109 protein-coding genes, 1 tRNA gene and 1 pseudogene (1 of these 111 only partly in view) are annotated in these 115,343 nt (G+C 50.9%); 53 read left to right on the forward strand and 58 right to left on the reverse strand.

Features of this window, described 5'->3' with window-relative positions; all coding sequences use genetic code 11:
• The 12 genes from R9X49_RS04550 to R9X49_RS04605 all read left to right on the forward strand — a co-directional run.
• Positions 1-1,178, forward strand: partial view of a phage tail tape measure protein gene (locus tag R9X49_RS04550; protein WP_319848582.1) — the 3' end only. Its footprint begins 1,309 nt before the window's first position; only the last 1,178 of its 2,487 coding nucleotides appear in the window; its start codon lies off the left edge, out of view; its stop codon occupies positions 1,176-1,178.
• Positions 1,178-2,107: a phage tail protein gene (locus R9X49_RS04555; RefSeq protein WP_319847366.1), complete on the forward strand. Its 930-nt coding sequence runs from the start codon at positions 1,178-1,180 to the stop codon at positions 2,105-2,107. Before R9X49_RS04550 ends, R9X49_RS04555 begins: the two co-directional genes overlap by 1 nt.
• A complete protein-coding gene (locus tag R9X49_RS04560; protein WP_180741347.1) occupies positions 2,097-2,309 on the forward strand; it encodes a tail protein X in 213 nt (70 codons plus the stop codon). Before R9X49_RS04555 ends, R9X49_RS04560 begins: the two co-directional genes overlap by 11 nt.
• The gene (locus R9X49_RS04565; protein ID WP_319847367.1) at positions 2,297-3,457 is read left to right on the forward strand and encodes a phage late control D family protein; all 1,161 of its coding nucleotides are present in this window, start codon (positions 2,297-2,299) and stop codon (positions 3,455-3,457) included. The genes R9X49_RS04560 and R9X49_RS04565 overlap by 13 nt, the downstream gene beginning before the upstream one ends.
• Positions 3,454-4,035 carry a phage baseplate assembly protein V gene (locus R9X49_RS04570; RefSeq protein WP_319847368.1) on the forward strand — a complete coding sequence of 194 codons (582 nt, stop codon included), beginning with the start codon at positions 3,454-3,456 and terminating at the stop codon, positions 4,033-4,035. Before R9X49_RS04565 ends, R9X49_RS04570 begins: the two co-directional genes overlap by 4 nt.
• Before the next feature lie 58 nt (positions 4,036-4,093).
• Positions 4,094-4,441: a GPW/gp25 family protein gene (locus R9X49_RS04575; protein ID WP_015839839.1), complete on the forward strand. Its 348-nt coding sequence runs from the start codon at positions 4,094-4,096 to the stop codon at positions 4,439-4,441.
• Complete coding sequence (locus R9X49_RS04580) at positions 4,432-5,535, forward strand: baseplate J/gp47 family protein (RefSeq protein ID WP_319847369.1); 1,104 nt, start codon at positions 4,432-4,434, stop codon at positions 5,533-5,535. Before R9X49_RS04575 ends, R9X49_RS04580 begins: the two co-directional genes overlap by 10 nt.
• Positions 5,528-6,109: a phage tail protein I gene (locus tag R9X49_RS04585; protein WP_319847370.1), complete on the forward strand. Its 582-nt coding sequence runs from the start codon at positions 5,528-5,530 to the stop codon at positions 6,107-6,109. Before R9X49_RS04580 ends, R9X49_RS04585 begins: the two co-directional genes overlap by 8 nt.
• A 2-nt stretch (positions 6,110-6,111) precedes the next feature.
• Entirely contained in the window at positions 6,112-7,929 is a 1,818-nt protein-coding gene (locus tag R9X49_RS04590) for a hypothetical protein (protein ID WP_319847371.1), read from the forward strand.
• 24 nt (positions 7,930-7,953) lie between these two features.
• Positions 7,954-8,109 (forward strand): hypothetical protein, encoded by a 156-nt coding sequence (locus R9X49_RS04595; protein WP_319847372.1) that lies wholly within the window; start codon positions 7,954-7,956, stop codon positions 8,107-8,109.
• Between the two features lie 299 nt (positions 8,110-8,408).
• Positions 8,409-9,377: a DNA-binding protein YbiB gene (ybiB, locus tag R9X49_RS04600; protein ID WP_319847373.1), complete on the forward strand. Its 969-nt coding sequence runs from the start codon at positions 8,409-8,411 to the stop codon at positions 9,375-9,377.
• Between the two features lie 86 nt (positions 9,378-9,463).
• A complete protein-coding gene (locus R9X49_RS04605; protein ID WP_319847374.1) occupies positions 9,464-11,332 on the forward strand; it encodes a M3 family metallopeptidase in 1,869 nt (622 codons plus the stop codon).
• A 51-nt stretch (positions 11,333-11,383) separates the two neighbouring features.
• On the opposite strand, the gene glnQ is transcribed toward R9X49_RS04605, so the two are convergent.
• The 4 genes from glnQ to dps all read right to left on the reverse strand — a co-directional run bounded on the left by glnQ (position 11,384) and on the right by dps (position 14,453).
• On the reverse strand, positions 11,384-12,106 hold the full coding sequence (glnQ, locus tag R9X49_RS04610) for a glutamine ABC transporter ATP-binding protein GlnQ (protein ID WP_039351001.1): 723 nt from the start codon (positions 12,104-12,106) through the stop codon (positions 11,384-11,386).
• A complete protein-coding gene (gene glnP / locus R9X49_RS04615) occupies positions 12,103-12,762 on the reverse strand; it encodes a glutamine ABC transporter permease GlnP (protein WP_015839847.1) in 660 nt (219 codons plus the stop codon). The genes glnQ and glnP overlap by 4 nt, the downstream gene beginning before the upstream one ends.
• A gap of 26 nt (positions 12,763-12,788) precedes the next feature.
• Complete coding sequence (gene glnH, locus R9X49_RS04620) at positions 12,789-13,535, reverse strand: glutamine ABC transporter substrate-binding protein GlnH (RefSeq protein ID WP_039480175.1); 747 nt, start codon at positions 13,533-13,535, stop codon at positions 12,789-12,791.
• A 414-nt stretch (positions 13,536-13,949) separates the two neighbouring features.
• Positions 13,950-14,453, reverse strand: coding sequence for a DNA starvation/stationary phase protection protein Dps (dps, locus tag R9X49_RS04625; protein WP_015839848.1), 504 nt, complete (start codon positions 14,451-14,453; stop codon positions 13,950-13,952).
• Positions 14,454-14,799: 346 nt separating this feature from the next.
• Between dps and R9X49_RS04630 the strand changes: the two genes are divergently transcribed.
• On the forward strand, positions 14,800-15,351 hold the full coding sequence (locus tag R9X49_RS04630; RefSeq protein WP_319847375.1) for an adenylate kinase: 552 nt from the start codon (positions 14,800-14,802) through the stop codon (positions 15,349-15,351).
• Here R9X49_RS04630 and rhtA read toward each other — a convergent pair.
• Positions 15,339-16,226 carry a threonine/homoserine exporter RhtA gene (gene rhtA, locus R9X49_RS04635; RefSeq protein ID WP_319847376.1) on the reverse strand — a complete coding sequence of 296 codons (888 nt, stop codon included), beginning with the start codon at positions 16,224-16,226 and terminating at the stop codon, positions 15,339-15,341. The two genes, R9X49_RS04630 and rhtA, sit on opposite strands and share 13 nt — an antisense overlap.
• A gap of 376 nt (positions 16,227-16,602) precedes the next feature.
• On the opposite strand from rhtA, the gene ompX reads away from it, so the two are divergent.
• Positions 16,603-17,118 (forward strand): outer membrane protein OmpX, encoded by a 516-nt coding sequence (gene ompX / locus R9X49_RS04640; protein ID WP_180777033.1) that lies wholly within the window; start codon positions 16,603-16,605, stop codon positions 17,116-17,118.
• A 342-nt stretch (positions 17,119-17,460) separates the two neighbouring features.
• On the forward strand, positions 17,461-18,630 hold the full coding sequence (locus R9X49_RS04645; RefSeq protein WP_319847377.1) for an MFS transporter: 1,170 nt from the start codon (positions 17,461-17,463) through the stop codon (positions 18,628-18,630).
• A 44-nt stretch (positions 18,631-18,674) separates the two neighbouring features.
• Here R9X49_RS04645 and R9X49_RS04650 read toward each other — a convergent pair whose 3' ends face one another.
• Entirely contained in the window at positions 18,675-20,075 is a 1,401-nt protein-coding gene (locus R9X49_RS04650; RefSeq protein WP_319847378.1) for an EmmdR/YeeO family multidrug/toxin efflux MATE transporter, read from the reverse strand.
• A 414-nt stretch (positions 20,076-20,489) separates the two neighbouring features.
• Between R9X49_RS04650 and R9X49_RS04655 the strand changes: the two genes are divergently transcribed.
• From R9X49_RS04655 to R9X49_RS04665, 3 genes are all read left to right on the forward strand, one after another.
• On the forward strand, positions 20,490-21,026 hold the full coding sequence (locus R9X49_RS04655; protein ID WP_319847379.1) for a rhodanese family protein: 537 nt from the start codon (positions 20,490-20,492) through the stop codon (positions 21,024-21,026).
• A 76-nt stretch (positions 21,027-21,102) separates the two neighbouring features.
• Positions 21,103-21,432: a DHCW motif cupin fold protein gene (locus R9X49_RS04660; RefSeq protein WP_014914981.1), complete on the forward strand. Its 330-nt coding sequence runs from the start codon at positions 21,103-21,105 to the stop codon at positions 21,430-21,432.
• A 229-nt stretch (positions 21,433-21,661) separates the two neighbouring features.
• Complete coding sequence (locus R9X49_RS04665) at positions 21,662-22,126, forward strand: GyrI-like domain-containing protein (protein ID WP_319847380.1); 465 nt, start codon at positions 21,662-21,664, stop codon at positions 22,124-22,126.
• A gap of 189 nt (positions 22,127-22,315) precedes the next feature.
• Here the strand turns inward: R9X49_RS04665 and R9X49_RS04670 are convergent, their stop codons facing one another.
• The 17 genes and pseudogenes from R9X49_RS04670 to R9X49_RS04750 form a co-directional block, all read right to left on the reverse strand.
• The gene (locus tag R9X49_RS04670; protein WP_319847381.1) at positions 22,316-23,194 is read right to left on the reverse strand and encodes a cell envelope biogenesis protein OmpA; all 879 of its coding nucleotides are present in this window, start codon (positions 23,192-23,194) and stop codon (positions 22,316-22,318) included.
• Positions 23,195-23,571: 377 nt separating this feature from the next.
• Positions 23,572-23,934: pseudogene (locus R9X49_RS04675) on the reverse strand (integrase arm-type DNA-binding domain-containing protein); the annotation flags it as partial.
• Positions 23,935-24,234: 300 nt separating this feature from the next.
• Positions 24,235-24,588, reverse strand: coding sequence for a hypothetical protein (locus tag R9X49_RS04680; RefSeq protein WP_319847382.1), 354 nt, complete (start codon positions 24,586-24,588; stop codon positions 24,235-24,237).
• Positions 24,589-24,725: 137 nt separating this feature from the next.
• On the reverse strand, positions 24,726-25,094 hold the full coding sequence (locus R9X49_RS04685; protein WP_319847383.1) for a hypothetical protein: 369 nt from the start codon (positions 25,092-25,094) through the stop codon (positions 24,726-24,728).
• Positions 25,095-25,097: 3 nt separating this feature from the next.
• Entirely contained in the window at positions 25,098-25,382 is a 285-nt protein-coding gene (locus R9X49_RS04690) for a type II toxin-antitoxin system RelE/ParE family toxin (RefSeq protein ID WP_319847384.1), read from the reverse strand.
• Positions 25,372-25,617 (reverse strand): CopG family ribbon-helix-helix protein, encoded by a 246-nt coding sequence (locus tag R9X49_RS04695; protein ID WP_319847385.1) that lies wholly within the window; start codon positions 25,615-25,617, stop codon positions 25,372-25,374. Before R9X49_RS04695 ends, R9X49_RS04690 begins: the two co-directional genes overlap by 11 nt.
• A gap of 304 nt (positions 25,618-25,921) precedes the next feature.
• Complete coding sequence (locus tag R9X49_RS04700; protein ID WP_319847386.1) at positions 25,922-28,069, reverse strand: nuclease-related domain-containing protein; 2,148 nt, start codon at positions 28,067-28,069, stop codon at positions 25,922-25,924.
• 243 nt (positions 28,070-28,312) lie between these two features.
• Positions 28,313-29,008: a hypothetical protein gene (locus tag R9X49_RS04705; RefSeq protein WP_319847387.1), complete on the reverse strand. Its 696-nt coding sequence runs from the start codon at positions 29,006-29,008 to the stop codon at positions 28,313-28,315.
• 123 nt (positions 29,009-29,131) lie between these two features.
• A complete protein-coding gene (locus R9X49_RS04710; RefSeq protein ID WP_319847388.1) occupies positions 29,132-29,977 on the reverse strand; it encodes an HNH endonuclease in 846 nt (281 codons plus the stop codon).
• 913 nt (positions 29,978-30,890) lie between these two features.
• The gene (locus R9X49_RS04715) at positions 30,891-33,497 is read right to left on the reverse strand and encodes a DUF927 domain-containing protein (RefSeq protein ID WP_319847389.1); all 2,607 of its coding nucleotides are present in this window, start codon (positions 33,495-33,497) and stop codon (positions 30,891-30,893) included.
• A 156-nt stretch (positions 33,498-33,653) separates the two neighbouring features.
• Positions 33,654-33,851: a host cell division inhibitor Icd-like protein gene (locus tag R9X49_RS04720; RefSeq protein ID WP_319847390.1), complete on the reverse strand. Its 198-nt coding sequence runs from the start codon at positions 33,849-33,851 to the stop codon at positions 33,654-33,656.
• Between the two features lie 475 nt (positions 33,852-34,326).
• Positions 34,327-34,542 (reverse strand): helix-turn-helix transcriptional regulator, encoded by a 216-nt coding sequence (locus R9X49_RS04725; RefSeq protein ID WP_319847391.1) that lies wholly within the window; start codon positions 34,540-34,542, stop codon positions 34,327-34,329.
• 193 nt (positions 34,543-34,735) lie between these two features.
• Positions 34,736-35,392, reverse strand: coding sequence for a hypothetical protein (locus R9X49_RS04730; RefSeq protein WP_319847392.1), 657 nt, complete (start codon positions 35,390-35,392; stop codon positions 34,736-34,738).
• Between the two features lie 146 nt (positions 35,393-35,538).
• Positions 35,539-36,789 (reverse strand): integrase domain-containing protein, encoded by a 1,251-nt coding sequence (locus tag R9X49_RS04735; RefSeq protein ID WP_319847393.1) that lies wholly within the window; start codon positions 36,787-36,789, stop codon positions 35,539-35,541.
• Positions 36,790-36,976: 187 nt separating this feature from the next.
• Positions 36,977-37,053: transfer RNA gene (locus R9X49_RS04740), tRNA-Pro, on the reverse strand.
• 78 nt (positions 37,054-37,131) lie between these two features.
• Positions 37,132-38,880: an LPS biosynthesis-modulating metalloenzyme YejM gene (yejM, locus tag R9X49_RS04745; RefSeq protein WP_319847394.1), complete on the reverse strand. Its 1,749-nt coding sequence runs from the start codon at positions 38,878-38,880 to the stop codon at positions 37,132-37,134.
• 14 nt (positions 38,881-38,894) lie between these two features.
• Positions 38,895-39,125, reverse strand: a complete 231-nt coding sequence (locus tag R9X49_RS04750) for a YejL family protein (RefSeq protein WP_015839894.1) — start codon at positions 39,123-39,125, stop codon at positions 38,895-38,897.
• Positions 39,126-39,361: 236 nt separating this feature from the next.
• Between R9X49_RS04750 and yejK the strand changes: the two genes are divergently transcribed.
• Complete coding sequence (yejK, locus tag R9X49_RS04755; RefSeq protein WP_263059382.1) at positions 39,362-40,372, forward strand: nucleoid-associated protein YejK; 1,011 nt, start codon at positions 39,362-39,364, stop codon at positions 40,370-40,372.
• Between the two features lie 83 nt (positions 40,373-40,455).
• Here yejK and R9X49_RS04760 read toward each other — a convergent pair whose 3' ends face one another.
• From R9X49_RS04760 to R9X49_RS04775, 4 genes are all read right to left on the reverse strand, one after another.
• Complete coding sequence (locus R9X49_RS04760; protein WP_319847395.1) at positions 40,456-41,604, reverse strand: DUF1624 domain-containing protein; 1,149 nt, start codon at positions 41,602-41,604, stop codon at positions 40,456-40,458.
• A 99-nt stretch (positions 41,605-41,703) separates the two neighbouring features.
• Complete coding sequence (gene rplY / locus R9X49_RS04765; RefSeq protein ID WP_015839897.1) at positions 41,704-41,988, reverse strand: 50S ribosomal protein L25; 285 nt, start codon at positions 41,986-41,988, stop codon at positions 41,704-41,706.
• A 135-nt stretch (positions 41,989-42,123) separates the two neighbouring features.
• On the reverse strand, positions 42,124-43,920 hold the full coding sequence (locus tag R9X49_RS04770; protein ID WP_319847396.1) for a DEAD/DEAH box helicase: 1,797 nt from the start codon (positions 43,918-43,920) through the stop codon (positions 42,124-42,126).
• Positions 43,921-43,922: 2 nt separating this feature from the next.
• Complete coding sequence (locus R9X49_RS04775; RefSeq protein ID WP_319847397.1) at positions 43,923-44,162, reverse strand: YecH family metal-binding protein; 240 nt, start codon at positions 44,160-44,162, stop codon at positions 43,923-43,925.
• Positions 44,163-44,386: 224 nt separating this feature from the next.
• On the opposite strand from R9X49_RS04775, the gene rsuA reads away from it, so the two are divergent.
• From rsuA to R9X49_RS04790, 3 genes are all read left to right on the forward strand, one after another.
• Complete coding sequence (gene rsuA, locus R9X49_RS04780; protein WP_319847398.1) at positions 44,387-45,082, forward strand: 16S rRNA pseudouridine(516) synthase RsuA; 696 nt, start codon at positions 44,387-44,389, stop codon at positions 45,080-45,082.
• A 40-nt stretch (positions 45,083-45,122) separates the two neighbouring features.
• Positions 45,123-46,313: a Bcr/CflA family multidrug efflux MFS transporter gene (locus R9X49_RS04785; RefSeq protein ID WP_319847399.1), complete on the forward strand. Its 1,191-nt coding sequence runs from the start codon at positions 45,123-45,125 to the stop codon at positions 46,311-46,313.
• Positions 46,314-46,695: 382 nt separating this feature from the next.
• Positions 46,696-47,040 carry a YejG family protein gene (locus tag R9X49_RS04790; protein WP_015839902.1) on the forward strand — a complete coding sequence of 115 codons (345 nt, stop codon included), beginning with the start codon at positions 46,696-46,698 and terminating at the stop codon, positions 47,038-47,040.
• A 39-nt stretch (positions 47,041-47,079) separates the two neighbouring features.
• Here the strand turns inward: R9X49_RS04790 and yejF are convergent, their stop codons facing one another.
• The 8 genes from yejF to yeiP all read right to left on the reverse strand — a co-directional run bounded on the left by yejF (position 47,080) and on the right by yeiP (position 56,489).
• Positions 47,080-48,696, reverse strand: coding sequence for a microcin C ABC transporter ATP-binding protein YejF (gene yejF / locus R9X49_RS04795; protein WP_319847400.1), 1,617 nt, complete (start codon positions 48,694-48,696; stop codon positions 47,080-47,082).
• A 1-nt stretch (position 48,697) separates the two neighbouring features.
• Positions 48,698-49,723: an ABC transporter permease gene (locus R9X49_RS04800; RefSeq protein ID WP_319847401.1), complete on the reverse strand. Its 1,026-nt coding sequence runs from the start codon at positions 49,721-49,723 to the stop codon at positions 48,698-48,700.
• Positions 49,720-50,817 (reverse strand): microcin C ABC transporter permease YejB, encoded by a 1,098-nt coding sequence (locus R9X49_RS04805; RefSeq protein ID WP_319847402.1) that lies wholly within the window; start codon positions 50,815-50,817, stop codon positions 49,720-49,722. Before R9X49_RS04805 ends, R9X49_RS04800 begins: the two co-directional genes overlap by 4 nt.
• Positions 50,818-50,826: 9 nt before the next feature.
• Positions 50,827-52,635 carry an extracellular solute-binding protein gene (locus R9X49_RS04810; protein ID WP_319847403.1) on the reverse strand — a complete coding sequence of 603 codons (1,809 nt, stop codon included), beginning with the start codon at positions 52,633-52,635 and terminating at the stop codon, positions 50,827-50,829.
• A 545-nt stretch (positions 52,636-53,180) separates the two neighbouring features.
• Positions 53,181-53,765: a bifunctional murein DD-endopeptidase/murein LD-carboxypeptidase gene (gene mepS, locus R9X49_RS04815; protein WP_015839907.1), complete on the reverse strand. Its 585-nt coding sequence runs from the start codon at positions 53,763-53,765 to the stop codon at positions 53,181-53,183.
• 322 nt (positions 53,766-54,087) lie between these two features.
• On the reverse strand, positions 54,088-54,789 hold the full coding sequence (locus R9X49_RS04820; RefSeq protein ID WP_319847404.1) for a phosphatase PAP2 family protein: 702 nt from the start codon (positions 54,787-54,789) through the stop codon (positions 54,088-54,090).
• Between the two features lie 38 nt (positions 54,790-54,827).
• The gene (locus tag R9X49_RS04825) at positions 54,828-55,829 is read right to left on the reverse strand and encodes a GTP-binding protein (RefSeq protein WP_319847405.1); all 1,002 of its coding nucleotides are present in this window, start codon (positions 55,827-55,829) and stop codon (positions 54,828-54,830) included.
• Positions 55,830-55,916: 87 nt separating this feature from the next.
• The gene (gene yeiP / locus R9X49_RS04830; RefSeq protein ID WP_263059394.1) at positions 55,917-56,489 is read right to left on the reverse strand and encodes an elongation factor P-like protein YeiP; all 573 of its coding nucleotides are present in this window, start codon (positions 56,487-56,489) and stop codon (positions 55,917-55,919) included.
• Positions 56,490-56,650: 161 nt separating this feature from the next.
• On the opposite strand from yeiP, the gene R9X49_RS04835 reads away from it, so the two are divergent.
• A complete protein-coding gene (locus R9X49_RS04835) occupies positions 56,651-56,905 on the forward strand; it encodes a YkgJ family cysteine cluster protein (RefSeq protein ID WP_319847406.1) in 255 nt (84 codons plus the stop codon).
• A gap of 10 nt (positions 56,906-56,915) precedes the next feature.
• Here the strand turns inward: R9X49_RS04835 and setB are convergent, their stop codons facing one another.
• A complete protein-coding gene (gene setB / locus R9X49_RS04840; RefSeq protein ID WP_319847407.1) occupies positions 56,916-58,094 on the reverse strand; it encodes a sugar efflux transporter SetB in 1,179 nt (392 codons plus the stop codon).
• Between the two features lie 334 nt (positions 58,095-58,428).
• Between setB and fruB the strand changes: the two genes are divergently transcribed.
• Genes fruB through fruA form a run of 3 tightly spaced genes read left to right on the forward strand, consistent with a single transcriptional unit; the run spans position 58,429 to position 62,207 of the window.
• Positions 58,429-59,562, forward strand: a complete 1,134-nt coding sequence (gene fruB, locus R9X49_RS04845) for a fused PTS fructose transporter subunit IIA/HPr protein (RefSeq protein ID WP_319847408.1) — start codon at positions 58,429-58,431, stop codon at positions 59,560-59,562.
• Positions 59,559-60,497: a 1-phosphofructokinase gene (gene fruK / locus R9X49_RS04850; RefSeq protein ID WP_005967280.1), complete on the forward strand. Its 939-nt coding sequence runs from the start codon at positions 59,559-59,561 to the stop codon at positions 60,495-60,497. Before fruB ends, fruK begins: the two co-directional genes overlap by 4 nt.
• An 18-nt stretch (positions 60,498-60,515) precedes the next feature.
• The gene (gene fruA / locus R9X49_RS04855; RefSeq protein WP_319847409.1) at positions 60,516-62,207 is read left to right on the forward strand and encodes a PTS fructose transporter subunit IIBC; all 1,692 of its coding nucleotides are present in this window, start codon (positions 60,516-60,518) and stop codon (positions 62,205-62,207) included.
• Between the two features lie 100 nt (positions 62,208-62,307).
• Here fruA and nfo read toward each other — a convergent pair whose 3' ends face one another.
• The gene (gene nfo, locus R9X49_RS04860) at positions 62,308-63,156 is read right to left on the reverse strand and encodes a deoxyribonuclease IV (RefSeq protein WP_319847410.1); all 849 of its coding nucleotides are present in this window, start codon (positions 63,154-63,156) and stop codon (positions 62,308-62,310) included.
• Between the two features lie 68 nt (positions 63,157-63,224).
• Positions 63,225-64,298 carry a YeiH family protein gene (locus tag R9X49_RS04865; RefSeq protein WP_319847411.1) on the reverse strand — a complete coding sequence of 358 codons (1,074 nt, stop codon included), beginning with the start codon at positions 64,296-64,298 and terminating at the stop codon, positions 63,225-63,227.
• A 118-nt stretch (positions 64,299-64,416) separates the two neighbouring features.
• Here R9X49_RS04865 and yieE point away from each other — a divergent pair, with 118 nt between their 5' ends.
• The 4 genes from yieE (at position 64,417) to R9X49_RS04885 (ending at position 70,810) form a co-directional block, all read left to right on the forward strand.
• Positions 64,417-65,289: a DNA-binding transcriptional regulator YeiE gene (gene yieE, locus R9X49_RS04870; protein ID WP_319847412.1), complete on the forward strand. Its 873-nt coding sequence runs from the start codon at positions 64,417-64,419 to the stop codon at positions 65,287-65,289.
• A gap of 135 nt (positions 65,290-65,424) precedes the next feature.
• Entirely contained in the window at positions 65,425-66,900 is a 1,476-nt protein-coding gene (locus tag R9X49_RS04875) for an amino acid permease (RefSeq protein WP_319847413.1), read from the forward strand.
• 341 nt (positions 66,901-67,241) lie between these two features.
• The gene (locus R9X49_RS04880) at positions 67,242-69,350 is read left to right on the forward strand and encodes a TonB-dependent receptor domain-containing protein (protein ID WP_319847414.1); all 2,109 of its coding nucleotides are present in this window, start codon (positions 67,242-67,244) and stop codon (positions 69,348-69,350) included.
• Positions 69,351-69,820: 470 nt separating this feature from the next.
• The gene (locus tag R9X49_RS04885) at positions 69,821-70,810 is read left to right on the forward strand and encodes a 2-hydroxyacid dehydrogenase (protein ID WP_319847415.1); all 990 of its coding nucleotides are present in this window, start codon (positions 69,821-69,823) and stop codon (positions 70,808-70,810) included.
• A 450-nt stretch (positions 70,811-71,260) separates the two neighbouring features.
• Here the strand turns inward: R9X49_RS04885 and R9X49_RS04890 are convergent, their stop codons facing one another.
• Both R9X49_RS04890 and R9X49_RS04895 read right to left on the reverse strand, forming a co-directional pair.
• Positions 71,261-72,181, reverse strand: a complete 921-nt coding sequence (locus tag R9X49_RS04890) for an ABC transporter permease (protein WP_271878905.1) — start codon at positions 72,179-72,181, stop codon at positions 71,261-71,263.
• Between the two features lie 71 nt (positions 72,182-72,252).
• Positions 72,253-73,764: a sugar ABC transporter ATP-binding protein gene (locus tag R9X49_RS04895; protein WP_319847416.1), complete on the reverse strand. Its 1,512-nt coding sequence runs from the start codon at positions 73,762-73,764 to the stop codon at positions 72,253-72,255.
• 266 nt (positions 73,765-74,030) lie between these two features.
• Here R9X49_RS04895 and R9X49_RS04900 point away from each other — a divergent pair, with 266 nt between their 5' ends.
• Positions 74,031-75,119 (forward strand): oxidoreductase, encoded by a 1,089-nt coding sequence (locus R9X49_RS04900; RefSeq protein ID WP_319847417.1) that lies wholly within the window; start codon positions 74,031-74,033, stop codon positions 75,117-75,119.
• A gap of 46 nt (positions 75,120-75,165) precedes the next feature.
• On the opposite strand, the gene R9X49_RS04905 is transcribed toward R9X49_RS04900, so the two are convergent.
• From R9X49_RS04905 to ptrR, 5 genes are all read right to left on the reverse strand, one after another.
• Positions 75,166-75,378 carry a KTSC domain-containing protein gene (locus R9X49_RS04905; protein WP_039350901.1) on the reverse strand — a complete coding sequence of 71 codons (213 nt, stop codon included), beginning with the start codon at positions 75,376-75,378 and terminating at the stop codon, positions 75,166-75,168.
• Positions 75,379-75,598: 220 nt separating this feature from the next.
• Positions 75,599-76,243 carry a glutathione S-transferase gene (locus R9X49_RS04910; protein WP_319847418.1) on the reverse strand — a complete coding sequence of 215 codons (645 nt, stop codon included), beginning with the start codon at positions 76,241-76,243 and terminating at the stop codon, positions 75,599-75,601.
• A 181-nt stretch (positions 76,244-76,424) separates the two neighbouring features.
• Complete coding sequence (gene fghA, locus R9X49_RS04915) at positions 76,425-77,267, reverse strand: S-formylglutathione hydrolase (protein WP_319847419.1); 843 nt, start codon at positions 77,265-77,267, stop codon at positions 76,425-76,427.
• A 41-nt stretch (positions 77,268-77,308) separates the two neighbouring features.
• Positions 77,309-78,430, reverse strand: coding sequence for an S-(hydroxymethyl)glutathione dehydrogenase/class III alcohol dehydrogenase (locus tag R9X49_RS04920; RefSeq protein WP_319847420.1), 1,122 nt, complete (start codon positions 78,428-78,430; stop codon positions 77,309-77,311).
• A 113-nt stretch (positions 78,431-78,543) separates the two neighbouring features.
• Positions 78,544-79,434, reverse strand: a complete 891-nt coding sequence (gene ptrR / locus R9X49_RS04925; RefSeq protein WP_319847421.1) for a putrescine utilization regulator PtrR — start codon at positions 79,432-79,434, stop codon at positions 78,544-78,546.
• Positions 79,435-80,126: 692 nt separating this feature from the next.
• Here ptrR and R9X49_RS04930 point away from each other — a divergent pair.
• From R9X49_RS04930 to yeiB, 3 genes are all read left to right on the forward strand, one after another.
• A complete protein-coding gene (locus R9X49_RS04930) occupies positions 80,127-81,809 on the forward strand; it encodes a methyl-accepting chemotaxis protein (protein ID WP_319847422.1) in 1,683 nt (560 codons plus the stop codon).
• Between the two features lie 326 nt (positions 81,810-82,135).
• Positions 82,136-82,798 (forward strand): GTP cyclohydrolase I FolE, encoded by a 663-nt coding sequence (folE, locus tag R9X49_RS04935; RefSeq protein WP_005967317.1) that lies wholly within the window; start codon positions 82,136-82,138, stop codon positions 82,796-82,798.
• 138 nt (positions 82,799-82,936) lie between these two features.
• Entirely contained in the window at positions 82,937-84,124 is a 1,188-nt protein-coding gene (gene yeiB / locus R9X49_RS04940; RefSeq protein ID WP_319847423.1) for a DUF418 domain-containing protein YeiB, read from the forward strand.
• An 8-nt stretch (positions 84,125-84,132) separates the two neighbouring features.
• Here the strand turns inward: yeiB and sanA are convergent, their stop codons facing one another.
• A complete protein-coding gene (gene sanA, locus R9X49_RS04945) occupies positions 84,133-84,906 on the reverse strand; it encodes an outer membrane permeability protein SanA (RefSeq protein ID WP_319847424.1) in 774 nt (257 codons plus the stop codon).
• A gap of 243 nt (positions 84,907-85,149) precedes the next feature.
• On the reverse strand, positions 85,150-86,463 hold the full coding sequence (rimO, locus tag R9X49_RS04950; RefSeq protein ID WP_319847425.1) for a 30S ribosomal protein S12 methylthiotransferase RimO: 1,314 nt from the start codon (positions 86,461-86,463) through the stop codon (positions 85,150-85,152).
• A gap of 211 nt (positions 86,464-86,674) precedes the next feature.
• Between rimO and R9X49_RS04955 the strand changes: the two genes are divergently transcribed.
• The 3 genes from R9X49_RS04955 (at position 86,675) to R9X49_RS04965 (ending at position 88,881) form a co-directional block, all read left to right on the forward strand.
• Positions 86,675-86,926 (forward strand): hypothetical protein, encoded by a 252-nt coding sequence (locus tag R9X49_RS04955; protein ID WP_271873437.1) that lies wholly within the window; start codon positions 86,675-86,677, stop codon positions 86,924-86,926.
• Positions 86,923-87,576: a zeta toxin family protein gene (locus R9X49_RS04960; RefSeq protein ID WP_319848584.1), complete on the forward strand. Its 654-nt coding sequence runs from the start codon at positions 86,923-86,925 to the stop codon at positions 87,574-87,576. The genes R9X49_RS04955 and R9X49_RS04960 overlap by 4 nt, the downstream gene beginning before the upstream one ends.
• Positions 87,577-87,714: 138 nt before the next feature.
• Complete coding sequence (locus tag R9X49_RS04965) at positions 87,715-88,881, forward strand: PQQ-dependent sugar dehydrogenase (RefSeq protein ID WP_319847426.1); 1,167 nt, start codon at positions 87,715-87,717, stop codon at positions 88,879-88,881.
• A gap of 271 nt (positions 88,882-89,152) precedes the next feature.
• Here the strand turns inward: R9X49_RS04965 and R9X49_RS04970 are convergent, their stop codons facing one another.
• Positions 89,153-89,770 carry a glutathione S-transferase gene (locus R9X49_RS04970; RefSeq protein WP_319847427.1) on the reverse strand — a complete coding sequence of 206 codons (618 nt, stop codon included), beginning with the start codon at positions 89,768-89,770 and terminating at the stop codon, positions 89,153-89,155.
• A gap of 144 nt (positions 89,771-89,914) precedes the next feature.
• Between R9X49_RS04970 and R9X49_RS04975 the strand changes: the two genes are divergently transcribed.
• From R9X49_RS04975 to R9X49_RS04990, 4 genes are all read left to right on the forward strand, one after another.
• Positions 89,915-90,760, forward strand: a complete 846-nt coding sequence (locus tag R9X49_RS04975; protein WP_319847428.1) for a MetQ/NlpA family ABC transporter substrate-binding protein — start codon at positions 89,915-89,917, stop codon at positions 90,758-90,760.
• A gap of 82 nt (positions 90,761-90,842) precedes the next feature.
• On the forward strand, positions 90,843-91,859 hold the full coding sequence (locus R9X49_RS04980; protein WP_319847429.1) for a methionine ABC transporter ATP-binding protein: 1,017 nt from the start codon (positions 90,843-90,845) through the stop codon (positions 91,857-91,859).
• A complete protein-coding gene (locus R9X49_RS04985) occupies positions 91,852-92,511 on the forward strand; it encodes a methionine ABC transporter permease (protein ID WP_015839941.1) in 660 nt (219 codons plus the stop codon). The genes R9X49_RS04980 and R9X49_RS04985 overlap by 8 nt, the downstream gene beginning before the upstream one ends.
• Before the next feature lie 283 nt (positions 92,512-92,794).
• Complete coding sequence (locus tag R9X49_RS04990) at positions 92,795-94,000, forward strand: serine hydrolase (protein WP_319847430.1); 1,206 nt, start codon at positions 92,795-92,797, stop codon at positions 93,998-94,000.
• On the opposite strand, the gene deoR is transcribed toward R9X49_RS04990, so the two are convergent.
• From deoR to R9X49_RS05005, 3 genes are all read right to left on the reverse strand, one after another.
• Positions 93,997-94,770 carry a DNA-binding transcriptional repressor DeoR gene (gene deoR, locus R9X49_RS04995; RefSeq protein ID WP_319847431.1) on the reverse strand — a complete coding sequence of 258 codons (774 nt, stop codon included), beginning with the start codon at positions 94,768-94,770 and terminating at the stop codon, positions 93,997-93,999. The two genes, R9X49_RS04990 and deoR, sit on opposite strands and share 4 nt — an antisense overlap.
• Positions 94,771-94,801: 31 nt before the next feature.
• Complete coding sequence (gene deoC / locus R9X49_RS05000; protein WP_319847432.1) at positions 94,802-95,470, reverse strand: deoxyribose-phosphate aldolase; 669 nt, start codon at positions 95,468-95,470, stop codon at positions 94,802-94,804.
• Positions 95,471-95,811: 341 nt separating this feature from the next.
• On the reverse strand, positions 95,812-97,500 hold the full coding sequence (locus R9X49_RS05005; protein ID WP_319847433.1) for an aspartate:alanine antiporter: 1,689 nt from the start codon (positions 97,498-97,500) through the stop codon (positions 95,812-95,814).
• A gap of 386 nt (positions 97,501-97,886) precedes the next feature.
• On the opposite strand from R9X49_RS05005, the gene R9X49_RS05010 reads away from it, so the two are divergent.
• Entirely contained in the window at positions 97,887-98,258 is a 372-nt protein-coding gene (locus R9X49_RS05010) for an inner membrane protein YbjM (RefSeq protein WP_319847434.1), read from the forward strand.
• A 66-nt stretch (positions 98,259-98,324) separates the two neighbouring features.
• Here the strand turns inward: R9X49_RS05010 and R9X49_RS05015 are convergent, their stop codons facing one another.
• Entirely contained in the window at positions 98,325-98,591 is a 267-nt protein-coding gene (locus tag R9X49_RS05015) for a GrxA family glutaredoxin (protein WP_010277298.1), read from the reverse strand.
• A 286-nt stretch (positions 98,592-98,877) separates the two neighbouring features.
• Here R9X49_RS05015 and nfsA point away from each other — a divergent pair, with 286 nt between their 5' ends.
• The 9 genes from nfsA to rlmC all read left to right on the forward strand — a co-directional run bounded on the left by nfsA (position 98,878) and on the right by rlmC (position 107,834).
• Complete coding sequence (gene nfsA / locus R9X49_RS05020) at positions 98,878-99,597, forward strand: oxygen-insensitive NADPH nitroreductase (RefSeq protein ID WP_319847435.1); 720 nt, start codon at positions 98,878-98,880, stop codon at positions 99,595-99,597.
• Between the two features lie 16 nt (positions 99,598-99,613).
• Positions 99,614-100,525: a 30S ribosomal protein S6--L-glutamate ligase gene (rimK, locus tag R9X49_RS05025; RefSeq protein WP_319847436.1), complete on the forward strand. Its 912-nt coding sequence runs from the start codon at positions 99,614-99,616 to the stop codon at positions 100,523-100,525.
• A 288-nt stretch (positions 100,526-100,813) separates the two neighbouring features.
• Positions 100,814-101,293: a YbjN domain-containing protein gene (locus R9X49_RS05030; protein ID WP_181844299.1), complete on the forward strand. Its 480-nt coding sequence runs from the start codon at positions 100,814-100,816 to the stop codon at positions 101,291-101,293.
• A 372-nt stretch (positions 101,294-101,665) separates the two neighbouring features.
• Positions 101,666-102,775 (forward strand): spermidine/putrescine ABC transporter substrate-binding protein PotF, encoded by a 1,110-nt coding sequence (gene potF / locus R9X49_RS05035; RefSeq protein WP_014915052.1) that lies wholly within the window; start codon positions 101,666-101,668, stop codon positions 102,773-102,775.
• A gap of 205 nt (positions 102,776-102,980) precedes the next feature.
• A complete protein-coding gene (gene potG, locus R9X49_RS05040; protein WP_181829136.1) occupies positions 102,981-104,114 on the forward strand; it encodes a putrescine ABC transporter ATP-binding subunit PotG in 1,134 nt (377 codons plus the stop codon).
• A 14-nt stretch (positions 104,115-104,128) separates the two neighbouring features.
• Positions 104,129-105,094, forward strand: a complete 966-nt coding sequence (gene potH / locus R9X49_RS05045) for a putrescine ABC transporter permease PotH (protein ID WP_194430074.1) — start codon at positions 104,129-104,131, stop codon at positions 105,092-105,094.
• On the forward strand, positions 105,091-105,936 hold the full coding sequence (potI, locus tag R9X49_RS05050) for a putrescine ABC transporter permease PotI (protein ID WP_271873406.1): 846 nt from the start codon (positions 105,091-105,093) through the stop codon (positions 105,934-105,936). The genes potH and potI overlap by 4 nt, the downstream gene beginning before the upstream one ends.
• A 190-nt stretch (positions 105,937-106,126) precedes the next feature.
• Complete coding sequence (locus R9X49_RS05055; RefSeq protein WP_015839952.1) at positions 106,127-106,579, forward strand: YbjO family protein; 453 nt, start codon at positions 106,127-106,129, stop codon at positions 106,577-106,579.
• Between the two features lie 127 nt (positions 106,580-106,706).
• Positions 106,707-107,834 carry a 23S rRNA (uracil(747)-C(5))-methyltransferase RlmC gene (rlmC, locus tag R9X49_RS05060; protein WP_319847437.1) on the forward strand — a complete coding sequence of 376 codons (1,128 nt, stop codon included), beginning with the start codon at positions 106,707-106,709 and terminating at the stop codon, positions 107,832-107,834.
• 384 nt (positions 107,835-108,218) lie between these two features.
• Here rlmC and artJ (R9X49_RS05065) read toward each other — a convergent pair whose 3' ends face one another.
• The 5 genes from artJ (R9X49_RS05065) to artP form a co-directional block, all read right to left on the reverse strand.
• Entirely contained in the window at positions 108,219-108,950 is a 732-nt protein-coding gene (gene artJ / locus R9X49_RS05065) for an arginine ABC transporter substrate-binding protein (protein ID WP_256554746.1), read from the reverse strand.
• 289 nt (positions 108,951-109,239) lie between these two features.
• Positions 109,240-109,908 carry an arginine ABC transporter permease ArtM gene (gene artM, locus R9X49_RS05070; protein WP_319847438.1) on the reverse strand — a complete coding sequence of 223 codons (669 nt, stop codon included), beginning with the start codon at positions 109,906-109,908 and terminating at the stop codon, positions 109,240-109,242.
• Positions 109,908-110,624: an arginine ABC transporter permease ArtQ gene (gene artQ / locus R9X49_RS05075; RefSeq protein ID WP_015839956.1), complete on the reverse strand. Its 717-nt coding sequence runs from the start codon at positions 110,622-110,624 to the stop codon at positions 109,908-109,910. Before artQ ends, artM begins: the two co-directional genes overlap by 1 nt.
• A gap of 11 nt (positions 110,625-110,635) precedes the next feature.
• Positions 110,636-111,367 carry an arginine ABC transporter substrate-binding protein gene (gene artJ / locus R9X49_RS05080; protein ID WP_319847439.1) on the reverse strand — a complete coding sequence of 244 codons (732 nt, stop codon included), beginning with the start codon at positions 111,365-111,367 and terminating at the stop codon, positions 110,636-110,638.
• A gap of 20 nt (positions 111,368-111,387) precedes the next feature.
• Positions 111,388-112,116, reverse strand: a complete 729-nt coding sequence (gene artP / locus R9X49_RS05085; protein ID WP_319847440.1) for an arginine ABC transporter ATP-binding protein ArtP — start codon at positions 112,114-112,116, stop codon at positions 111,388-111,390.
• Between the two features lie 208 nt (positions 112,117-112,324).
• Here artP and R9X49_RS05090 point away from each other — a divergent pair, with 208 nt between their 5' ends.
• Complete coding sequence (locus R9X49_RS05090) at positions 112,325-112,648, forward strand: heavy metal-binding domain-containing protein (RefSeq protein ID WP_319847441.1); 324 nt, start codon at positions 112,325-112,327, stop codon at positions 112,646-112,648.
• Positions 112,649-112,981: 333 nt separating this feature from the next.
• Positions 112,982-113,809: an N-acetylmuramoyl-L-alanine amidase gene (locus R9X49_RS05095; RefSeq protein ID WP_319847442.1), complete on the forward strand. Its 828-nt coding sequence runs from the start codon at positions 112,982-112,984 to the stop codon at positions 113,807-113,809.
• On the opposite strand, the gene R9X49_RS05100 is transcribed toward R9X49_RS05095, so the two are convergent.
• Positions 113,806-115,242, reverse strand: coding sequence for a DUF2867 domain-containing protein (locus tag R9X49_RS05100; protein ID WP_319847443.1), 1,437 nt, complete (start codon positions 115,240-115,242; stop codon positions 113,806-113,808). The two genes, R9X49_RS05095 and R9X49_RS05100, sit on opposite strands and share 4 nt — an antisense overlap.
• Positions 115,243-115,343 lie beyond the last annotated feature (101 nt).

The raw sequence follows: 115,343 nt of genomic DNA on the forward strand, positions 1-115,343 counted from the left end.
TATTGGTTTCTCTGAGTGATGCGCTAATCCCCATTTTGGATCAATTGGTGACCTGGACGGCGGCGAACCCTGAACTGGTTCGCGGGATCGTGATGGCCGTTGCTGGTTTCTTCGCGTTCAGAATGGCATTGAGCGGGGCGAAACTGGGGATTACCACGTTGTTATCGCCTTTGCAGAGCGTTTGGGGCGGTATTTTGCAAGTTCAGCGCGGCTGGCAATTGTTCAATGCGGGATTAAGAACGACGGGCGTATTGCAAGGTGTGGGAGCGGCGCTGAACTGGTTGGTTGGCGGAGCCGGAACATTAGGGCGCATGCTTGGCGGTATGTTAAGTAGTGGCTTGATGATGGCAGGCCGAGCAATATTGGTGCTGGGGCGCTTGCTGCTGACAACACCAATTGGTTGGATAATTACCGCGATTGTAGGAGTAGTTGCATTGATTTACTACTACTTTGATCCAATCGCTGCATTTTTCAAAGATCTCGGTTCAAAAATTGGCAATGCTTTCGATGCGGGTCTGGAAGCACTCAATAATGCGGTATCTGGTGGCGTAGTGGGTATTACAGCCTTACTGCTCGATTGGTCACCCTACGGTGTGCTGTATTCCATCTTTGCTGATACCGTTAGCGAACTGGGTATTCAGCTTCCCAGCAGCCTCAGTGAGCTCGGTGGCGTGATTATTGACTCCTTGGTTAAGGGGCTGGTCAGTTATTTCCCCGAACTAAAAAATGTCCTGAAAACGATCGATGAGTTTATTCCCGATAGTGTTAAAGACTTTCTGGGTATCGGCTCGAAAAAAGTGTCTGTAGAAGCCAGCGGTCAATCTGTGGCTGCCAGTGTTATGACTCCATCCGTTCTGCAACCCACTCAAGTATCTGCATTGTCGCTACAGCCGACGCAGCATGTTGAATCACCTAAGGCTGAAAAGGACGTGGGGCTCGTAGCAACGCCGCAACAGCGGGTTGCAATGACATCATCTGTCGGTGGAGCGAAAGGTAAGTTAGTCAGCGCAGCCCCTTCCGAACGTGTTCAGGTCGCTTTCTCACCCACCATTTATCTCAACGGCCAGAAGGCCGCGCCAACGCCTGAAATGACGAAGACGCTGACGCTTAGTATGAATGAACTGGAAAATATGTTGAACAAGCTGCTCGCTCAGCGTGAGCGCAGGGGGTACGCCTGATGTTTGCGGTATTAGGAGATATTGAATTTAAAGTGACCGCCTACTGGGACGGCTTTAATTCGTCATTCGGGGCAGATTATGCCGAGCATGGCCGTATTGAGGGTAAACCCGGTCTGCAATTCATCGGCGCGAAGCTGGACGAGATTCGCATTAGCCTGGTGTTTCACCAGCAATATTGCACGCCGGATGTGGAACTGAAGCGGTTGAATGAGGCGATGCGAGCGCATCAGGCGATGGCGTTGGTCTTCGGTAATGGGGACTATCGCGGCTGGTTTGTGATTACGGCACTGACCTCGACCAGCCAACATACCGACGCGAAGGGCAACGTATTGGCTATGAATGCTGAACTGACGCTACGCGAATACATTGGCGATCCGAAGAATCCCCTCAAGCCGCCAGCGATACAGACGCCTGTTCCTAACGTCAGCGCAATCACCAAGGCGGTCGAGAAAGTGAACGACTTTGCGACCTCGTTACGTACGGCCGTTACGTATGCCAAGAAGGCGCAGTCTGCCTTTAAAGCGGCGAAAACCACGGTGCAGATTGTAAAACGGATGAAGAAAAATCCCGAAACGGCGCTGTTGCAAGTTCCCGGGCTGTTAACGCAAGTCGGGAATGTATTGACGCCGTTAAGTGAGGTGGAGCCCGCGTTTAAAAAAACGGCAGAAGCCATTTCTGATGCCGCCGTTCAGGCAGAAAAGATGATGCCTGAAATTACGGCGGTGAATAAAGCGGCGAATGATGTGCTGAAACAGGTCAGGCAAGTTGCCGACTTGTTGCAGGGCGTCGACAGTAAAAACGTCATCGAGAGGGTGGAAGCCATCAGTAAACATGTTGATGCAGCTAGCGACACGTTTAAAGGCGCGGAACCTGCGCTGAGCAAACTGACGGCGGAAATTGTGAAGAGGGTTGAAGCATATGCACCTTGAACATATCACTACACAGGGCGAACGCTGGGATACCTTGTCCTATCGGTATTACGGCGATCCGCTCGGCTATCCGCGGATCATTGCCGCGAACCCGCATATTCCGATTGTGCCACTGTTGCCATCAGGCCTGGTGGTGCTGATTCCGATTATTGAACAGGCAGAAGCCAGTAATGCGGAGGACACCCCACCATGGCTGCGTTAACGGAAGAACTAACCTTGCTCTCGCCCGCCGTGTCGGACGTGCTGCAACCGGCGTTCACTCTGTGGTATCAGCAGAAAGACATCACCAATGATATCGCGCCGTATGTCACCAGCGTGACGTATACCGATAGCATCAAGAATGAATCGGATGCGATCGAGGTCAGGCTCGACGATACCGACGGCCGCTGGATGGATAAGTGGTATCCCGGTACAGGCGATACGTTATCACTCAAGCTGGGCTATCGCGGTGAAACGCTGTTTAACTGCGGCACGTTCTCGATTGATGAGATTGAGGTTAGCGCACCGCCCAGCGAAGTGATGATTCGTGGCGTCGCGACATCGGTCAACCGTGCATTGCGAACCAAGTCAAATCGCGGTTTTGAAGATACGACGCTAGCCGCCATTGCGACACGCATCGCGAAAAAGCATCAGTTGATGCTGGTAGGCAAGATTCAAATCATCAAGATCGATCGTGTTACGCAATATGCGGAAACCGATGTCGCTTTTCTAAAGCGGCTTGCCAGCGAATATGGCTATGTCGTGAAAGTGGTTAGCGACCAGCTGATTTTTTCTCATCTGGCAACACTGCGCAGCCAGGCACCTGTTCGACAAATCAAGCCAACGGATGTCGCGCGTTTTTCACTGCGCGACACCATCAGCCACGTCTATAAAAACGCCAAGACGAAATATCAGAAAGGGAGTGAAAAGAAACTGATGGTTTATGAAGCTGACGGAGGCGTGAAAAGCGAAATGAAGTCTGCTGGCGCCGAGACCAGTGCAGATACGTTGAAAGTTAACGCCCGCGCGGCGGATGCCTCTGGTGTGCGGATGAAAACGGATGCTGTGTTGGATGCGCATAACGAAAAGCAACAAACGGGATCGATGACGCTGATGGGCAGTCCACAATTGGCGGCGGGGAATAAAGTGGAGCTGGTGTCGTTCGGCCAACTTTCTGGTCAGTGGTTGATCGAATCGGCTCGCCATGTTCTGGAACGGGGTAGTGGTTACACCACGGAGATTGGGTTGATTCGCGGGCCGATTACAGCGGGCAAGAGAAAATCGGACAGTGGAAAAACGCTGGTGACTTACCACCCGGATGGCAGCCAGACAACACAAACGGTTAAGAGTAAAAAGGATGTGGGGTTATGAGTTTATCTCGTCGAATTGGCACGATCAGTGCGCTGGATGAGGTTCGCGTGATGGTGCGCGTCCGTTTACCTGAGTGTGACAATCTGCGAACGGCCTGGCTGCCGGTATTACAGCGCAATACGCAGAACAATAAGGATTACTGGTTGCCGGATATTGGCGAACAGGTTGAAGTGCTGCTGGATGACAACGGCGAAGATGGTTTGGTGCTGGGGGCGATTTACTCCGTTGTTGATGTACCAACGTTGGCAGATAAGGACAAAAGGGCGGTAACGTTCGCTGACGGTGCGCATATTGAATACGATCGCCGAACGCATACGTTAACGATCAACGGCGGCGTGCAGCATATTGCGATTAGTAGCGGGACTGACGTGGTAGTTAACGCGCAGCGCGTCACTATCAATGCGCCAGAAACGACGGTGACTGGCAAGCTTCTGGTACAAGGGCAACTCACCTACGAGAGCGGGATGTCCGGTTCCGGCGGTGCCAGCCTCAGCGGTGATGTCAGCATCTCCGGCAACGTCAGCGCCAGCGGCAGCGTCATGGACGCCGGCGGCAACTCCAACCACCACTCGCACTAGCGTTTTCCTAAACCGCTTTAATATTCCTTCCTTTCACCGGGGGCGACAATAGCCCCCTATGAAAACTCAATCTGTTTTTTGGCAACCGGCGCTGCAACGTTCTGGCGAGATCGTCGAAGGAACGGCAGATATCATGCAGGCGATTCACATCATCCTGCGGACACCCTGCGGCAGCGACCCACATCGGCCTGACTTTGGTAGCAATCTACATCTGTATCTCGATTATCCGATCGATCGTGCGATCCCGCATGTCGTCAGGGAATCGGTAGACGCGATCAAACGATGGGAACCTCGCTGCCAGCTATTGGCGGTTAAACCTTCTGTGAATGGGGCTCACCTGACGCTGCACGTTAGCTGGAAAACCGCTAACGGCGCGACACAGACCACGGAGTTGTTATGGCGCTGACAGAACCCAATTTTATTGAACGCGATGCGGCGAAGATTACCGCCGAAATGATCGCGAAATATGAAGCTGATTCGGGGAAAACACTCTATCCGGCGCAGGCCGAACGCCTGCTGATCAACCTCTTTGCTTACCGGGAAACTTTATTGCGTAGCGCGGTCCAGGAAGCCGCCAAGCAGAACCTGGTCGCGTTTGCTCGTGCACCGATGCTGGATTATCTGGCAGAACTGGTCGGCGTCTCCCGTTTAGCGGCACAGCCAGCGCGTGCAGAGCTTCGCTTTACCCCCGAAACACCGTTAGTCAGCGATCTGCTGATTCCTGCGGGCACGCGCGTTAGCGCATCGGATAGCGTGATCTTCACTACCGACAGCGACGCACTGCTGAGAGTGAACGGTAGCGGCGTCACCGTGTTGGCGACCTGTACCGAAAGTGGCGATGTGGGCAATGACTGGCTGCCTGCCCAGATCAGTACGCTGCTGGATGAGATTGGCGACAGCGATTTAAGCGTTGTCAATATCACCAAAAGCAGCGGCGGTTCCGCCGAGGAAGATGACGATCGCCTGCGTGAACGTGTTCAACTGGCACCGGAATCGTTCAGTACGGCGGGATCGAAACTGGCGTATCGCTTCCATGCGATGCGGGCACACCAAAACATTGTCGATGTGGCGGTGATGTCGCCCGAACCGGGTGAGGTGGTGCTGTATCCGTTACTCAGCACTGGCCTGCCGGACAGCAGCATGCTCTCGCTGGTGGAAAGTTTTTGCTCCGACGAACAGGTGCGCCCACTGACGGATTTTGTCTCTGCCAAATCCCCCACGCAGGTGGATTATGCCATTAACGCCAAATTGACGCTGTTTAACGGCGAACAGGCTGGTGTCGTTCAGGCTGCGGCAGAGAAAGCGGTGCAGGCTTGGGTTGAGACTCGTGCAGCCACGCTGGGGCGTGACATTGTCCCAAGCCAGATTATCGCCACGTTATCCATCCCCGGCGTGTATCAGGTGGAGCTCGTTTCGCCGTCATTGATGGTGCTTGATGACAGTGAATGGGCGAACTGTACAGGCATCAATGTCAGCGTCGTCGGGGTGTCGAATGGCTGATTCACTACAACTGCTACCACCGCCGCTGGCGGCTGACGCCAGCTTTCGTTCGCTGGCGGAGCTGGCCGACCGCTTGGATGACATCGATCTGAATGCTTTGCTGGTTTATCTGATTGATATCACTGACGGCAGTGTGTTGCCCTGGCTGGCAGAGCAGTTCTCGTTGTTTGGCGACGGCTGGGAACTGGCGGAATCGGATGATTCCAAACGTGCGCTGATCAAAGCCTCTATCGATCTGCATCGCAATAAAGGAACACCCTGGAGCATTAAAGAGAGTATCCGCCGCTTTGGCTTCGGTGACAGCACGTTGATCGAGAACATTGGCCGCCTGAGCTATGACGGTGAAACCACCTACAACGACCTGTATGTGCACGGCGACAAAGCCGCGTGGGCAGTTTATCGCGTGCTGCTAAAACAACCGATTACCAACGATCAGGCCAGCATGCTGCGCAATGCCATTGGGATGCTTGCCCCAGCGCGATGTCATCTGGCCAGCATCGAATATTGGGCCGTGCCTATCCGCTACAACCGGACGGCAACTTACGACAGTAACTACAATCATGGGAGCGCTTGAACATGGCGAATTTGTCAGAGAACCCACAATGGGTTGACGGCATTTACCAAATCGAAACGTCAGATCCGGTCGTGGGTGGACCGGACGGCGTTTCAAACCGGCAGGCTAAAGAACTGGCCAGTCGTACCAGCTATTTGAAAAAAGAGCAGGAAAAAACGGGCAGCGATCTGGCGACACACGCCGCCGCCGCCGATCCGCATACGCAATATGCGCCGAAGGCGAGTCCCACTTTCACTGGCACGCCGAAGGCGCCAACGCCGGCAACTGACAGCAATAGTCAGCAGGTGGCGACGACGGCGTTTGTGAAATCTGTTAGTGCAACGAAATTGGCGAAAGACCAAAACGGGGCGGATATTCTGGATAGAGAACTGTTTAACCGCAATCTTGGTTCATCGCGTGCATATAGTTCCTCGATCCCTATTGGAGGAAGTGCCGGTTTATGGACAACAGCTGAGTTTATTGGCTGGTTAGAAAGTCAGGGTGCCTTTGTTCATGCCTATTGGGTGTGTCGTGGATCGTGGTCATATTCCCACAATAAAATTATCTCTGATACAGGGTGTGGTCAGATACCACTGGCTGGCTCCGTTGTTGAGGTTATGGGGCAAAACGATGCCACGACAATCAGGGTAACTACGCCTTCAACAACGCCAGCTGGGCTTAATGATTCAGCGAATGCTCAATTCACTTATGTCTACAACGGTGTTGATTATTCTCCTGGTTGGCGACGTGATTACAATACGAAAAACAAACCTACCGCGGCTGATGTAGGTGCGTTACCTGAGAAAGCAGTCGCTCAGGCGGCGGTAAAACTTGCAACACCCCGGACAATCAACGGCGTGCTGTTTGATGGCACCGCTAATATTGCGCTGACTGCCGAAAATCTCGGTTTAGGAGAAACGGTAAATCTTGCTGCTGGTGCTTTGGAAAAAGCCAAAAACGGTGCGGATATTTCCGACAAAATAGCGTTTTACAGTAACGTGTCATTACGTGGAACGCTGGGTAACGGTATGACATTCGCCAACTGTGATAAATCGGGTGACTATGTTGTGATGATAACCGATCCCAATACTGTTTCTGATATGCCGACGTATAAAGGTCAGAAACTGTATGGATACGGTGTACTACATGTCTCTCGGCGCGATAATTTTGTCGGGCAAGAATATATCAACCATAGTGGAGACTATGCCTGGCGGCAGAAATGGGATGATGGTGTTTATGCGCCTTGGGTGATTGCACTAAGCTCGTCTCGCGTACCGACAGCAACTGATGTAGGGGCATATACCAAAGCAGAGACAGATACCCATGTCACTGCTGCAATTACAACTGCTAATAATGCCGCAACGGAAGCAGCGAGTGCCAATGCTAACGCTAATAGTCGTGTACCGTCCGTGCGCAAGGTGAACGGTAAAACATTAACAGCAGATATCATGTTAACGGCGGATGATGTAGGCGCTATGCCTGCAAATTCATCTGGTACGAGAATATGGATTTCAGGTGAATACCCACCAGTAGCAAGCACGCCACTTGTGGTGACCCATGGGTTGGCCAATATCAATCCTTTGCACTGTCGTTGTGATGTTTTGGTTAAATGTATTGTTGCTGAAGGTGAATACCGTGTAGGCGATTTTGCTATTAACCCTATGACGCTTTTTATACAAAACAGCGTCGGACATCCTTACTCGTTATTGCCTGCATTGAATACTAGCACTATTCAGTTGAACATGATGCATCATCTTGTCGCGTCATTTAAAACCAGCACAATAGGCAATCAACAACTGAATATGTCTAATTGGCGTTTCATTTTCCGCATTTTTTACTAGATGTGTCGTAGATGGATATCCAATGTGGGGTCAGAAAGACAACTGAATTTAATTGGTAATGGAACAGAAGGAGCTCGTCTAGCGACAGAAGACGAAATTGACGCTCAAAAACATAGTTCTGGTAAGTTTGATATCATGGTGAAACAAGCTAATGGGTCGATCGTCAAAATCGGTCAATAACGCAAAACTGATATAATACACGGTGGTTATAAAAAATCGTGCCCATAAACTTGTCATTATAAATTAGCGGACGTGGGGCCCACCTACAGCAAGATGGTGGGCTTTTTCCTTCTATATCTTATGGTCATGCATAATCCACTTGCTTTGTCTGCACGTGGTGTTTGTTCGTTGTATTCCTATTACCAGCCAAAAAGCGGCGCGATAGCAATTTCCTCTGCGCCAGAGTGACCAGAAACCCGGTAAACATGTTATTTTCATTGATAAGTTCTTTACTGTGTCGCCGCAAATGAGAGGCCAGCATGGATTACACCAAAATTATCAAAGAAGTTGGGCGCGGGAAAAATCATGCGCGTGATGTCGATCAGGCCACGGCTTATGAACTGTATAGCGCGATGCTGCGCGGTGACGTACCGGATCTGGAACTCGGTGGGCTGCTGATTGCGTTTCGCATCAAAGGCGAATCTGAAGCTGAGATGCTGGGCTTTTATCAGGCGATGAACGAGCATGTGTTGCGCCTGACGCCGCCTGCGGGTTTTCCTATGCCCATCGTGCTTCCCAGCTATAACGGGGCACGTAAGCAGGCTAATCTGACGCCGCTGTTGGCGCTGCTGTTGGCAAAACTGGGTTTTCCGGTCGTGGTACATGGCGTCAGCGACGATCCGACTCGTGTCACCAGCGCGGAGATTTTGCGTAACCTCGGCGTCACGATTGCGGGCAATGCCGAGCAGGCTCAGCGCGAACTTGATAACGGTAGTCCGGTGTTTATCCCAGTTTCGACGCTGTGCCCGGCCATCGATCGCCAGCTACAGCTGCGCTGGCGTATGGGGGTGCGTAATAGCAGCCACACGCTCGCCAAGGTGGCAACGCCCTTTGGTGAAAGCGACGCGCTGCGTGTTGCCAGCGTTTCCCATCCTGAATATGTTTCCCGCGTGGGGACGTTTTTTAATGATATCAATGGGCGTGCGCTTCTGATGCACGGCACGGAAGGGGAGGTTTACGCCAACCCGCAACGCTGCCCGGAAATTCATTTTATCCATCAGCAGAATACCAAGGTACTGCAACTTCGGCAGGATATCAGCGTCGCACCCGATGCGTTGCCGATTGCGAAGGATGCCGCTACCACCTCGCGCTGGACGGTACAGTGCCTGACGGGTGAAATTGCGATACCGCAGGCGATTCGTCTGCAACTGGCGTGCTGTCTGGTTGCTGCCGGCGAAGCGGCGACAATGGAACAGGCGGTCGCTACGATTAAGAAGCGCCTTGGCTGACGGGTTCGCCGGAGCGGATGTGGACGCGGTTTATCACGCCACACCATGCTGTCAGGCGGCTGTCATTTGAAGAGAGAAGGAATAGCATGCAACAGGTAGCGGACTATTTTAATGCCTTGAATCGCGACTATCTTGCGGTCCATCAGGCGAAAGAAGAGCTGTTTTGGCAACTGTATATGGGAACGGGCAACGATGAGGTGTCCGAGCGTTTCTCCGCCGCAGAGAGTGCGTATAAGCGCTTTATTTCACAGCCGCAGCGTCTGGCTGAGCTAAGAGCCCATCTTGCGACACTGGAAAACAGCCCGCGTAATGAGCAACAGCAGGCGCTATTACACGGCTTGCAAGGCTGGTATCGGTTTTTCGACTGTAATGTGATTGAAGATCCACAGGCTCAGGCGCTGATGGATGAGATCATTGCCGCCGAAAGTGCGCTATACGCCAAGCGTAAATCCTATGAAATGACGCATCTGGATGCTAAGGGTGAACGTGTTTCCGCCTCACTTGGGGAACTGCTGACCAACCAGGCGACCAATGATACCGAAGCCTATCGTCAGAGCTCCCAGCAGGCGCTGCGCTCCCTTGAACAGTGGCTGTTGCAGAACGGTTTCCCCGAGCTGATTTCACTGCGCAACCGCTTCGCTCGCCAGATGGGTTACCGCAACTATTTTGACTACAAGGTCAATAAAACGGAGCGGATGACGCCGGAGCAGCTTTTTGCCATCCTCGATCCTTTCGAAGAACAGACCCGTGAAGCGAATGCGCGTAGCCTGAAAAACCTGGCGAATGAAAAGGGCGACGATGCGCTGCAACCGTGGAATATTCGCTATGCCAGCGCGGGTGATGTAACGCGTCAGCTCGATCCTTATTTCCCTTTCTCAGCGTCGCTGGAGCGCTGGATTAACAGCTTTAAGCGATTGCGCATTGGGTTTAACGGTGCAGAAATGCAGCTCGATTTGCTGGTACGCAAAGGTAAATACGAGAACGGTTTTATGCACGGCCCGGTGCCGCCGTTTGTGCAGGAAGGAAAATGGGTTCCGGCGCGGATTAATTTCACCAGTCTGGCAAAACCGGATCAGATCGGCAGTGGTGCCAGTGGTATTAATACGCTGTTCCATGAAGGTGGACACGCCGCGCATTTTGCCAATATTAAGCAGAATGCGCCCTGTTTTTCACAGGAGTTTCCGCCAACGTCGATGGCCTATGCCGAAACGCAGTCCATGTTTTGCGACAGCCTGCTGGGTGACGCTGACTGGTTAAAACGCTATGCAAAGAATGCGCAGGGAGAGACGATTCCTGATGAATTGATCCGTGCGGATATCAGCACGCAGCAGCCAATGCGCGCTTTCAATGAGCGACACATCCTGCTGGTGCCGTACTTTGAGTGGCAACTCTATTCATGGGACGACGAGGCGCGTACGCCGGAAGCAATGACAAAACTGGCGCGCGATACCGAGCAGCGCATTTTGGGTATTAGCGGTAGCCCGCGCCCGACGCTGGCGATCCCTCATCTGCTGTCAATGGAATCGGCGTGCTCTTATCAGGGGTATCTGCTGGCGTTGATGGCGGTGGAGCAGACGCGCAGCTATTTCCTGCAACGCGACGGCTATCTGACGGATAACCCCGCTATCGGGCCTGATTTAGCGCAGCACTATTGGCTGCCGGGTAATAGCGTCAGCCATGACGATACGCTGCGTAGCCTGACCGGTGAGGGTTTCAACCCCGCCTATCTGGCACAGGCTTGTAATCTGACGGTCGATGAAGCCTGGCAACAGGCGCAGGGCACGATGGCGCAGTCGGCTACGCGCCCTCAGCCTGCAGCGGATTTCGATCTGTCAGCTCGTATTCGCGTGGTCGATGGTAGCCGCGTGCTGGCGGATAATGCGCAGGGTGATGAGAAGATGTGTCAGGATTTTGCGGCGTTTATTGAGCAGGCCTATCCACACTCAGAGGCATAATGTTCGCTAACATAGCGAGTAAGAAAAAGGGGGCGAAAGCCCCCTTGTTGATCAGGATACGTGTTGCAGGAATTCACGCAGACGGTCGCTGGGTGGATTCGTAATCAGCGTTTCCGGGTCGCCATCTTCTGCGATGCGGCCTTTATCAATAAAAATCAGACGTGAAGCCACTTTATGGGCAAAGCCCACCTCGTGGGTGACGATGACCATCGTCATGCCTTCTTCGGCCAGATCTTTCATGACGGTCAGCACTTCGTGACGCAGTTCCGGGTCGAGGGCTGACGTTGGCTCATCAAACAACATCAGCTTCGGTTTAACGGCTAACGCGCGGGCGATGGCTACACGCTGCTGTTGACCACCGGAAAGCTCGGAAGGGTAGTGATGAGCGCGTTCTGACAGGCCCACTTTCGCCAGTAGTTCCAGCGCCAGCTTCTCGGCATCGGCTTTGTTCGCGCCGCGTACCCGAATAGGGCCGAACGCGACGTTTTCCAACGCGGTGAGATGCGGGAACAGATAAAACTGCTGGAATACCATCCCGGCTTCCTGACGGATCAAACGCTCGTCAACGCGCGGGTCGTTCACTTTCAGGCCGTCAACAATCAATTCGCCGCTGGTAATTTCTTCCAGCTTATTGATGCAGCGCAGCAGGGTGGATTTACCCGAGCCTGAAGGCCCGATGATGACCACCACTTCACCCTGGCCGATGGTGAGATCGATATTGTGTAAGACCTGTGTCTTGCCAAAGTGTTTGGATACGTTTTTAAATTCAATCATATAATCTTAAGTCTTCTTTCCAGACGACGCAGAATAAAGCTGAGGATTAGCGTGATGCACAGGTAAATAATGGCAACCGCAGTCCAGATTTCCAGCGCACGGAAGTTGCCCGCGATGATTTCCTGCCCTGAACGAGTCAGTTCAGCTACGCCGATCACAATAAACAGCGACGTATCTTTGATGCTGATAATCCACTGATTACCCAGCGGCGGCAGCATGCGGCGCAGGGCAAGTGGGGCAATCACATGGCGCAGCGTCGCGCGGCGAGACAGCCCAAGCGCCAGGCCCGCTTCACGGAAGCCGTTATGAATTGACAATACCGAACCACGGGTGATTTCCGCGATGTAAGCACCGGAGTTAATCATAATGGTCACCACGGCGGCGGCAAAAGGATCAATCCGCACGGACGTGAAGATCATCGGCAGGGCGAAGTAAATAAACATCACCTGCACAACAATCGGGGTACCGCGAATAATTTCAATAAAAACGAGCGAGATGCGGCTGGAAAACCAGCCGCCGTAGGCGCGGGCAAAACCCGCGACCACGCCAATCACCAGGCCGCCAAGCAGACCCAGAACAGAAATCAACAACGTCATTTTTGCCCCTTCCATCAGGAGGGGCAGAGAAGGCCAAATGGCACTCCAGTCAAACTGCATGGAATATCTCCAGATTAAATCGGCAATTACTTAGGTTCTACGCCAAACCACTTCTTGTAGATCTCAGCATAAGTGCCGTTTTCACGCAGTGTTTTCAGGGCGCCATTCACTTTTTCACGCAGCTCATTGCTGCCTTTCGGGAACGCGATGCCGTATTGCTGGGCTTTAATAGAGTCACCTACCGCTTTAAACTGGCCATTGCCTGCAGTTTTGATGAAGTAGAGGATATTTGGTGTGTCGTGCAGCACGGCGTCAGCACGGTTGGTGCCCAGTTCCATATAGGCGTTGTCGATGTTCGGGAACTGGCGCAGATCTTTGGTTTTGATATTGGCTTTCGCGTAATCAACGGAACCTGTGCCGCTCTTCACCGCAACCACTTTACCCGCTAAATCCTGCTCGCCTTTGATATCGTTGTTGTCTGCTTTGACCATCACCAGCAGGCCGCTGTTGTAATAGCCGTCAGAGAAATCGATTGCTTTTTTGCGCTCTTCAGTAATGGTAATACCTGCAAGCGCCAGATCGATGTTACGCGTTTGTAGTGCAGGAATAATGCCGCCGAAGTCCATTGGCTTCAGGGTGTACTTCAGGTTGAGCTGCTTAGCGATAGCATCCCAGAGATCGATGTCAAAACCGACGTACTTGTCGCCTTGTTTGAACTCAAAAGGGACGAAAGCGGTGTCTGTAGCGACAATCAGTTCTTTCTCAGCAGCATAGCTGGATACGCTCATCATTAGCGTCAGTGCAGCCAAAGAGGCCTTAAGTAGTGATTTCATTAAATCCTTCCTATTAGCAGTTGTGGGAGCTTTTTGTTTTACAGGCGTTTTACGCTTTGTTTTACAGGTGTTTTAAGCATAGTACATCGTACAAAAGTGAAGCCTGAGTCAGTTACCCTGTGTTGTGCTTAACCTGTTGCTTTTATTTATTGCCCTGCCAGCGGTGAAATTTTCACCTCCGATTCGCTCAGGCAAGGCGCTGCTATGATTAACTGATTTATACGAGGGAAACAACCGTTGATTGGTGTTATGGCCAATTAATGCAGGCAAAAGCTAATTTTTTGAGCGTCTTAACGGATAAAATGCGTGGTTTGTGCGGGTTGTACCAGAAAAGGGGACCGCTTGAGTGGGGAAGATAGCAGTAAAAAGGCTGCCTAAGCAGCCTTGAAAGCGTTCATCGGACGATAATGCCGATTATTCAATGTTTGATTCAATGAACCACAGGAACTGATCCAGATCGCGTGATGCGGCGGTCAGGATGTCCGCAGAGGCCTCATCTTCCGTTTTACCAATTGCCTTGCGTACGTTGTTGGCGACAATCGCATAACGTTCTGCCAGCGCCTTCAGGTGATCCTGAACGCTATGGATGTTGGTTGGATAGCTTTTGAGTGAGGTTTGTTTACCCACAATTTGCACGGTACCCAGCGCCACACCGCCTATCTGCACCACGCGCTCGGCGATGGTGTCCTGATGGTCAATAATCGAGGTGCGGAAGCCATCCAGCATTTCATGAACGGCGATAAAGTTTGCACCGCGCATGTTCCAGTGCGCCTGTTTGGTAATCAACGACAGGTCGATGAAATCAACAACAAGTTGGTTTAACAGTGCGATCGTCGAGGTTTTAACGCTATCATCCAAATCATTGCGAGTGTAAAGCAGTGCGGACGGTGCTGATTTCACGAGTTTGGCGGTAGACATAATAGTTATCCTCTCTTTAATTATTCATAGTCTTACTGTTCAATGTGATTAATTATAGCAGTGATAAAAATTAATATTGAAAAGAATTACCTATCAAATGAATAGCTCTAGCATAACGATGTTGTGGGTATTTGTAGTCAGGATTTATCTGATATCAATAATGCGGTAAGCCGTAATGTAAGTGCAATATTTTAATTGCCTCTGAAACATCATCTCATATATTGATAAATATCATCATCACTTAGGTGAAAATAGTTATTATTCGTCAGCTATCCTCATTAAAATAGGACGGCAGCGTTGTTTTCCCCTTAAAACAGATGTGTGCGGGTAAAGAGAGTCGTGCAGAATGAGAGTGAATATTATTGGCACCAGTGGAAGTGGTAAATCTACGCTCGCTCGCCGCTTGTCTGAAAAACTGGCTATTCCGTACGTTGAAATGGATGCGTTGTTTTGGCTGAAGGACTGGCAAGAACGGACAGATGTCGATTTTTTTCACTGTCTTGAAAGCGCGTTGGAGCCTGACAGCTGGGTGCTGGATGGCAACTATAATCGAACGCGTGATATCAAATGGCGCAATGTTGATGTCGTGATTTGGGTTGATTACAGCTTTAGCCGTACGCTTTTGCAGGCGGTACGGCGTGCCTCTCTTCGGGCATGGCGTAAAGAGGAACTCTGGAGCGGCACGGGTAATAAAGAGTCTTTTCTCCGCAGTTTCCTTAGTCGGGATTCAATTATCCTCTGGACAATAAAAACCTATTCAAGAAACCGGAAACGGTATTTGGCGGATTTAGCCGACCCGTGCTATCGCCATATCCGTTTTATTACTTTGCGTTCTCCTCGGGAATGTGAAATTTTTCTGCAACACTTCCCAAAGGAAATACACACTCATTCTGCTTGAGTCGTTACTTTGGCTGCACCCGCCGGTTTTATCGTCAGCGTTGCGCCGATTGACGCGATGATAATAAAGATAAGCGCCATCCACTGTATGAACGATAGATGCTCACCGAGGAAGAGGATCCCGGATAGGGCGGCAATCGCGGGTTCCATGCTCATCAGGGTGCTGAACGTTCTGGCGGGCAGGCGAGTCAATGCCACCATTTCCAGAGAATAAGGAAGTGCGGTGGACAGGATGGCGACGGCAATACCGAGCGGAAGTATTGATAACGAAAACAGCGTGCTCTCGGCGTAATATGCACCGATAGGGCAGAAAATCAGCGCGGCAATGCAGGAACCGATTGCGACGGTTCCCGGCCCATGATTTGCGCCTGCTTTTTGCCCAAACAGGATATAGAGCGCCCAGCAGGCACCGGCACCCACGGCGCAAGTTGCCCCCGTCAAATCAACATTGCCGATATTGTGACCCAGCGGTAATAAGAACCATAGCCCAGCAACGGCAAGAAAAACCCATAAAAAATCAATAGGTCTGCGTGAGGCTAGCATCGCAACGGCAAGCGGGCCGGTGAATTCCAGTGCGACAGCAATGCCGAGCGGTACCGTCTGCAATGAGAGGTAAAATAGAAAGTTCATCCCGCCTAACGTGATGCCATAAACCAGCAATGGCAGGCGGTTACTGCTAAAGCGCATACGCCACGGCTTGAAGATGATGCACAGAATGATCGTACCAATACCCAGACGCAACGCCGTTACGCCAGTCGCACCAATGAGTGGAAACAGACTCTTGGCCAGAGCCGCGCCGCTTTGGATAGAAAGCATTGAGATAATGATGAGGAATACGGGTACAAATGATGACGAGCGGTGGGAAAATAAGGTCATGCTTTTGGCCTTAAAACAGGTATAACATTCCGTTGCTATTATATCCAATTGTAAACAATTTGTCTGGTATGAATTGACTTTTATTGACCTTTATTTACGCATCATTTAATTGCTTTATTTTTGCTCAATTCAATTAGCATACAAACTGAGCGGGAAATTAAGAATTGTCTGTTTTAGGGCCTTGCGGTGAATTTATTTTTAATCTAACTGTCACAATAAAAAAGCTAATATAATTAGTGTGATAGGTTGATTTTGACAATATTTGTTACATCTAAAGGCTAATTGATAAATATTTATAGGGCGGCAAGTCTCGAACTTCTTTGTTATATTTACGGTGTTAGCTAGTCTTTCATAAAATAAATTTGAGGCTGTAAATATGAAAAAAATCGCGTGTCTTTCCGCTCTGGCTTGTGTATTAGCCGTTGGCGCAGGTTCTGCATTTGCTGGTCAAAGTACTGTAACTGCAGGTTATGCTCAAGGTGATGCTCAGGGCGTACAAAATAAAGTTAAAGGTTTTAACCTGAAATATCGTTATGAGCAAGATAATAACCCACTGGGCGTTATTAGCTCTTTCACTTACCTGGAAAAAAATGGTAGCGATGGCAGTGACTACAGCAAAGGCCAGTACATGGGCTTCACTGCTGGTCCAGCTTACCGTCTGAATGACTGGGCAAGCCTGTACGGTGTTGTTGGTTTCAGCCACGGTAAAGTCACCAATAACGCGACCAACGGTCTGAACAACAGCAGCAATGACGATTACGGCTTCACCTACGGTGCTGGTGTTCAGTTCAACCCAATCCAGGACGTTGCTCTGGATGTGGGCTACGAACAAAGCCGTATCCGCAGTGTTGACGTTGGCGCCTGGGCTGTTGGCGTAGGTTACCGTTTCTAATCTAACCCTGTAGGGGTTGTTTACCCTCAGCGTTGGTTGTTAGATGTGTCGGAAGAATCCGCTCTTTTCAGGGCGGATTTTTTTATGGCGAGCTTCCTGCCCGACACCCTGCGGGCCATCGCAAGCGGCATTTTTTATGTCTGTTTGTCAAAGCTGCAACGAGTTTCGCCCGTCATTTAGTCAGTCACTTTCCAGTCGGTCGATATCCGGTCATCTTTGTCGCCATTGAGCAAAAGCTGCCGTGTCGGTCTGTCATAAGATTTTATCTTGACGTTAAGATTCTTTATGTGAAGATATTGACCATCAAGCAGCAATGATTGGCTCAAGTTATTGAGGTTAGACATGGTAGTGACATCAACGGCCCGCACGCGGGCTTTTCTTTTCTTCACGATTATCCTGTTGGGATTGAATTTACGTCCCGTACTGGCGGGGATTGGCCCGTTGCTGAATCAGATTCAGGCCGCAACGGGTCTGGATGACAGCATGGCGGGCATGTTAACCACGCTCCCGGTGTTCGCTATGGGGTGGTGTGCGTTATATGGCGGTCAGTTGCAGGCACGTCTCGGAGAGTATCGGGGCATCACATTGGGCATTGTGGTGATTGCCCTGGCGTGTGGTGCACGCTGGTGGCTGAATAGCGGTATTGCTCTGCTGGTTAGTGCTGCGCTTGCCGGGGTCGGGATTGCCTTAATTCAGGCGCTGGTGCCGTCGTTTATCAAACTCCATTTTGGCCGTCATAGCAGTCTCCTGATGGGCTTTTATACCACGGCTATTATGACCGGAGCGGCGTTTGCGGCTTCATCGGTTTCTCCGCTGGCAAATGCGTGGGGCTGGCAAAGCGCGCTGGCCTGCTGGGGGATCGTGGCGTTGGTTGCCACAGTGGCCTGGCGGTGTGTACCTAAAGCGTATACCGCGAAGCAGGAGGCGGCGGTCGTTCTGGCGACGCGCAGAAGCGGGATGGACTGGCTGCTGATGGTGTTCTTCGGTATTGGTACGGGTGCGTATACGCTGGTGCTGGCATGGCTGCCACCGTATTACATTCAACTGGGGATGGATGCGACGCAAAGCGGCCTGATGTTGGGCGGATTAACGCTGACGGAGGTGATTTCCGGCTTGCTGGTGTCCACGTTTATCAACCGCTTTCCCGATCGGCGCAGGCTGCTTCTCCCTATTTTGATTGTGATGTTGATAGGGATGATTGGGCTGATCGTCGCGCCGCTGACGTTTACGTATCCCATTATTATCATGCTGGGCATTGGCATTGGTGCACTGTTCCCGCTATCGCTGATTGTGGCGTTGGATCAGGTAACCGAATCACATAAAACCGGTTCACTGATGGGATTTGTGCAGGGCGGCGGCTATATCCTCGCCAGCCTGATGCCGTTGCTGGCCGGTTTTATTCGTCAGCATACGGCGGGTCTGGAACAGGCCTGGATGATTATGACTGTCGGTGTGGTCGTGTTGATTATCATGGCGACCCGCTTTGCTCCGGTGAAGAGCCTGAGTCGCTAAGCGGTTTGTGGTGTTGTAAGCGAGCGGAAACCCGCTCGCTATCATCAATTTGTTGGTGGGCGATAGCGCCATAGCCAGCGCCCGCTCATCAGGCGGCGGTAGTAGAAGAAACCGCGTACAATCCAGTCAAAGAACATCCCCATCCACACGCCGATCACGCCAAAACCGAGCATCACGCCGAGGATATATCCCGCGATGACCCGACATCCCCACATGCCTGCCATTGCCACCCACATGGTGTAGCTGGCGTCTTTTGCGCCTTTCAGGCCGGCAGGGAGCACCCAGGACGCCGCCCAGATTGGCATAAATAGTGCGTTGAGCCACAGGAGGTGTTTTGCCACTTCGATAACTTCCGGCTCATTGGTGTAAAACGACGCCAAAAAGCTGGCGCTGGGCACCGACAGTACGGCAAGTACGCACAGCCCAATATTGGACAGCCAGAAGATGTGCTTCAACTGGCGTGTGGACTGCATAATCTGGCCTTTCCCCAGCCGTGTGCCAACGATAATTGTGGCGGCGGCGCCGAGCGAATTGCCGGGAAGGTTGATCAGCGTTGAGATGGAGAAAGCGATAAAGTTTCCGGCAATGACTTCGGTTCCCATACCGGCGACAAAGCGCTGGGTGATCAGCTTACCGATGTTAAACATCACCGATTCTATGCTGGCGGGAATACCGATACTGAGCACTTCATAGAGAATCGTCAGGGTAAAAGGTGCAAAGTAAGACTTGAAGGGAATACGCAACGCGCCGTTAAAACCGTGCATCAGCGTCAAAATCACGAATACCGCACCGATATAGCGTGAAATGGTGATCCCGATGCCAGCGCCAATAAAGCCGAGGCCATCCCAGGAAAAGGCGCCGTAAATCAGCAGGCTACTGATAGCAATATTGAGGATATTCATCCCAATGTTGATGACCATGGGCAACTTGGTATTGCCTGCTCCTCGCAACGCGCCACAGCCTACCAGCGCGATGGCGACAGCAGGATACCCCCACACCGTCCAGCGCAGGAACGTGAGAGCGAGAGCTTTAACTTGTTCGTCGGCCTGTCCTGCGATCAGATCGATAATCGCTGAACCGGCGAATTCAACCAGCGCGACTAGCAGAAACGATGACAGAACCAGTAATGACATTGACTGGCGAGCTGCAGAACGCGCCTGCTTTCTATTGCGTTGCCCCAGGCTGAACGCGACAACAACAGCAGTCCCCAACGCGACGGCGGTAAAGAAGGCGATGATGACCATATTGAAGCTGTCAGCCAGGCCGACGGCCGCCATGGCTTCTTTCCCCAGCCAACTGACCAGGAAGGTGCTGAAGACCCCCATCAACACGACGCAAAGGCCTTCAATAAAGATAGGGAAGGCGAGCGGTGAGATTTCTCTCCAGAAGAGAACGCGGTTGGAGTAACGCTTTTTATACCAGTCTGTGTCTTTTAATTTTTTCATGAAACGATCTTGGCGGTTTCTCAAGTTTCCCTGTTGGTACGGTAAACAGAGCCACAAGGTGGCTCGCAAATAGCATCATTTTGCACGGTACTTACTCATACCGTTTCATACAGCGACTTACCCATGCAGCTACTGCTGCATTTTGTGCGAGCGCAGCAGCATGGCTGTTTTTTAAAATAGCGTTCCTATTTACAGAGTATCAGCCGCCAAATTGATGTCCAGCGTGGATTGCTTTCCCCGTATGGAAAGTTGTTGCACGTGCCCATTATTTAATTTAGATTTTACTTAATTAGATTTGTCTAAATTAAAGGTGAGACGCAGATCATCAGCGATATCACCTTCCTTGCCAGCTTAACGCCACGTTGAACGGTTGCATTATGACGGGTTTCAGCAGCTCAAAAGAGGATCACGATCATGCCAACGCCACTTGCTATCTCACCCATCCAGGCCCGCAAATTGTTAGATGAAGGTGCGATACTCATTGATATTCGCCAACCGGAAGAGTACGCCCGCGAGCATATCGCACAGGCGAAGCTGCACCCGCTAAATTCCTCTGCTGGATATGTCCTTCCTGATGATGACAGGGAAGGAAAGACGATTATTTTCCACTGTTTATCCGGCATGCGCTCGGAACAGAATGCTGGCTTGCTGGCACAGGCGGGTGCACCCGCAACGGTTTTTCTTCTGGAAGGGGGAATGGCTGCATGGAAAAAGGAGGGGTTTCCGACAGAGGTGAATCATAAACAGCCGATTGAACTGATGCGGCAGGTTCAAATCGCCGCTGGCGTACTTATTTTGAGTGGTGTATTACTGGGGTACAGCGTAAACAGTGCTTTCTTCCTGCTCTCTGGTTTTGTGGGGGCAGGGTTGCTGTTTGCTGGGGTGACCGGTTTTTGCGGTATGGCAAAGCTGTTAATGAAAATGCCGTGGAACCGTGGCACCAAACGCTGATTTGCCGGGATAGACGCTAAAAACTGGCTGAGATAGTAAGCGGAGTGTTAACCACCAAAAAAATAGGGGCAGTAATATGGACATGAAGAACATTCCGTTTGGTACGACTGACTGGTCGCAAATAGAGCCCACCGAGCACCGGGGCGACACGGGGATCGCCTACTGGCGAACGCAGCGTTTTGATAATATTCGGGTTCGTATTGTGGAGTATACACCCGGCTACCTGGCCGATCATTGGTGCTCAAAAGGGCATATTCTGCTGTGCCTTGAGGGCGAACTTCATACTGAATTGGACGATGGTCGTGTTTTTGTCCTCAAACCGGGAATGAGTTATCAGGTCGCAGATAACGCAGAAGCCCATCGCTCCTACACTGAGACGGGCGCAAAATTGTTTGTCGTGGATTGATGTGAAGGGCTAATCCAGAGTACGGGGATTGGCCCTTGATTAGTTAACCCATCCTATCTGGGGCCGCGTTCGTCGAAGCCAGGAAAAATCTGTGTAGAAATGCTCAATCCGTTGATAGAAACAAAAGAAATTCGCCTCTAAGCACGTTGTCGATATTGGTATATAGCAATACACTTAGTGTGGTTAATGGTGCCGGTTTATTATCTACACGAGTCAGGAGTGTACGAATATGTCTATCAGAATTGAACTTGCAGAATCTATGGAAGTACTGAGTCTTCGGGTCGTTGGCCCCTATTACGAGAAAATACCGCAGGGATTTTCTGAGATATTATCATGGGCAAAGGAATACCATCTCTCCATTGATAAATCTCTGGCGTTTTACTGGGACGACCCCAGTAAAGTAGAACCGGATGAATTGCGGGCAGATGTGGCGATTACGTGCAAAGAGATGCCGCCAACGTTGCCGGAAGGGACGGAAATACGCAGGGAAATCATCCCCGGCGGGCTTTATGCTGTAACGCACACCATTGTGGAGAAGGGTGACTTTGCGAAAGCCTGGGATGACTTTTATAAAGCCATTCATGCGCAAGGATATCGACCGGCGGGTGACATATGTTATGAAAGTTATTTGTGCGACGGAAGCAATGGTAACTGGGAAATTGAAATATGGCAGTCTGTTGAAGCGGTGAATTAAGTCCGTTTATTGAGATTGGTTTAAAAATGAAAATATCGGAGCAGCCTGCATCGTTACTGTTAATACTCCGTGAAAAGATTGCATTATGGTATATCTCTGGCATGGTGAGGTTATTTATCATTATCACAGGCACTCAATGAATGCCTGTTGTAATGAATCACTTAGTCACTTAGTCACTTAGTCACTTAGTCACTTAGTCACTGAGTTATCGATAGTCTTAATGGCTGTCCCATTCTGCTGTTTGATAATGTTTAACTGAACACCGTCAGATTTTCGTGTGGCTAAAACATTAATATCTTTTTCATCATCGCAATTGAAATCACCTTGCAAAGATAGTGCGATGGCTTTCAGCGAATCATCGGTAGAGAAGGGAACATACGAAACAGTATTGTCTTTGCTGATCATTTTGACACCTACAGCGCCAGTAATATCGTTCTGATACAGGTTATAGACTTTTCCGTTACGGGAGTCGGTATCAATAAATACCTCCGTTCCCAACGCTTTTGCACTCGTCAAAACAATTGCGTCAAGGTCGGCACCCGGTGAATCGGCATATTTCGACAGACTGGTGTCGACGATTTTTAGGTAGGTAAATGAATCAGATTCGGAATCAATTACGTCGACGTCATACCCGATGACAGAACCACGATTGGTTGTTGTCTGAGCGGATGCAGGATTAATTGCCTGAAACACGGGTGTGGCCTTGATCCATTCACTGCCGTCATTGGATACGTAGGCATCCCACGATTCATAGGTTCCTGCTTCATAAACATAGAAATCCGCATCGGCAGTACCACTCTTTTTAATCGCGTACGGGGTAAAACGAACCACAACGCTACCTGCTGCACCGAGAGAAAGTATATTTTCATTCGTGCTGTAGCGATTAGGCTCGCCAAGTATTCTTTCGGGCACTTTATAACTTGAAGATACATTAGGGCCTGGCGTATAGCTTACGATTTCCGTGGCAAAACTAACTGCGGTACCTGGAATATCGGGATAGCCTTTATAGGTTTCTGCAAAGGCTGAAGCTGAGAATAGGCACATTAATGCAATTGCATATTTTTTCATTTCACTTCCTCTTAATATAAAAACCCACGATTATGGGGAATGCACTGATGTTATTTTACGTTTGCCAGCACGTTGATAATTAGTCCGCGGCAGTATCGACGGACATTGCGCTAGCACGCAAATAGCACGTGTAATCGAACCGACAATAGGCAGCGCCTAATAGCACTGACGACCGATTCACGTTGGGCAATGATCTCGCAAACCCTCGGCGCTTCATTTAAATTCGTTTTAGTATTTATACGAGGCAGATTTTCCTGATAGGTGAACCTGTTATAGCGATGAAAGATCAGCGTAAGCCGTGTAATTGCACTGATATTCTCAATCTGCTTTGGGCAATGTGGTGTTATTGATTTGGCTATCTGGAATATTTATTCCCCGGCCAGTGGTTGGGATTTTTTTACTTCATACCAGTCGGCGGAAACTTTGGCGAACGTGTTCAGGTTGATGGCTTGCTCTTGTTCGCGCTGCTGTTGCTGGTGGAATTGCGGATCGATGCCTTTGCTGATAAGCGCCTTTGCCGCCTCACGTCGTTGTCGAGCTTCGGCCAACGAAACCGCAGGGAATGAACCAAAGCTGATTAACGCACGTTTCTTCGTATCGGGGCGGTAGTAGTTAAAGCGCTAGATTTTAGAGCCGCTCGATTTCACCAGCAGATACAACCCATCCCCGTCCTGTAGCGTGTATTCCTTCTCGGCAGGTTTGGCGGCTTTGAGCTCGGTATTGGTCAGTGGGGTAGTTATACGCTTTTGTAGTTATATGGGGCGGTATAACTAAATTTTCCGGCTGTAAACGGAGTATGCCGATAGATAACAGGCAACAAAAACCCCGCAAACTCAGTGAGAATGCGGGTTTCTGTGGGGTTTCCGGTAGTAAACGTGACTTACCGAACACGAAAGAAGTTGAATTTTTTATTTATTATTTTGATTTTTAAGTAATTTGTGTTTTTTATTTTTACATCATAGTCCCAATCGTAGTCCCATAGAGAAAAGTCAGTTTAAAAATGGCTATATCTCGCCCGTTATATACGCGGGTTTTTAGCGCTATCTGTGCTGTAAATTTAATTTTGCTTTACGACGCTCCAACACCATCATTTTTCGGGTGTGTTGCCATAAAATCCCATCTAGCAACATAAACTCACGCCACTCGGCTGTGCCCACAGAAAGAGATCTGTGCATCAACTCGCCGACACGTTCGGCAAGGAGTAAGTTTCTTACTCGTAGCAATTGCAACGGTGTGAATCGCCCATTATCACCCGCCAAAGTAAAGAATGCCTGGCGGCTGCGTTCCCCATGTTTCACCGCATTAGTGTTACCAACGGGAGCGCCTGCACCGGTACGTTTCCCGCCCCAGCCGGGCGATCTTGATTGTTGGCTGTGTTTTTTGTCTTCTTTCATATCTGTGTGAGCGTCAATTTGTGGTGCTCATTAAGTTATAATCGTCCGCGATAATTCAGAAATAGTAATATCAAAGAGCATCTCATAGCATACGTGTTGATTGGCGACCGTGTAGGTAGGTGGACAACATATTAATCTTAATTTGGGATGGGAAGTTCTTCCCAAATCAATGTTTTATCAAATGATTTTTCATTAATCATAATATTTTTAACTCGACGAGCATATAAGAAAGGATTATCACCGCAATGGATGATATCGGCATAGGTGATGCCGTTTTTGGCAAAGTAATATGGGGGATAGATTGTTTTCTTACTATTCGCAGCAAATGTAAATTTTTCTGATACTGAGGCGGTATGACTGATGTATAAATTACCGACTAAATCATAAATATATTTATGTGACTTTCTGTAATTTACAATGGAAACAATTCTTTTTCCATTATCTACTTTCGCATGTTCGCCAAACCATTCCCACGTAATGAGCCATGCTGATTTTATTTTTTTCATAAGTCACCATTTAGAAGGTAAACGCCTGTGCGTATGAAAGACGCGTAGAATCTGGATCATATTATTTTTCGCGCGGTAGGGGATGATGTAGGGATAGTGCGTTAACACTAGCTCACGCGTTCCTGGCACACGGCCTGGCCTTCCCATTGCTGGCTGTTGCGGTAGTAATTCCGTTAATCTTTGGACTTCATCTACGAACTGGCTGGCAGCCTGTGGATCGTCTTGCGCGATATAGATGTATTCGGCTTCCAAATTGGCCGCGGCTTTACGCAGCCATTTAATTTCCATGTTTTGCCGTTCCTAGCCTTTTAAATAGATTATTCATCTCATCTGATGAGACAAAACCGCCTGCATCGGCTTCTTTAATGGCTTGCTCGATCTCTGCTATCTGCCAGGCTTCCCGCGCAAGATAGTCTTCAATAGCTTGTCCAGCCAGAAAAGAGCGGGTACGTCCTGTGGCTTTAGCCAGCGCATCAAGTTGCGCGGTTGTTTCATCATTTAAGCGAACGGACATGACGCCCATACTGCCACCTCACTACATTGTGTGTTTTGTATACATTGTAGTTGCTGTTGAGGGGAGAGGCAAGAGATCGACCAATAGCATCTGGTTTTCGTTTCTCTTTGTTCCCTTATTATATTTCCGATAAATTATGTGATTATTAGCACTAGATAAATTGAAATTATTTTTTACATGGTTTTTCTAACCTCCTCAATTTTTCATTCCTGTTATTTAAATAAAACGAAGGGTTAATCTGGTAAACTACTAAGGGTAAAAAGTTAGCATTTATCCAGGTTCACTAGTAAACGCAGCGCATTAATCATCATAATTAATATTTCTTCAAACAACAATTTTTGTATTTAATCTCGCTGCCACATGGACACATTTCATTTCGTCCTATTTTTTTTCCTTTAACTACAGTTCCAATATTTATTTTTCTCTGAGGTTTAGGGGCATTAGCTAAAACTCTGTCAAGTTCATCTGACTGTTCCCATTCATATGAAAGTTTTAGACCAAACTTTAACTGTTTGGTTGCTGGATCTACGCATATGCCAAACCACTCTTTAGCTTTTTGGCTATATTTTCTTCTCTCAGCATGGTTTTTCAAATGGGGGCCTGCAATCTCTAGCGGCGCTGAGTTACAATGAATAGTCAGTCCAGCAAAACTTACCTTGAAAGCAATGGTCAAGTCATGGTTTTTATGATCATTCAGCGCTAGTTTTGCTATATGATCAATGCCGATATTTAGCTGGTTTACAGTATCTTCACTTAGACTCAATAGCATAAAACCTAAATCAATTGTTCCTTGATCTTTTTGTTCTTCTATCTGATTTATCAACCTTCCCATAGTTGTATCTTTGAATTTGGTTAGAATGCCTTTGGGTGTTCTCTCCCCAGGAACACCATATCGTCTTACTAACATAGCTAAGTCCAAATCGGCACAAATATCGTCATCCAGGTGTACCATCATATTCTCATCATCAAACCAAAGATTTTGTTTTAGATGATATGAGAGTATAGTCAACTCGTGTGTAGATAAAATTTTTTCATTATAATCAGTTCTTCTATTTATGTAACTTAAAAAATATAATGGAGTGTCAAGCATTTCAGTTACTACATCCAGGAAAAACACATCCATTACAAAAGGCGATTTAATTATTTTCGTTTCGCTGAATTTTAAAAAATTTCTAGCTTGAAAAGATAATGCCGGGTAGTGATCTGAAACAACACAAAATGGATATAACTCACAAAAGTTTCTTTCAATTTTAAGTTCATTTCCTTTATCAGTAAATAATTTATAATTTGAATCCAAAATTAATTTTGCGCAAGAGTAAGCTTGATCGTAAGCATCTTGAACAGCTTTTTTGAAGTCATCCCTCAAGCTAAGATCGTTACCTTTCCTGGAGGCAATAGTTAATTTTTTTGATTTGGCTTGCAGGATTATTGCTCTATTTGCATATATTACTAAAACATCAATTTCGCCAACAGTGTTACTTTTTGAATCGAGAATAACAATATTTGAAAATACATTCCTTTCACCAAAAACATGCATTAATCGTTGTGCAGAAAATGTTTCTGTGAATTCACCTCTGTTCTTCATAGCAGTACTTCGGTAAGCTTTATCTTCGTAAAACCAAAAAAATGGTGTTTCGTACAAGGCTTCAACTAAGCTGTAGTTTTGGAAAAGTAGGTATTCAGAATCAGAAATTTTTATTATAGGATAAGCGTTCTTAGGGTTGAAATCATCGAGAGAAGAAAAACCACTCATTCCTATAGGTGAAACAAAGGATTCAATGACTTTGGTTACTACGCGCAAATCAATGTTAGCTTCTGTTGATGCTTCTTGTGCTGTAAATTTATACGCATTCAATGCAGTCCAACTGTTTGGGTTATAAATATCCAAACTAGGGATGAATTCATTTATTTTCCTATCTTGCAATTTTTGTATTGCTTTAATAGTTGATATTGCCTCCTCAGAAGAGAATCCCTTGCTGCAAGTCAGCCATTCACTATCTTTGGCATACTTTAGAGATGATAAATCTGTATATTGGAAGTGCTGGGCGGATTCTCCTCCATAGAAAATAACCTCTCTTATGATTGCACCATTTTTAAATGGGTTGAATTCTGGATTTGAAATTTTTTCGGCATTAAATAGTTCCTTCATGTCAGGCATCATTGATTGGTGTATTTCATTTAAAAGAGCCTCCGTTTTATCTATGTACTCTTGAATTATTCTAGGTGATTGAATTTCCATATTAATGTCATTTTTACAAGCTAAACCAATAAGTGTTGATATTTCAGTCCTAACTAGGTGATCTACTCCAAACTGCTTTTGTACATCCTCTGCTGTCATTACATCACGGTAACGTATTATATTATCTCTGAAGCAAAAATAAGCAATTGCATGAAAATAACCAGGAGATATACATAACTCTGATAGTTCGGAAAATATTACTTCTTCGGCTCTTTTTTTCATTTTAATTTATCCTTTGTTAATTTTAAATATTAGTTATGATTCACTTTAATCTATTTGTTAAGAGATGATTGTCATGGCTGATATTTAATATTTAAGTGTGTTTTATCACTACTTAACAATAAGTTAATGGTTGGTTCGCCTCTACGCATAAATATTAACGTCATTCTAGATGATGCTTGGTATTTAGGTTTTATCAAAGAATTTTATCCATGATTTAAATATCTCATTACCTAGTAAAATACTTCAGTAGGGCGGGAATGGATATGTTTTTTGGAATAAATTTTTAGCATGCCCCCCATCGTTACGTGCTTGTGAAAATATTGTATGACTCCTGACTAAAACTGTGGCACTGAGACGCTGTTCCGTTTCCGATTGTTTATATTTATGCCAATTATTGAGACTATCTGGTTGTAGTTTGTGTATTCCACTATGGAAGAAAGCGAAAGCTTTCTTTTCTAGTGATGATGATAATTCAACAAAATCTTGGCGAATTAATTCGCCTAATCCTAAGAAATTGTCTGATGGTACGCTATCGAGATACATGTTTAATGTTACAAGGTAGTCTTGCACAAAATTAACTTCTTTTTTTGTTTCGGTAGATAGCCATGAGGTACTTTCTAAAGCTAATTGTGTAAAACGAGCAAGCCAATCCTCAAATGTATTTCGGGAAATCATGATTTGGGGAGCACGTCGGACTTCCCCAGAATCAGGTGAACCTCCTAGGGGGACCATCACACGTAATTCGATCGCGAGAGAAATAACTTTTTCGTGAGCAGCAATACGGCGATCTAATAACTTCCCTGAAGTGCTAAGATTAAATTCTCGTTTCTTTAATAGTAAGGCACCGAAAAATGATAATAATCCACCACCCAATGCACCGGCTAGGGCGAAGAGGGCGCTAGCATTAGCTGTCAAGAACTCCCCTAGGTTGTAATTCATTCATATTTTCCTGTGAATACCAACATGCGAAATGAAAAATTTACTGTTATGCTTAGCATGGTTATATTTATTGGATACTGTTCCAATGCAGCCTACGTAGATTGCGTCCTAACGAATTCTTTATTAACCATTAAATACATGCCTTCGGTGGTACTCCATGTAGCTCATTAGCTTAGCAGGAAGTTTTCTTAACTTGAGATTGTCACGCAGTTCTAACTTCTGGATATCGTCTTGGGATAGTACTGATGAAAGCATAACGACCCCGGTTTCGCTGAATGTAATTAGACCTAAATCAAAAAGGTGATCTAGCGTTGGTTGCAAGAGCAATCCGTTCATAGGATCTAAGCGTTCTTGATTGGATGAATCTCTCCAGGGCTTTATATGTGATGCACGAAGCAAAGATAGATTGCTAAGGTCTGTAACTGCACAGTAGCCCCATAATTTTACTACCCCATCCCTAAACAAACCTTGTCCAATACGGCTTTTTACAATCGAGTCTTTTTCAGTTTGCTCGAGTAAATTGTATTCGTTCTGATGTGATTTAATTTCGTCTAATAGATCTGAATGCTGCTGTTTTTCACCGACATTAAATATAAAATAACTTGGTTCCATTTTACGGAGGTTATATTTTTTGAGGGAGATCTCACCGTAATAAATAAATGGAGAATGATGCCTTTCTCGATAAAATAGATATATCCTATCATTCATTGACTTAGCATTTATAATTCTGTTATCTGAAGAATGCTTTTTCTCTCCTTCCCAATGTAGTAATCCCTCGTCTAGAAAATCATTGTATTGAGTTAGTGTTGCTTGTTTTTCTTTTGTCACAAATAAGATTATGCAGTTTCCTTCTGATGGTGTCACTACACCTTTAGAAATTGCCTGAAATCCCTTGTAACCCCACATATCAGCCAAGTAGGGACGTTCATACGATTCCCCAATTTTGAGTTCTTCAAAGCTGACTGGCACGCTATCCCCTTACTGATTGATGACACCGCGAGCAAGCGTGGTGTGTAGTAGAAGCAATAGTCTAAACTAGATCGCTGATTTTGCTTTAATACCTGCCATTATCTTCAATTTTTGATGACTTTTTACGCTCCATCCTTACGATGAGTGAATTTCTGACATTGGTTTATATGATCATGAATACAATGCAACAAAAATAATATAATTATTAAAAAGTTACAACGGAGTTAGAGACGAAAATTTTGATCTGACGGCAAATACACTTAAAGATGCGCCCAGTAAAATCTCATCTCAGTATTGTTTTATTCGGCCATAGATCGAAACCGCCCCTAATCTACCATTTTAAGCACGTTCCCCATAACGTTTCCCGCCGCACCGACGCCGCCAAAAACCATAGCATTTCGATACATGCGTACCGACCAAAAAATTGATTTCAAATTGAAATAAAATGAGGCATGACGCGGGTTGCAGCGAGGTACGCAGGTCGCACCGCAATGCGTACCACTACGTACCAAACTGCGAACCACATTGCGAATTTTTCTGTAACCGCTCAGTGTCGGTTTGCGCACTTTCGCGCTGGTAATGGTTTAACCCATCATGATTTTTGTGTGCCAAATTCTTATAGATAGGCAAAAGTGGGTCGGTTCGGTAGGTTCAGTCGGTTCACGTAGTCAACTGACTGATAGATCAAGTTATTATTTTAAAAATTGAACCGACCTAGGGGTAGGTTCACGCGGTGTGAAAGTCGGTTCATCAAGCCAGCCAGAAAAGGGGCGTTTGGTTAGGTCGGTTCAAAATAGCTAAAGTCGGTTCAGGGTCGGTTCACTATTCAAATAAAAATAGCCATAAATCAATGTATTAAAATAATGAACCGACTGAACCTACCGAACCGACCTTATTTTACCTTATGCGTGATTTACTCTTCTTCATCGTCGAGCGTCATGAGCACCACAAAGCGCGGCTGCTTACCGTCAATGCGCAGTGATTTACGTGTAATGCCTTTGGCGGGTTTGTCCAGCATTCCGGCATCGGCCAACACCTGTGCAAACGCTGTGGCATTGGCACCTATGGCAATTTCGTTATTGAATACGGTAGGGAAGGTGTGAAACACCAGCGTATCGGCTCCTGGCTTCTTCACCCGATACCCCGCCAGATCCTTGATGGGTAAATCGCGTGGATCAGGATTGGGATGCGGTAAATAACGGCTATAGCCAAACTGGTGCAAAAAGGCGTCGGCCTGTTCTACCCAGGCTTTGGCCTCACGGTTGCCCATGCCAAACTCATTTACCCAGGCATAGAAGCTATGCTGTAACGCATCGTGACATTCCTGAACCGTCCAGCCAGTAAAAGAGGCCGAAAGTAATAAAGCGGTTTCCAATACGGCAAAACGTGATGCTACACGCCGCACTTGTTCGCTGGCATCATCGGGTAAGAGTGACAACCAGCGCCGCTCTGTTTCGCGGTAGGTTGTCAGCGCGTTTTCTTTCTGGCTGGAGAGGTGAGCAATCCACGCCCGACCAACCGCGCCATAATGCGCGTTGCTGGCATCACGGATCGCGTCAGCATGGGCTTTGCCATCCTGATAGCTATGAAATACCGTCGCTTTGGTGATCGGGACATTCAGCAGGCGCACCAATTGACCAGCATTTACCCGTCCACCGTCAGCGCGGATATAGCTTTCCAGATCGATCTCACCGGTACTGAACGCCATTGCTCGCCAGCGTTTTAGTTCTCGGTTGCCGCCTTCTCTGGCTCCCTGAATCTTACCCACACCGTTAAACAGCGCATAGGCGGCATCGGCCACGGCTTTGCGATTGCTGCCTTGCCCGATTTCATCCAGCGGCATAAAGCCGTCATTGTGGGCGGCGGCTTCATTCACCAGTCCTAACGCAGTGGAATACCACGTCAGTTTAAGCGCGTTAGGATCGCCATAGACAGAAGAGGCGATATTGCCAGTGGTGGTTTTACCAGCAGAGGAACCGCCAAATAGATGGACGCCGAATCCGTCTGCGTTTACCAGCCCGATAAGCGGGGCAGCAAAGGCACAAGCGACCCCCAACATCATGGAGGGATTACCTTGTGCCAGCGCTGCGACGTTTTCTCGCCAGCTTTGCGCTGTTCCGCTGGTGGCATAACCTTTGGCTGCACCCGATTTACCGTTGAACAAAACAGGAATGCTCGGTGTGCCGATAACAGAACCGTCCGGCATCAAATACGCTCCATGCTGCCAGCCGGTCGCGCTGGCAATTGCCCAGCGGCAACCTGCATGACTGCGACACAAATGATCGGCCAGTATTGCCCGTAACCCGCCTTTGGCCGTGACTGCCAATCCACCCGCACGTAATCGCGCCCAGCCTTCACGTTCGCCAATATCGCGCATTGGAATGGCTTCGGTGCGGGGCTGGCTTTCACCGCTTGGCGTCCAGCTTAGAACCAGATAACGCTCTGACTCATCCGATCCAATCCCCGCCACCGTAATAGGATCAGACAGCCAGCTTTCACGCTCGATAATGTCGCCGCTGTCATGGTCAGTCTTCGGTTCTACCCAATACAGCCCGCCATGACGAATGTCTGCGTAAGGTTTTAAGGGGGAATCGGAAGACGGCAGCGGTTTCTGTCCTGGCTGATAAAGTGAGGCTGCAAAGGCCGATATGGATACCGTCGCGCCATGCTGCTGATAGTAATCATTCCAGTCAGCTTTTTCAGTTGTCGGCGGGAGTGCCACCCAACCGTTTACCGCCTGTGCCGCTTTTTCAGCCGCGATTTTTCCAGTGTTACTACCATCAGGTTTGTTGTCATTGTCCGCTGCAAGGACGATTTTGGCGTCCGGCCAGACAGCACGGCAAGACCGCGCAACGTGAATCAGATTCCCGCTATCTAACGCGCTGATAGCGACACCCTGTATCAGTAACGATGCCGTAATCGCCGTGGCGTAACCTTCGGCAATAATTACGGTGTCCGTGTGTTTGGGTAGGGTACTAACGGGAATGAATGCGCCTTTCTTGCGGCTACCGGCAATCAACTTTTTCTCACCATTAGGTTTGATAAGCTGTGCGCCGGTGGTGGTGCCATCCATGTTTTGCAGCACCAGCAACAAGGAACCATCATCTAAGAGTAGTGAGGGACGTAGCAGTCCCTTATTCAGTAGATAGTCAGATTGACCGGACACCGATTTCGCCACCAGCGAATTTACCCGCTCGGCAATCAGACGATGATCAGGCTTTTCACTGGCGGGGGGAACGACGGGCAACGGAAGCGCCAGCACCTCGGCGACCTGTTCCGCTGCTTGCCATGCGTCACACTTATTCACTTTCATCACCAGATCCAGCCCGGTTCCTGCGCCGCAGTGAGAACAAAAATAGGTGCCACGACCTTCTTTATCGTCAAAACGGTAGCGGGTATTCCCGCCACAGTTGGGGCATTCGCTTTCCTGCCGATTGGTCGGGATGCCTAACCGCTGCAAAATCCCCTCCCAATGGCCGTTGGCTTTTGTTCGCACGTCTTGAATGAACGTGTTGCTCATGCTGCCTCGTCCTCCTGCGCACGGTGGAGCGCATCAAGCCGTTCGGCAAGAATGAACATCAGGATCTCTTTTGCCTGCGGCTCCCTTAACTCCACGATGGCATAAGCCAATGCACGACACTGATCGATCAGTTCTTCCTGTTCCAGCGGTGTGTTATCAAACATGGCGCACCTCCTGAACGGGAAGGCGGCCAGCAAAGAACAGAATAAAATCAGGCTCAAAATGCTGACGAGCGGATCGCTCATTCGGCGCAATAATGGCTTTACGGTGCGGTTTGCCGTGCGGCGCTGTGCGGTAGACCGCCAGAAAGAGAAAGGTAAAATGAGGGTGAAACAGGGTAGGGGTAGCAACCATAGCGGCGGCCTCTTGTACGGGTTTGAAAACCCCACCACTCCGCTGTCAATCGGGGTGGTGAGACGTAACAGGGTTGACAGACCGGCGTACAAGAAACCGGCGAGCCCGAAGGCTCCCCCATTACGCCCCACCATAATTTGGGCATAACTTGGTTTACGGACATAAAAAAACCGCATGAAACTAAAGCGGTCGTCCGCTTGTACATTCAGGCTGTCAAACCTGGTCGCCGATTTTGCGGCAACGGTGAAACGATAAGCCAGATGCCCCGCCAGCGTCAATACGTTTTGTATTGGGTTTGCTAAGCGTTGCGCATTTTTCAGAGAGAGAAAAATTAACTCGCTATTGTGTATAAAAAAGGCTGTTTCCTGATTTTGGGCGTAGCAATGCCCGTTCCAGCCAGTGCCAGATTTTTGGATCATCATATTTTTTGATTCCGATATGCCGCTATCGCGGCAATAAAAATGAAGGTGTCGGCTTATACGTTTTCGGTTTGCTGGTCACGTTCGGCAATGCGTTGCCTTAACCAATCGCTAACTTCATCCTCGAACCAGCCTACGCGCCGTAAGCCAACCCGAAACCCTTTGGGGAATTCTCCGGCATTGATCATTTCCTGAAAGCTGCTGTCTGAACTAACGCGCAGAATGGCTTTCACTTCTTTCTTTAACAGGATTTTTCTGTCTAACAAATTCATACGTGCTTATCTCCAATGAAACCGGCGTTGTCCGGTCAGTGCAGATAGTTAAGCGGTTTTGTGGGCTAAAGGGTGGTAGGCAATAAAGAGAGCTGGTAAGAGAGAAAATCAAATGAGGTAAAGCATTATGCGAGTTTGGTAACGGCCACGATCTAACATGGCCGCTATTCTGTCGCTAATAATAATGATGGTGTTAATTAGCAGGCATAGCCGCCAGAGCTTCCGCAATTAGCTTACGAAAAGACTCTGTTTTATCCGGCGTGTTCTCACCGAGTACCGAACCCACCGCCAGCGCTGCATCTTCTGCGAGTTTTTTCTGGTTCAGTTTGTTACCCCATTTATAAACACCGCCGCTTTTACCTTCAAGCGCCTTCGATAAACCAGCGATAAGAAGCAATGCGGTATCACGGTTAGCAAATTCGCCCCAATTTTCTGGTAGTGGTAAGTCTTTTTTGGGATCAGAAAAGCCATACCAGGGTGAATCATCGGAAAGTAATTGGTTAGCCCACGGCCAAATATCAGCGGCAAGAAACGTGGCATCGTGTATCTGGGTATTTCGATCGATAGTGTCTACATCAATCTGTGTTGTCCAGATATTGGTGGTATCACCCCATGCACTGGTGTGGGACGCACGGATCGGTTTAATGATACCGAACCTTACCGCCTGAAAGATGGTTTGCAGATAGCTTTCTATTTCAGACTCTTGATAGTGGGGAACGGAATCAGGCAGGTAGTCATCAGTGCAATAGGTGATAGATGTATTGTCGCTGCCGTGACCGGCCATGACGTTTGCCACCTGATGTGCAGTGACCTCGATCATTCCCCTCATGTGTTTAGGTATTTTCAGCATATTCCCTCGGCTGGTATATCAAATAGCACAGCCCCGATGTAAAGGGGCTGGTTAACGGTCTGGGTTTCTTTCGGTTTGTACCGGATAACGACATTTTAGGAGGGCGACTAACAGGAATCAATAATTAACTGTATATAAAAACAGTATTAACCATTGGCGATGCGTAAACCTCTGGCTCCTTCCGACGCCATCACTTTTCCCGTTGCGGCTGTTTCCACAAATTCACCCCACCAGCACATCAACACTTTGCGCTGTTCAAGATAGGTGGAGCGGTTATAGGCGCGGCGCACTTCGTTGGTGTCTACGTGGGCGAGGGCGGCTTCAATCACATCTGGCGGGAACCCTTCTTCATTGGCAGCGGTGCTGAATATGGCGCGTAGGCCATGAGACACCAGCACACCTTTGTAACCCATACGACGCAATGCGGCGTTAGCGGTTTGGCTGTTCATCGGCTGCTTGGGCTCTTTACTGGAAGGAAACAGGTATTCTCGATGGCCGCTGATGGGCTTCATGGCGTCCAGAATAGCTAATGCCTGCGGGGGTAGGGGAATAACGTGATCACGACGCATCTTCATACGGCCAGCGGGGATCGTCCAGGTGTTATCTGTAAGGTTTATTTCGCTCCAGCGGGTCTCAGCAGCTTCGGCAGGGCGGGTAACGGTCAGTAGCTGCCATTCAATCAATAAGCGGGTCTGTAACTCAATGCTGGCGACCGATAGCGTTTTCATCAAGGCAGGTAATGCCTCTGGCCGAATGGTCGGCATATGGGTTTTCACCGGCGTCTGAAAGGCTTTGCGGATCTTGGCGGCGGGATTCGCAGGAATCAGCCCAGAGTTAACCGCATAATCCATCACCTCGTTAATTCGCTGGCTTACCCGCTTGACGGTTTCCAGTTTGCCGCTGGCCTGTATCGGTTCCAACGCGGTGATGAAGTGACGAGCGGTAAGCTGGGTGATCGGTAAGGTTCCGATGAACGGGAACACGTATTTTTCCAGCGAACGCCAGATATCTTTAATGGTGTTCTCGGCCAGCGGTTGAGACTTTTTCACTTCGTACCAGTCGGCGGAAACTTTGGCGAACGTGTTCAGGTTGATGGCTTGTTCTTGTTCACGTTGCTGTTGCTGGTGGAATTGTGGATCGATGCTTTTTTCTAAGAGAGCTTTGGCTGCTTCCCGCATTTGTCTGGCATCAGCTAAAGAAATTGCCGGATAGCTGCCAAACGTCAACGTAGTGCGCTTTTTAGTCTGTGGGTGGTAATAGCGAAAACGCCATGTCTTTGTGCCGGAAGGTTTGACGAACAATAGCAGCCCGCCACCATCATGTAGCGACAATTCTTTGTCTATTGCTTTAGCGGCTTTGACTTCCGTGTTTGTGAGGGGCTTTGCCTGAATTGCCATGATCGTTACCTTTGGGACTACGGTTTTATGGGACTACGTTGATTTAGTCCCAAATGTAGTCCCAAACTTTCCGGCTGTAAACGGGGTATCCAGATAGATAACAGACAACAAAAAACCCGCAAACTCAGTGAGAATGCGGGTTTCTGTGGGGTTTCCGGTAGTAAACGTGACTTACCGAATATGTATTTGGTCGGCACGAGAGGATTTGAACCTCCGACCCCCGACACCCCATGACGGTGCGCTACCAGGCTGCGCTACGTGCCGATGCTATGGGCATTTATACTACCTTTTCCTGACCTTATTGCAATAGCCTGATGGAACGACTGCTTTAGATTTAGGCAGTTAGTTGGCTATAAAGCGTCTTTCGTTCGTTAGTACCTGCAAGAGCAGGGCAAGCTGTGGTTTTTCATCATTCAGCCGATTTCCCGCCATATCGTAAGCCCGGTAGTTGCCGTTGCTTTCCAACACGATGAGCTGATCCTGCGTTGTGATTATCAACGTGCCGCCATTGCCGTTAATCAACCACGGGGAGCGTCGTTGGGCAGAGAACAGGTCTTCGCCCTGTGAATAATCATCCGTGCTGTTTTTAACATGGAGCAGGCGCTGCATCAGCGTGGTCATGACGTCTTTGTTGTCCGTCATTTTCGTAATGGTCTGCGCAGGCGTATTCGGCCAGTGAACAATGAGCGGCGTTTGCCACTGGGTTCGGGCAAAACGTGCCACATTACTGGTATTGGCATTCTGGTTTTGTGCCGTTGTCACGATGACGACGGTGTTATCCAGAATGTTTTTTTCCTGCAAGGTGCCAATAATTTGGCCGATCTGGCGGTCAACGTCCTGAATATTTACACGGTTGTTGGGTTCTGTCCCTTTACCATCTGCGGTTTTCGGCGCGCTGCTGAGCTCAATATAAGAGAACCAAGGGGCAGGGTTATTATCGCGGTTGAGCCACTCCTGCCACTGCGTGATGATGGCATCGCCGCTTTGCTGCTGCGGTGCAGGTAAAGAGAAATCAGAAAGCAGTGCCTGACGATAGAGCGGGCTGTTGAAGCCGTTCGCTGAAAAGAGCCCGAACTGATAGCCCTGTTGGCTTAATGCAGTGATTAATGCTGACGGTTTACGCGCGCTCAGGACGCCATCCATATAGGTCGTCGAGAGGCCGTAAAACAGGTTAAACAAGGCTGCGTCTGGCTGCGAACCCGAATCGTAATGATCGCTAAAGCGCACGTTTTCTGCGGCGAAGCGCGACAGGTTCGGCATACGATTTTGTATGGCATCAGGCTGCGTATCATCGATCATCACCATCAGCAGATTGTAGCCGCTGCCGTTATCGCGGAAGGTGATGTTATTGAGCGGATACTCCACCGTTATGGCTTCAGGATTGCCCTGCTGCGTCAGCCGGCGCTGATATTCCTGTGCATCCAGCAGACCATGTTTTTCCAGAAACCGGCGAGCCGTCATCGGATAAGACAGAGGCAGGTTGGCGCGCTGCATCGTAATCGGGCGATAGAAATTTGCATCGGCCCAGATGTACATCAGGTGCGACGCAAAGAATGCCGAGATGAAAACGCCCGCCAGCGGCTTGCCAAAGTGGCGGCGATTCAGACTGCGTAATTTTTGCCAGCACCAGGTGCCGAACAGCATTTCCACCATGAAAATCAACGGAATGCCGATAAACATCCACTGCCAGTCGCGGGCAATCTCACCTTGTCCCGGGTTGACGACAAGTTCCCAAACGGTGCTGTTGAGGTGCAGGTGAAAACGTGTAAAGACCTCAACATCCACTAACAGTATCGTTAGCCCAGTCGTTGCCAGTGCCGCAGACAGGAACCTCAGCAGGCGCTGCGACATCACAATAAACGTGAGCGGGAAGATGACCAGCAGATAAGCGGCAAAGACGATAAAACTGAAATGACCGAGCCAGCTAACCAGCGCGTAAATTCGACCGAACAGGGAGGTCGGCCAATCAGCAACAAACAGATAGCGGCTACCCAGCCCCAAAGTGAGCAAAATGTTGAATAAGGCGAACCAGTGTCCCCAACTGATCATCTGGGAGACTTTTTCGCGGTAGCGCTGACGGTTGGTTACCATACGTTGGTCAAAACTTAGTGAGCTTTATCGGCTTTTTTAATCGAAGCCTGTAGGGCTTCAGCGAAAGAACGCGCCATAACCTGACGTTGCGCAGGCGCGATGCTGGTGTTAATCAGGTTTGTCACCATATTACCGAGCACCATCAAAGCAAGATCGGTCGGGGCGTGGTGCTTTTCCAGAACATTGACCATCTCAGAAAGCAGTTGTTCAACGTGTTCGTCACTATAACGGGATGATTGTGGCATAAAATGGCGTATCTCAAGCTGGTAAAGTCGCTTATCTTACCGTATAGGCTTATGCTTTTCCGCACTTTTATCATCACCGTACTTTTATCCCTGACGGACTTTTATCAATAAACGGACTTTTATCAATAAGTAGTGTAGACGCTTAGCGCGCGAACCGGTGTTAAGGGCGGCTTTATGTGTTGCGGGCTGTCCGCATCAGTGTTTGAATACGCGCCTTGCCAAAAGGAGAGTTTATCATGAGTCTGGATATCGCCCAGATTGCCCTGCATCAGCTAATTAAACGTGACGAACAAACGTTGGAAATGGTGTTGCGTGATTCCCTGCTGTCGACCAACGCGGCAGTCGAAGAGATGATGGCTGAACTGCATCGCGTCTACAGCGCCAAGAGTAAGGCCTACGGGCTGTTTAATGAGCAAAGTGAGCTGGCGGATGCGCTGCGAGCCTGTCGCAAAGGGGATGAGGACTTTCTGAGTTTCTCACGTGCCGCAACCGGACGTCTGCGTGACGAACTGGCGAAATACCCGTTTGCCGAAGGCGGTATCGTGTTGTTCTGCCAGTATCGTTATCTGGCGGTCGAGTATTTACTGATATCGGTGCTCAATAGCTGCAACAGCATGCGGGTTAATGAACAGTTGGATATCAGCACCACGCACTATCTGGATATCAATCATGCCGATATCGTTGCGCGTATCGATTTGACCGAATGGGAAACCAATCCAGAATCTACACGCTATCTGACGTTCCTGAAAGGCCGCGTCGGGCGCAAAGTGTCTGACTTCTTCATGGATTTTCTGGCCGCATCGGAAGGGTTGGACACGAAAGCACAAAACCGCGGCTTGTTGAAAGCAGTCGATGAGTATTGTGATGAAGCGCAGCTAGATAAAAACGAGCGTCAGAATTATCGTCAGCAGGTGTATAGCTACTGCAATGAGCAGTTGCAGTCCGGTGAGGAAATCGAACTGGCGTCGCTGTCACAGGAACTGCCACCGCTGGGTGAGAAAACTTTTCAGCAGTTTTCAGCCGAGCAGGGTTATGAGCTGGAAGAAAGCTTCCCTGCCGATCGTGGGACATTGCGCCAGTTGACCAAATTTGCAGGCAGCGGCGGCGGCATCAGCCTGAATTTTGATGCGCTATTGCTCGGAGAACGGATTTTCTGGGATCCGGCGACGGATACGCTGACGATTAAAGGCACGCCGCCGAATCTGCGCGATCAGCTACAGCGTCGGACGAGTAGCGGCAAGCAGTAAACCTCGTGCCAGAAGACGACGCTGCCCTTTTTCTTATCATCAGAAAAAGGGCAGCGACTGCTAATGTCTGGAAACGATAACGGTTAGAAATATTTAAGCCAGCGGATGTCTCGGCGACGGGCTTTTAGGCGGGCAAACGCTTGAACCGGCGCAAATAATACGACCATCAGCACCAGAGTACACCCCCACAATTGCCAGACGGCGGAAAAGCCGAACCACTCTCCCTGATTTTTCCCCCAGACTGCGACAGCGGTTAAATACAGGCCTTTTAAAACATACAGATGCAATAGGTAGAAAAACATCGGGGCGGCACCAAAGCTTGCCAGCATAACAAGCCAGCGCTTCTGCTGCTGACGTTCAAACAGCGCAAGCAGGCAAAGCCCGATACCGAGTGTTAGGCAAAGAAACAGCAGCGATGGTGGGTATTTCGTGATGTTGAAATAGCTCATGAGCGTCTGCGTGATGACATCACTCTGCTGCCAGGGTTTGTCGCCATACAGATTGATACTGCGCAGAACGAAGAACAGCACCAGCGTGATACTCGCCGCAGTGAGTAAGACTTTCTGGCGCTGAAGCGGAAAGACGTCTTTCCGGTATAACGCGCCAGCCGCATAGCCAAGCGAAATCACACCAATCCAGGGAAGTACCGGATAGGAGGTACGCATACGGAATGTTTCGCCAATTTCTATCCAACCGCGATCGTGCAGAATCGCCCAGGGAATGGACCAGATGGAGCCGGCGGAAGCCTGCAGAGGGTCCAGCAGATTATGTCCGCCCACGATAACGATGCCGAGTATGAAAACCAGACCGGCAGGTAACCAGATTAACGCGCTGAGGGCGAGCATGCTCATGCCGATAGCCCAGATGACCTGTAAATAGATAACCTGCGGCGGGAACTGGAACGTCCACGCGAAGTTGATTAGCGTGAGTTCAAGAAGAATAAGAATTACGCCGCGCTGGAACAGGAAGAGGGCGGTTTGTCGGCGATCTTGTACTTTCTGATGGTAAAGCGCGGCGGAGAGCCCGGTTAAAAAGACAAACACGGGAGCACACAGATGCGCCAGCGTGCGGTTGATGAATAGCATGGGATCGGTGCTGGTTACATCAATTGGATCGGCGAGTTGCAGGTGCAGATAAAAGGTTTCCCGCACATGGTCTAGCAGCATAAGCACCATCACCAGACCGCGCAGGGCATCAATAGCGATAAGCCGCTGTGGGATATCACGAGACATGTTCACATTCCTTTGCGAATTAACTAATTTTTATAAAAAAAACGCCGCATAAGCGGCGTTCTTCTTTTCCGGCGTCCCGGAAAACAACTTCAGCGCAAACTAAACGCGAACGAAGTCGATGTGAGTCAGTTTTGGCTTGTAAACGTGACGTTGTACAGCCTGAACTTTAACTTGTACTTCTTTGCCATCGATAGACAGAATCAGTGCAGTACCGTAGAAGCCTTCTTTTGCTTCCTGGTTTTTCACTGAGTCGTGGTCCAGCTCGATAGAAACTGGTGCTTCTGAACCACCGTAAACGATGGCTGGGAATTTACCAGCGGAACGCAGGCGGCGGCTCGCACCCTTACCCTGATCCTTACGTACTTCTGCTTTGATAGTAATCATTTTTTTCTCTACTTATATAAAGTAATCCTGCTACAGGCGACCCAGCAGCAGGTTGGGTTATTCAGCTTTTGCAAACAAAAGCGGGCTGAATTCTAGCGGAATATGCCCTTGCGGGCAAATGAATCTCAGCATTACTTAGCCGCGGAGCTCGTTGGCGCGGCGAAAGCGCCCCTGATAATCAAAGAGCTTTTCACGGATTTGCCAGAATTTTCCGTGTTTGCGGGCGACGACAAAATCAGGAGGGCGCAATAATGCCTGCTGCGCGATAACGTCGGCGGCATGCTGCCAGTTAAACGGCGTTCCTGGCGCGCGCTGATGAACGCGCAAAAATTGTTGCAGGAAAACGTGGCGCTGTGCGGTGGCGTGCAGGCGAAAACGTTCACTCACTTCGGCCCCGTCTTCATCGTGGTAGATGATTTTCAGCCATTCTCCTTTTGCATCTTGCCCCAGCTCGAAGCTCATACCGCTACAGCGTAAAACCAGCGCGTCTTTCAGCTTCAGCGCCGCTTTCAGCATATCGTCGGGATCGACCAGCACTTCATCACACTGGTGGCAGCGCCGTGCCGCGATATCATTCTCCGCGCCGCAGTGCGGACAAACTTTAAACCGGAACCGGAAATCACACTGCTGGCGTTGGCCGTTTTCCGCCATTTCCCACCCCTGACAGCGGCGGCCATAGTGTTCGATGATATCGCCGTCCGTGGTCGTTTTGCCCCAAAACAGGTTGGCAAAGCCGCATTCAGGACAGAAGACCTGCACCGGCTGGCTGCCGGCATGTGGCTTGCTGTTACCGACTTCAGGGGTATAGAGATCGTGTGGATTGCCCGCGTAATCCAGTATCAGGCAGTCCGTTTTTCCCGGATAGAGGCGTAAACCGCGCCCGACGATTTGCTGATACAGGCTGACGGATTCTGTTGGGCGAAGGATAGCGATAAGGTCGACATGCGGAGCATCAAAACCCGTTGTCAGCACCGCCACGTTGACCAGATATTTCAGCGACTGCTGTTTAAAGGCGTCAATTAGCGCATCGCGCTCGGCTGCTGGCGTATCGGCGCTGACTAATGCCGCCTGACCAACCGGTAACAAAGCCGTAATTTCTTTGGCATGTTCGACGGTGGACGCAAAAATCATCGCACCGCGCCGCGTTTGCGCATAATCGATGACCTGGCTGATGATGTGCGGTGTAATGCGCTGCTGACGTTTGAGTTCAAGATTCAGGTCAGCTTCGCTGAATAACCCGTTGCCGCGTGCGACGAGCTTGCTGAAATCATATTGCACTACCGGCATATCCAGTCGGTCAGGCGGCACCAGAAAGCCATGTTTGATCATATAGCGCAGCGGCAGCTCATAGATACAGTCGCGGAACAAACAGCGTTCGTCGCCACGTATCATGCCGTGATAGTGATATTGATATATCCAGCCTTTACCAAGCCGATAAGGCGTGGCGGTTAAGCCGAGTAGCCGCAGCTGTGGATTGGTTTTTTGCAGATGCTGGATGATTTGTTGATATTGGCTGTTATCGTCGTCGCTAATACGGTGACATTCATCAATGATCAACAGAGAGAACGCATTATCGAACTGGTCGAGGTTGCGTGCGACAGACTGCACGCTGCCAAAGACCACTTTTCCCTGACTTTCTCGCTGTTGCAGCCCGGCGGCGAAGATATCCGCATCAAGCCCCCAGGCGCAGTATTTAGCATGATTTTGTGCGACCAGTTCCTTAACGTGCGCCAGCACCAGAACACGGCCGCGAGCAAGTCGCGCCAGTTCGGCGATGACCAGGCTTTTTCCCGCGCCGGTGGGCAAAACGATGACGGCCGGTTGGGGATGACGGCGAAAATAGTCGAGTGTGGCGGAAACAGCCTCACGCTGGTAAGGCCGTAGTGTGAACGAGGAAGACTGTGTGAACGAGGCAGACGGTGTGAACGACATAACTAGTGCTGACAGATTTTACTGGCGCTGGTGGTAAAGCCCGCATCGAGCGGGATAAATTTTCCGCGTTCAGACAGAAATTGTACCAGCATCGAGGCCGTCATATTTTCGGCGGAACAGGTATGAAAACGCGCCTCGTTGCCGAAGCGGGCTTCTATCGTGCTGATCAGCTGTTCGGTGGTAAATGACTCACCGGATGCGAGCATCATTTGCAAAACTTCATGACCGTGAATAGATGACATGCGGTTGCCCTCAAGAGATAAAAAATTGCTCCTATTATGCCTGCTGACAATATCTGGCGCGAGGGATAAGCAAAGGTCGTGTAGCCTGAAGGTCGGCTAAAAAGAGCCACTCATGGACGGTGAATTGCAGGACGAGCGGACAAAGCCCCGTTATACTACCCCCTCACAATTTAGGGTCTCACGATTTGAGACAGGCAGTTATTTGAGATAGGTAGTGAGCTTTAATGCGATTGGACAAATTTTTATCTCAGCATTTGGGAATCAGCCGTTCGCTGGTGGCGCGTGAACTGCGTGCGCAGCGTGTGACCGTTGATGGCGACGTGGTGAAGAACGGCGCATTCAAGCTATCCCCCGAGCATAGCGTTGAGTTTGACGGTAATCCGCTGGAACAGCAGAGCGGTCCGCGCTACTTCATGCTGAATAAGCCTCAGGGTTATGTCTGTTCAACGGACGACCCCGATCATCCTACCATTCTGTATTTTATGGATGTCCCGGTGGCGCACAAACTGCATGCGGCGGGGCGACTGGATATCGATACCACGGGGCTGGTGTTGTTAACGGACGATGGACAATGGTCGCATCGCATTACCTCGCCTAAGCATCAGTGTGAAAAGACCTACCTGGTGACGCTGGAGCAGCCGCTGGCCGAAGATACCGCTGCGCAATTTACAGCGGGCGTACAGTTACATAACGAGAAGAATCTCACTAAACCCGCTACGCTTGAGAAGATAACGGATTATGTCGTTCGACTGACGATTAGCGAAGGTCGCTATCATCAGGTGAAAAGGATGTTTGCTGCGGTGGGGAACCGGGTCGTGGAGCTACACCGCGAGCGTATTGGCGACATCTGGCTGGATAGCGAACTAGAACCGGGGGAATTCCGGGAGTTAAGCGATGAGGAGATCGCCAGCGTAAAATAATGCTGCATAGCATGACCTTCTTTCTAATCTGGAGTTATTAGTGCAATTACGCCGCTCTTCTCATCTTGGGCTGATTTTTATTCTTGGCCTGATTTCGATGCTAATGCCGTTAGCCATCGATATGTATTTGCCTGCATTACCGACCATTGCTAACGAATTTGGCGTGGGGGACGGGCACGTTCAAATGACGCTCAGTACCTATGTGCTGGGCTTTGCGATTGGCCAGATGTTCTACGGGCCGATGGCGGATAGCCTGGGACGTAAACCTGTGATCCTCGGTGGTACGCTGGTTTTTGCGTTTGCAGGCGTGGCCTGTGCGCTGGCGCAAACGGTAGAGCAGCTTATCTACATGCGTTTCCTGCACGGGGTTTCTGCCGCTGCCGCTGCGGTGGTCATTAATGCCCTGATGCGCGATATGTTCTCGCGGGATGATTTTTCTCGCATGATGTCGTTTGTCGTGCTGGTGATGACGGTCGCACCGCTCATTGCGCCGATTGCTGGGGGCTGGCTGCTGTTGTGGTTTAGCTGGCATTCCATTTTCTGGACGATCTCTGGCGCGGCGTTTCTGGCTGCAGCGCTGATTTTCTTTTTTATCAAAGAAACCTTACCGCCTGCGAAACGGCAGAAGTTTCATCTACGCACTACCATCGGGAATTTTGCCATCCTGTTCCGCCACAAACGGGTATTCAGTTATATGGTGGCGAGCGGGCTGTCGTTTTGCGGCATGTTTTCCTTCCTGAGCGCCGGGCCATTTGTGTATATCAACCTATATGGCGTGTCACCTCAGAATTTTGGCTATTACTTTGCTCTGAACGTCGTCTTTCTGTTTGTGGTGACGTTGTTTAACAGCCGTAATGTGCGGCGGTTGGGCGCGTTGGCGATGTTCCGTGCGGGGCTGGTGATCCAGTTTGCGATGGGGATATGGCTGGTGATTGTCTGCCTGTTCGATCTCGGGTTCTTACCGCTGGTATTTGGCGTTGCGCTGTTTGTCGGCTGTATTGCAATGGTGGCGTCGAATGCGATGGCGGTCATCCTTGATGATTTCCCTCATATGGCAGGGACTGCGTCGTCGCTCGCGGGAACGCTGCGCTTTGGCCTTGGCGCGATTGTGGGCGTTATTCTATCGCTGGCCTCATTCAACAGCGCTTGGCCGATGGTGCTATCAATGGCACTCTGTTCGATTGGTGCCTTTCTGCTGTACATGTACGCGAACCGCTCGGCAGCGTCCTGATTTTCCCTTCTTCTCAGGTGTAGGAATCCCTTTCTTGCACCTGAGTCTGTTTTCTTCTTTCTCCATTTCCTTTTTGACAGCGATAGCCTGTCATGGCTTTTTGTTTTGCGAATGTAAAATATTTGACCCAAAAGTGAACGGATGGGTCGAAAAGGGTTGAGATATTAAATGGAAAAGGTTACATATAGCCGGAAAAGAAGAAAGATTCGTGATCGATTTGGCATTAATAGCGCTTGCAATCAGGCTTGTTAGCCACTATCACGATATGAAAAAAGTGTGTTTGTTGTTTTTTTGTTCACGAAAGGTGGCAAGAAATGGTGTGAACACGCTACTATGATAAATATGTTACTATTTTGTGAATTATTACCTGAGGAAAACAGTAGTGGACAGTTTCCAACTTTCGGTAGTTCATCGTTTGCCGCAAAGTTATCGCTGGTTATCGGGTTTTGCAGGTGTCAATGTTGAACCGATTCCGCTGAGCGGCAGAGAAGAAGAGAATAACCTGATTGGCCTCAAGCTGTTGAGCCATGACGGCGATATTGCATGGAAAATCATGCACCAGTTGCATCAGTCTCTGTCTGAAATTCAGGTTGAATGCGCCGTTCTGGAATGGGAAGGCGAACCGTGCCTGTTTTTACATCGCAATGATGAAAGTACGGCAATGTGCCGTTTGAAGAACGTCGGTGTCGCTATCGCTGAGTCTGTATCGGCACAATACCCCTTTTAAACCGCAGCGTCAGCAGACTGGCGCTGCGGTATGCCCGCATTATGCCGGCGGTGTTTCCGTCGTGTAGGATGAAAACTGTAGTAATTCCCGCGTGTAATGTTCGGCAGGGTGCGTGAATACCTGTTTACATTCACCTTGCTCAACCACTTCGCCCTGTCGTAACACAATAACCTGATGGCACAGTGAGCGGATAACTTGCAAATCATGGCTGATAAACAGGTAAGCGATTTTGTGCTTTTCCTGTAATGACTTCAGCAGCGCCAGAATTTGCGCCTGAACCGTTCTGTCCAGTGATGATGTCGGTTCATCAAGGATCAGCAGCTCCGGTTGCAGTATCAGGGCGCGAGCGATAGCGATACGCTGACGCTGACCGCCGGAAAACTCGGAGGGATAACGGTAGCGGGTCATGGGATCCAGCCCGACTTCCTGCATCGCCTCAACCACACGCTGGTCGCGCGCCTCTTTGCTTAACTTATGATGGACGGTTAATCCCTCAGCAATAATTTGCTCCACATTCAGCCGTGGGTTCAGCGCGGAGTTCGGATCCTGAAAGACAACCTGAATCCGATGGCGGAAAGGCAGCATTTGCTTACGAGTTAGCCCTTGTAAGGGCTGGCCGTCAAACCAGATATCGCCGTGTGATTGAATCAGGCGCAGCAGCGCTAACCCGGTCGTGCTTTTGCCTGATCCGGATTCACCCACCAGACCGAGGCTTTCGCCGCGCCGTAAGGTGAAGTTGATATTGTTCACTACCTGCTTTTCATCAACGGTACGGCGCAGCAGGCCGCGTTTGATGGGAAACGAAACGTGCAGTTTTTCCACCCGAAGGAGCGGTTCACCATCGTCTGCCACCGGAAGCGGCTCGCCCGACGGTTCTGCATCCAGCAGCTGGCGCGTGTAGGGGTGCTGCGGTGCGCTGAAAAGCTGCTGACAGCTATTGTGCTCCACGGCCTGACCGGCTTTCATGACCGACACGTTATCTGCCAACTGGCGGACAATATTCAGGTTGTGGGTGATGAACAGTAGACTCATCCCCAGTTCTTGCTTCAGCTCGTTCAGCAATTTCAATATTTGCGCCTGAACGGTCACGTCCAACGCCGTTGTGGGTTCATCGGCAATCAGTAAATCCGGCTGTGTCAGCAGCGCCATCGCAATCATGACACGCTGGCGTTCCCCGCCGGAAAGCTGGTGCGGAAAATCATTTAACCGGCTTTTCGCCTGCCGAATTCCTACGCGATCCAGACAGGTGATGACTTCGCCGCGAGCTGCCTCGGTGCGCATACCCCGGTGGAGCGAAAGCACCTCAATCAGCTGTTTCTCAATGCTTTGCAGAGGGTTAAGCGACACCATCGGCTCCTGGAAGATCATCGCGATCCGGTTGCCGCGTATCTGACGCAGTGTTTTTTCATCAGCATGCAGCAGCGATTGCCCTGCGAAACGGATATCCCCTTGTGGATAAATGACGGGCGGGGAAGGGAGCAAACGTAAAACCGACAGCGCAGTGACGCTCTTACCCGAGCCTGATTCACCGACCAGTGCCAGCGTTTCACCCGCGTTCACCGACAGTGACAGCTGATCGACAACGCGCTGCTCCTGATCGCCTTTGCGGAAGGCAATGCTGAGATTATCTATCTGCAATAAAGGTGAACTGGACATATTAATGCGCCTTGCTGGGGTCAAAGGCGTCGCGCACCGCTTCGCCAATAAAAATGAGTAAGGAAAGCACGATGGAAAGCACCATAAACACGGTAATGCCCAGCCACGGCGCCTGAAGGTTATTTTTCCCTTCCAGCAATAAGGTGCCTAATGACGGCGAGCCCATTGGCAGACCAAAGCCGAGAAAGTCCAGCGATGTTAGCGTGGTAATTGAGCCGCAGAGAATGAAGGGCAGATAAGTCAGCGTGGCGACCATCGCGTTTGGCAGCATGCAGCGGAACATAATAGCGCGGTCGCTGACGCCCATCGCCTGTGCGGCGCGAATATAGTCAAAATTTCGGGTACGCAGAAATTCTGCTCGCACCACACCAACCAGGCTCATCCAGCCGAAAAGGACAGTAATCGCTAATAGCCACCAGAAGTCTGGCTGAATCACGCTGGATAGCAGGATAATGAGAAATAATGTCGGCATGCCGGACCAGACTTCGATAAAGCGTTGTCCCCATAGGTCGAGACGCCCGCCGTAATAGCCCTGTGTCGCCCCGACGGCGATACCAATCACGCTGGACAGGATTGTGAGCGCCAGACCGAACAGCAGTGAGATACGGAAGCCATACAGTACCTGCGCAACCACATCTTTCCCCTGGCTGTCCGTGCCCAGCCAGTTCTGCCAGTCTGGCGCAGACGGAAAGGATGCCGTAGTGGCGTAGTTGATGGTGTCGTAGCTGTAGTGAATCAGCGGCCAGATAGCCCAGCCGTGGCTGCTGATACGCTCGGCGATATAAGGATCGCGGAAGTCAGCGGTGGTATCCAACTGTCCGCCGAATGTTCTCTCGCTGTGGTCAATGAGCACTGGCGTATAGAACTGACCGTCATATTTCACCAGCAGCGGTTTATCATTGGCGATGAGTTCAGAAAACAGGCTGACGATAAACAGCACCATGAAAATCCACAGCGACCAGTAACCGCGGCGATTACTTTTAAAACGCGCCCAGCGCGCCTGATTAATCGGGCTTAAGCGGCTCATTGGCGTCCCTCAAAATCGATACGCGGATCCACCAGCGTATAAGTCATGTCGCTGACGATGTTCAGCAGTAAGCCGATCAGCGTGAAGATATACAGCGTTCCGAACATGACGGGATAGTCACGTTGCAGCGTTGCATCATAGCCCAACAGACCCAACCCGTTGAGAGAGAACATCACCTCAATCAGCAGCGAGCCAGTAAAAAACATGCTGATAAACGTGGCAGGGAAGCCGGCGATCACCAGCAGCATGGCATTACGGAACACATGGCGGTAGAGAATGCTCTTTTCATCCAGCCCTTTAGCGCGCGCGGTAACAACGTACTGCTTGCGGATCTCATCCATAAACGAGTTCTTGGTGAGCATCGTTAAGGTGGCAAAACCGCCAATCACCGAAGCCAGAACCGGTAATGTGATATGCCACAAATAGTCGGTAATCTTGCTGTACCACGGCAGGGTATCAAAATTGCTGGAAACCAGCCCTCGAAGCGGGAACCAGTCCAGATAACTGCCGCCGGCGAACAGCACAATCAAAATGATCGCAAATAAAAACGCCGGAATAGCATAACCGATAATGATTAACGTGCTGCTCCAGGTATCGAACGGCGTGCCGTTCTTCACGGCTTTCTTGATGCCCAGAGGAATGGAAATCAGGTAGACGATCAGCGTACTCCACAGCCCCAGCGTGATGGAAACTGGCATGCTTTCTTTAATTAATTGCATCACCGAAGAACCGCGAAACAGGCTGTCGCCGAAGTCAAAGCGGACATAATCCCACAGCAGTTTAAAATAGCGTTCATGGATTGGTTTATCGAAGCCATAACGCTTGGTGATTTCTTCGATGACTTCCGGGTCGAGTCCGCGTGAACCCCGGTAAGTGTTTTCGATATTGGGTGCGCCGCTGGTGCCGGTGCGCGCCATTCCGGCATCCATTCCACTATTGGCGGTAAAACCGCTGCCGTGCCCCATTTCAATTGCCGCGATGGCCTGATCGACTGGGCCGCCTGGGGCAATTTGTACAATGAAAAAATTAATCGTGATAATCGCCCACAGGGTTGGAATGACCAGCAAGAGGCGGCGTAACAGATACGTTCCCATTTTGATTCCTTAACGTCGCTCTGCGGGCAGCGTAGCCGCCTGTTGGGTATCGAACCACCAGCCGTCGAAGCCCAGTGAATAGGCGGGGCGCACAGCAGGCATGGCAAACTTGTTCCAATAGGCGAAACGATCATGATTGGAATACCACATCGGGATCATGAACTGATTCCAGGTCAGTACCCTGTCCAGCGCGCGACCTAGTGAGAGCAGTGGCGCTTTCTGCCCTTGATACTTAACGATGTCCTCTATGAGCGAATCAATGGCAGGATCGCTGACGCCAGGCCTGTTGTAGGTCGAGTCGATATATTGCGAACTCCAGCGGATTTGCAGATCGGCACTGGGGTAGAGAAACGCGCTGTATACCGTGGCCGTCATGTCGAAATCTCGCTTGCGGATACGGCTGTTGAACTGCGTGCTGTCGATATTGCGCACGTTCATGGTGATGCCCAGTTTTTTCAGGCTCTGCTGAAACGGCAGGACATACTGTGAGTTGCCGGCGCTTGGCAGCAGCAGCTCAAACGTAAACGGCTGTCCGGTTTTACGATTAACCAACTGTTGATTTTTCAATTCCCAACCGGCTTCTTCCAACAGTGCTAATGCCTTAAGCCAGTTTTGTCGGTCATAGCCGCTGCCGTCGGAGGAGGGCGGTTGGTAGCTGGGACCAAAGACTTCAGCAGGCACCTTGTCCTTCAGCGGGGTCAGCCAGGCGAGTTCTTCGGCGCTGGGTTCGCCTTTGGCGGCATACTCCGTGTTTTGGAAATAGCTGTCGGTACGTTGATAGGCGTTGTAATACAGCGCCTTGTTCATCCAGTTGAAGTCAAAGGCCAGCGCTAGCGCCTGGCGCACCCGACGATCCTGAAACAGCGGTCGCTGGATATTGAATGCCAGCCAGCGTGTATCCTGTGCGGATTGATTAACCTGATCCTGTTTGATGATGTAGCCGCGCGCAAAGTTGCCGCCCTGATATTGCGTCGCCCAATGTTTTGGTGACCCTTCCTCGCGCAGATCGAAGGCGCCGGCTTTAAAGGCCTCCAACGCGACGCTGTCGTCCAGATAATAGTCGTAGCGGATTTTATCGAAATTGTACTGGCCTTTATTTACCGGCAGATCGGCTCCCCAATAGTCTTTCACGCGTGAATAGGTGACATATTGCCCGGTACGATAGGCGGTGATGCGGTAAGGTCCGCTGGCTGGTGGTGGATACGATAGCGGCTCGCTGAGTTTATGATTCTTCCAGAACTTCTCCGGCATGATGGGGAGTGTCATCAGGCTGAACATGCGGTTTTTGTCGGAGACAGGAAAATCGAAACGTACGGTTAGCGGTGCAACGACCTTGGCGGTGACATCTTTAAAATAGATGCGGAACTGCGGCACGCCCTGCGTCATAAACATATTGTAGGTGAACGCGACGTCGGCGGCGGTAATCGGTGACCCGTCATGAAAGCGGGCATTGGGATTCATTTCGATTTCAATCCAGCGGAAATCCGCTGAATGGCGTGTTGTCAGGGCAACCAGTGGATAATAGCTGCCGGGCTCGTCATCGGAAGAAACAAAGAGCGAATCATAGAGCCGTTCAGTTCGTGCAGCCGCCACGCCACGTAGCGCGTAACGGTTGAAGTTGTCAAAGGTCCCTAGTGCGCTGAGGGTGATGCTGCCGCCTTTGGGCGCATCAGGATTGACGTAATCAAAATGACTGAAATTCCCGGCATATTTGGGCTCGCCCAAAAGTGCAAAGCTGACACTGTTTTCAATCGTTTCGGCATGCAGCCCAAAATGGGTCGTGCAAAGCAATACGGCAGCGATAACGCGTTTTAACATCTGGCGGTAATCTCCTGCGAGCGGACGTTATCCGGCTGGGGAGCGTCTGATGCAGACGTGCCATACCGTAACGTCAACAATGCCGATTTCCTCGGCATAAAGTTCTTGAAATAATTAACATTCCCATCGGGAAGCTGCGTGTTTTCTTTTTATCATGAAATCAGGTGATAAACCTACCTTAATCACGGCCTGTTAATGTTTCAGGTTGTTCAGTTAGTCATATTTTGCGCGGCGCGCCGCAGAAGAGGGGAGATGCGCGGTAGGATTCGGGTGAAAAGCAGGCATAAAAAATTTCCGAGAGAAATTTTTAACGTGGCGTCAGCAACGGCTAGTAGGGTGACGGGCAAGGATCTCCATCATAAAAAAAAAGTAGGGAACGTTTTTCAACGTTGCGTTAGCAACGGCCCGTAGGGTGATGGACAAGGATGTCCATGATAAAAAAACGCCGCTTGTTATAAGCGGCGTTGATGTCGTCTCGTTTCGTTGGCTAACAGCAAGGTTCTTTTACTAGCAAAGCAATATCACAGCAAGGGAGCGGATATTGATTAGCTGGTCGTTGTTCCTTTACTCAGAACACGGCGTCCTTCTTGATAACGCTTATTCCAGTAGTCTTCCGTCATTTTAGAAATGATGACGCCGCTGCTGGTTGACGCGTGGACGAACTGATCGTTGCCGAGGTAAATGCCAACGTGGCGTCCGGTTGAACCCGCGCGGAACAGAACAAGATCGCCAACGCGCAGTTTGTTGCGCTGAATTTTCTGGCCCATCTCTTGCTGTTCATAGGTTGAACGCGGTAAATCCATACCAAACTGTTCGCGGAATGTGCGCTGAACGAAAGCTGAGCAATCAATGCCACGGCGACTATCACCACCTAAGCGGTAACGAACACCTTTCCAACTGGCATATTGGTTGAGCAATTTGGACTTAATGTCCACGTTACGAACCAATGCTTCAAATTCATCCTGAGAGGCTTGCAGTAAAAGACCATCTTTATCATTAACTGCATGCATATCAGTTTGAGCTTTATGGTTGTATGCACTGTTACTTCCACATGCGGAGAGCATCATTGCTACCGCGACGGCAGGCACTGCCCGCCAGATATATCTCAGAATCGGTTGAGACTTGACCATTATTGTTATGTTCCCTTGCTGTCCTTAACGATAAATATCGCTATGTAGTGTCCCCATTTCACTGGGGTATAAATGCCAAACGAAAACGAGACTCAGACTAAAACAGAGTTTCTTCTTAGCCAAACACTCATCGGCGAAAATGTGTCGGAATGCACATTATTTCTCTTGCCGTTGCTAGTTCAGTATGCGCTAAAAAGCAAACTTGAACGAGACTACCGCAACAGCAGCAGGATTGCGAGAAGTTTTAACTATTTTATTTATAAGATTTAATGATGTGTTCAGCTAAAAAATGTCGATGTAAAAAATCTGAAATCATAGGGATTTATACTGTCGATTTTTTAGGTAATAGTCGGTTTAACAGGGCAATAGCGGCATCGCTTGCTGGCGTTAATAGCCACCAGCTCAGGCCGACCAGAACAACTGAGAGCGAACCAACGGCAATATCGGTAAACCAATGTGCGCCAATCATGATGCGAGGTAATGAAAAAATCACCATGATGACCAGGCCGATGGCGAAAGCGGTACGGGTGAAATAGCGCAGCATAAAAGCGGCAAAGATCATCAGCATCATGCCGTGGTCGCCAGGGAAGCTGTCGGATGAAGCATCTTTGGTCGGAATACCGGTTAAGTCTGAAACGCGGTTGACGTCGCTAAAATAGAGCGTCGGGCTGGCGTGTTGCACAGGTAAGAAATGTCCTGCCTGATTCAGCGTCACCGCAGTAAGCAGCATGACAACGCCGATGATTAATAAACGGCGGCGCTCTACGGGCGTGGCTTTCAGATAAAACGACAGATACAGCAGGCCCATCGCAATGAGCGCACAGCCGTCAAAGGCGCGATTGTTGGTAATGGCAACCAGATGTAAAAACGCCGGACTATCGACTAAGAGACGGTTGAAATAGAAAAAGATATGGCTGTCGAGCGTGAGCCAAAAACCATGATTTTCCAGAAGATACCAGGATAAAAACAGACCAATGCCCAAGACATTGAGCACTAAAATAGAAGAAATACGAGCAAAAGACATAAGGTAAAGCATCCAAATAAAGACGAAAAAACTCCAGTTTAGTCCACGTTAGCTAAACGAGCCTTTAACAGCGAGGCTTGTAACGTATTCCATTCTGCCGGTGTTTCATTAATGATTTCGATACGGCTATCAATCGGTGCCGTTGATCGGGTTTCTATATGAAGATCGTGTCCCTGACGGTTAACGACGAGTGTCCCTTCTTTTATACGCATCACCCCTTTAACCCGGTTTACGGGAGAAAGACGAACCCAGTCCAGCAGGGCTGCGGTATCAAAAGCGGTTTCAGGTGCGAATATCCAGCCGCAGGCGTGGTATCCCTGTCCCTGATTGAGTGAACGTCGCCAGGGTTGTCCACCCGGTAATTGCAGCGCGGCCAAACCGTTTGTTGGCTTATGTGAATGGTGGTGGACGCCATCTGGAAGTTCGCGCACACGGTCTTGCGATGAATGTTGTCGCGGCCGATCGAGCAATTGTCGATCAATGCTTCCCTGACTGGCCTCGATAATTTGTCGACCATCGCCGCTTGCCTGCTGCCACTGCTGCAAGGCTGCGAGATCGTCGGTGGTATAAGTATCACGTTTGTTGGCGATAATGATATCCGCGGCGGCAAGCTGATCGCGGAAGTTCTCATTTTCTGTGTAACGTGCTTCACTTAGCTGGCGTGCATCCAGCAGGCACAGCGTAGCCTGCAATGTCAGCCAGGGCTGATAGATGTCACTCGTCAGCAAGGAGAGAATTTGTTTCGGGTGACCAAGCCCTGTTGGTTCGATGATCAACCGATGTGGCTTTTTTTGTTGCAGCAGCATATTCAGGCCAACCTGCATAGGCAGACCGTTCACGCAGCACATGCAGCCACCGGGAATCTCTTTCAACACGGCGCCGCTGTCTGCCAGTAGTGCGCCGTCAATGCCGATTTCGCCAAATTCATTGACCAGCACTGCCCAGACTTCGTCTTCAGGCTTTTGTGACAGAAGGTGACGGATCGTGGTGGTTTTTCCACTCCCCAGAAACCCCGTAATCAAATTGACTTTCGTTAGCATGGCAGGCTCCTATGCGTGTGGAAGGCTTACGTGTGCCGGATGCATCATCCGGCGACAGGTATCGCGCTGACAGCGCGAATTTTCATCTTAGTCTGCGCGACCCATATAGCGACGTTCTGGAATGTGAATACGGATTTTTTCACCCGCGCTCAGGTATTCTGGCACCGGAATGGTCAGGCCCGTGCTCATGGTGGCAGGTTTGTTGCGCGCACTGGCTGAGGCACCTTTAATGCCCGGTGCCGTATCAATGATTTCCAGGTCTACCGTTTGTGGTAGTTCCAGCGCGATGATCTGGCCGTCCCAGCTCAATACCTGAATTCCCGGCATGCCGCCTTCAGGGATAAACAGCAGCTCTTCTTCTATTTGATCTTTTTTGAAGAGGTAAGGGGTGTAGTCCTCATCATCCATAAAGACGTATTCGTCACCGTCAATATAAGAGAAGGTGACCGTGCGGCGTGTCAGCGTGATGGTGTCGAGAATATCATCGCCTTTAAAACGCTCTTCCACTTTCAACCCAGTGCGTACGTCAGAAAAGCGCATTTTGTACAGTGTACTGGCACCACGGGCGCTGGGGCTCTGGACGTCGATATCCTTTACCAGCAATAACTTGTCGTTATAGTTAACGACCATACCGCGTTTAATCTCGTTCGCTCTTGCCATAAAAATTACCTGCTATAAGGAGTGTGATTTTTGTGGCGACACGTTACTCGCGCCGAAGAGTTCAGGCAAGTATAAGATGAAAGGGCTGATATTGGTTTTTGACGACGGGGCTGCTATCGTGGCGCTCTCTACTTCTTGTCAGCCCACCGGAGAGTTTGCTGATGGACTGTCGCTCCCATTGCGGCGCCTGTTGTACCGCGCCATCGATTTCAACCCCCATGCCGGGGCTGCCGCATGGCAAGCCTGCAAACACGCCCTGTATTCATCTGGATGACGCGATGCGCTGCGGATTATTTCATTCACCGCTGCGACCTGCGGTCTGCGCAGGGCTACAGCCGCGCGCAGATATGTGCTTCGGCCACCGGGATGAGGCGATGGTTTACCTGCTTAAACTGGAAGCCGATACCGCACCTTAATGTACGACGATCAGGCGTCCTTGATGCGCCACATACAATAGATGGAACCGACGATCATCAGCAGTGCGAAGAAGAAGACAGCGTGATAGTTCCAAATTTCAGCAACGATCCCGGCCAGTGAACCAGAGATGATCCAGCCGACGCGCGTGGTATTGGTAAACAGCGTGGTAGCCGCGCCGGCTTGTCCGGGCATTAGATCCTGGAAATAGAGCATGCCGATTCCGGCCAGAATGCCAATAAAGATCGCGTTCAGCGCCTGTAACCCCAGCAGGGCTATTTCCCCATCGAGAATCAGCAAGCCGCCAAAGAACAGCAGTCCGGAGGCAACGGCAAGCCGCATCAGGAAACGTTTTCCGAAGCGTTTAGCGACGTAGCCGGCAATCAGCATGACCGGAATTTCCAGCCCGGCAGCCACACCCATCATGATCCCCGCCAGCTTCTCCGGAAGATGCAGTTCATGCACCAGATACAGCGGCATATTAATGAGGTAAATGCCGTTGCAGGTCCACATCAAGGTACACGCAACGAACAGCAAGAGCGTGTCCCGACGGTTACGACGCGGCGATTCCAGCGTAGAGGTGGTCTTTTCCACGGCTTTGGGCATGGAAGGCAGGAAAAGTTTGACCAGAATACCGCACAAGATAAAGACGACCGCAGCGGTCAGATACATCGTCGTGAAGCCGAATCCCAGCGCCAGCGCAAAAGCGATAGGGGGGCCAACAACCCAGGCAAGAGAAATCTGGGCGCGGAGGATGGAGCTGAACATCGCCGCTTCACGACCCGTTTTATCCGCATGCTCCCGCGCCAGCGCAAAGAGCTGTGGGTTTGCCGTTGAGCCAAAGCTGCTCAGCAGAACGCCGATAAAGAGCAGAATAAAGTAGTTACGGTTCCATGCAAACAGCATGCAGGCCAGTGCGCCCAGCAGGCAGCAGACGAAGATCAGCGATTTGCGATCGCCCTGGCGGTCTGAGCGCGTAGCCAGCATTTGGCTGACGATAATGCCGATAACCGCACTGCCGGTATAAAACATCCCCACCAGGAAAGGACGAGCCTGCACTTCGCTGGAAAGAAAGAGGCTGAGCGTAGGAAGTTGCAGAGCACCAGCCGTACCAGTCAGAAAGGCAATAACCAAGAATGCTGACGATGTCAGGTCAAGCGGGCGTCGTGTTGTGTTTGCTGGAGTGAACATAAATTGATAGCGCTTGGAAAATAGGCAGAGGCTGTCGAGCGCGACATACTACTCGGGTTTATAATGAAACAGAAATCTTGTTTCATTATTTTTCGTCAGCACGGCTTCAGCCTTTTGCGGATTTTTGTTGGCGGGCAGCGCATCATCCACGTTAAAATGTGCGTGATGTCAAAATTCTGTTACGTCAGCAGCGTAGAAAGCTTGCATAAATGACGTAATAGAATGAGACTTTTGAAACGTTTCAGCGGAATTTTTTTTGAAACGCCCTAACAATCGACACATTTTTTTCTCATAAAAGCTGAAACGATTCAACTTTCAGCAAGAGAGGAGAGCCATGTTCCAGTTGTCACAGCAAGATATTCATTTGGGCGCAGCGGCCAGCAATAAGCAGGAAGCTATACAGCTTGTTGCTTCAGCACTGACCGATGCCGGGTGCGTTAACGCAGGGTATGTCGACGGCATGCTACAGCGCGAACAGCAAACATCCACCTATTTGGGAAGCGGCATTGCTATCCCTCACGGCACCACAGATACCCGCGATCTGGTATTGAAGACCGGGGTTCAAGTATTCCAGTTTCCTCAGGGTATCGCCTGGGGTGAAGATCAAACCGCCTATGTGGTGTTGGGTATTGCAGCCCGCTCTGATGAACATCTGGCGTTGCTGCGCCAACTGACTCACGTCCTGAGCGACGATCGCGTAGCGGCTCGCTTGGCAAGCACCACATCAGCTGAAGAACTGCGTAGCCTGCTGATGGGCGAGCAACAACTGGCGGAATTCCGCTTTGATACCTCGCTGATTGCGCTGGATGTGGCGACCGATAATCTGCTGACGCTTCAGGCGCTGAATGCCGGTCGTCTTCAGCAGGTCGGCGCAGCAGACGCCAGCTTCGTCAGCACCGCAGTCAGCAACAAGCCGCTGAATCTGGGACAAGGTGTGTGGTTCAGCGATAGCGCGGTGGGTAACCTCAGCAGCGCAGCAGCGGTGGCGCGTCCGGCTACGCCTTTCAGCGTTGACGGTGAAAACGTGGCGTTATTGGTCACGGTGGCCGCGGCTGACGATCAGGCTTTTGCACCGATCGATTACCTGAGCAACCTGCTGATTGCACAAAAAGCGGAACGCCTGCTGACGGCTGACGCACCGACGCTGCTGGCACTTTTGACCAGCGACGTACCGGAGGAAAGCGAAGTGCTGACGGCAGAATTTACCATTCGCAACGAGCATGGTCTGCACGCACGTCCGGGAACCATGCTGGTGAACGTGATCAAACAGTTCAGTAGTGACATTACCGTCACCAATCTGGATGGCACAGGCAAACCAGCAAATGGCCGCAGCCTGATGAAAGTCGTCGCGCTGGGCGTGAAGAAAGGTCACAAACTGCGCTTCACCGCCAGCGGTAGCGATGCGGAACAAGCGCTGGCCGCTATTGGCGACGCGATTACGTCCGGTTTGGGCGAGGGGGCAGCATGAGCAGGAGAGTAGCCACAATCACCCTGAATCCAGCTTATGACCTGGTTGGCTATTGCCCGGAAGTTGAGAAAGGCGAAGTCAATCTGGTTCAGACAGCGGGTCTGCACGCCGCAGGCAAAGGCATTAACGTTGCCAAAGTGCTGAAAGATCTCGGGATTGATGTCACGGTAGGTGGCTTTCTGGGTAAAGACAATCAGGATGGTTTTCAGCAACTGTTCAGCGAACTGGGCATTGCTAACCGTTTCCAGGTTGTTCCAGGACGTACGCGCATTAACGTCAAATTAACCGAAAAAGATGGCGACGTAACCGACTTCAACTTTTCCGGTTTTGAAGTGACACAGCAAGACTGGCAGCGTTTCGTCAATGATTCGCTGAGCTGGCTGGGGCAGTTCGACATGGTTGCGGTTAGCGGCAGTCTGCCTGCTGGCGTCGATCCTGATGCGTTTACCGACTGGATGTCTCGTCTGCGTACGCAGTGTCCTTGCATTATTTTCGACAGCAGCCGTGAAGCGCTGGTGGCGGGACTGAAGGCCTCTCCCTGGTTGGTGAAACCAAACCGCCGGGAGCTGGAGATATGGGCTGGGCGTAAATTACCTACGCTGGCTGATGTGGTGGATGCTGCCCACGCGCTGCGTGAACAGGGTATCGCACATGTTGTGATCTCACTGGGTGCGGAAGGTGCGCTGTGGGTGAATGCATCCGGTGCGTGGCTGGCAAAACCACCGGCCTGTGATGTGGTAAGTACGGTAGGTGCGGGCGACTCCATGGTTGGGGGGTTGATTTATGGCTTATTAATGCGTGAGTCCAGTGAGCACACTCTGCGTTTGGCTACGGCAGTTTCAGCACTGGCCGTGAGCCAAAGTAATGTTGGTATTACCGATCGTCCTCAGTTGGCCGCGATGATGGCGCGTGTCGACCTGAAACCCTTTAACTGATACAGCAGGAGATAAACAATGAAAACGCTGCTGATTTTGGATAAATCACTGGGCCTGGCGAGAAGCCAACTGGTGAAGAACCTACTCGGCGCTGCCGCTGCGAAAGCAGGGGTGACGTTTACAGAACAGGCTAACGACGCTGAACTGGCAATCGTTCTGGGTGCATCCGCTGCGGCGGACAGTGCACTGAATGGTAAGCAGGTTTATGTCGGTGACATTGAGCTGGCTGTTTCGCAGCCGGAAGCCTTTTTGGCGAAGGCGCAGGCTGAAGCAACGACGTATCAGGCCGTCGCGTCAGCTTCCGTTCAGCAACCTACTACTGCCAAGCGCATTGTTGCCGTAACGGCGTGTCCGACTGGCGTCGCGCACACGTTTATGGCGGCAGAAGCGATTGAAAGCGAAGCGAAAAAACGCGGCTGGTGGGTTAAAGTGGAAACGCGTGGTTCCGTTGGCGCGGGCAATGCGATTACCCCAGAAGAAGTGGAGCAGGCCGATCTGGTGATCGTTGCTGCGGATATTGAAGTCGATCTGGCGAAGTTTGCTGGTAAGAAGATGTATCGTACTTCCACAGGGCTGGCACTGAAGAAGACGGCGCAGGAGTTAGATAAAGCACAGGCTGAAGCGAAAGCGTATCAGCCGTCTGGACAAGCCAGCGCGTCAAGCGCGAGCGAGTCTGCTCAGAAAGGCGGAACGGGTCCCTACCGTCACCTGCTGACCGGCGTATCCTATATGCTGCCGATGGTGGTGGCGGGCGGTCTGTGTATCGCCCTGTCGTTTGTCTTTGGTATTGAAGCCTTTAAACAAGAAGGTACGCTGGCAGCGGCGCTGATGAAGATCGGTGGCGGTTCTGCCTTCGCACTGATGGTGCCTGTGCTGGCGGGTTATATTGCTTTCTCCATTGCGGATCGTCCAGGCTTAACGCCGGGTCTGGTTGGCGGGATGTTAGCGGTGAGTACAGGTGCGGGCTTCCTCGGTGGGATCATCGCAGGTTTCCTGGCCGGTTATGTTGCCAAAGCGATCAACAATAAGCTAATTCTGCCGCAAAGTCTGACGGCGCTAAAACCGATTCTGATCATTCCGCTGTTTGCTACGCTGATCACCGGTCTTATCATGATTTATGTCGTCGGTACGCCGGTGGCGAAAATCCTGACTGGCCTGACAGGCTGGCTGCAATCCATGGGCACGGCAAATGCGGTGATTCTGGGGGCGATCCTGGGTGCAATGATGTGTACGGATATGGGCGGCCCGGTTAACAAAGTGGCTTACGTCTTCGGTACAACCTTACTCAGTAGCCAGATTTATGCGCCGATGGCGGCGGTGATGGCAGCAGGTATGGTGCCACCGCTGGCGATGGGGCTGGCGACCGTACTGGCAAGTAAGAAATTCAACCCGACCGAGCGTGAAGGGGGTAAAGCGGCATTTGTTCTGGGCCTGTGCTTTATTTCCGAAGGGGCGATTCCTTACGCGGCGCGTGATCCAATGCGCGTTCTGCCTTGCTGTATTATCGGTGGTGCACTGACTGGTGCGCTGTCAATGGCGGTGGGCGCTAAGCTGATGGCACCACACGGCGGTCTGTTCGTGCTGCTGATTCCTGGCGCGATTACCCCGGTTATCGGCTACCTGTTAGCGATCGTGGCGGGTACTGTTGTCGCTGGCGTGCTGTACGCACTGCTGAAACGCTCTGATGAACAACTGGCGAAAGTTGCGTAAGTTTGATTATCGTCGTTAAAAAATCATGCCATAACACAAGGATGTGAATGAGTTAGCGCCAGTTGGGTAACCCTCTGGCGCTTTTTTATGGGATAAAAAACTAACTACGCTGGGCTTCGGATTTGAGCCAGGCGATTTCGTCGGCCCAGATATCAGGGTTGATTGTCTCCAGAATCATCGGGATGCCGTCAAAGCGGGCATCTTTCATGATATAGCTGAAGGCCGTTTTGCCGATATTGCCTTCCCCCAGACTATGGTGTCGGTCAACGCGGCTGGCGAACGCGCTTTTCGCATCATTCAAGTGCATTCCACGCAGATAGCGGAACCCAACAATGCGATCAAATTCAGAAAAGGTGGCTTCGCAATCTGCTTCCGTTCGCAGGTCGTAGCCGCCGGCGAAGGCGTGACAGGTATCGATACAGACGCCAACGCGGCTTTTATCTTCTACGCCATCGATGATGGCCGCCAGATGCTCAAAGCGGAAACCGAGATTACTGCCTTGTCCGGCGGTGTTTTCAATCACGGCGGTGACCCCGTTCGTTTCCGCCTGCGCAATGTTGATGGACTCGGCAATACGGGCCAGACAGTCTGCTTCTTCGATCTGTTTCAGATGGCTACCGGGGTGAAAATTCAGCAGACTCAGCCCAAGCTGCTGACAGCGGGACATTTCATCAATAAACGCGATACGTGACTTCTCTAGCGCCTCGGCGTCCGGGTGGCCCAGATTAATCAGATAACTGTCGTGGGGAAGAATCTGTGCTGGTGTATAGGCATACTGTTCACAGGCGGCTTTAAAACGGTCAATGACCTCGGTGCTGAGCGGCGCAGCCTGCCATTGGCGCTGGTTCTTAGTAAACAATGCGAAAGCCGTCGCCTTTATCTCATGAGCGCGAATCACGGCCTGATCGACCCCGCCAGATGCGCTAACGTGCGCCCCGATGTATTTCATATTGGTCTCCTTTGATAACGGGGACATTATGCAGGTTAATGAGGCGTTAACTGGTAAATAATTTATCGTTAACCGAATAAATGCTCGAAGAACAGATTGATTCCCGCACCGCCAACCACCAGCCAGATAAATAAAACGAGAGCCAGCAGCAGCGGTTTTGCGCCTGCCTGACGAATGGCGCTGAAGCGGGTGGTGAGCCCCAGTGCAACCATCGCCATGGTCAGCAGTAGATTATCAAGCTGGACCAGTTGCGTAACGACGACGGGGGAAAGGAGCTGGAAAGAGTTAAAGGCGGCCACGGCGATAAATCCCAAGGCGAACCACGGGAACATCAGTGGAATCGCATCTTGCGCATCACTTTTTTGCGTCGCCTTTTTCAGGTAAAACCCAAGAATGACAAGGAAAGGCGCCAGCATCATCACGCGCAGCATTTTACTGATGACGGCGATATTTTCCGTGGCACCATCGACAGCATGTCCGGCGGCAACGACTTGAGCGACTTCATGTATCGTCGAACCAAAGTACAGACCGGCGATCTGCGGTGTGACGTTAATCCAGTGATGGTCGAGATTGAGCTGATAGAGCCACGGATACAAAAACATGGCTGTCGTGCCGAAAATCACCACGGTGGAAACGGCGACGGCAATAGCATTGCTGGAGGCTTTGACGATGGGAGCGGTTGCCATGATCGCCGCCGCGCCGCAGATGCTGCTGCCAGCACCGATGAGAATCACTGTTTCATTGTCGAGCTTCAGCCAGCGCTTGCCCATCCAGCAGGCGAGCAAAAACGTTAACGTGACCACGGTAAGGTCGACGGCAATCCCGGTAACGCCAACGGCAGTCACTTGCTGAAAGCTGAGACGAAAGCCATAAAGTATGATGCCCCAGCGAAGTAGATGCTGCTTGGCCCACTGCACGCCGGGGTCGCACAAAGGATGAAGCCGTGGATAAACGCTGTTTCCCAGTACGATCCCCATCAGAATCGCTAATGTCAGCGAACCCGGTCCCCAGTGGGCGATTTTAGGAATATTTGCCAGCCAGAGGAGTGAAAAAGTTATTAAACTTACTAACAGCAGACCGGGTAATCGTGCTTTTGCTCCATCGGGTGGAACTATCGCTTGTAACGTTGTAGGAAGAGCCATGGGTTTGGTGCCTATTCTGACCGTACCGAATTGAGAAGCCAGCTTATAATCCACGAGATTAAAAGAGAAATTGATTATATATTTATAACCTATAGGTATTTCAGATAAAGAGCGCACTATGCATATCACGTTACGTCAACTGGAAGTCTTTGCCGAAGTCCTGAAAAGTGGTTCAACGACACAGGCCTCCGTTGTGCTTGCCCTGTCTCAATCGGCTGTCAGCGCCGCGCTGGCGGATTTAGAAGGGCAGTTGGGGGTTCAACTTTTCGATCGCGTTGGCAAACGCCTGGTGGTTAATGAACACGGCCGCTTGCTGTACCCCAAGGCGCTGGCATTACTTGAACAGTCGATGGAAATTGAACAGCTTTTCCGCCGTGATAATGGGGCGCTGCGCATATATGCCAGCAGCACCATCGGCAACTACCTGTTGCCCGCCATGATTGCCCGCTATCGCCATGACTACCCTGAAATTCCGCTGGAGCTGCATGTTGGCAATACGAAAGATGTGATCACTCGCGTGTCTGAATTCAGTGTCGATTTAGGTTTGATTGAAGGGCCTTGCCACCATCCTGATTTGATTACGCAACCCTGGCTGGAAGACGAGCTGGTGGTATTTTGTTCTCCTGAACATCCGCTCAGCCGGGGTTCGGTATCATTAGCCGCGCTGGCGGATGCGCACTGGATCCTACGTGAACGTGGTTCAGGTACGCGCGAAGTGCTGGATCATCTGCTGCTGACGCACCTGTCGCATTTTCATCTGGTGATGGAATTAGGTAATTCGGAGGCGATTAAACATGCCGTTCGCCACGGAATTGGCATCAGCTGCCTGTCGCGGCATGTCATCGCCGAACAGCTGGCGTCGGGGTCTCTGGTGGAGTTGAAGGTGCCGCTGCCTAAACTCACGCGGACGCTGTATCTGGTACATCACCGACAGAAACATCTTTCAAATGTGCTGCAGCGCTTCCTGAGTTATTGCTGCGAAACGCCATAGCGAAAATATTTTCTGCTGCTAATAATCGGACGCGAGTTATTAAGCTCTCTTATAACTCGACGATCTTAACTATTCAGCACAACGCTATTTGCTACAATCCCGCCTCGATTTTTAGCACGAGCACGCAGGATAACAATGGCTCAGCACGATATTCAACAAGCTACACAGGGCGCACCGACCCTGCGCCGTGAACTGAAAGCACGGCATTTAACGATGATCGCCATTGGCGGATCGATTGGCACCGGGTTATTTGTCGCGTCTGGTGCGACGGTTTCACAAGCAGGCCCGGGGGGCGCACTGCTGTCTTATGCCCTGATTGGGCTGATGGTTTACTTCCTGATGACCAGCCTGGGCGAACTGGCGGCGTTCATGCCGGTTTCCGGTTCGTTCTCCAGCTACGGTTCCCGCTATGTAGAAGAAGGATTCGGCTTCGCGCTGGGCTGGAACTACTGGTACAACTGGGCAGTGACCATCGCGGTCGATCTGGTGGCGGCGCAGCTGGTGATGGGATATTGGTTCCCTGAGGTATCCGGCTGGATCTGGAGCGCGCTGTTCCTGGCGCTGATGTTCCTGCTTAACTACATTTCCGTGAAAGGATTTGGCGAGGCGGAGTACTGGTTTTCACTGATTAAAGTGGCGACGGTCATCATTTTCATCGCCGTTGGCGTGATGATGATTACGGGCATTATGAGCGGTGCGGAAAATGCCGGATTCCACAACTGGGAAATTGGCGATGCGCCGTTCGCCGGCGGCTTCTCTGCCATGATTGGCGTGGCGATGATCGTGGGCTTCTCTTTTCAGGGTACGGAACTGATCGGTGTGGCAGCTGGGGAATCTCAGGATCCGAGCAAAAATATTCCGCGTGCCATCCGTCAGGTTTTCTGGCGTATCCTGTTGTTCTACATCTTCGCGATTCTGATTATCAGCTTAATCATTCCGTATACCGATCCGAACCTGCTGCGTAATGACGTAAAAGACATTACGGTAAGCCCGTTCACGCTGGTGTTTGAGAACGCGGGGCTGCTGTCTGCCGCTGCGGTAATGAATGCGGTCATCCTGACAGCGGTGCTGTCGGCGGGTAACTCCGGGATGTACGCCTCGACGCGTATGCTGTTTACACTGGCATCGGAAGGCAAAGCGCCGCGCATTTTTGCCAGACTGTCAAAAGGCGGCGTGCCGCGTAATGCGCTGTATGCCACAACCGTGGTGGCGGCGCTGTGTTTCCTATCTTCTCTGTATGGCAACCAAACGGTTTATCTGTGGCTGCTGAATACGTCCGGCATGACAGGCTTTATTGCCTGGCTGGGGATCGCCATCAGCCATTACCGTTTCCGTCGCGGATACGTTATGCAGGGCCACGATCTTAACCGTCTGCCTTATCAATCAAGTTTCTTCCCGCTGGGGCCGATCTTTGCGTTTGTGCTCTGCCTGATCATCACGCTGGGGCAGAACTATCAGGCATTCCTGGAAGATAAAATCGACTGGTATGGCGTGACGGCGACGTACATCGGTATCCCGCTGTTCCTGCTGATTTGGTTCGGCTATAAGCTGTGCCGTGGAACGCGTTTTGTCAAATATCAGGATATGACGTATCCCGATCATAAAGACTAAATCGTAAGCGCATGGTTAACAGGCGACTCCCTGACGGGTGTCGCCTTTTTTATTGGTTTTTTCTTTCCAGCACCACGACGCTTATCTCTCGTGATGAATCTATGTTGATTTAAATCAAATTTATTCACCTTGATTTCACAGGGATGTTTTTTATTAATTCGATTTAATGATGAGTTATGGTTTTTAACATGCTGTTTATAAATGATTTTATGCCGACTTATCGTTGTTTTTTATTGCGTATGTAAATGATTTTAATTTTCATTTACAATTATTTCCCGATCATTACAATGTGTCCGACAAAAAAACTCAATGTAAATCATTCATTTTGAGGACACAGACGCATGGCAATAAATATAAGAAAATCGGTGGCATTAGCGCTTGCTACAACCGTATCTACACCTGTTATCGCTGCACAGGACGATACGATGGTTGTAACAGCTTCTGGCTATGAACAAAAAATCACTGAAGCGGCGGCGAGTATTTCGGTTGTCAGTCAGGATGAACTGACTAAGCGTAAATATAACGATCTTGGCGAAGCGCTCAGCGACGTGGAAGGCGTAGATGTGCGTAGTTCAACGGGTAAGACTGGTGGTCTGGACATCAGCATCCGCGGTATGCCAAGTGACTATACGCTGATTCTGGTTGATGGTATTCGCCAGAACGGTTCATCGGATGTCACCCCGAACGGGTTTGGCACGATGAACACCGGTTTCATTCCACCGCTGGCGGCGATAGAACGTATTGAAGTTATCCGTGGGCCGATGTCAACGCTATATGGCTCCGATGCGATGGGCGGTGTGGTCAATATCATCACCAAGAAAGCATCGAAAGAGTGGGCTGGGAATATCACGCTGGATCATACCTTCCAGGAAGACAGAGACTATGGTGACGCTTCCAAGTTCTCGATTTATTCCAGCGGTGCGCTAATCGAAGACAAACTGGGGCTCGCCCTGCGCGGCAACATCTTCCGTCGCGATGCATCAGAAGTGAAATCTTCAGAGGGAGCTTTACTGAATCAGCGAGGCGCTAACCCTGTAAAATCAGATAACTATTTGCTAGGCGGCAAGTTAACCTGGATCTTGAATGATAAGAATTCTCTATGGCTGGATGGGGAAGTTGCCAACCAGCAATATGATAATAAGGAAAATCAGTTAGGAACGATTGGTGCTACAGGGGGCTATGAGGGCTCCTTGCATTATCAACGTCGCAAGTTAACGCTGGGGAGTGATAATCAACTGAGTTTTGGTTCATGGAACTCTAGCTTGTCTTATAGCGAGACGGATAACAAAGGCCGCCTCATTACAACCGATTCTGTTCCCGCGGGGTCAGCAGCGGCAGGTCAGAAACGCCGTCTGGAAAATACCAACGTTATTCTTGACTCGAAGCTGGTGGCTCCAGTAGGTGAAAGCCACTTGGTTACTATTGGCGGCCAGTATTGGAATGCAACGATGAAAGATGGCGTCGTTTTGGCTAACGATGGGAATAAGTTTAAGCAAGATTCGTGGGCGCTGTTTAGTGAAGATGAATGGCGCTTGCTGGATTCATTAGCTTTAACCTACGGCGCACGCTATGAGTACCATGAAACCTTCGGGGGTCATGTCAGCCCACGTGCTTATGTCGTTTGGAATGCATTGGATGATCTGACGATAAAAGGTGGTGTAAGTACGGGTTATAAAACCCCGTCACTGGCGCAACTCCATAATGGCGTTAGCGGGGTAACGAATCAGGGAACGGATACTGTCATTGGGAATCCAAACCTGAAACCAGAAGAGAGTACGAATACTGAACTGGGCGTTTACTACGAGAACTATACCGGGTTCGCTGCGAATGCAACGCTGTTCAATAATCATTTCCGCAATAAAATTGACAGCTATGATGTGTCGACTACCCCTGCGATTAGTACCTACCGAAACATCGGCAAGGCAGTGACTCAAGGGGTTGAGTTGGGATCCACAATTCCATTATGGTCAGAGGATTGGACGCTGAATGTAAACTATACCTTTACGGATAGTGAGCAAAAAGGTGGCTTAAACCCAGGAGCGCCTCTTACCAACACGCCGAAGCACATGGCTAACGCACGTCTTAACTGGAACGTTAATGATAATCTCTCGACATGGTTGAAGGCGGAATATCGCGACAAAACTGCACGTTATACGCAGAATTACAGTACCTTGTCCGCGTCCCAGAAGGATGCGTATGATGATAAAGGTGCCTACTTTAAGTCCTTCACGGTGGTTAATTGGGGCGGTTCCTATAAGGTTTCAAAAGATGTGACCTTGAATGGAGCAGTAAACAACCTGTTAGATAAGGATTTCACCAGTGGTGTCCGCACTTACGGTACAGGAAGAGGGGCATTTACTACGGCTGATTATTACTCTTTCAACCGAGTGACTTCGGGCTCCGTACTGCCTGGTCGTAACTACTGGGTATCGGTAAACGTCAACTTCTAATGAAACCTCTCCCCGGAATGGGTCTGCTCATTCCGGGGTATTATGACCCTCGCTCACTTCCTCTCTCCAACTGCATGACACCCTTTCTACGGTTTTTCTCGCACATTTATTCTGTCTGATTAACGGCGGGGATTCACCGTTACCCGTTATTACCGCCATCTCTTTGCCTATGTCATGAGAACAATGCGCAATTATCAGCAGGGATTTATTTTTTTGTGATATTTCTGAATATTGACGCTAACAATGTCGATGAGTGAAATTCATTATATTAGGTATTGTTAATTGCTTTAATGCTGACTACGCTTCACGTTACGGAGTGATGGATTTCCGATGAGGCAGGAAGTGTAACGTTATTAATACGTTCGTTGTCTTGTGTCGTACAGAGAATTTAATTCATTATTTTTGTATGAGAATACCTGCCGTGATTGCCGATTGCGGAACGCTTGATATCTGCAATCGGCAATCAGTGTATGAATAGCAACCAGGGCACGATGATGTTAAAAATTACCTTTTTGGATAAAGGCTCACTGCCTGAAACCATTTTCCTGAAAAAGACGAGTTTTAGGCGGCCACAATGTCGCCATGAATGGATTGAATATAACTACACCTCGCCCGATCACGTTATCGCCCGAGCAAAAGACACCCACGTTATCATCACGAATAAAGCCCTATTAACGCGAGACACCTTGGCCGCGTTGCCTGAGTTGAAGCTGATTGCCGTGACGGCAACGGGAACTGACAATATCGACCTTGTTGCTGCCAAAGAGCTGGGTATCACGGTCAAAAATGTACCGGGCTACTCGACGCAGGCGGTATCCGAGCACGTGATAGCCATGATTTTCGCGCTAAAGCACAGCCTGATGGCGTGGTACCGCGATCAACTGAGCGATCGCTGGGCCAGCCAGTCGCAGTTTGCTTATTTTGATCATCCCGTCAAAGACATCGCGGGCGCTACGCTGGGCATCATCGGAGCGGGTACGATTGGGCGGGAGGTCGCACGTCTGGCGCAGGCGCTGGGGATGAAGGTGATTTTTGCCGAGCACCGCGGGGCCGTACAGTGTCGTGCCGGTTATCTGCCGTTCGAAGACGTTCTGCGGCTGGCGAATGTGATTTCACTCAACTGTCCGCTCAATGAGAGCACGCAGCATCTGATTAATGCGGAGACGCTCGCACTGTGTAAGCCCACCGCGTTTATTATTAACACTGCCAGAGGCGGATTGATTGATGAACACGCGCTGACAGAGGCACTGCAGCAACGCGTCATCGCTGGCGCAGCGTTGGACTGCCTGACGCAGGAACCGCCGCAAAAAGACAATCCATTGATGATCGCGGCGAAAACCCTGCCGAACCTTTTGATTACTCCACATATCTCCTGGACGTCTGCTTCATCGCTGCAACTACTGATGGAAAAGACGATTGAAAATATTGATGAGTATGCTCAGCAGAACGGATACAAATAAGCTGTAGTTTGATTTCGCAGGATGCTGTTTGATTTCGTAGGATATAGTTTGATTTCGCCGGGTATGAAGGAATATTGCCCGGCAGAGAAAATATGATATTCATCAATTTTAATTGATTACCAAAATTGAACGTTTCATCAGATTAAATCTTTTGCCATCGATTATCTGCGTCAGGCACATTATATCCACGAAGGAATAAAAGATATCCTCAAGGGAATGAAAGTGCCGCACATCAGGCCTAAAGCGAAAACGTTATTCGTTGTGATTATTCTGATTCGCCTCTTTGTTGTATGAGGGAATATTTATTTCTTAATAATAACGTCAGTAAATAATAGAACGAATGCCGTGCGACGTGTTGATGCAACAAGCCGATTCAATGAGGGAAGGGGGGACGGGCTGTATTGTGAATCCGCCCCGAGTTCGGATGAACGGGGCGGAAGTCAGTGCGAGTCAGCGTTTCTGGATATACGTCATTGCCAGCGCGAGTGCCAGAACCAGACCTTTGATGATATCCATGGCGTAGTAAGGCACGGAGAGCATCACCAGCCCATTCTGCAAGACGCCAAGAATAACAGCACCGAGCAGCGTACCCAGCGCGTTCGGCTTACCAGATCCCGCCAGTGAGAAACCGATGTAGGCAGCGGCAACGGCATCCATCAAATAGCCGCCTCCGGCATTAACCTGAGAAGAGCCGATGCGTGATGCCAGTAAAATGCCGCCCAGCGCCGCGAGCAATGAAGAAAACACATACGCCTGTACCCGATAACGCGCCGTGCGAATCCCTGCCAGCCGCGCAGCCTCAGGGTTGCCGCCGATGGCGTACATCCGGCGACCGTGTTTGGTGAGGGACAGGTACAGCTGTACCAGTACTGTTACCGCCAGCATGATGACAACAATGACCGGCACCTGACCCAGCGTGGCAAAGAACTCAGGAATGACGCCCTCCGCCATCTCGCCGCTGGGCAACACCATGTTCTGCGTAATAGAGCCGCCGTAGCTGTAGGTCATCGCGACGCCCTGAATGACGAACAGGCTGGCGAGCGTCGCCAGCATATCGGGAATCTTCAGCACGACGATGAGGAAGGCGTTGAATAGCCCGACCAGCGTACACAGCAGCAGCGTCAGAACGATCGCGCCTGTGGTGCCGAATCCGTACCAGACAAACAGTGAGATAACCAGCGCGTTAGCCAGCGAGGCCGTTGATCCTACGGAAAGGTCAAATCCGCCGACGGACAGTGAAATCGAGACACCAATCGCAATCACCGTGACGATGGCGATAGAGCGCAGAATATTGATGATGTTATACGGATCGAGAAAGTTGTCCGATGCCAGCCCGAAGAGCGCAATCAGCGCGACAACCGTGATCAACATCCCCCACTTATAGAGAAACTCGAAAACGTGGTGACGGAAGGGGAGCGCCCCGTTAGATGAAAGTGGGTGACTCACGCGGGAGTTCCTCCAGTTGAATATAAAAGTAGGGTTTCTTCGTCAATCTCGGCGGCGTTCAGCTCTGCGACAATGCGGCCATCCCAGAGCACGCAGATGCGATCGCAGAGTCCGACAAGTTCGGAAAACTCGCCCGAGGCATAAATAATGCCTTTTCCCTGACGGGCGAGGCCGTCAATCAGCGTGAACAAGTCCTGTTTGGCCTTGATATCAACGCCTTTGGTCGGTTCGTCAAAAATCAGAACTTGTGCTTCACTGCGTAGCCACTTGCCGATAGCCACTTTCTGCTGATTTCCACCTGACAGGCGTGCCAGCTTTTGCATCGGACCGGTGGTGCGAACCGCAAGCTGCTCAACGATCCTTTTCGCCCAGCTCACTGCCTTACTGCGGCTGAAAACACCCCAGCGGGAAAAACTGTCGGTGGCCGTGATGCTCAGATTCATGGTGACGGATTCATCAATAAAAATGCCTTCTTTACGCCGCTCTTCGGGAACCAGCGCCAGGCCCTGTTCGACGGATTGGTGTGGCGAATGCGGTCGCCAGGGTTTACCGCGATATTCACCTTGTGCGATTTGGCAGGGTTCCGCACCGAACAGCGCTTTACACAGCTCGGTTTTCCCCGCGCCAGCCAGCCCGGCAATGCCCAGAATTTCTCCTTTGCGCAGCGTAAGAGAAATATTGTGCAGCAGTGTTTCGTCGTGTAAACCGGTGACCTGAAGCAGCGTTTCTTCGGCAGGTGCCGTGCGGCGCGGTGGGAAAATATCATCAAGACGATGCCCCAGCATTCTCTCCACGATCGCTTCGCCGCTAAGCCCTTGCATTGGGCCGCTGCTGACAAACTCGCCGTCACGCAGCACGGTCAACGTATCGCAGATTTCGCTCAGTTCATGAATACGGTGGGAAATAAACACGATCCCGATGCCATCTGCCTGTAAACGGCGCACTACCTGAAAGAGGCGCGCACTTTCAGCCTGATCCAGCGGGGCGGTGGGTTCATCTAAAATCAGGAAACGACACTCGTGGGACAAGGCGCGGGCGAGCAGAATTTGCTGTTTCTCGGCCAGCGAACAGGTATCCAGCCGCTGGCGAACATTAAGGTGAACGCCAAGCTGATCGAGCAGCGCCTGCGCCTGACGATAGATCTGCGGCCAGCTCAGCAGATGCCCGTCCTGCGCCAGCGTATCCAGCATAATGTTTTCCGCCACGGACAGCGTGGGAACCAGCGCGACATCAACTTCCTGTTGCACCAGATGAATACCGTACCGCTTGGCATCACGCGGTGAATGAACATCGACCTGCTTGCCATTAATCAGTATGTCGCCCTGATAGTGATCGTAAGCGCCGGATAAGATCGTCATGAGCGTGGATTTACCCGCGCCGTTTGCGCCAGTCAGGGCATGAATCGAACCACCTTCCAGTGTGAAATTAACCTGCTTGAGGGCGTGGAAGCCAGAAAAGGAGATGGAAATGTTCTGCATTTCCAGTCGGCTTTGGGAGGTAGGAATCATGGTCGGTAACGCTCTTGGCGGTCAGGGTCATGAAATAACGGAAAAGAAAGGTAGCACATATCTCAGAGAATTTAATACAGCTTCAAGTGTTTGAGATTGGTTGGCTATGAACGAAAAAGCATAAATTAAGTAAAAAAGTTCTTAAGCTGGCGCAGGCAAGTGAATAAGATGGAATTATCAATAGGGTAGCGCAGCAGATTCATCTATCAGGCAAACATAAAATAAGAGCCACGCTCAAGGTAAGGCGCGGCGAGGAAGATTCAAACATGCACACAACGACAGTCCGCGTACAGGTTGGCCCCGCCAACTATTTTTCTTTCTCTGGCGCTATCGATAAGCTGCTGGAGTTTTATCCGCCAGAGGTGCTGAAAAACGCACTGTGGATCTACGGGGAGCGGGCGATTGCGGCAACTCGGCCGTATTTGCCAGCCGAATTCGATGCGCCTTCAGCCCGACGCGTTCAGTTTGGGGCGCATTGCAGTGAGGGAGAAGTCGCAAAGCTGGTAGCACAGGCGGGTGATGACTGTCAGGTTGTGATTGGCGTTGGTGGCGGGGCGGTGCTGGATACGGCGAAGGTTGCCGCGCGTCACATTGGCGTGCCGCTGGTGGCTATTCCGACTATTGCAGCGACCTGCGCAGCCTGGACGCCGCTGTCCGTATGGTATAACGATGCCGGACAGGCGCTGCGCTTCGAGATTTTCACTGATGCTAACCATCTGGTGCTGGTGGAACCGCGGATTCTGCTGGCAGCGCCGGTGGAATACCTGCTGGCTGGCGTCGGTGATACGCTGGCGAAGTGGTATGAAGCCGTTGTGCTTAGTCCTCAGCCAGAAACGCTGCCGCTTTCTGTTCGGCTGGGGCTACAGGCCGCGCTGGATATCCGCAATGTGTTGCTGCAACAAAGTGCGGCGGCGCTGGAAGCGGTCAAACGTGGCGAACTGACGCAGGATTTTCTGGATGTCGTCGATGCGATCATTGCCGGAGGCGGCATGGTTGGCGGGTTGGGTGAGCGTTACACCCGTGTGGCCGCGGCGCATGCGGTTCATAACGGTTTGACGGTGTTGCCGCAAACGGAACGTTTCCTGCACGGCACTAAAGTGGCCTATGGCATTCTGGTGCAGAGTGCCTTGCTGGGGGATCGTGAAACGCTGCGCCAACTGAAAGCGGCGTTTAAGGCATTTGGTTTGCCGACCTCGTTGGCCGCACTGGATGTGGATATTCACGATCGCGCATCGCTTCAGGCCGTTATTGCCCGTACCTTGCAGGAAGGGGAATCCATTCATTATCTGCCGTTGACGCTTAATGAAGAGGTTCTGCTGGCGGCCTTTAATACTGTTGAGTCTGGCGAAGAATAAATCTGTGGGAAGAGAAGAGGCGGAGAGGGATCTCCGCCCTTAAAGGCTACTGTGTTTTCTCGTAGGGGAATGAATTTTTGATGTAGCTGGCGTAGTAGCGGTATTTCGTCTTGCTTGCCATCAACTCTTCATAAATCATGCGCGCGACGCCGCTATAGAGATAAATGCTCCCATTCAGCAGTTCGACTTCCAACTGACTTTTTTCTGCATCGTATCCGACTGAAAACAACTCTGTTGATGAAACTCGTTTTCTCTGCAAAATTAATCACTCCCAACGTATCAATGCCGCATCCTGACGGTATACCACCCTCTTTCGAGCTCTCAGAAATAGTGTTATAGCTCGAAATATATCGGGGGTAAACAACAGCATATCGTTATTAGATCATGAATAATCAGTAAACGCTCACAGAATTCTTTCTCTGTCGCTCCTCGACTGGTTTGTTATTTATCACCGATGAGGAGGTGCTCTGATTACCCCGTTAATCCTGAGCGATCGCCCGTTGAAACGCTGGCTGGCTTTCTACCCGTTCAATGTATTGCTGGATATGCGGATAACGGCTGAAATCCAGACGCGTTTTCGCCAACACCAGCGGGACGGCCATTTGTATATCGGCACCGCTGAGCGACTCTCCCGCAAACCACTCTTGTGTACTCAAATGTTGTTCGATGAACTGCAACTGCGTCGTCAGCCGCGGCAGAATAAAAGCCTGCTCAATACTGTGCACAATTTTTCGCGCCACGGGGCGGACGAAGAATGGCATCGGCGCAGATTCTGTTTTCGCCAACACTAGACGCATCACCAGCAGCGGCATGAGGGAACCTTCGGCAAAATGCAGCCAGAAGCGATAATCCAGCAGGGCTTGCCCGCTCTGTGGACGGAGCCTGCCGTTGCCGTAAGTTTCAATCAGGTATTCCACAATGGCTCCGGATTCGGCAATCGTCAGTTCGCCATCGGTAATCACCGGCGATTTCCCTAGCGGGTGGATTTGTTTGAGTGACGCCGGGGCGCTAAACGTTTTTGGGTCACGGGCGTAGCGAATGATTTCATAGTCAACGCCCAGTTCTTCCAGTAGCCAGGTCGCGCGGGTTGAACGGGATTTTTCGAGGTGATGAACGTGTATCATCAAGATTTCCTTTTTGTTTGTCTTGGTTCCGTTATTCAGCACGGTGCAGGTGTGTGATTGTTTTACTGAGATTTGCTGTAACAGGGAAGTGAAAATAGCACTCGGGAGACATCTCCCGAGTGCGGTTATCAGCTAGATGAGCATAGCCCATTATTCGTATCGCGATTATGCAGACAACTATTTATGCGTACAAATAGTGGGCGTGGAAGCGCAGGTGATCTTCGATGAAGCTAGCAATGAAGAAATAGCTGTGGTCATAGCCAGACTGTGTCCGCAGCGTCAGCGGCCAGTCATACTGGCTTGCCAGCGCTTCCAGTTTCGCCGGTTGCAACTGGTCGGGGAGGAATTGATCGCAGTCTCCCTGATCGACCAGCATAGGCAGCTTCTTCTGGCTATTCGCCAGCAAATGGCAGCTGTCATACTGCAACCACTGTGTTTCATCCTCACCGAGGTAGGCGGTGAGCGCTTTGCGCCCCCACGGAACCTGGCTTGGGTTAACGATCGGCGCGAACGCCGACGCAGACAGGAATTTCTCCGGATTGCGCAGTGCCAGCATCAGCGCACCGTGCCCACCCATCGAATGTCCGCTGATGGACTGACGGTCGTTCACGTTAAAATGCTGCTGAATCAGTGCCGGCAGTTCGCTGCTGATGTAGTCATACATCCGGTAGTGTGCTGACCAGGGCGCCTGCGTGGCATTCACGTAGAACCCTGCACCCTGACCCAAATCGTACCCGGCATCGTCCGCTACGCCATCGCCGCGCGGGCTGGTGTCCGGCATAACCAGCACCAGACCCAGTTCGGAGGCAACGCGCTGCGCGCCAGCTTTCGTCGTGAAATTTTCGTCGTTGCAGGTTAACCCTGACAGCCAGTAAAGCACGGGCGGCGGCGTGTCATCCTGCGTTGGTGGCAGATAGATGCTGAACGTCATCGCGGTGTTCAGCGTTTCTGACACATGACGGTAGCGCTGTTGCCAGCCGCCAAACATACGGTGTTCTTCCAGCAGTTCCAGTGATGAAGTCATCGCTGTACAGCCTCCTTTTTCTGTTCCTGACGGTGGTGCAATTAACCGAAATGAATCACTGAGCGAATCGATTTGCCTTCGTGCATTAAATCGAATGCGGTGTTGATGTCGTCCAGCCCCATGGTGTGGGTGATGAAATCATTCAGCGGGAACTCACCTTTCAGGTAACGATCGACAATGCCTGGCAGTTCGCTACGGCCTTTTACGCCGCCGAAAGCGGAACCGCGCCATACGCGACCGGTCACCAGTTGGAACGGACGAGTGGAGATTTCTTCGCCTGCGCCTGCTACGCCGATGATGATGGATTCCCCCCAGCCTTTATGACAGCACTCTAGCGCGGAACGCATGACATTGACGTTACCGATACACTCAAAGGAGAAGTCCACGCCGCCATCAGTCAGCTCAACGATCACGTCCTGAATCGGCTTATCGTAATCTTTCGGGTTGATCAGATCGGTAGCACCCAGTTTACGTGCCAGCTCGAATTTGCTGGTGTTGAGATCGATACCGATGATGCGTCCGGCTCCCGCCATTTGCGCGCCGATAATCGCCGACAAACCAATGCCGCCGAGGCCGAAAATCGCAACCGTATCGCCTGCTTTCACTTTTGCGGTATTCAGCACGGCACCCATACCGGTGGTGACACCACAGCCCAGCAGGCAGACTTCTTCCAGCGGCGCTTCTTTATTCACTTTCGCCAGCGAAATTTCAGGCACGACGGTGTGCTCTGCGAAGGTGGATGTGCCCATGTAATGGAAAATCGGCTGGCCGTTTTTGGAGAAGCGAGTGGTGCCGTCCGGCATCAGGCCTTTGCCCTGCGTGGAGCGAATAGCCTGACACAGGTTGGTTTTGCCAGAGCGACAGAATTTACATTCGCCACATTCTGGGGTGTAAAGCGGAATAACGTGATCGCCGACGGCAACGCTGGTTACGCCTTCCCCAATCGCTTCCACAATCCCGCCGCCTTCATGGCCAAGAATCGCTGGGAACACGCCTTCAGGATCTTTGCCGGACAGCGTGTAGGCATCCGTGTGGCACACGCCGGTTGCGACGATGCGTACCAACACTTCACCTTTCTGTGGTGGCATCAGATCCACTTCTTCAACCGACAGTGGCTGGTTGGGACCCCAGGCGATGGCGGCGCGGGTTTTAATCATTTGCATGGTGGAGACTCCTAATGGCATTCCGTTATGGGTTGTAAGTTGAATGACAGGACGTAGCATTGCTCACTGTATCGTCCTCTCTTGAAAAGGGTCGTTCATGGAAAATAATGGGTTCATTCCGACTGAGCGGATGGTTCAATCATGCTGCTCTGTTCAATAATGAGCTTTTTAAGCGCCTCGACATTCGGGCCGAAGGCATCGCGTCGCCAGACGAGCCAGGTGGACGCGGCGGCGATATCGGGCGGTAATTCATGTATCTGAACGCGCGCGCCAGCGGGCAGCGATTCAAGAACGGCATAGGGGAGCATGGCGAGCCCGGCACCGCTGGCTACACAGGCAAGCATGGCATGGTATGAGTGAATTTCCATGATAGTGCCGGGCACCACGCCATCCTGCCGGAACCAGTTCTCAAGGCGTTTTCGATAGGAACAGCTGGGGCGGAAAGCAAACAGCGTATCGTGGCTGGCATCCCGCGCATGGCTAATCGGCGCGTGCGTCGTGTCGGATATCAGCACGAGTCGTTCCGTAAAGCATGAACAGCCATTCAGCTCATCGTAGACGACGGGGCCATCGACTAACGCGGCGGCTAGCGTTCCTGCCCGCACGCGTTCAATGATTTCCCCTGATGTACCGGTATTCAGAGACAGCGACACGTTGGGGTAACGCTGGTGGAAAGCCGCTAATAGCGTGGGCAAACGGGTTGCCGCCGTGCTTTCCATCGAACCTAGCGCGAAATTACCTGCGGGTTCACCCGTGCGCGTCATGCTGATCGCTTCTTCGCTAAGCGCCAGAATGCGCTGCGCATAACACAAGAAATTGTGCCCAATCGGGGACAGGCGCAGGCGCTGTTTCTCTCGGATGAACAGATCGGTACCCAATTCCTGTTCCAGCTGGCGTAACCGCGTGGTCAGATTTGAGGGCACCCGATGAAGCTGTTCCGCGGCGCGTGCGACGGAGCCCGTTTCGGCAACGAGACAGAACATGCGGAGCTGGGTCAAATCCATATCTTTCTCTTTTCGTAATGAACTGGTGTTTGATTATTCATTTTTTGTGAAGTTTAGCGACAAGCTGCGCATTTCGCAACTGGCTTACGCCACTCGGATGTAAATGCAACGTAAACTCAGCGGCATGCAACCTTGCCTGAATGATGAAAATGACGGGCGTAATTATCATCAGGATTAATATTTGGGCTTAGAAAGCGATAAAACGATCGCGGCCTGAATTAATAGCACCGCAATCAACTTTATAACTAATAGGGACATATTTTTCTGCGGATGAGACCAGAATGGAAAATAAGAATAATCCCAGAAAAATAAAACTGTATTTTACCCTGACGCAATAGTGAAGGAGGGGAAATAAATAGATAATTAAAATAAATAGTTAAATGTGTAGATAAATTGTTGTAGCGAAGCAATAGTCAAAAACTATCGCAATTCTTAATTTTGATCGCATTTGTTGATGCAAAAGCGTAAAGTGCCTGCCCAAAGTGCCGATAATGTTAATGTATGGTAGGAATATCTTATCGTTATTGTAAGGAAGTGTATCTTTTTGTCATTAAAGGAAAATAACTCTAACTAATGAGAGCCTCTGCTCTTCATTAAATGACGTAACACCAGGCGTATTTCCAATTAAAAATGTGCAGCCATGTTGCAGAAAGCGCAGAGGAAAGTCGCCAGATAATTTATAGGAGTCTTCTGTGAATTTTTTAAAAAATATCACCATCAGGGCAATGCTTTTAACAATATTGGGTCTGTTTCTGGTTGTATGGGGCGGCGCGTCTTTCTTTACCACCACCTCATTAAGCAGCATGACCAAACTATTGGAATCCGGCGAAACTCAACGTAAAAACGTAGAGATGCTGGTGAAAGGCAATGACCAGTATTTTCGTACGGTTACTCGCTTGTTACGCTCGATGGATTTCCAGCAAACGGGTGAAACGGCGGAAGCAGAAAAAGTATTTACGTCAGCAACCACCGCGTTTAAAAACACGTCAGATCAACTGGCTGCGTTTAAAGCCGTTGAGCACGTCGGCGTTGATAAAGAAACCGCGGACAATATGATCGCCGCGTGGACCCAGATATTGGATAACGGGTTGACGCCGATGTTGAACGCTGCGCGTGAGAATCGTCAGGAGGAGTTCCGTCAGCTTTTCCGTAAAACCTACCCGCCGTTGAGCGTGGCATTCGGTGCCAATATGGAGAAATACCAGACGGCGATTCTTTCCTCGTCAGAGGAGTCAATGAGCGAGGTCTACGGTCTGGTTGGCTGGAGTAATCACATTCTGCTGGGGGCAGCGATTATTGGATTGATCATCCTGCTGATGACGGATCGCTATCTGGTTCACTACCTGGTTAAGCCGTTGAATATGATCAAAGGATATTTCCAGGTGCTGGCTGCCGGGCAGCTTAACCACCCGATTGACGAGTTTGGTCGTAACTGTGCCGGACAGCTGATTCCTTATCTGAAAGAGATGCAGGGCAGTCTGGTTAATACGGTATCCATTATCCGCGACAGCTCTGCATCGATTCATCAGGGCTCCAGTGAAATCAAAAGCGGCAATAACGATTTGTCCGCACGTACCGAGCAGCAGGCTGCGGCGCTGGAACAGACGGCCGCCAGTATGGAAGAGCTGAGTGCGACGGTGAAACAGAATGCCGATAACGTTCATCAGGCCACTAAGTTGGCACAGGATGCTTCCGTTGCGGCGAAGAAAGGGGGCGACGTCACGGCAGATGTGATGGCGACGATGGCAAGCATTACGACCAGCTCGAAGAAAATTGCTGATATCACCAGCGTGATTAACGGCATTGCCTTCCAGACCAACATTCTGGCGTTGAACGCGGCGGTGGAAGCTGCCAGAGCCGGTGAGCAGGGGCGTGGTTTTGCGGTAGTTGCAGGCGAAGTTCGTAATCTGGCGCAGCGCAGTGCTCAGGCGGCAAAAGAAATTGAGAGCCTGATTACGGAATCGGTTGAACGTATCAATACAGGGTCAAATCAGGTTACGCAAACCGGCGAAGCGATGGATTCCATCATTTCTGCGATTACCCGGGTGAACGATCTGATGGGTGAAATCGCATCGGCATCGGACGAGCAGAGCCGCGGTATTACGCAGATTGGTCAGGCGGTGACCGAAATGGATGGCGTGACACAACAGAACGCCGCGCTGGTACAAGAATCTGCCGCCGCCGCGGCATCGCTGGAAGATCAGGCCCGCCAGTTGACCGAGGCCGTATCGGTATTCCAGCTGTCGGCCGCAGAGGCGCATCGTCGCCCTCAGCAGCGTCTGGCAGAGAAAGCGCCCGCAGTGGAAAAACCGATGTTATTAGCGGCCGCAGGCGGTAAAAAAGGCAATGCTAACGACAACTGGGAAACCTTCTGATAGCCCCACGACATGCGGCGTCAGCGCGCTGATGACCGCAAAAATCAGGTGATTTATCGCTAAAAGCACTGGGATATGTTCCCAGTGCTTTTTTGTTTATCACGGGACATTTATGACTGAATCGTGGTTTTTCTGTGCACAAGATGTGCCCCTCGCTACGCACACAGGCACACCCGCTACGCTTGATAACCTGAATCTATTTCAACAATCATGACGTACAATCACTGGATAATCGTAACTCTCTCAACTAGAGTGTTGACGGCGCTAGGGTCTGATCAAGGCCATGATAGTGCGATAGGCATAGTTACACCTGCAGGAGAATAATAATGTCATCACTAAGTAAAGAAGCCGTTATGGTGCACGAAGCACTGCTGGCACGCGGTCTCGAAACGCCGCTGCGCGGGGCGTTGTTGGATCGGGATACGCGTAAGCAACGTATTGCCGAGCATATGACGGAAATTATGAATTTGCTGAGTCTCGATCTGAGCGATGACAGCCTGGCTGAAACACCGACTCGCATCGCTAAAATGTACGTTGATGAAATATTCTCCGGCTTGGACTACGCCAATTTCCCCAAAATCACCATCATTGAAAACAAAATGAAGGTCGATGAAATGGTTACCGTGCGCGATATCACGCTGACCAGCACCTGTGAACATCATTTCGTGACGATCGATGGGAAAGCAACGGTGGCGTATATCCCGAAAGATGGCGTCATTGGTTTGTCGAAGCTCAACCGCATCGTCCAGTTTTTCTCTCAGCGCCCTCAGGTGCAGGAACGCTTAACGCAGCAGATTTTAGTCGCGCTGCAAACGCTGTTGGGTACCAATAACGTTGCGGTTTCGATTGATGCGGTGCATTACTGCGTGAAGGCGCGCGGTATTCGTGATGCGACCAGCGCCACGACCACGACATCGCTCGGTGGGCTGTTTAAATCCAGCCAGAACACGCGTCAGGAATTCCTGCGCGCGGTTCGCCACCACAATTAAGCCCGTTCTTATTGGCGATGATGAAGGAAATACCCCTCGTCATCGCCACATCGGTCATTGTCAAATCAGCAAGTACCTTCGCTTTTTCCCTTTCTGTGCATACAATCGCTACTTCGATGATTTGAAAATGTAATTTGTATGCCTTCTCACACTGTACCATCACCTCATTTGCCACTTTCGCGGCCACCTTCACGGATAGCTACGCTGGATTTCGCACGCGGCGTCGCCATCCTGGGTATTTTACTGCTGAATATTACGGCGTTTGCTTTACCGCATGCGGCCTACCTCAATCCAGCCTGGCAAGGTGAACCCACGTTGTCCGATGCCTTGACGTGGGCGGCGATGGATCTGCTGGCGCAGGCAAAATTCCTGACGCTGTTTTCTCTCCTTTTTGGCGCGGGGCTACAGCTATTGTTGCCGCGGGGGAAACGCTGGGTACATGCACGTCTGTTCTGGCTGATGATCGTCGGGCTGATTCATGCCATTTTCCTGTGGGATGGCGACATTTTGCTCGACTATGCGCTGATAGGGCTGGTGTGTTACGGCATGATTCGCCATGCGGAAAGTAGCCAGTTGCTAATGCGTACGGGGGTAGTTCTATACCTGGTGGGAATCGGCGTGCTGTTTGTACTGAGCCAGATTCTGAGTCTGCAACCGGGTCGATTCTGGCTGCCGGGTATGGCGGATATCACCTACGAGGCTTATTGGCGGGCGTTAGGCGGGCCGGAAGCGTGGAGTAATCGCGTCGATCTGCTCACGGAAAGCCTGTTGTCGCTGGGCGTGCAGTACGGCTGGCTGCTGGCGGGATCGATGCTATTAGGAGCAGGGCTGATGCGCAGTGGCTGGCTGAAAGGGGAATTCAGCACGGCGCACTATCGTAAGGTGGCTCTGTGGCTGATTCCACTGGGCGTGGCGATTAACAGCATTGGCGTGGTGGGGCAGTGGCTGGTGGATTGGGAATATCGCTGGAGCGGGCTGTTATTGCAAATTCCGCGTGAGCTGAGTTCACCCTTGCAGGCGATAGGCTATCTGGCGCTGTGCTACGGCTTTTGGGGCACGCTGTGCCAATGGCGCATCACGTACTGGATTACGGATGTCGGGCGTATGGCGTTAACCAACTATTTGCTGCAAACGCTGATTTGCGTGGTGCTGTTTAACCAGCTTGGTCTGTTTATGGCCTTCAGCCGCCTGCAATTGTTGGCGCTGGTTCCTATTATCTGGATCGCCAATCTGGTCTTTTCTCACTGCTGGTTGCGCTATTTTCGTCAGGGTCCGCTGGAATGGCTATGGCGCAAACTCACTAATGCGGTAGGGAAAACCGAGTAGAAAAAACCTTACGGTGCAGCGTGCTCGTTCTGCGGTTCGGGTTCGGCTTTCGCTGGTTGGTCAGGCTTAGCCTGATGAACTGGCGAGGGTAGCACCTGCTCCGGCAGGACGGCAGGATAATCCGGGGCATCTTCTGGAATGGTATGTTCTGCGGGAATCGGCACCTGCGGCCCTAAAAAGCGCGGCTCGCGTTTGAGGACATACAGATCGAACAGCGCGCCCAGACGAGCGCCAAATTCACGAACCCGCACGGTCATCATATTTTTGGGCGAAGGCACGGCATAACACTGCGCCTGAATGCCGAGGTGCAGCGCGATGAATAACGCGCGTTCGCAGTGGAAACGTTGGGTGATGATGGTGAAATCGTTGGTATCAAACACCTTGCGTGTTCTGACGATGGAGTCCAGGGTGCGGAATCCCGCATAGTCCAGCACGATATCCGAAGGCGGAACGCCTGCGGCGATCAAATCGCGACGCATCGTCATCGGCTCATTGTAGCTTTGCAGCGCGTTGTCACCGCTGAGCAGCAGATAGCTGACTTTACCGCTGTTGTAAGCGTTAATCGTCCCTTGCATACGGAACAGATAATACTGATTGATCACACCGGTACGATAGTATTTCGCCGTTCCCAGTACGACTCCAACCTGACGCTTCGGCAAGGCCTGAAGTTCATCGTAAATAAATGGCGCGGTTTTCCAACTGATCCAACGATCGAGGGCAAAAGCAGAGAGCAGCAGCACGCCAATGAGGGCTAACAAACCGAATGTCAGGCGTTTCCACATGCTTATGCCTCGGGTAAGGCTAGTCGACTAATCATGCCTCAAGGCTACTTTACCTGACTGGGGGACGCAAGACGAAGGCGAGGAACGGGTGGTTTATTGATTGAATTTTCAGCGTTAGGGTGAGGGGCGTGAAAATAAAACGCCAGCCTTTCGGGCAGAAAAGCTGGCGTGACGGGTAATACTGGTTACTTCGCCCGGTGTATCTCGATCCTTAAACGATCGGTATTAGGCGCGCTGGGCGTGTTAAACCCGGCTACCCCACAGATCGTATTCGTCGGCGTGTTCGACTTTAACCTTAACGATATCACCGACTTTCACGCCAGTTTCTCCGTTGAGGTAAACCGCACCGTCGATTTCAGGGGCATCGGCCATGCTGCGGCCAATCGCGCCTTCTTCGTCGATTTCATCGATCAACACCAGCACTTCACGGCCAATTTTATCCTGCAAACGCTGGGTAGAAATGGCCTGCTGAAGCTGCATGAAACGGTGGAAGCGTTCTTCTTTGATCTCTTCCGGCACCTGATCTGGCAATGCATTTGCCGCCGCGCCTTCGACCGGACTGAATTTAAAACAGCCCACGCGGTCGAGTTTGGCTTCTTTCAGGAAGTCGAGCAGCATTTGGAAATCTTCTTCCGTCTCGCCGGGGAAACCGACAATAAAGGTAGAACGCAGCGTTAAGTCCGGGCAGATTTCGCGCCAGCGCTTAATACGCTCCAGCGTTCTTTCTACTGCGCCTGGGCGCTTCATCAGTTTGAGAATTTTCGGGCTGGCGTGCTGGAGCGGGATGTCCAGATAAGGCAGGATTTTGCCTTCCGCCATTAATGGGATCACATCGTCTACGTGCGGGTAAGGGTAGACATAGTGCAGGCGTACCCATACGCCGAGAGACGCCAGTTGCTCACACAGGCTGACCATACTGGTTTTGACCGGTTGCCCGTTCCAGAATCCGGTACGCTGCTTCACATCTGCGCCGTACGCCGAGGTGTCCTGAGAAATCACCAGCAGCTCTTTTACGCCGGCATCAACCAGACGTTTCGCTTCATCCAGCACCGAACCGATTGGGCGGCTATCCAAATCGCCACGCATGGAAGGGATAATGCAGAACGTACAGCGGTGGTTACAGCCTTCTGAAATTTTCAGATACGCGTAATGGCGCGGTGTGAGTTTCACGCCCTGCTCGGGAACTAAACTGGTAAACGGGTTGTGCGTCGGTTTAGGGACATATTGATGCACGTGCGACAGCACCTGCTCGTAGCTGTGCGGACCAGTAATTTCCAGCACTTTTGGATGCACTTCGCGTATTTGATTTTCTTTGGCACCCAGACAGCCTGTGACGATAACTTTACCGTTCTCATTCAGCGCTTCGCCGATGGCTTCCAGCGACTCTTGTACGGCGCTGTCAATAAAACCACAGGTATTGACGATCACCAGTTCAGCGTCGTCATAGCGTGGGACGACCTGATAACCTTCAGTACGCAGTTCGGTCAGAATCCTCTCGGAGTCGACGAGGTTTTTCGGGCAACCGAGGGAAACAAAGCCGATACGTGGTTGTTGCATATTATTCGCTCACAAAATAAACAGAAAATAAAAACCGGAGGATTCTACACCATAGTTGATTATCCTTATAGTCAGTGGTGTAAAACTCAGCATTTTATCGCCGTGGTGATGAGGTCTCGTGGAAGGTGCTTCGCAAAGCGGCGCTAAATAGTAAATACATGCAGAACGTTATGGTATAATTTTTCATCATTACCACGAGTCAGGAGGCAGGATGGTGCAACGAATTAAAGTCGTGCGGAAGCATCAGCGTAAAAGCAAAATTGATGATAATCGGACCTTAATGCAGATCGGTGCCCGTGCCTCAAAGCAGGCAATCAAAGAAGCGTTAGATTCCGGTGTATCAATCACTTATATCAAAGATGGCTGGCTGGTCAGTCAAGCACCTGATGGTACGCTCTCAGAAATTAAACCCGTGGACGGTCAACCGCCAATTAAGCTTAGGGAGCTGCTTTGCCGAGCTTGAGACTGGTTGCAGGCCCGAATGGATCGGGCAAAACGACGTTGACTAAAGAATTGAGAGAAACGTACGCCGTTCCTTTGGGGCAGTACCTTAACCCCGATGATATTGCAAAACATATTGATCTCCCTGCGTTGTTGGGGGAAGCGGTCGATAAAGCACTGTTGTCCGATGAATCAGCCGCCAGGCTGGCACAGAGAATTTCCTTAGGTTTGAGAGAGGACTGGATTCGCGATCGGCTTTCTTTTACCTATGAGTCCGTGATGAGTCACAAAAGTCATCTCGATTTTGTAAAAGCGGCAAGAGAAAGCGGTTATAAACCCTACCTTTATTATGTCTGTACGTCAGATCCAGAACTCAACGATGAGCGAATAACTCAGCGTGTTGCATTAGGCGGGCATAGTGTGCCGAAGGATAAGGTCTTCGGGCGTTATCAGCGTAGCTTGGTGTATCTCTCTGAGATGATCCGACTCTGCCATCGTGCTTATTTTTTCGATAATTCAACGACGACGCTGACGTTTCTTGGTGAGGTTACACCGGATGGCTTTCTTGATATCGTCGAGGAATCGTTTGATAACGTGCAGCCTATGTGGTTGTACAAAAATGTGATGACGTCGTGGGATGAAAACAAAATCAGGATGATTCAGCCGAGATAACCCAATTTATCATGTCCGCCGCTTCAGCTACTGGTTTCTTTGAATTTCTTCAATAAATGTAAACCTTGCCCCGTTTTTTTGCACAAACATCGCCTGCCGCCTAAATTTACAGGACTTTTGTTGGATGGAGACAACGCTATGTCCTATTGCCTGATGCCTCGCAATTCTGCTTCCCCCCCCTTGTTACGACGATTTTCTGCCGTGCCACATTGGCTGCTGCTTGGCGCGACGCTGCTGTTTTCCAGCCCGTTATTGGCGGCAGAACCGAAGGTGACGGAATTACAGGATAAGCTGGACCACCCGTGGTCATTGGCGTTTTTACCGGAAGAGCAGGGGATTCTGATTACAGAACGCGCCGGGAATTTACGCTTATGGAAAGCGGGCAGCGCGCTGTCTGCGCCGATAGCGGGTGTACCGAAAGTCTTCGCTAAATCACAGGGCGGGTTGCTGGAAGTCGCGCTATCGCCGGACTTTGCGCAGAATCGACGCATCTACCTGAGCTTTGCCGAAGAGGGGAGCGAGGGTAAAGCGGGAACCGCGGTCGGCTACGGTAAACTCTCCGAGGATAATAAGCGGTTAGAGAATTTCACAGTCTTCTTCCGTCAGGAACCGAAGCTGTCGACGGGTAACCACTTCGGCGGCAAGCTGGCCTTTGATCGACAAGGGTATCTGTTTATCGCACTGGGCGAAAACAACGAACGCCCGACCGCACAAGATCTGGATAAATTACAGGGCAAAATTGTACGTCTGACGGCAGAGGGTAAGGTGCCGTCCGATAACCCGTTTGTGAATACACCTAATGCGCGGCCGGAAATCTGGTCTTACGGACACCGTAACCCGCAGGGGTTGGCGATTAATCCGTGGTCTGGCGTGCTGTGGGAAAATGAACATGGCCCGAAAGGCGGCGATGAAATCAATATCCCTAAAGCCGGTGAGAATTACGGCTGGCCGATTGCGACACACGGCATTAACTATTCAGGGTTAAAGATTCCAGAAGCGAAAGGAAAAGAGATCGCAGGGATGGCGAACCCTGACTTTTATTGGGAAAAATCACCGGGCATCAGCGGAATGGCCTTCTATAACAGCGACCGTTTCCCGCAGTGGAAAAATTCAGTCTTTATCGGCGCGCTGGCAGAGAAGAACCTGATTCGTTTGACGCTTGATGGCGACAAGGTCGCTTCACAAGAGCGCTTGCTGAGCAACCGCGGTGAACGTATTCGCGATGTGAGGCTGGGGCCTGACGGCTACCTTTATTTGCTGACCGATCACGACAATGGCAAATTGCTGAAAGTCGGACTGGAGTAAAAATCAGGCACCTTGCGGTGCCTGTCAGACTGTAAAAAATCTATTTGCGGAACGAAGACGGTAGTAACGGAATAGAAGAGTAAAGCGTTTGCGCCAGGGACAAAGGCGTCAGGAACGCCTTTGAACGTCGCTTGCGACGACCCTGTAAAGGGTGAATCTCAGGGATGAGATTCATATCTGCGCAAGCCGAGCGCACAGGGAGGTGTTCACTGCGTCTTTACGATCTATCTGTTACTACCGCTCGACAGTCTTTGTCAGCAACCTCTCAATCTTAAGACAGTGGAATCATGACGTGCTTCTGATACGCCGGGCGTTCGGTGAGTTGCTGATACCAGCGTTCCAGATGCGGATGCGACTGCTGCTCAATCGGCATATTCAGCCAGCCGTAAACAATACAGCCTAGCGGAATATCGCCAACGCCAAACTGTTTGCCGGATAGCCACGGCTGATTAGCCAGAACGGTATCGACAATATCGAACAGGCGTTCGCATTCGGCGATGCCTTTCTGTACTAAGGCCATATCGCGTTTTTCCGGCACGACGCGCACCATATTGATGAACACCGGTCCGAAGGAGACGGCGAGGGCGCTTGCCCAGTCCATCCACTTTTCAGCACTGGCGCGTTTGCCTGCATCCGCGAGATACAGCGAATCTTGCCCATACTGCGCCGCCAGATAACGTACGATGGTGTTGGATTCCCACAGCACCAGATCGCCGTCCCGCAGACAGGGGATGAGGCCATTCGGGTTCATCGCCAGATAATCGGCTTCATGGTTAAGACCGAATTGCCCACCCGCCGCAATATGCTGATAAGACAGCGCCAGTTCTTCTGCACACCACAGGACCTTCTTTACGTTGGTCGAGTTATCACGACCCCAAATTGTTATCATACCTGCCCCTCTTTCTTCGTGAAGCCTGCCCCGGTCATCCGCGACAGCCGATGAGAAATAATGATATGCCTTTTTAGTCTTTATGATTTCACTTGTCATTCTTAATAATGACAGCAAGTTACATTCAGACAGGAAAGTTACACAATGACATTGACGCATTCTGTTCGCGCTGCGCTGGGCATCACACTACTTGCTGCTGGTATGCAACTGGCGATGGCCAGCAGCGATCCACAGACGATCACATTTGGCGTGGCGCCAGGGCCGTATGGCGACATGGTGAATTTGGCGATCAAACCTGAGCTGGTGAAGAAAGGCTACAAGGTCGTCGTGCGTGAATTCAGCGATTATGTTCAGCCCAATCTGGCGCTGGCTAACGGCAGCATCGATGCCAACCTTTTCCAGCATACGCTGTATCTGGAAAAGTTCGCTGCTGATAAAGGGTTAAAAATTTCCCCTCTGATTACCGTACCGACGGCCAGCATGGGCTTCTACTCGAAGAAGATCAAATCTCTGGATGAATTGAAGAAAGGGGATGTCGTTACCCTTTCTAACGACGCCACCAATTTGGCGCGCGGTCTGCGCTTTCTGCAATCGATGGGGCTGATTACGATTAAGGCGGACATCGATCCGACCAAGGCTTCGGAGAAGGATATTCTTGAAAACCCGCGAGGGTTGGTCTTCAAACCGATGGAAGCAGCACAATTGCCACGTACGCTGGATAGCGTGACGGCCTCGCTGGTGAACGGTAATTTCGCGCTGGCGTCTGGCCTGAAACTGTCAGCGGCCATTAAGCTGGAAACGCTGGATGAGAATCTGAAGAACATTATTGCCGTGCGCACCGACGATCTCGACAAACCCTTTGTTAAAGATACCAAGGCGATTGTGGAATCACCCGCGTATTCCGCGGTGATCAACGATCCGGCGTTGATGTATAGCCAGTTCCAGAAACCTGAGTGGATGCAGGCAAAAACGCCAGCGCCCGCACAGTAAGCGTCAGGCTTACACAACATACCATTTGGCCGGTCTATGACCGGCTTTCTTCTTTTCCGCTCAGGCCAGGAGTTTGCGGATAATGATTCAGTTAGAAGGGGTAAGCGTTGACTTCTCTCACGGGAAGCAGCCAGAAAATCGCGCGGTAGACAATGTGTCGCTGCACATCCAGCGCGGGGAAGTTTACGGCATTGTTGGCACCAGTGGCGCGGGGAAAAGCACGCTGCTGCGGACCATCAATCTCTTACAGCGGCCGACGTCAGGCCGTGTGCGCGTCAATGGCGTGCTCATCAGCGAACTGTCAGGGCAGCTTCTGCGGGAACAGCGGCAAAAAATCGGCATGATCTTTCAGCATTTCAACCTGATGCAGACGCGTACCGTGGCGGAAAACGTGGCGTTTAGCCTCAAAGCCGCTGGGAGATCCAACGCGGATATTGCGACGCGCGTGCAGGAAATCCTGAATCTGGTGGGGCTGGCGGATAAAGCATCGTTTTATCCGGCGCAGCTTAGCGGCGGTCAGAAACAGCGCGTAGGGATTGCCCGAGCCATTGCCAACGATCCCGAAGTCTTGTTGTGCGATGAGCCTACATCGGCGCTCGATCTCGAAACTTCAGCCGCTATTCTGGCGCTGTTGAAAGAGATTAACGACAAATTGGGCATTACCATCGTGCTGATTTCTCATGAAATGAGCGTGATTAAGGCCGTTTGCGATCGGGTGGCGGTGATGACGGGCGGTCGGGTTGTGGAAGAAGGCGATGTTTTTGATATTTTCGCGACGCCGCAGCACGCGTTCACGCGTCAACTGGTGTCCCACACGCTCGATCTCGCCTTGCCACCGCGCTTGCTGAAAGATTTGCAGGGCACATTATTGAAGATTCTGTTCGTCGGCGAATCGGCGGAACAACCCGTGCTGTCGGATGTCGCGATGCGCTTTGGCGTGTCCGTGAATATCCTGCACGGTAAGATCGAATACATCGGCAATCGTGCGCTAGGCATCCTCGTGGCGCTATTGACCCATCCATCCGATCCCGTAAAAGTGACGGAAGCGGTGGAACATATTCAGGTAAGGACGGCGAACGTGGAGGTGCTGCATGGCTGATTTATGGATCGATCTGGTCGCGGCGTTCGGCGAAACGTTCCAGATGGTAGGGATTTCCACGCTGCTTGCCATCATCGGCGGTTTACCGCTGGGGCTGCTGATTTACGTTACGGACAGGAATCTGTTCTGGCAAAACCGTGCCGTCTATCTGTTTGGCACCGTGCTGGTGAATATTATCCGCTCGATTCCCTTCGTTATTCTGCTGGTCTTGCTGCTACCGCTCACGCAGTTTCTCTTGGGGAATACGATTGGCCCAGTGGCGGCGGCGGTGCCCATGTCGGTGGCAGCCATCGCGTTCTATGCGCGTCTGGTGGATAGCGCACTGCGTGAAATTGACCCCGGCATCGTGGAGGCGGCCGAAGCATTTGGCGCCAGCCCGATGCGTATTATCGGCACGGTGTTACTGCCAGAAGCAAAAGCAGGATTATTGCGTGGCCTCACGATTACGTTGGTGAGCCTCATCGGCTATTCGGCGATGGCAGGCATTGTCGGCGGCGGTGGCGTCGGGGATCTGGCGATCCGCTTCGGCTATTACCGCTATGAAACCGAGGTGATGGTGATCACCGTTGTTGCGCTGGTCATTCTGGTGCAGGTGGTACAGACGCTGGGCGACTGGCTGTCAAAACGTGCAGATAAGCGCGAGCGCCGCTAAGGGTTTTCCATGCACTGGCACGAGGGGGCAGGGTTGCCATGTTCCTCGTGCCGTCCGTTATTTCCTCTGATTAACTGATACCTACATTTTCAGATATTCCTTATTTTTCCTAAGTCCTTTTTTTATCAGCGTTTTTTTAGAAGCTTTCATTTCTTTGACTATCTTTACAGAAGGAACGGTTTTCATCCCAGAGATGACGCGTTACCTTTGTATGTTACTAAAGTTTTCAAAACATATTGAAAATTAAGAATTTTTAACGACTGATGGACATTGCGGCGAACTCATGAAAACAACCCCTTTCCTGACCAGACTCACGTCTTTCTCTGTAGGTACGGTATTGCTTGTTGGTTTGGTGCCCTTCACCTATGCGGAACAGTTGCCAGCGGTGCCGCAGATCGATGCCAAAGCCTTTATCCTGATGGATTACCACAGCGGTAAAGTGCTGGCGGAGAGCAATGCTGATGAGCGCCTTGATCCTGCCAGCCTGACGAAAATCATGGCGAGCTATGTCATTGGGCAGGCGATTAAATCCGGTAAAATTAGTCCGACTGATGAAGTGACCGTCGGAAAAGATGCCTGGGCAACCGGCAATCCAGCGTTGCGTGGCTCGTCGCTGATGTTCCTTAAGCCGGGCGACCGTATTCCCGTTTCTGAGTTAAATAAAGGGATTGTCATTCAGTCCGGTAATGATGCCAGCATTGCGCTGGCGGATTATGTAGCGGGCAGTCAGGATGCGTTTGTCAGCCTGATGAACAATTATGTGAAGGCGCTTAACCTGACGAATACGCATTTCCTTACTGTGCACGGGCTTGATGCCACAGGGCAGTATAGCACCGCACGCGATATGGCCCTGTTAGGGCAGGCGCTGATTCGCGACGTGCCGGAAGAGTATGCGTTACACAAGGAAAAAGAGTTCACCTTCAATAACATTCGCCAGCCTAACCGCAACCGTCTGCTGTGGAGCACGAATCTGAATGTGGACGGCGTGAAAACCGGCCATACCAACGGCGCGGGGCACAATCTGGTGGCCTCGGCAACCGAAGGCAACATGCGCCTGATTTCCGTGGTGTTGGGGGCGCAGACGGATGCCATTCGCTTCCGCGAAAGTGAAAAACTGCTTACATGGGGCTTCCGTTTTTTTGAAACGGTGACACCTATCAAGGCGGATGCCCCCTTTACTACACAGCGGGTCTGGTTTGGTATCGAGAAAGAGGCGAGACTTGGCGTTGCACAGGATGCCGCGCTGACCATCCCGAAAGGGCAAATGAAGAACCTGAAAGCCAGCTTTATACTCAATCAGCCGCAGCTTTCCGCGCCGCTAACCAAGAATCAGGTGGTCGGCACCATTGATTTTCAACTGGATGGTAAAAGCATCGGGCAGCGCGAACTGGTGGCGATGGATGATATCCCCGAGGCCGGTTTCTTTAGCCGCCTCTGGGATACGGTAATGATGAAGGTGCAGCAGTGGTTCGGTGGGTTATTCGGTTAATTTCCGGGGTGGATTAACTGAATGCCGTTGTTAGCGAAGTAACGTAGGTATGGTTCGCCCGGTGCGCTGTCGGAAATGACCGTATCAAACAGCGTGATCGGGCCGATACAGGCGCGTTTGATCTGGCCGAATTTGCTGCTGTCTGCCACGATAATGATGCGCTGTGCGGTTGCCATGGCGCGTTGCTTCATACCCAGCTCGGCAAAGTTAAAACAGGTCGCGCCTGCGTTAAGTTCGATACCCGCCGCAGAAATAAACGCTTTATTCGGACAGATGTTGTCCAGCTCGCTGCGCTGGTTGAGCGGAGTGAAAATCGCGTTATCCGGATGGTATTCCCCGCCGCACAAAATCACTCTGCACGCCTTTTTTTCCTGTAGTGCTAAAAAAGTATTCAGAGAGTAGCAAACTGCGGTAAAAGGCAGCTCATCAGGAATGGCATCAATGATGAAGGGGATAGTGGTGCCGCAGTCGAAAAAAACGGTATCGTTTGCTTCTACGAGATGCGCAGCCACCGCACCGATAGCCTGCTTCTCTCTTACGTGCTTGGTCTGTTGGTCGGAGACAAAATAGTTTGTGACACCGTTATTCTTCAGGTCGCTCACGACGTAGCCGCCGAGCAGCATAACGCTGGTGGAGTCGGCATTCAGATCGCGGCGCACGGTCATCTCGGACACGCCGAGTAGCTGTGCGGCGTCCTTCAGATGGAGTTTATCGGTTTTCTTTAATGCCTGAGCCAGTCTGCCGATTCGTTCGTCGCGCCGCGTTTCCATAAAATTCCCAGCTCGTAAGCTATTTTTGTTGTTAGTAGTTTCCTGCTGCGGCAGCTTCACCTGAAACGATAGCAACGCCTGAGCTGGTGCCGATACGCGTGGCGCCTGCTTCAATCATACGCTGTGCCGTTTGGCGATCGCGAACCGCGCCGGATGCTTTGACACCCATCTCGCTGCCGACGGTGCTACGCATCAGTCGAACGTGTTCTTCGCGTGCGCCGCCGGTGCTGAAACCGGTAGACGTTTTGACGAACGCGACATCCAACTGACGACACATTTCACACACCAGTACAATCTGTTCGTCATCAAGCAGACAGGTTTCCAATATTACCTTCAACGGTATAGCGGCGCAAACCTCGCGCACGGCCTGAATATCCGCTTTGACGGCGTCAATCTTCCCGCTTTTCAGCCAGCCGACGTTAATTACCATGTCGATTTCCTGAGCGCCGGCATCAATCGCAGCTTTGGCTTCAAAAGCCTTGCTGGCCGTCAGGCCTGCACCGAGAGGGAAACCGATAACAGAGCATACCTGAACGTCAGTGCCTGTCAGCTTTTCGGCGACTAAGGGGACGTAGCCTGAATTCACACAAACAGCATAAAAACGGTGTGCTATCGCTTCCTCGCACAGCGTGATGATTTGCTGTTCGGTAGCGTTGGCGGCCAGCAGTGTGTGATCGATATAGCGTGCGTAGTCAGTCATGGCAAATCCTTGATGATAGCGATAAGAAATCAGAGAGCGTGATTATGACACTCAATGATTTTAATGTCACAAAAATAACAATAAAATTAATTTTTTGTTATTTAAATAACATTTTATGAAATGAATGTGATTACAGATGTATGACAATCGGGAAATAGGAAAGAGAGTGGGTAGCGCAAGGTAGAAAAGAAAACGCCCATCGCTCTTGAACCTGAAAGGCGGGAACGATGGGCTCCTCAATAAGGGGAATCAAAGAAAAGCAGTGGCACTTATTCAGACTTTAGGGCAAAGAAAAAGTTCTCACTTCTTTGGAAAAAATATTGACGATTTTTTACATTTTTTCAGCCGGGTAATTCAGGCCAGATAATCACGATAAGCGAGCCCGCCAATGTCAGCAGCACGTTAGCGATAGCATAGGTGCCCGCATAGCCGAGCGCAGGGATGTTACTGCGAGCCGTATCGCTGATAATTTCCATAGCGGGTGCACAGGTCCGCGCGCCCATCATCGCGCCAAACAGTAGCGCCCGGTTCATTTTCAGTACATAGGCACCGAACAGGAAACAAATCACCACCGGTACCAGACTGACAATGAGCCCCGAGGCCAGCATTTGGATACCGACTTCTCCCAGACTGCTGTTGATTGTGCTGCCCGCACTCAGGCCAACGCCGGCCATGAAGACCATCAGGCCAAATTCTTTGACCATATTGAGCGCGCCTTGCGGAATATAGCCGAAGGTCGGGTGGTTGGCGCGCAGGAACCCCAGCATGATGCCAGCGAACAGCAACCCGGCTGCGTTACCGATGCCAAAAGTGAAGTTGCTGAATTGAATGGTGATCAGTCCGACCATGATACCGATAACGAAAAAAGCGCAGAAAGCCAGCAGATCGGTAACCTGGCTGTGAATAGAAATAAACCCGATTCTGTCAGCGATGCTTTTTACCCGACGGGCGTCGCCGCTGACCTGCAAGACATCCCCTTTATTCAGCACGACGCTATCGTCAATCGGCATTTCAATCTGGCTGCGGATAATACGGTTCAGGAAACAGCCGTGATCGGTCAGCTTCAATTGGCTAAGGCGTTTGCCGACGGCATTGTGGTTCTTGACGACGATCTCTTCGGTGACAATACGCATGTCCAGCAAATCGCGATCGAAGACTTCCTTACCGTCGCGGAAATTGGAGTTCAGGCGGGAGTGCGAGTCTGGGTAGCCAACCAGCGCGATCTCATCGCCGATTTGTAAAACGGCATCGCCGTCGGGGCTGGCCAGAATGCCGTTACGTCGGATGCGTTCGATGTAGCAGCCAGTCTGGCGATAGATTCCCAGTTCGCGTAAGTTCTTACCGTCCGCCCAGGCAACCAACTCCGGCCCGACGCGATAGGCGCGAATCACTGGCAGATAGACTTTTCTCTGGCTGTCTGCGTCCAGCCCACGCTCACGTGCAATCTGCTGTGCGCTGGTGGGCAGGTCCTGATGTTGGAGTTTGGGCAGATAGCGTGCACCAAAAATGAGGCTGACCAGCCCGACCAGATACGTCAGCGCATAGCCCAGGCTCAGGTGGTCTTGCTCAATACCGAGCTGGCTTCCCATACTGGCGGTATTGCGCAGCGTGTCGCCCGCGCCGACCAGCACAGGCGTTGATGTCATGGAACCGGCCAGCATCCCCGCCGTCAGGCCAATTCCCCAGCCAAAGAATTTACCTAAACCCAGCGCCAGTAACATCGCGCTACCGACCATCACCAGCGCCAGCATGAAATAATTTTTCCCGTCGCGGAAGAAAATAGAAAAGAAATTGGGTCCGGCTTCCACTCCCACGCAAAAAATAAATAACATAAAACCGAGGCTCAGCGCTTCGGTATTAATCGAAAAGTGTTGTTGGCCGAGTAATAAAGAAACAACTAAAACGCCAATAGAATTACCGAGTTGTACTGGCCCGAGGCGCAATTTCCCCAGACAGAGTCCTAATGAAAGAACCACAAATAAAAGCAGAATGTAATTCCCATTTAACAAATCAGCGACGTTTATATTCATGGAATGTAACTTGTTGTTTACCAGTAAGTTCTTGATGTTATTCATTATAGCGGCTAGATTTAGCCATGAAATGCATGAATTCCCGTGACGGTATCAATACGCGTCAGCTGAAAGGAATCAGCCTCGTTCAGTATAATTTATCCGATAAAAATTGTTCAGTGTAATTATTGTTTAATTTAATGATTGTGGTGTCGCTGTTGAAGAAATGTGGCGGGTTATTGTCTTTTTCTGCGGACAACCTGCGCGTCGAATAAATCGTAGCGAAGCCTTATGTTTTTCATATCGGGGAATAAGATACCCATCATTTTTACCATGCCGCATGTTTTCTCGCATGTTGCGGTATCTGGTGGATGCAGGTTGGGAGGCATATTGAAAGAGGGCGATTTATGGCAAAAAATAAAGGTTGGGTGGGCGCGACCTGCTGTTTTCTCTTGTTCACCGTAGTATTCCTGAGCCAAAAGATTGAGGTCTCGGATGTCGCGGTGAATGATGGGCTGCGTGGCAGTCCGGGGATGTTGCTTTTTCTGCTACCCGGCATGGTAGCCTGTTTTCTTTCCGCGCGCGGCCGCTTGCTTTACCCGCTGTTTGGCGCGCTGGCGGCGATGCCCGTATGCTTACTGGTGCTTCACCTGTGGAATACGCCGATGCGCTCTTTCTGGCAAGAGCTGGCCTACGTGATGAGTGCGGTCTTTTGGTGTGTGTTGGGTGCGCTGGGTGTGCTATGTTTACGCGGTCTTTATCGACGCTATCTTCGCTAAGAGCCTATCTCATTGCCATAAAAAAGCGCGGACTTTCGCCGCGCTATTGTTTTGCCAGTTCGATGATTATGACTGGAACAGAGCCAGATGCTCTTTGGCATAGGCTTCAAAATCGGTGCAGCCGCCGATGTGTTTTTCATCCAGGAAAATCTGCGGCACGGTTTCAACCGGCTTTCCTACCGTCTTGGACAAATCTTCTTTCGAGATGCCTTCTGCATGGATGTCTACATAGCGGAAGCTGAAGTCATCACGTTGCTCGGCCAGTTTTTCTGCCAGTTCTTTCGCACGTACACAATAAGGGCAAGCTGGGCGCCCGAAAATTACAGCGAACATGTAAACTCCTTTGTAAAATTAGAAAATGTTCTCATTCTTGAAACGCATAGCGTGACGTCTGTTGCAGACAAGGTCACGGCTAAAGGTGTTACGGTTAATGAGGTTACTGCGAATTACGCTACTATGCCTGTATTCATTGATGAAAAATAGTAGTCATTACCTGTTACAACGATTTGCTGAAGCTATTAGGCGGTGGAGTAATGCAGCTTCTGCCTGAGCTACGATATAATTCCGCCATACTTCAAGCTGCCTATTAGATGTACTTTATCGACTGAAGGATGCCAGTGTGACACCAACCATTGATTTGCTACAGCGCCACCGTTCTATTCGCGCATTTACGTCTCAGGCGGTGACGGATGAGCAACGCCACGCCATTATTACCTCCGCACAAAGCGCGTCCAGTTCCAGCTTTTTACAATGCAGCGCCATTATCCGTATTACCGATCCTGCCGTGCGTGAAACGCTGGTTCACTATACCGGCGAGCAAGGCTATGTAGCGCAGGCAGCAGAATTTTGGATCTTTTGTGCTGATTTCCACCGCCATGTGGAGATTTTTCCACAGGCAGAAACCGGGCTGGCCGAGCAGTTGCTGATTGGCTGTGTCGATACCGCCCTCATGGCGCAGAATGCACTGATCGCCGCGGAGTCGCTGGGGTTGGGTGGGGTATTTATCGGCGGAATCCGTAATCGAATTGCTGATGTAACACAACTGCTGCAATTGCCGTCGCTGGTTATGCCATTGTTTGGCCTGTGTCTGGGACACCCGGACGCGGAACCGATGCTGAAACCACGCATGCCTACCGCCATGATGCTGCATGAAAATGTCTATCAGCCGCTCGATCGCGATGTGCTGGCGCAATACGATCAGCAAATAGTGGAATATTATCTGCAACGCACCGGTAGCCGCCGCGAGAGCTGGAGTGAGCACGTCGAACGGACGCTGAAAAAAGAGTTACGTCCATTCATGCTGGACTACTTACATCAACAAGGATGGGCGATACGCTAGTATCTGTAGGATATTTATGAAGATAGCCATTCTGTCTCGTGATGGGGCGTTATATTCCTGCAAACGTCTGCGTGAAGCGGCTGAGGCGCGCAAGCACAGCGTTGAGATTATTGATCCGCTTTCCTGCTACATGAATATCAATTCAGCAGCACCGTCGGTGCATTACCGTGGGCGTCGGCTGGATAAATATGACGCGGTCATTCCGCGTATCGGTTCACAGATCACGTTTTACGGCACGGCGGTATTGCGCCAGTTTGAAATGCTGGGAAGCTACCCGCTGAATAATTCTGTTGCGGTCATTCGCGCCCGCGACAAACTGCATTCACTACAGCTGCTTGCCCGCGAAGGCATTGACCTGCCGATCACCGGTTTTGCCCACTCGCCGGATGATACCGGTGACCTGATCGCGATGGTAGGCGGCGCGCCGCTGGTCGTAAAACTGGTGGAAGGCACGCAGGGGATTGGCGTGGTATTGGCCGAGACGCGTCAGGCTGCGGAAAGCGTGATTGATGCCTTTCGCGGGCTGAATGCGCATATTCTGGTGCAGGAATATGTACGTGAAGCGCAGGGTAAAGATATCCGCTGTCTTGTGATCGGTAATCGGGTTGTTGCAGCGATTGAACGGCAGGCAAAAGCGGGGGAATTCCGCTCAAACCTGCATCGCGGCGGATCGGCGAATAACGTGAAAATTACAGCGCAGGAGCGTGCGATAGCCATCAAGGCGACGAAAACGCTGGGGCTGAATGTCGCTGGCGTTGATATTTTGCGCGCTGACCGGGGGCCGCTGGTGATGGAAGTCAACGCCTCGCCGGGGCTGGAAGGGATTGAAACGACGACCGGGTTCGATATTGCCGGCATGATGATTGAGTTTATTGAACAAAGTACTCAGAGGCGCTTCGCAACTTCGGCAACAATAAGTAAAAGTTAGCTTTCTGAAACAGAGACAGCGCCGTAAAATACGGCGTTCCCGATTGGCGTGTGGGCATCGTGCAACGGCGCTATTCAGCACATCGCCGCGCAGTGGAATGAGGAAAGCAGGTGATGGCTCGCTTTTATCATGGCATCGTCGTGCAATATTCCGTAAGCTATGGGCCGTTTTTAACGATGTTTCTGTTTTACGGCAGCTTCTGCTTTACGTTTTAACATCGCTCCGGCGTGAGTGGTGCTTTCTTTTCAACAACGCTGTTTTTACGGCGACAGGTATGAGGCAAACATGATGGATTCACTCATCGTCCCGGATTTGGCTATGCTACGGCGGTGGCTGGATCAACTGAATATTCTGTATTTCGAATGTGACTCCTGTCAGGCGCTCCATCTTCCTCATATGCAAAATTTTGATGGCGTGTTCGATGCAAAAGTTGATCTGGTAGATAACGTGATTCTGTTTTCCGCACTTGCCGAAGTGAAGCCCAGCGCATTGATTCCTCTGGTCGGCGATCTGAGTCAGATTAACGCCAGCTCGTTGACCGTCAAGGCGTTTATCGACGTTCAGGACGATAATCTGCCGAAGCTGATTGTCTGCCAGTCATTCAGCGTTGCCGCTGGCATGACGTTGGAACAGTTCCGACATTTCATGCAGCAGTCCGAAGAACAAATCTCAATGGTGATCCTCGAGGCCGGCGCTAATAATCTGCTGTTTATCGGCGAGGAAGAAGAGGGCTCTGCTGTAAGAGCCACAACCTCACATCTGCATTGATACGGTTGCTGCCAAAGGCAGCAATTGGTTTTACTTATTTTCCTCTCGCCGACACTTATTCTGGGTATTTCGCATTATTGCCAGATATTTCTCTTTGTTTGCCGCTAAACACCTTCATCACATCGATAAAATGTGAATAAATAATCGTTAAAACCCATTTTTTACGTTCAAGTATGGTGCACAAGATGTTGTGGGGTTATGCTTTATTCCTGTAAGACACAGACAGCTGAATCAGGGCTATGTCTGTGTTTGAGCGAATAAAAATCGGTGCATACTCATTCACCGATTGGATAGCGCGGCAGGACATATTTTGTATCGGAACGATACAGGCTTATTTCCATGAATCACCCCCTTATATGGAGGAAGGAACGGATGTTCACCCAACGTAAAAAATGGCTATCGGGTGTTGTTACCGGCTTGCTGATGGCCGCGTCCGTCACCGCATCTGCGGAAGAGAAAACGCTGCATGTTTATAACTGGTCCGACTATATCGCGCCGGACACGTTAGCCAATTTCCAGAAAGAAACCGGCATTAAAGTCGTCTATGACGTGTTTGATTCCAACGAAGTGTTGGAAGGCAAGCTCATGGCAGGCAGCACGGGTTTTGATCTGGTGGTGCCTTCTGCCAGCTTTCTGGAGCGCCAGCTCTCTGCGGGAGTTTTTCAGCCATTAGACAAGAGTAAGTTACCGAATTACAAAAATCTGGATCCTGATCTGATGAAGCTGATTGCGCAGCACGATCCAGAGAATAAATATGCCCTGCCTTACCTGTGGGCGACCACGGGCATCGGCTATAACGTTGAGAAAGTCAAAGCCGCGCTGGGTGCCGATGCACCGGTTGACAGCTGGGATCTGGTTCTGAAGCCAGAGAACCTGGAAAAACTGAAAAGCTGCGGTGTCTCCTTCCTGGATGCACCGGAAGAGATCTTTGCAACCGTGCTGAACTATCAGGGTAAAGATCCGAACAGTACCAAACCGGGTGATTACACCACGTCTGCGACCGATCTGCTGCTGAAACTGCGTCCGAGCATTCGCTACTTCCATTCATCGCAGTACATCAACGACCTGGCAAACGGCGATATCTGCGTCGCAGTAGGCTGGGCGGGCGATATTCTGCAGGCAGGAAACCGTGCGAAAGAAGCGAAGAACGGGGTGAATATCCAATACAGCATTCCGAAAGAAGGCGCGTTGGCATTCTTTGATGTCCTCGCTATTCCAAAAGATGCTAAAAATCTGGATGAGGCCTATGCGTTTCTGGATTACCTGATGAAGCCGGAAGTGATGGCGGGAATCAGTAACCACGTGTATTACGCGAGCGGTAATCTGGCCTCCTTGCCGTTGGTGAACGCAGAGATTCGTAATAACCCAGGCGTTTATCCGCCGGCGGATGTGCGTGCCAAACTGTTTACGCTTAAAGTGCAATCTCCTCAGATTGACCGTACGCGTACGCGTGCATGGACTAAAGTTAAAAGCGGCAAGTAGCCTCTTGGATCTGAATCGTTGCCCAAGAGCTTGAGGGTTGCTGGTTGCGGCAACCCGATAATGGATGGGTATAAAGTGTGGCAAAAAACAGGCGGAGATACCGCCTGTTTGCGCTCTATATTGTGTCACACCGCTGAATGCAAAAGCCCTGAATGGCGGCATCCACGGTGTGACTTGTTCTGCTTTTGCCGGAGAGCAATGCGAAGTGAATGACGCGATCCCCCGCCCTCAATCAAAACCTCAAAAAGCGGCCACGCCGCTGCTGGAAGTGCGTAACCTGACGAAGTCTTTCGATGGTCAGGCTGCCGTCGATGATGTCAGCCTGACGATTTATAAAGGCGAAATTTTTGCTCTGCTGGGTGCCTCTGGCTGTGGGAAATCCACACTGCTGCGCATGCTGGCGGGTTTTGAGCTCCCCACGCAGGGGCAGATTGTTCTGGATGGTCAGGATTTGTCGTTGGTGCCGCCTTACCAGCGTCCCATCAATATGATGTTCCAGTCCTATGCGCTGTTCCCACACATGACGGTGGAAAAGAATATCGCTTTTGGCCTGAAGCAGGACAAGCTACCGCGCGCAGAAATTAAAGACCGTGTAGAAGAGATGCTGTCGCTGGTGCATATGCAAGAGTTCGCCAACCGTAAGCCGCATCAGCTTTCCGGCGGTCAGCGTCAACGTGTAGCGCTGGCTCGTAGTCTGGCGAAGCGTCCCAAACTGCTGCTGCTGGACGAACCGATGGGTGCGCTGGACAAAAAATTGCGCGACCGCATGCAGCTTGAGGTTGTCGATATTCTGGAACGTGTGGGCGTGACCTGCGTGATGGTGACGCACGATCAGGAAGAAGCCATGACCATGGCGGGTCGTATTGCCATTATGAATCGCGGTAAATTCGTACAGATTGGCGAGCCCGAAGAGATTTATGAGCACCCGAATACGCGTTTCAGCGCGGAATTCATCGGTTCGGTCAATATGTTTGAAGGGATCTTGCAGGAACGTCAGGACGATGCGCTGATCATCAAAAGCCCCGGACTGGTGCATCCGCTGAAGGTGGATTCGGATGTCTCGGTGGTGGATGGCGTTCCGGTCTACATCGCGTTGCGTCCAGAGAAAATCATGCTGTGTGAAGAGGTTCCAGCCGACGGCTGTAACTTCGCGGTAGGAGAAGTGGTGCATATCGCCTATCTGGGCGACCTGTCGATTTACCACGTCAGGCTCAACAGCGGGCAAACCATCAGCGCGCAGTTACAAAATGCTTACCGCTATCGCAAAGGCGCACCGACCTGGGGAGATGAGGTCCGGCTGTGTTGGGATGCGGATAGCTGTGTGGTTCTGACGGTGTAGTGAGGAAGAATGCCATGACTTTATTTCCCGAACATAACACGGCGGAACCACCGGGCAAGGCCAGACTCTGGCTCCGTGTGCTGATGGCGCGTTGGCGTCAAAAGCACGGACGCAAGCTCGTCATCGCGCTGCCGTATCTGTGGCTGCTGCTGCTGTTTATGCTGCCGTTCCTGATCGTGTTCAAAATTAGCCTTGCAGAAATGGCGCGGGCGATCCCGCCGTATACCGATCTGGTTTCCTGGATGGACGACAAGCTGGATATTTCCCTGAATCTTGGGAATTACCTGCATTTGTTGGACGATCCGCTGTATTTCGACGCCTATATGCAATCGCTTCAGGTTGCTGCCGTGTCGACGCTGTGCTGTTTGCTTATCGGCTACCCGCTGGCCTGGGCGGTGGCACACAGCAAACCCTCAACGCGCAACATTCTGTTACTGCTGGTGATTTTGCCATCGTGGACGTCATTCCTGATTCGCGTCTACGCCTGGATGGGAATTCTGAAAAACAACGGTATCCTGAATAACTTCCTGCTGTGGCTGGGCGTGATCGATGAACCACTGGTCATTCTGCATACCAATCTGGCGGTTTATATTGGCGTCGTGTACTCCTATCTGCCGTTTATGGTGCTGCCGATCTATACCGCGCTGATGCGGCTGGACTATTCGCTAGTCGAAGCGTCCTTGGATCTGGGCGCACGGCCGCTGAAAACCTTCTTCAGCGTGATCGTCCCCTTAACGAAAGGCGGGATTATCGCGGGCTCGATGCTGGTCTTCATCCCTGCGGTGGGGGAGTACGTCATCCCTGAACTGCTCGGCGGGCCGGACAGCATCATGATTGGCCGTATTCTGTGGCAGGAATTCTTCAATAACCGAGACTGGCCGGTGGCGTCTGCCGTTGCCGTTGTCATGCTACTGCTGTTGATTATGCCGATTATCTGGTTCCACAAGCATCAGAGCAAAAGTGCGGAGGGTGAAGCGTGAATAATTTACCTGTTGTTCGCTCACCGTGGCGTATCGTGATTTTGGTGCTGTGCTTTACGTTCCTTTATGCGCCGATGCTGATGCTGGTGATCTACTCGTTCAACAGCTCTAAGCTGGTTACCGTATGGGCAGGCTGGTCAGCACGCTGGTACGTCGAGCTGTTTCATAATACGGCGATGATCAGCGCGGTGCTCCTGAGCCTGACCATTGCCGCCGCCTCGGCCACAATGGCTGTGATTCTTGGAACGATTGCCGCCGTGGTCATGGTGCGTTTTGGCCGCTTCCGTGGCGCTAATGGGTTTGCCTTTATGTTGACTGCGCCGCTGGTTATGCCAGATGTGATTACCGGCCTGTCGCTGCTGTTGCTCTTTGTGGCATTGGGGCATGCTATTGGGTGGCCAGCGGAAAGAGGGATGCTAACTATCTGGCTGGCGCACGTCACGTTCTGTACCGCGTATGTCACCGTGGTGATCAGCGCGCGCCTGCGTGAACTTGACCGTTCTATTGAAGAGGCGGCGATGGATCTGGGCGCGAATCCGCTCAAGGTGTTCTTCATTATCACGGTGCCGATGATTGCCCCAGCACTGCTTTCCGGCTGGCTGCTGGCGTTTACGCTGTCGCTGGACGATCTGGTTATCGCCAGCTTCGTGGCAGGACCCGGCTCAACCACGCTGCCAATGCTGGTGTTCTCCAGCGTCAGAATGGGCGTTAATCCACAAATTAACGCATTGGCTTCCCTGATATTGTTAGTCGTTGGTATTATTGGCTTTATCGCCTGGTGGTTTATGGCGAGAGCAGAGAAGCAGCGCTATCGCGATATGCAAAAAGCGAGACGCGGCTGATTCGATCTCTCACCGAAATTTGTTAGCCTAGCGAAAATTTCCAGCAACGCCGCCAGAGTATGGGGGCGTTGTTGTTTTATATTTGGAGTAAGTTTTATATCTGCATCCCATTTTATGTGGGTGTCGTATTTTTGGCGGATAAATGGCCGCATGAAGGGAGAGCGTTGAAATTCTGTACACGAAGAAGGAAATGACACAACGCAAAGTTTATGCCCCGGTGCCAGTCATGGTGGCGGGGATTGCGATTATTGCGACCCGTTTTTTGGGGATTTTGCTGCTGGTGTGGGAGTTAGGGCTCAGCGATTTTAGCGGCTGGATTGGCAGCAACGCGGAAGCCTGGGATTCGACGCTGGTGTTACTGTTATCACTTGTTGTCGTTGGCGTTGAGATTCGCTGCGGCTTTGCCGTTTTGGCTGGTGTGAACTGGGGGCGCTGGGGCTATGTGGCCTGTCAGGCCGCGGTGGTGTGTTATCTGTTGCTGGCGTCGTTCAGTGAGTTTATGCCCGCGATATTCCATATTTCAGGAGAGAACAATGCTGCCGTGTTGCATCAGCTTCTGCTGCAAAAGATCCCAGACCTTCTGGTGATTGTTTTACTGTTTCTGCCACGACGCAGTAAGCGTTTTTTTCTGCGCCAGAAATAGACATTTATCTCTCTTGAACCAGTCTGGCTGCTGGTGTTGCCCATGAACAAGCGGAAAGATCGCAGGATGACGCCATCAGGGTGGTATAATCCTCTCATTCCGTATTATTTTTAATAGTTAGATTTTTATGCATTGTGCCCGCTACAGCACGGGAACCTGTCGTTCCTGCCAATGGCTGGAAAAAGCCTACCCACAGCAGCTATCCGATAAGCAACAGCACCTTGCAGGCTTGCTACAGCCGCACGCCGTGCAGCGCTGGCTGCCGGTGCAGCCCTCTGCACAGTCTGCCTTTCGTAATAAAGCCAAAATGGTGGTGAGCGGCAGTGTGGAACGCCCGCTGCTGGGGATGCTGCATCGTGATGGAACGGCGGTGGATCTTTGCGATTGTCCCCTTTATCCGTCCAGCTTCGCGCCGGTTTTCGACGTGCTTAAAGTCTTCATCGCCCGAGCGGGGCTGACGCCTTATAACGTGGCTCGACGCCGTGGGGAACTGAAATACCTGCTGCTGACGGAAAGTACGCAGCGCGGCACGTTTATGTTGCGTTTTGTTTTACGTTCGGAAACCAAACTGGCGCAGCTGCGTGCCGCATTGCCTTGGCTACAGCAGCAGTTACCGCAGCTTGAGGTGATATCCGCCAACATCCAGCCGGTCCATCAGGCGATAATGGAAGGGGAAACGGAAATCATTCTGAGTGAGGCTGCCGCGTTGGCCGAACAGTTCAATCAGGTGCCGCTGTATATCCGTCCGCAAAGTTTTTTCCAGACGAACCCGCAGGTGGCGGCCGCGCTGTATGCGACGGCACGTGACTGGGTTGCAGAACTGAATATCACCAGCATGTGGGATCTGTTTTGCGGAGTAGGGGGTTTTGGCCTGCACTGTGCGTCACCCGAGATGCGTTTGACGGGAATTGAAATCAGCGCCGAGGCGATAGCCTGCGCGCGTCGTTCTGCGGAGCAGCTTGGGCTAAAACAGGTGGAATTTCAGGCGTTGGATTCAACGCAGTTCGCGACAGGTAAAGCGGAAATTCCCGAGCTGGTGCTAGTCAATCCGCCGCGCCGAGGTATCGGCAGCGAACTGTGCGCCTACCTGAGCCGTATGGCACCGGACTATATTCTCTATTCCAGCTGTAACGCTGAAAGCATGGCGAAAGACATGACAGAGCTGACGAATTACCGCGCGCTGCGCGTACAGTTATTCGACATGTTCCCGCACACGGCGCATTATGAAGTGCTGACGTTACTGAAACGCGCTTGATAAGCGTTAAATGCGGAAAGAAAAACGTTATATTTGTGACAGTTTACTGTTGTATCCATGTTCGACAATATGAATGTTTCGGGCGTGTCAATTCTGGTGTTTTTCTATGATTTCATCACACGCCCGACAAGGAGCGCTCAATTGCCGCAGCTCCTTGACCATTGGCTTTTGGCGTGAATTGCGCCGCTGCGCGGTGCCTTCGGCGCTCGTTCCCGTTTTTTCGAGCCGCCAGTGACGCGTTCCCGACGCGGCACTGGCTTTCGCGGCGTCCTGCCGCTCACTCGACGGCAACGATCACCTCAGCGCAATTTTTTACGCCTGGACGAAAAAAAAGCGGCGTTATATGCATGATTTCATACGATATCACACCGCGTAGATCAAATCTTATTGCGGAAACCACTTATCATTGATGGTTTTATACGTGCCGTCCGCTTTGATGGCGTCCAACGCTTTATTCAGTTTCTCCAGCAGCGCCTTGTCATCAGGACGAACGGCGATGCCCAATCCGGTACCGAAGTATTCCGCGTCAGTCACGTGTTCACCAACCGTTGCCAGTTCAGGGTTCGTCTTAATCCATTCGTTGACGACAGCGGTATCACCAAATACGCCATCAATACGGCCATTTTTCAGATCCAGTACCGCATTCTGGTAGCTGTCATAAGAAACGGTTTGCACTTCCGGGTGCTTGTCGTGCATGTATTTCTGGTGCGTGGTGCCGTTTTCCATACCGATACGTTTGCCTTTCATCGCAGCAAAATCGCTGAATTTCCCTTTTTGCGCGATAACGACGGCTGAATTGGCGTAGTAAGGCTGGGTGAACGTGACCTGCTTGCTGCGCTCTGGCGTGATATCCATACCGGAAATCACCGCGTCATAGCGGCGGAATTTCAGTGCGGGAATCAGGCTGTCAAACGCCTGATTGGTGAACGTACAGGTCGCCTGCATTTGTTTGCACAACGCTTTCGCCAGGTCCATATCGAAACCAACGATCTCATTGTTGGCATCCAGTGATTCAAAGGGTGGGTAGGTGGCTGATGATGCAAAACGGATGGTGTCTGCGGCGGTGGCGCTGAAGGCGATCCCTGCCAGCAAGGTGGCGAGCACTAATTTTTTCATTACCTACTCCTGTTTTTCTTATATTGATAAATATAGTCGCTGCGCGGAAGGATTCCGGCGTCATAGCGATCACCATGCCATTGATTGAATTTGTATGCAATTAAAATGATTAACAAGTCGATTTATTGCATGTTTTTGCAGCAGGAGGCAATAAAAAATTTCCGGGAGAAATTTTTAACGCTGTGTCAGCAACGGCTCGTAAGGGGGCTAGGGATGGCACGCCATAAAAAAGCAGGCTATCAAAGCCTGCTTTCTAAGCGAATAACTGCGCGGATAAGTACGCTAAGGATTAATTACGGCGTTCGAATACCAGCGAACGGCGTTCAACCCAGCGCATCAACAATGTCAGTAACCCGTTGACGCACAGGTAGATAATCCCAGCGGCACCAAATACCATCACGTCATACGTCCGGCCATACATCAGTTGGCTATAGCCCATGACTTCCATCAGCGTGATGGTGTAAGCCAGCGACGTACTCTTAAACACCAGCACCACTTCATTTGAATAAGAAGACAGCGCGCGCTTAAATGCGAACGGAAGCAAAATGCGTAATGTCTGCTTCTGATTCATTCCCAGAGCCGCACAGGATTGCCACTGTCCGGCAGGAATCGCTTTTACCGCACCATAGAACAGCTGCGTAGTATAAGCCGCGCTATTGAGCGCCAGCGCTACCATCGCACATAGCCACGGTTGCGAAAGCAGGTTCCACAGCCAGGGAATCTGCTGGATAGAGGTAAACTGTCCGGGCCCGTAGTAGATCAGGAAGATTTGCACCAGCAGCGGTGTGCCGGTAAACAGCGTAATGTAGCCTTTCGCCAGCATTGATATGACAGGCGTTTTGAGTGTTAACACGACGGTCAGCAGCAGCGACAACACCAGTGCCACGACGATGGAGACGGCGGTTAAGGTCAGGCTGGTATGCAGGCCTTTTAATAGCTCAGGTAAATAAGCGAGCATCAGGAAGGCCTCCGCTCAAAACGCGTGGTGCGCAGTTCAATGCGTTTCAGCACATACTGACTTAACAATGTGATAATCAAATAAATCGCCGCGGCGACAACGTACCAGGTAAAAGGCTCCTGCGTCCGTGTCGCAATACTTTTGGTTTGCAGCATCAAATCGTTAACGCTAATCAGCGACACCAGCGCGGTATCTTTCAGCAATACCAGCCACTGATTGCCTAATCCCGGCAACGCGTGGCGCCACATCTGCGGCATGATCAGACGGAAAAAGATCGCGGATTTACTGAGCCCCAGCGCCTGACCTGATTCCCATTGTCCTTGTGGGACGGCTTTCAGCGCACCGCGCAGCGTTTGGGAAGCGTAAGCGGCATACAGCAGCGCCAGCGCAATCACGCCACACAGGAAGGGGCTGATTTCAAACATGCCGATATCCAGTTTTACTGGAATCTGCACAATGAAGAGATTCAGGGTAAAACCGTCTGCCAGCATCATCAGCAACTGGGACGAGCCGAAATAGATAAACAGCACGACCAGAATTTCTGGCAGGCCGCGCAGCAGCGTGACGACCGCCGTTCCCGTCCAGCTAACGGCTTTCCAGCGGACAGTTTCCCAAACGGCAAACAGCATCGCCAGCACGAGGCCGAGCACCAGTGCACAAACGGCAAGGCCGACGGTCATCCCGGCGGCGCTTGCAAGAGGTTGAAATTCAATCATTGAGCGTCAGATTACTGCTGGAACCATTTTTTGTAGATGGTCTCGTAAGTGCCATCCTGCTTGATTTTGTTGAGCGCATCGTCGAATTTTTTCAGCAGCTCATCGTTGTTCTGGCGCACGGCGATGCCCAGACCGATACCGAAGTAACCTTTATCCGTCACCTTCTGGCCCACGGTGCTCAGCGTATCGTTTTGTTTCAGCCATTCATTAACGACGGCGGTATCACCGAATACAGCATCCAGACGACCATTTTTCAGGTCCAACACGGCATTCTGGTAGCTATCATAAGGTACGGTTTTGATATCGCTATGCTTTTCCATCAGGTATTTCTGATGGGTCGTACCATTCTGTACACCAACGCGTTTGCCCGTCAGCGCGGCGATATCGGCTACTTTCCCTTTCTGGGCAATAAACTGTGCGGAGTTGTCATAGTAAGGCTGAGTGAATGACACCTGCTGCTGACGCTCTGGGGTAATATCCATTCCCGCGATGACAGCTTCGAAACGACGGAATTTCAGGCCGGGGATTAGGCTATCGAAAGCCTGGTTGCTGAACGTGCAGTTTGCCTGCATTTCTTTGCACAGCGCATTGGCCAGATCGATATCAAAACCCTGAATTTGGTTATTGGCATCGACAAATTCGAACGGAGGGTAGGAGGCTTCTGTCGCGAAACGGATGGTATCCGCGGCGTTAGCAGAGGCGGCGCTCACTGCGAATAAGGCTGCAACAATCAATTTTTTCATTATCATTTTCCTGATAGTAATCAATGTGACAAATAACCAGCGAATTCAGGCGTCTGCGGCTGGGTAAAGTGCGTCGCATCCCCCTGTTCAACGATGCGGCCGTTTTCCATATACACTACCCGACTGGCCGTTTTACGGGCAAACTCAACTTCGTGGGTCACAATCACCTGCGTGATGCCGGTTTCTGCCAATTCACGGATGATGTTGACGACCTGAGCGGTAATTTCTGGATCCAGTGCGGCGGTGGGTTCATCAAATAACAGCACCTGAGGTTCCATCATCAGCGCACGCGCAATCGCAACACGCTGTTGCTGCCCGCCGGAAAGATGAAGAGGAAAGCGATCGGCAAAGTCATTGAGGCGCAGACGCGTCAGCAGTTTATCCGCCCGCACTTTAGCTTCTTCTTTACTCAGCCCCAGCACGCGGCAGGGCGCTTCAATCAGGTTTTGTGCTACGGTCAGATGCGGCCATAAATTGTATTGTTGGAACACCATCCCGACGTTCTGACGCAACTCACGGATCGCGCTGTCGGATGGCGTGCGCTGAAAATCAAACTGATTACCGGCGATGGAAAGCGTGCCAGAACGTGGCATCTCCAACAGATTAAGAACGCGTATCAGCGAGCTCTTTCCCGCACCGCTGGGACCAAGAAGCACCAGCGTTTCACCCGCAGGACAGTCGAGGGTGATATCAAATAGCGCCTGGTATGTGCCGTAGAAACAGTTAATGCCGTTTAGTTGAATACTCATGCGTAAGAATTGAATAGACATTGATGCGGCGAATGTTAACGTCGGCAGAATAGTTATGCAATCACCGTGGGTTAAAATTTGCCAATAAGCGATTTGTTGGTTAAATAATAGCACAAAATAACGGCTTACAGCTTGGATGCTCGCTTTCTCATCGCGGGTTGCCAGCAGTGCCGCCTATTGGTAGTAAACCGCAGTGAAAGGAGACGACATGCAATTATCCACTACGCCGACCCTGGAAGGCTTCACCATTACTGAATATTGTGGCGTTGTAACCGGCGAGGCCATTCTGGGCGCGAACATCTTCCGTGACTTTTTTGCCAGTATTCGTGATGTCGTCGGCGGCCGTTCCGGTGCTTATGAGAAAGAGCTGCGTAAGGCGCGCCAGATCGCGTTCAAAGAGCTACAGGAGCAGGCCGCTGATTTAGGTGCGAATGCCGTGGTAGGCATCGATCTTGACTATGAAACTGTCGGGAAGGATGGCAGCATGCTGATGGTGACCGTTAGCGGTACCGCAGTAAAAGTTCACCGCTAATCGCTTATACTCGTCATACTTCAAGTTGCATGTGCGTTGGCTGCGCTACTCGGCCCACTTACGTGGACCTCGCCCCGTTGGGGCCGCTGCAAGCAGCGTTCAAACCTGCCTCTGGCAGATTTGTCACTCACCCGAATCACTTACTCAAGTAAGCTCATCGGGATGAAATGAGAGACATCCTGTCTCTCACCAGAGGCCAGCCGTTGGCTGGTCAAATTCGTTCCCGACGAATTTGTCCCTCTCTTGCCGCCTTCCTGAAACTCGAATTATTTAGAGTATATAGTGGGTTGGCGAAGAGATGGAGTGGAAGAGCGTATATATAGTGGAATAACGATGTTGAAATGGATGGTCTGCATAGCGCTGGGGTTGTTGGCGGGTTGCCAATCAGCCTCTTCGTTGAAAGAACAGAATAATTATGTGCTGGAGACCGCATTGCAGTCGCGGGTGCAGGAGTCGCGTATTCGCTTTCTGGTGATTCACTACACGGCGGAAGACTTTGCCACCTCGCTGAATATTCTGACGGATGAGCACGTCAGTGCGCATTATCTCATTCCAGCACATCCGCCCTTGCAGCGCGGCAAGCCGCTTGCCTGGCAACTGGTGCCGGAATCTCAGGCGGCCTGGCATGCAGGAGCTAGCAGTTGGCGCGGGTTTAGCCGGTTGAATAATTCCTCGATTGGTATTGAGATCGAAAACGCGGGCTATAAGCGCACGTTAACGGGCTATACGTGGGAACCGTTCACCGCCTCGCAGATTCAACTTGTGACGGCTCTCGCCCGCGATATTGTCGACCGCTATCAGATTGCCCCGCAGAATGTCGTCGCACACAGCGATATTGCCCCACAGCGGAAACAAGATCCTGGGCCGCTATTCCCCTGGCAAGCGCTGGCGCAGGCGGGAGTTGGTGCTTGGCCGGATGCACAGCGGGTCGCATTTTATTTGAACGGACGACCGACGACGCAACCAGTGGATGAAGCGGTTTTGCTGGAAAAATTGGGGCGCTATGGCTATGCGGTGCAGGACACGATGACCGCGCGTGAGAAGCGGCAGGTGATTGCCGCTTTCCAGATGCATTTCCGCCCTGAAAACTATCAAGGCCAGCCAGATGCGCAGAGTGAAGCGATGGTTGACGCGCTGCTTGAGAAGTACGGCAGCCGCTAAATCGCTTCCTTCTCTGCCAGCTTCGCAATACGAGTCGCCATGCCGCGGAAGATAAACAGGTGAGCGGGCATCATCAGAAACCAGTAAACCAGCCCGTTGAACCCTGAAGGGTGCCAGCGGGCGCGGACATCCAGGGTTCGGTGAGTGCCTTTGTCCGTGATAGTAAAATTGAGTTTACCCAGCCCCGGTGCTTTCATGCCGAACAGCAGCACCAGCTGACGCTGTGGCTTGATCGAGATAACCTTCCAGCCGTCAATCTTGTCGCCCACTTCCAGTGTCGGGCGCTCGGGGCGTCCATAAATGACGCCGTTACCGCAAAGATCGTCGAGTCGGGCGCGGATGTTCCACAGCGTATTTGCGTAAAAATAGCCTTCCTTGCCGCCGACCTGCTGGATGACCTGCCAGAGCGCCTGACTGGAGGCTGTTGTCTCCATCGTATGACCCGCCTGTTTGGGGTAAAAACCGTAATTGGGTTTCCAGCGCGCGCGAACCTCGGTGTCATCGCCCCAGTCTGCTTGCTGTACGCTCTCCATTTCGCTTTGCAGCGTGAGACGTACGGCGTCATCAAAGCTAATCAACGTTTGTGGAATCAAGGCCTGGAGTTCGCGGCCATCGGCCTGTAAATCGTGTTTTAGTCCCTGAATCAGCGCGCGGGCGATGGATGGGGGAACCGAGGTCACCAGATGCAAGAACCAGACGGACACCAGATGTGTCGGCATCGGAACGGGGATCAGCACTCTGCGCTTGCCGCTAATTTGAATGAAACGCTCAAACATCGTCTGATAGCTGATGTATTCGGGGCCTGCGGCGTCCATGATGCGGTTTTCTGTCGCGGGGTGTTGCAGGATGTCGATGAGATAGACCAGCAGGTTTTCCAGCGCAATAGGGGACGATTTAGAACGCACCCAGCGCGGCGGCGTCAGCACCGGCAGGTTATAGACCATATCACGCATGATCTCGAACGCCGCTGAGCCCGCGCCGATAATAATGCCCGCACGCAGCTCCGTGACGGGAATACCGCTGCTGCGCAGAATATCACCGGTAATCTGGCGTGCTTGCATATGCGGTGAGGTGTCATCCTTCGCCTGAAGCGACCCTAGATAGATAATCTGTTTTACGCGGCTGGAGGCCAGTGCCAGCAGCAGATTCATTGCCGCCATCCGCTCCCTTGCCACGAAGTCCGCACCGTCGCCCATGCTGTGCACCAGATAATAGAGCGTTTCCGCTCCCCACAGGCCATCAGGCAGGCTCTCTGGCTTGGCGAGATCCACCTGTTGGCAGTCGACACCCGGCCAATTCCGTGACGCGAGGGACTCGGTATTCCGGCCCGCAGCGATGACCCGATTGCCTTGTTTGCTTAACCGCTCGGTTAAATGGCGGCCAATGTAGCCAGTTGCGCCCAGAATCAAGATCGGGGCTGAGGGGGATGTCATGTGCCAGCGGCTCCACAGCAAAATATAACCATGGCTTACTATAACGGGGAAAAGGAAAAAATAACGGGGAAAAGGAAAAAAGTGAGGAAAAGTATGGGATT

Origin of the sequence: Pectobacterium carotovorum (assembly GCF_033898505.1) — a bacterium.
Classification (GTDB): domain Bacteria; phylum Pseudomonadota; class Gammaproteobacteria; order Enterobacterales; family Enterobacteriaceae; genus Pectobacterium; species Pectobacterium carotovorum_J.

Bases quoted from the DNA above. Each gene is read 5' to 3' on its own strand.
- R9X49_RS04630 (WP_319847375.1), top strand. From the start codon at position 14,800: ATGAGAGTGAATATTATTGGCACCAGTGGAAGTGGTAAATCTACGCTC.
- R9X49_RS04810 (WP_319847403.1), bottom strand. From the start codon at position 52,635: ATGTTAAAACGCGTTATCGCTGCCGTATTGCTTTGCACGACCCATTTT.
- R9X49_RS04735 (WP_319847393.1), bottom strand. From the start codon at position 36,789: ATGGCAATTCAGGCAAAGCCCCTCACAAACACGGAAGTCAAAGCCGCT.
- R9X49_RS04685 (WP_319847383.1), bottom strand. From the start codon at position 25,094: ATGAAAAAAATAAAATCAGCATGGCTCATTACGTGGGAATGGTTTGGC.
- R9X49_RS04825 (WP_319847405.1), bottom strand. From the start codon at position 55,829: ATGCTAACGAAAGTCAATTTGATTACGGGGTTTCTGGGGAGTGGAAAA.
- potH (WP_194430074.1), top strand. From the start codon at position 104,129: ATGACTTTATTTCCCGAACATAACACGGCGGAACCACCGGGCAAGGCC.
- R9X49_RS04720 (WP_319847390.1), bottom strand. From the start codon at position 33,851: ATGGTTGCTACCCCTACCCTGTTTCACCCTCATTTTACCTTTCTCTTT.
- rsuA (WP_319847398.1), top strand. From the start codon at position 44,387: ATGCGATTGGACAAATTTTTATCTCAGCATTTGGGAATCAGCCGTTCG.
- yeiB (WP_319847423.1), top strand. From the start codon at position 82,937: ATGCCTTCTCACACTGTACCATCACCTCATTTGCCACTTTCGCGGCCA.
- R9X49_RS04890 (WP_271878905.1), bottom strand. From the start codon at position 72,181: ATGTTGATCACGGTTGTCGCGCTGATTGCGCTCTTCGGGCTGGCATCG.
- R9X49_RS05015 (WP_010277298.1), bottom strand. From the start codon at position 98,591: ATGTTCGCTGTAATTTTCGGGCGCCCAGCTTGCCCTTATTGTGTACGT.
- rhtA (WP_319847376.1), bottom strand. From the start codon at position 16,226: ATGACCTTATTTTCCCACCGCTCGTCATCATTTGTACCCGTATTCCTC.
- potF (WP_014915052.1), top strand. From the start codon at position 101,666: ATGTTCACCCAACGTAAAAAATGGCTATCGGGTGTTGTTACCGGCTTG.
- yieE (WP_319847412.1), top strand. From the start codon at position 64,417: ATGCATATCACGTTACGTCAACTGGAAGTCTTTGCCGAAGTCCTGAAA.
- fghA (WP_319847419.1), bottom strand. From the start codon at position 77,267: ATGACTTCATCACTGGAACTGCTGGAAGAACACCGTATGTTTGGCGGC.
- R9X49_RS04975 (WP_319847428.1), top strand. From the start codon at position 89,915: ATGACATTGACGCATTCTGTTCGCGCTGCGCTGGGCATCACACTACTT.
- R9X49_RS04650 (WP_319847378.1), bottom strand. From the start codon at position 20,075: ATGAAAAAATTAAAAGACACAGACTGGTATAAAAAGCGTTACTCCAAC.
- R9X49_RS04660 (WP_014914981.1), top strand. From the start codon at position 21,103: ATGGACATGAAGAACATTCCGTTTGGTACGACTGACTGGTCGCAAATA.
- R9X49_RS05010 (WP_319847434.1), top strand. From the start codon at position 97,887: ATGGCAAAAAATAAAGGTTGGGTGGGCGCGACCTGCTGTTTTCTCTTG.
- ybiB (WP_319847373.1), top strand. From the start codon at position 8,409: ATGGATTACACCAAAATTATCAAAGAAGTTGGGCGCGGGAAAAATCAT.
- mepS (WP_015839907.1), bottom strand. From the start codon at position 53,765: ATGGTCAAGTCTCAACCGATTCTGAGATATATCTGGCGGGCAGTGCCT.
- R9X49_RS04770 (WP_319847396.1), bottom strand. From the start codon at position 43,920: ATGTCGTTCACACCGTCTGCCTCGTTCACACAGTCTTCCTCGTTCACA.
- R9X49_RS04800 (WP_319847401.1), bottom strand. From the start codon at position 49,723: ATGAGCCGCTTAAGCCCGATTAATCAGGCGCGCTGGGCGCGTTTTAAA.
- R9X49_RS04920 (WP_319847420.1), bottom strand. From the start codon at position 78,430: ATGCAAATGATTAAAACCCGCGCCGCCATCGCCTGGGGTCCCAACCAG.
- R9X49_RS04655 (WP_319847379.1), top strand. From the start codon at position 20,490: ATGCCAACGCCACTTGCTATCTCACCCATCCAGGCCCGCAAATTGTTA.
- R9X49_RS04705 (WP_319847387.1), bottom strand. From the start codon at position 29,008: ATGAATTACAACCTAGGGGAGTTCTTGACAGCTAATGCTAGCGCCCTC.
- ptrR (WP_319847421.1), bottom strand. From the start codon at position 79,434: ATGGATTTGACCCAGCTCCGCATGTTCTGTCTCGTTGCCGAAACGGGC.
- nfo (WP_319847410.1), bottom strand. From the start codon at position 63,156: ATGAAATACATCGGGGCGCACGTTAGCGCATCTGGCGGGGTCGATCAG.
- R9X49_RS04985 (WP_015839941.1), top strand. From the start codon at position 91,852: ATGGCTGATTTATGGATCGATCTGGTCGCGGCGTTCGGCGAAACGTTC.
- artJ (WP_319847439.1), bottom strand. From the start codon at position 111,367: ATGAAAAAATTGATTGTTGCAGCCTTATTCGCAGTGAGCGCCGCCTCT.
- R9X49_RS04695 (WP_319847385.1), bottom strand. From the start codon at position 25,617: ATGGGCGTCATGTCCGTTCGCTTAAATGATGAAACAACCGCGCAACTT.
- R9X49_RS04970 (WP_319847427.1), bottom strand. From the start codon at position 89,770: ATGATAACAATTTGGGGTCGTGATAACTCGACCAACGTAAAGAAGGTC.
- R9X49_RS05055 (WP_015839952.1), top strand. From the start codon at position 106,127: ATGACACAACGCAAAGTTTATGCCCCGGTGCCAGTCATGGTGGCGGGG.
- R9X49_RS04910 (WP_319847418.1), bottom strand. From the start codon at position 76,243: ATGATACACGTTCATCACCTCGAAAAATCCCGTTCAACCCGCGCGACC.
- R9X49_RS05090 (WP_319847441.1), top strand. From the start codon at position 112,325: ATGCAATTATCCACTACGCCGACCCTGGAAGGCTTCACCATTACTGAA.
- R9X49_RS04690 (WP_319847384.1), bottom strand. From the start codon at position 25,382: ATGGAAATTAAATGGCTGCGTAAAGCCGCGGCCAATTTGGAAGCCGAA.
- R9X49_RS04590 (WP_319847371.1), top strand. From the start codon at position 6,112: ATGGCGAATTTGTCAGAGAACCCACAATGGGTTGACGGCATTTACCAA.
- R9X49_RS04700 (WP_319847386.1), bottom strand. From the start codon at position 28,069: ATGAAAAAAAGAGCCGAAGAAGTAATATTTTCCGAACTATCAGAGTTA.
- R9X49_RS04895 (WP_319847416.1), bottom strand. From the start codon at position 73,764: ATGATTCCTACCTCCCAAAGCCGACTGGAAATGCAGAACATTTCCATC.
- R9X49_RS04575 (WP_015839839.1), top strand. From the start codon at position 4,094: ATGAAAACTCAATCTGTTTTTTGGCAACCGGCGCTGCAACGTTCTGGC.
- R9X49_RS04875 (WP_319847413.1), top strand. From the start codon at position 65,425: ATGGCTCAGCACGATATTCAACAAGCTACACAGGGCGCACCGACCCTG.
- yejK (WP_263059382.1), top strand. From the start codon at position 39,362: ATGAGTCTGGATATCGCCCAGATTGCCCTGCATCAGCTAATTAAACGT.
- R9X49_RS04805 (WP_319847402.1), bottom strand. From the start codon at position 50,817: ATGGGAACGTATCTGTTACGCCGCCTCTTGCTGGTCATTCCAACCCTG.
- artP (WP_319847440.1), bottom strand. From the start codon at position 112,116: ATGAGTATTCAACTAAACGGCATTAACTGTTTCTACGGCACATACCAG.
- R9X49_RS04670 (WP_319847381.1), bottom strand. From the start codon at position 23,194: ATGAAAAAATATGCAATTGCATTAATGTGCCTATTCTCAGCTTCAGCC.
- R9X49_RS05100 (WP_319847443.1), bottom strand. From the start codon at position 115,242: ATGACATCCCCCTCAGCCCCGATCTTGATTCTGGGCGCAACTGGCTAC.
- glnH (WP_039480175.1), bottom strand. From the start codon at position 13,535: ATGAAATCACTACTTAAGGCCTCTTTGGCTGCACTGACGCTAATGATG.
- R9X49_RS05030 (WP_181844299.1), top strand. From the start codon at position 100,814: ATGGATTCACTCATCGTCCCGGATTTGGCTATGCTACGGCGGTGGCTG.
- R9X49_RS04955 (WP_271873437.1), top strand. From the start codon at position 86,675: ATGGTGCAACGAATTAAAGTCGTGCGGAAGCATCAGCGTAAAAGCAAA.
- R9X49_RS04880 (WP_319847414.1), top strand. From the start codon at position 67,242: ATGGCAATAAATATAAGAAAATCGGTGGCATTAGCGCTTGCTACAACC.
- sanA (WP_319847424.1), bottom strand. From the start codon at position 84,906: ATGTGGAAACGCCTGACATTCGGTTTGTTAGCCCTCATTGGCGTGCTG.
- fruB (WP_319847408.1), top strand. From the start codon at position 58,429: ATGTTCCAGTTGTCACAGCAAGATATTCATTTGGGCGCAGCGGCCAGC.
- R9X49_RS04760 (WP_319847395.1), bottom strand. From the start codon at position 41,604: ATGTCTCGTGATATCCCACAGCGGCTTATCGCTATTGATGCCCTGCGC.
- yejM (WP_319847394.1), bottom strand. From the start codon at position 38,880: ATGGTAACCAACCGTCAGCGCTACCGCGAAAAAGTCTCCCAGATGATC.
- deoR (WP_319847431.1), bottom strand. From the start codon at position 94,770: ATGGAAACGCGGCGCGACGAACGAATCGGCAGACTGGCTCAGGCATTA.
- R9X49_RS04750 (WP_015839894.1), bottom strand. From the start codon at position 39,125: ATGCCACAATCATCCCGTTATAGTGACGAACACGTTGAACAACTGCTT.
- R9X49_RS04835 (WP_319847406.1), top strand. From the start codon at position 56,651: ATGGACTGTCGCTCCCATTGCGGCGCCTGTTGTACCGCGCCATCGATT.
- R9X49_RS05095 (WP_319847442.1), top strand. From the start codon at position 112,982: ATGTTGAAATGGATGGTCTGCATAGCGCTGGGGTTGTTGGCGGGTTGC.
- dps (WP_015839848.1), bottom strand. From the start codon at position 14,453: ATGTCTACCGCCAAACTCGTGAAATCAGCACCGTCCGCACTGCTTTAC.
- setB (WP_319847407.1), bottom strand. From the start codon at position 58,094: ATGTTCACTCCAGCAAACACAACACGACGCCCGCTTGACCTGACATCG.
- R9X49_RS04965 (WP_319847426.1), top strand. From the start codon at position 87,715: ATGTCCTATTGCCTGATGCCTCGCAATTCTGCTTCCCCCCCCTTGTTA.
- R9X49_RS04645 (WP_319847377.1), top strand. From the start codon at position 17,461: ATGGTAGTGACATCAACGGCCCGCACGCGGGCTTTTCTTTTCTTCACG.
- fruK (WP_005967280.1), top strand. From the start codon at position 59,559: ATGAGCAGGAGAGTAGCCACAATCACCCTGAATCCAGCTTATGACCTG.
- R9X49_RS04980 (WP_319847429.1), top strand. From the start codon at position 90,843: ATGATTCAGTTAGAAGGGGTAAGCGTTGACTTCTCTCACGGGAAGCAG.
- R9X49_RS04560 (WP_180741347.1), top strand. From the start codon at position 2,097: ATGCACCTTGAACATATCACTACACAGGGCGAACGCTGGGATACCTTG.
- artM (WP_319847438.1), bottom strand. From the start codon at position 109,908: ATGCTCGCTTATTTACCTGAGCTATTAAAAGGCCTGCATACCAGCCTG.
- R9X49_RS04900 (WP_319847417.1), top strand. From the start codon at position 74,031: ATGCACACAACGACAGTCCGCGTACAGGTTGGCCCCGCCAACTATTTT.
- R9X49_RS04820 (WP_319847404.1), bottom strand. From the start codon at position 54,789: ATGTCTTTTGCTCGTATTTCTTCTATTTTAGTGCTCAATGTCTTGGGC.
- R9X49_RS05005 (WP_319847433.1), bottom strand. From the start codon at position 97,500: ATGAATATAAACGTCGCTGATTTGTTAAATGGGAATTACATTCTGCTT.
- R9X49_RS04565 (WP_319847367.1), top strand. From the start codon at position 2,297: ATGGCTGCGTTAACGGAAGAACTAACCTTGCTCTCGCCCGCCGTGTCG.
- R9X49_RS04990 (WP_319847430.1), top strand. From the start codon at position 92,795: ATGAAAACAACCCCTTTCCTGACCAGACTCACGTCTTTCTCTGTAGGT.
- R9X49_RS04885 (WP_319847415.1), top strand. From the start codon at position 69,821: ATGAATAGCAACCAGGGCACGATGATGTTAAAAATTACCTTTTTGGAT.
- R9X49_RS04580 (WP_319847369.1), top strand. From the start codon at position 4,432: ATGGCGCTGACAGAACCCAATTTTATTGAACGCGATGCGGCGAAGATT.
- artQ (WP_015839956.1), bottom strand. From the start codon at position 110,624: ATGATTGAATTTCAACCTCTTGCAAGCGCCGCCGGGATGACCGTCGGC.
- yeiP (WP_263059394.1), bottom strand. From the start codon at position 56,489: ATGGCAAGAGCGAACGAGATTAAACGCGGTATGGTCGTTAACTATAAC.
- folE (WP_005967317.1), top strand. From the start codon at position 82,136: ATGTCATCACTAAGTAAAGAAGCCGTTATGGTGCACGAAGCACTGCTG.
- R9X49_RS04715 (WP_319847389.1), bottom strand. From the start codon at position 33,497: ATGAGCAACACGTTCATTCAAGACGTGCGAACAAAAGCCAACGGCCAT.
- R9X49_RS04775 (WP_319847397.1), bottom strand. From the start codon at position 44,162: ATGTCATCTATTCACGGTCATGAAGTTTTGCAAATGATGCTCGCATCC.
- glnP (WP_015839847.1), bottom strand. From the start codon at position 12,762: ATGCAGTTTGACTGGAGTGCCATTTGGCCTTCTCTGCCCCTCCTGATG.
- R9X49_RS04725 (WP_319847391.1), bottom strand. From the start codon at position 34,542: ATGAATTTGTTAGACAGAAAAATCCTGTTAAAGAAAGAAGTGAAAGCC.
- R9X49_RS04585 (WP_319847370.1), top strand. From the start codon at position 5,528: ATGGCTGATTCACTACAACTGCTACCACCGCCGCTGGCGGCTGACGCC.
- rimO (WP_319847425.1), bottom strand. From the start codon at position 86,463: ATGCAACAACCACGTATCGGCTTTGTTTCCCTCGGTTGCCCGAAAAAC.
- R9X49_RS04605 (WP_319847374.1), top strand. From the start codon at position 9,464: ATGCAACAGGTAGCGGACTATTTTAATGCCTTGAATCGCGACTATCTT.
- R9X49_RS04865 (WP_319847411.1), bottom strand. From the start codon at position 64,298: ATGGCTCTTCCTACAACGTTACAAGCGATAGTTCCACCCGATGGAGCA.
- deoC (WP_319847432.1), bottom strand. From the start codon at position 95,470: ATGACTGACTACGCACGCTATATCGATCACACACTGCTGGCCGCCAAC.
- R9X49_RS04730 (WP_319847392.1), bottom strand. From the start codon at position 35,392: ATGCTGAAAATACCTAAACACATGAGGGGAATGATCGAGGTCACTGCA.
- ompX (WP_180777033.1), top strand. From the start codon at position 16,603: ATGAAAAAAATCGCGTGTCTTTCCGCTCTGGCTTGTGTATTAGCCGTT.
- R9X49_RS04665 (WP_319847380.1), top strand. From the start codon at position 21,662: ATGTCTATCAGAATTGAACTTGCAGAATCTATGGAAGTACTGAGTCTT.
- rimK (WP_319847436.1), top strand. From the start codon at position 99,614: ATGAAGATAGCCATTCTGTCTCGTGATGGGGCGTTATATTCCTGCAAA.
- glnQ (WP_039351001.1), bottom strand. From the start codon at position 12,106: ATGATTGAATTTAAAAACGTATCCAAACACTTTGGCAAGACACAGGTC.
- artJ (WP_256554746.1), bottom strand. From the start codon at position 108,950: ATGAAAAAATTAGTGCTCGCCACCTTGCTGGCAGGGATCGCCTTCAGC.
- rplY (WP_015839897.1), bottom strand. From the start codon at position 41,988: ATGATTACTATCAAAGCAGAAGTACGTAAGGATCAGGGTAAGGGTGCG.
- R9X49_RS04680 (WP_319847382.1), bottom strand. From the start codon at position 24,588: ATGAAAGAAGACAAAAAACACAGCCAACAATCAAGATCGCCCGGCTGG.
- R9X49_RS04555 (WP_319847366.1), top strand. From the start codon at position 1,178: ATGTTTGCGGTATTAGGAGATATTGAATTTAAAGTGACCGCCTACTGG.
- yejF (WP_319847400.1), bottom strand. From the start codon at position 48,696: ATGTCCAGTTCACCTTTATTGCAGATAGATAATCTCAGCATTGCCTTC.
- fruA (WP_319847409.1), top strand. From the start codon at position 60,516: ATGAAAACGCTGCTGATTTTGGATAAATCACTGGGCCTGGCGAGAAGC.
- rlmC (WP_319847437.1), top strand. From the start codon at position 106,707: ATGCATTGTGCCCGCTACAGCACGGGAACCTGTCGTTCCTGCCAATGG.
- R9X49_RS04570 (WP_319847368.1), top strand. From the start codon at position 3,454: ATGAGTTTATCTCGTCGAATTGGCACGATCAGTGCGCTGGATGAGGTT.